Source organism: Janthinobacterium sp. Ant5-2-1, assembly GCF_001445815.1.
In the GTDB taxonomy this organism is placed as follows: Bacteria; Pseudomonadota; Gammaproteobacteria; order Burkholderiales; family Burkholderiaceae_D; genus Janthinobacterium; species Janthinobacterium lividum_E.
The window spans coordinates 1-83,355 of sequence record NZ_LNCE01000027.1 but is presented as its reverse complement, the minus strand read 5'-3'; the positions used below and the strand labels follow the sequence as shown (position 1 = coordinate 83,355).

The window sequence follows — 83,355 nt, the reverse complement described above, 5'->3', positions numbered from 1 at the left end:
ACTTCACGCTGGGCGGCCGCTACACGTTCTAATCGCCAGGCAAGAAATAACAGTTAGTTAGCAAAAAAATCCGGCGGCCATGCATTGGCCGCCGGATTTTTTCTTTTCAGCCTCCTCTTTTCTAAGGCGCCGCCAACCTCGCGGATAGCCTGCAGATGGCCCGCAGCTGGACATGCGGGTAAAATAGCGCCCTGATGCCCTCACGCGGCACCACACACTCTCCGCTAGATACGGAGCCCGGCAATTTTTGAAAATACACACCATGTTGCGACTCAACGAAGTAAAACTCCCCCTCGAACACGACGATGCAGCCCTACCGGCCGCCATCCTGGCCCGCCTCGGCATTGCCGCCGATGAGCTGCTCGGCTTTACCGTCTTCAAGCGCAGCTATGACGCGCGCAAGCGCAGTGCCGTGGTGTTGATTTACTCGCTGCACGTGGACGTCAAGAATGAAGCGGCCGTGCTGGCGCGCCTGGGCCACGATATCCACCTGATGCCCGCGCCCGACACCGACTATAAATTCGTCGCCGGCGGCGAACAGCTGGCCGGCCACACCAATGAAGCGCGTCCCATCGTCATCGGCACGGGCCCGTGCGGCCTGTTCGTGGCGCTGATCCTGGCACAGATGGGCTTGCGCCCCCTCATCCTGGAACGGGGCAAGCAGGTGCGCGAGCGCACGGTCGACACCTTCGGCTTCTGGCGCAAGCGCGAACTGAACCCCGAGTCGAACGTGCAGTTCGGCGAAGGCGGCGCCGGTACTTTCTCGGACGGCAAGCTGTACAGCCAGATCAAGGATCCCAAACACTACGGCCGCAAGGTGCTGACGGAATTCGTCAAGGCCGGCGCGCCCGAAGAAATCATGTATGTGAGCAAACCGCACATCGGCACCTTCCGCCTGGTCAAGATGGTGGAAGAAATGCGCGCGAATATCGAAAAGCTGGGCGGCGAATACCGCTTCAGCAGCAAAGTGGTCGATCTCGACATCGTGCCAGGCAGCGATGGCGGCCAGGTGCGCGGCGTGTTGCTGGACAATGGCGAAACCATCGCCAGCAACCATGTCGTGCTGGCCATTGGCCACAGCGCGCGCGACACCTTCGAGATGCTGCACCGCCGCGGCGTGTACATCGAAGCAAAACCGTTCTCGATCGGCTTCCGCGTGGAACACCCGCAGTCGCTGATCGACAGCTGCCGCTTCGGCCCCAGCGCCGGCCACCCGATCCTGGGCGCGGCCGACTACAAGCTCGTGCATCACGCCAGCAATGGCCGCTCCGTCTACAGCTTCTGCATGTGCCCGGGCGGCACGGTGGTGGCGGCCGCCTCGGAACCGGGCCGCCTGGTGACGAACGGCATGAGCCAGTATTCGCGCAACGAACGCAACGCCAACAGCGCCATCGTCGTCGGCATCACGCCCGCCGACTACCCGGGCGACCCGCTGGCCGGCATCGCCCTGCAGCGCGAGCTGGAAGAGCGCGCGTTTGCCCTCGGTGGCGGCAACTACGATGCGCCAGGACAATTGGTCGGCGACTTCGTGGCCGGCCGCGCCTCGACGGAATTTGGCAGCGTGGTGCCCTCCTACAAGCCGGCCGTGCACCTGACGGACCTGGCGCCGTCCTTGCCTGAATACGCGATCACGGCCCTGCGCGAAGCCTTCCCGGCGTTCAACAAGCAGATCAAGGGTTACTACAAGGCCGACGCCGTGCTGACGGGCGTGGAAACGCGCACCTCGTCGCCGATCCGCATCAAGCGCCGCGACGATGACTTGCAAAGCCTGAATACACGGGGACTGTTCCCCGCCGGCGAAGGCGCCGGCTATGCGGGCGGCATCCTGTCGGCGGCCGTCGACGGCATCAAGGTGGCCGAAGCGGTGGCCCTGTCGATGGCGGCGCGCGGAAAATAAGCCACGGCGGCCGTGCTGCACGGCCAGCGCAAAAAAAACGCCCGGGTTCACCCGGGCGTTTCAGCTTTCAGCCTGCAACAAGCTTAGAACGTATAGCTGCCGCGCAGATAAACGGTACGGCCAATGGCGTCGGCATAGCGTGGATCATAGCCAGCCTGGAAGGTCGTGGTTTGATAGCTCAGTGGCGGCTCGCGATCGAACAGATTGCGCACGCCGACGGTCAGAGTCACGTTCTTGGTGGCGGCAACCGTTCCGAAAGCATCAAAGGTGGTGTAGGACGCCACTTTGTGCTCTTCATCCTGGTCCAGGTAACCGGACTTGTAATGACCCGACATGCCGGCACTGAAGATACCGCTGTTCCAGTTCACGCTGGCCGTATGCTGCCAGCGGAAGATCGGACCGGCGCCGGAGAAGACGCCGACGTTCTGCTTCCACTTGCCGCCTTCGGCACTTTGATACTCGTACTTGTTGACGTACGTGCTGTTGGTGACCAGGGCGAACGTGCCAAAGTCGCTGGTGCGCAAGCGGTAGTTGACGCTCAAGTCGAGGCCGCGGGTCTTCACGCCACCCAGGTTCTGGGTACGCAGGTCGACATAGCCGCAAGTGGCCGGATTCGGGCATTGCGAACCGTCGGTGGCCAGGTTGCCGTTCGCCGTGCGGTGGTACACGGCCGCGTAGGTAACCGGATCTCCAAACACGTCGTCTTCCGCCAGGCTGCCGATCGAATGGTCGAGCTTGATGTCCCAGTAATCGATGCCGATGCTCAGGTTGGCGATCGGTTCGAAGACGACGCCCAGAGTAATGTTGCGCGACTCTTCAGGCGACAGCTTTTTATTACCGCCAAACAAGGCCTGGAATTGCTGTTGGCAATTCGTTGCCTTGGGCTTGCCAGGCAATGCCGTACCGCCCGGGCAATTGATAGGGTCATCACGCTGGCTGGTATTGGTGTACGTTTGCGAGGAATTGATCTCGTACAGCGATGGCGCACGGAAACCGGTCGAGTACGAACCGCGGAACAGCACTTCTTTCGTCGGCTGGAAGCGGAATGCCACTTTCGGGTTGGTCGTATTGCCGAAATCGCTGTAACGGTCATAACGCACGGCGGCGGTCACGTCCAAGGTCTTGAGGATAGGCACGTTCAACTCGGCGTACACGGCTTGCGTGGTGCGCGAACCTTCGTCATGCGTTTCCGGATCGATACCGGTACTGGCAACGACCTTGGCGGCATATTCCGAATTGGCGGTGCTGAGGAATTTCTCATGTCCCACCTGCGCACCCACGGCCAGAGCGGCAGCGCGGCCAGCGCCCAGCCAGTCGCCCAGTTCGCGGCTTGCATTGAAGTCGGCGACCTTGGTCGTACCCTTGGCATTGCGGACATTGCCGTTCAATGCGGCACTTTCGATCAAGGCCATGCCGGCCGCGTCCTGGTCGCCGTATGGGTTGATGATGCCGTTCAAGACACCCTTCGTGATGATGCCGCCATCGCTGTAGCCCATCAGATTCACAGCGACCTTGTTTTCATTGAAGGTCAGCGCCGCGTTGTAGTCCCAGCCGGCGAGGTTGCCGTTCAAGCCAGCGACGAAGCGCTGTTGTTTGTTGATATTTTCATCAGCGCGCGAACCGTTCGGCAAATCGCGCCATTTGACGTTCACGAAGCCAGGATTGACGCCGGCAGGCATGAAGTTGGGATCGACGTAAGCGGCGTCGAGCGGAATGTTCGGCGTGAAATTGCCATTGCCAGGGTAGTACGGATTCGGCGAACCATCGAGGCGCGTGCGGTTCTGGCGCAAGCCACCATACGGTACCGGGGCGATAGCGCTGTAGACCTTGCTTTCGCTGTTCAGGTATTCCAGGCTCATCTCATGATTTGCGTTCAGCTTCAGGACGCCTTTGAGCAAGCCGGTCGTGCGTTTGCTTTTTGGCACATAGTCCACGAAGTTCGAGGTCGACATATTGCAGCTGGTGCCATCGCCGCTCGGTACCAGGAAGGTACCCGCGGCGCAGCTAGGCGCCGTCGGATTGCCCGTCTGGTCGTCCTGATAGTAATTGGCGGGGCTGGTGGTCGGCGAAATGCCGCCTGGATAGCGCTTGTTGTAATTGCGCTGGGTACCGGTAATGGCACGCTGGCTCTGGGTATCGAGCATACCGAAAATATTGAAGCCATCCTTATCCAGGTCGCCATAGCCGAAACCGACATTGGCATTCTTGGAGAAGCCACCCGATTGTTCCGGCATATCGGCACCGATGCTGACGATGCCGCCCTGGAAGTCCTTGCGCGTGATGAAGTTAATCACGCCACCGACGGCATCGCTGCCGTACAGCGACGACGCGCCATCGCGCAATACTTCAACGCGTTCGAGCGCGGCAAACGGGATCATGTTCAAATCGGGCGCCGAGGCGTCGAGCGCATTGTTGGCCATGCGGCGGCCGTTCAGCAAGACGAGGGTCTTGTTCGCGCCAATACCGCGCAAGTCGGCGAACGAAGCGCCGCCGGTGCCCAGGCCAACGACCTGGCTGGTGCCCTGCGATGCCTGCGAGGCGCTCAGGTTCGACATGACCTGCTCGATGGTGGTAATGCCCTGCTTTTTGAGATCATCCATTTTCATGATGGTGATCGGCACTGAGGTTTCACCATCGATCCGTTTGATGGCGGAGCCGGTGACTTCGACACGCTGCATGGGTGCATCGTTCTGTTGTGCCATGGCTGGCTGGGCCAGCATGGTCAGGCCAGCGACGACGGCGCTACCCGTAAACATCAAACGCAAAGAACGAGACAAGACTGTTTCCATCATCATTGCAAACTCCCCTTGATATATGTTTTTATTGCATTTTTATCATGTGAACTCGGCGCCACCGAACTGCCGATGCGGCGCTCCGTACAGGGCGACTATCCGCGCATTAACATTCTTTATCGTTATAAAAACCGCACCCGGGCCTGCGCCAAAGGGCCGTCCGAACTTGATGAATGATGATGCTTAGCCGCCATGCCACTACCCGTCAAAGGCCCAGTTGCCGTTGGCAGACTGAACCTTAATGAACCATCAAAACACGGGGAATTGGAAGGTGTCAACGATGCACTGAGCGCAGGAATAAAAAACAACAATTTACAATTCAGTAATATTGTTTTGCACAATGATGGTGTACGGTATGCACCAGAAATCAGCGTCGCTGCACTATGTCAGTGAGGTTTTTTTACGCCTGCCGGGAGGCCAGCGGCAGCCTGATTTGTATATGACAGCCGGGAGTGCAGTCGATGGCGCACACCTGGCCGCCCAGTTGCTGCACGATGGTGTAGACGATGTGCATGCCCAGGCCGGAGCCGCCCTGCCCACGCTTGGTGGTGAAAAACGGTTCAAACATGTGTTCGCGCACGGCGGGCGCCAGGCCGATGCCGTCGTCGGAAAAGTCCAGCAGCAGCCAGCGCGCATCCGCGTCATCGCCATCCGCCTCGATGCGCGCGCGGATCGTGATGCGGCCCGGGCCACCCTGCGGATAGCCATGGCGGGCACTGTTCATCAGCAGGTTCGAGAGGATTTGCGACAGCTTGCCGGCCGCCAGGCGCACCTGGCAATCGGGCGCGATATCGAGTTCCACGCCCAGCGCCGCCTTGCGCAGTTCCGGGCTGTGCGCCGACACCAGGCCGTGTACATAATCGTGCAACGCCAGGTCGGCCACATATTCGCTGACCTGGTCCACGGCCAGCTGCTTGAAATTGCCGATCAGGTCGGCGGCGCGCGCCAGGTTGCGCTCGATCAGGGCGGCCGCGCCTTTCAAGGACTCGGCGATGTCGATCAGTTCGGCACGGCTGACCTTGGCGCCGCCCAGCACCTGCACCAGCTGGTCGGCATAGCTGCCCATGCTCGACGCCGCCGTCAGCGCCACGCCGATGGGCGTGTTGACCTCATGTGAGACACCGGCAACGAGCGAGCCGAGGGCCGCCATCTGCTCCTGCTCGATCAGGTTGGCCTGCGCCGCCAGCAGGGACTCGGTGCGCACGCGCACGATTTCTTCCAGCTGCTGGGTGCGCTCCTGGTGCTGCAGCTCGGCCGCGCCGCGGGCCGAGAAGATCGACAGCAGCAGCAAGGCCAGCAAGCGCTTGTTTTCATCGATGGGACGCGTGTCGATGGCCGACAGGATGCCCAGGGTCTTGCCATCGGTATCGATCAGCGGCATGCCGACATAGCTTTCCGCCTGCATGTCGACCAGGAGGCTATCGAATGGAAAGCGGCGCTGGATATCGCTGCCGTGAAAACACATGCTCTGGCAGGTCACGTCCTGGCAAGGCGTGTGCTGCAGGCTGTATTCGATATTCGGCTGGTAGCCGTCGCCGCCCCACAGGGCCAGGGTGCGGATGCCTTCGCTGCCATCGTCCAGGCGCACCAGGCGCCCGGCGATCACATAGTGCACGTCAAGCGCTTCGGCCAGGTCCTTGACGAGGATGCGCAGAAAGTCGTCGCCACGGGCGTGCGCCGTCGAGGCGGTGATCGAGCGCAGGGCCGCCTCCGCCAGGGTGCGCCGCTGCTCGGGATCGAACAGGGGTTCTTGCGAATTCACATCAAACAACGGAATACTCATGAATGCTCCTGCGCAGCACGGAAAGCGCAGGCAAAGCTGCCGGCGCGGCGATCCTCAGCAAAGGCCCGGGTCAACGGACTTGCCGCGATTGTACCCCTGGCTATTGTTTAATAATACAGATACACAGGAATTTTTTATAACCAGCCGGAACGCTTGAACAAGTAATACATATAACCGCAGACACAGCTCATCACTGCCACGGCGGCCGGATAGCCATAATGCCAGTCCAGTTCCGGCATGAACTTGAAGTTCATGCCCCAGATGCCGGCAAACGCCGTAAACACGGCGAAGATCGCGGCCCAGGCCGCCAATTGCTTGTTCACTTCGCTCTCATCGATGGCGACCATCGACAGATTCACCTGGATCGCCGTGCTGATCGTATCGCGGATGGTGTCGAGCGTGCCGTTGATGCGCGCCAGATGGTCGTGCACGTCGCGGAAATACTCCTGGGTATCGTGGCACAGCGGCGGCACCCGCCCGCCGTGCAGCTTGCCCACCGCTTCCATCAGGGGCGCCACCACGTGGCGCAAGACCATGACCTTGCGTTTCAATTGATACAGCCGTTCGATATTGTCGCGTTCGGTGCCACGGTCGAAGATGCGGTCCTCGATCAGTTCCAGCTCCGATTCGAGCGCGTCGAGCACGGGAAAGTAACGGTCGACAACGGCGTCCATCAGCGCGTACAGCACGAAGGCCGAGCCCTGGCGCAGCAGATGCGGTTCGCGCTCGGCACGCGCGCGGACACCAAGGAAGCCTTGCGAGCTGTTGCTGCGCGAAGAGAGCACGTAGTTGGCGCCGACAAAAATATCGACTTCGCCCAGCACCAGTTCGTTCTCGACCATTTCCACGGTTTTCACGACGGCAAACAGGGAATCGCCATACTCCTCGATCTTCGGCCGCTGGTGGCCCCGCTGCGCGTCTTCCACCGCCAGTTCGTGCAGACAAAACTCGTGCTGCATCTGTTTCAGTTCGTCCGGCGTGGCGTCGAGCAGAGCCACCCAGACGAAGCAATCGGGGCGTTCGACGTAATCGCTGATATCGTCGATCGGCAAGTCGGCCAGTTTTTTGCCATCCTGGTAGGCCACGCAGTTTATGAGCATGCTATTCCACAGTTCAAGTTAACACCGGACGAAACAGTCCGGCAGGCGTCAGCTTACCTTATCGACTGCACTTGTTGTGGGTGTTGTGGCGTGCAAGGAACGCCAGGAGGGGAAGCGGACGGGGCGGGGCCCCGTCCGGACGGCAATCAGTCGTCCTTGGCGCCGTCGATGCCCAGTTCGGAGATCTTGCGGGTGATGGTGTTACGGCCGATGCCCAGGCGCACGGCGGCGTCATTCTTGCGCCCGTGCGTATGCTTGAGCGCCGTCTTGATCAGGGCCGATTCGAACTGGCGTCCCAGCACAGCCATGACTTCCTGCTGCCCCGCGCCCAGCATGCCGGCCGCCTGCAGTTCCAGCAAGCCGATCCATCCTGGCGGCGCGCCGTTGGCTGGCGCTGCGGCTTCGAATACCTGGCCGCCGTGCGGCTGGGCAACGGCTGCCGGCGCAGCCTCGCCCGCCGCCGCAGTGGCCGCGCCATCGCCCTGCCCCTGCGTCAATTCCAGCGGCAAGTCCTTGATTTCCACCGTCTGACCCGGCGCCATGACGGTGATCCAGTTGCACAGGTTTTCCAGCTGGCGTACATTGCCGGGCAAATCGAGGCTGCTGAGGAACTGCATCGTCGGTTCGCTCATGCGTTTGGCTTCCACGCCCAGCTGACGCGCGCTTTGCACCAGGAAGTGGCGCACCAGGATGGGGATATCCTCGCGCCGCTCCCTCAAACTGGGCAGGCGCAGCCGGATCACGTTCAGGCGGTGATACAAGTCTTCGCGGAACAGGCCGTCACGCACGCGCTGCTCGAGGTTCTGGTGCGTGGCCGTAATGACGCGCACATTCGCCTTCATGGGCTGATGGCCGCCGACGCGATAGAAATGGCCGTCGGACAGCACGCGCAGCAAGCGCGTCTGCAAGTCGAACGGCATGTCGCCGATTTCATCGAGGAACAAAGTGCCGTTCTCGGCTTGCTCGAAGCGGCCCCGGCGCGTCGTCTGCGCGCCCGTAAACGCACCCCGTTCATGGCCGAACAGTTCGGATTCGAGCAAATCCTTCGGGATCGCCGCCGTGTTCAGCGCGATGAAAGGCTGTGCTGCGCGCGGGCTGTGCTTGTGCAGCGCGCGCGCCACGAGCTCCTTGCCGGAACCGGATTCGCCCGTGATGAGCACCGTCACGTTCGACTGCGACAAACGGCCAATGGCGCGGAAGACTTCCTGCATGGCCGGCGCCTGGCCGAGGATTTCCGGCGTTTCCGACGGGCCCGATTCAACGCTCGTTTCGCGCAGGCTCTCTTCCAGCGCGCGGCGGATCAGCTCGACAGCCTTGTCGATGTCGAAAGGCTTGGCCAGGTATTCGAAGGCGCCGCCCTGGAAGGCTGCGACGGCCGAATCGAGGTCGGAAAAGGCCGTGATGATAATGACCGGCAAGCCGGGAAAGCGCGACTTGACCGTCTGCAGCAATTCCAGGCCGGACGCGCCCGGCATGCGGATATCGGACACGAGCACCTGCGGCGTGTCAAATTCCAGTGCGGCGATGGCGTCGCGCGCATTGGCAAAACTCTTGGTGGCGAGATTTTCCCGCGCCAGGGCTTTTTCCAGCACCCAGCGGATTGATTCGTCGTCGTCAACTATCCAGATTGGCTTCATTAGTGTGTGCGTCCCGCAATGGATTTCATGGGTGGGATACCTCCTCGCTTATGGCAAGGGTAGAACGATCCTGAAATCGGTGTATCCAGGCCGGCTTTCGCACTCGATCACGCCCAGGTGCTGTTGCACGAAGGTTTGCGCCAAGGTCAGCCCCAACCCGCTGCCGCCTTCCCTGCCCGACACCAGCGGGTAGAAAATCCGGTCGCGGATCTGGGGTGCGATGCCCGGTCCATTGTCAATGATATGCAAGTCTAATGCCAGGTTGTAGCGGACCTTGGCCAGGGTCACCTGGCGCGCCACGCGCGTCTTGAAAATGAGCTCCGCATCGCCCGCCTCGATGCGCTCGGCCAGGGCCTGTGCCGCGTTGTGCGCGATGTTGAGCACGGTCTGTATCAATTGCTCCTTGTCGCCGCGAAACTCGGGAATCGAGGCATCGTAATCGCGTGAAATGGTCAGACCGCTGGGAAATTCAGCCAGGATCAGGCTGCGCACGCGCTCACACACTTCGTGGATATTCACGTCGCCGACGATATGCGGGCGGCGGTGCGGCGCCAGCAGGCGGTCGACCAGGGTTTGCAGGCGGTCCGCTTCCTTGATGATCACTTGCGTATATTCGCGCAGCTCGCTCAGGTGCAGGGCCGGCAATTCCAGCTCCAGCAGCTGAGCCGCGCCGCGGATGCCGCCCAGCGGATTCTTGATTTCATGCGCCAGGTTGCGGATCAGCTCCTTGTTGACCTGGCTCTGGTCGAGGATGCGCTCTTCGCGGTCGAGTTTGAGCTGCTGCACGTTCTCGCGCAACTCGATCAGCACGCCGTCGCGCGGCGCGTCGAGCGCGCTGACGATGCTGTGCACGCGCAGCGGCTCGCGTCCCAGGCGTTCCAGGCTCAGGTCCTGGCGCAAGTCGGAAAATTTATGTTCGAGCGCCTGCGCGCAAATGCCGGCCAGCTCGTCTGGATTCAAGAACAGCGCCGTCAGCTTTTGCCGCGACAGTGCTTTCAATGAGCTTTCCAGCAGGTTCTCCGCCGCCGCGTTGGCATAGCTGATGCGGCCGTCGCCATCGAGCAGGATCACGGCCGAAGCGAGCAAATCGAGGCCGGCCAGGTGCGCCGGGCGGCTGGAATGGTTGTCTAGTGTCATGTGCTTTACCGAATATTCGCGATCTCGCGTTTCAGGGCCTCGACGTTCTGCTGTGTCCGGCTAATGTTGTCCTTCAACTGCGCCACTCTTTCCTGGTATTTCGCGTAATTGCGCTCATTGCCCTGGCGCTCGGGCTGGCCGCCATTGAACTCCAGGCGCTGCGCCGCCAGCTTCTGTTCTTCGCTGCGCAATTCGTCCTGCAGGATCTGGCGTCGGTCCAGGTCGCGCGCGCGCTGCTCGGCGCCATCGACCTTAGGAAACGCGCCGGAGGCAGGCGCTGCCGTGGCCGCCGCCTGCGTGGCGGGCCGGGCCTGCGTGCCGGCCAGCGGTGCCGTTTTGCGTGGCGGCTCCGTCATGGCGCCCGGCAAATCGAGCAGCTGGCAATGCGCGCCAGCCCGCTTGTCCGTGTATGTTTTATGTCCTTGCGCATCGGCGCACACATACAATTGCCCGTGCGCCTGTGCCGCCGCGCCCAGCAATCCTGCCATCAGCGCCATTCTGTAATGCTTGGTCAATCTCTACTCCTGTCGGCGCGTGCCGCATCGTTCCTGGGCCGACTATACAACAACGCACTGTGGCGCCATAACAAAAAACGCGGGCGAGACCATCGCCTCACCCGCGTTTTTTTATTCACTACCGGCATGCTGCCGGCGTGGCGCCATTACAGCGAGTAATACATGTCGAACTCGGCAGGATGCGTGGTCATGCGCATGCGCTGTACGTCCTGCATTTTCAGTTCCAGGTAAGCATCGATCATCGAATCGCTGAACACGCCGCCACGGGTCAGGAACTCGCGGTCCTTGTCCAGTGCGTCCAGAGCTTCTTCCAGCGAAGCGCACACGGTCGGGATCAGTGCGTCTTCTTCCGGCGGCAGATGGTACAGATCTTTCGAGGCGGCTTCGCCCGGATGGATCTTGTTGGCAACGCCGTCCAGGCCAGCCATCAGCAGTGCGGCGAAGCACAGGTACGGGTTCGCCAGTGGATCCGGGAAGCGCGCTTCGACGCGGCGGCCTTTTGGATTGGCCACGTGCGGGATACGGATCGAGGCGGAACGGTTTTTCGCCGAGTACGCCAGTTTCACTGGGGCTTCGTAGCCTGGTACCAGACGCTTGTACGAGTTGGTGCCCGGGTTGGTGATCGCGTTCAGTGCCTTGGCGTGCTTGATGATGCCGCCGATGTAGTACAGGGCGAAATCGGACAGGCCGGCATAGCCGTCGCCAGCGAACAGGTTTTTGCCATCTTTCCATACGGATTGATGCACGTGCATGCCCGAACCGTTGTCGCCAACGATAGGTTTCGGCATGAAGGTGGCGGTCTTGCCATAGCTGTGCGCCACGTTCCACACCACGTATTTCAGGTTTTGCGTCCAGTCGGCGCGCTCGACCAGGGTCGAGAACTTGGTGCCGATTTCATTCTGGCCGGCGCCGGCCACTTCGTGATGATGTACCTCAACCGGGATGCCCAGCGACTCCAGAATCAGGCACATTTCCGAACGCATGTCCTGGAAGCTGTCCACTGGTGGCACGGGGAAGTAGCCGCCCTTGACGGTAGGACGGTGGCCGCTGTTGCCGCCTTCGATGTCCTTGCCGGTCGACCACGAACCTTCGTCCGAACCGATCTTGACGAAGCATCCCGACATGTCGATCTTCCAGCGCACGCTGTCGAAGATGAAGAATTCTGGCTCAGGGCCGAAGTAGGCGGTGTCGCCCATGCCCGACGATTTCAGGTAGGCTTCGGCGCGTTTCGCGATCGAGCGCGGGTCGCGGTCGTAGCCCTTGCCGTCCGACGGTTCGATCACGTCGCACTGCATGAACAGGGTCGTTTCTTCCATGAACGGGTCGATATTGGCCGTGTTTGGATCCGGCAGCAAGATCATGTCGGACGCTTCAATGCCTTTCCAGCCAGCGATCGAAGAACCGTCAAAGGCGTGGCCCGACTCGAATTTGTCCATGTCGAAGTGCGACACGGGAACCGTCACGTGCTGCTCTTTACCACGGGTATCAGCAAAGCGGAAATCAACGAATTTGACTTCGTTTTCTTCTACCATCTTCAAGACTTCTGCGGCTGTCATTGCCATGCGTATCTCCTAAATGAATGTGGGGTGAGCCGACCTTAATGCGTCTGGGCTGATGAAGCGAAGCAAACATTGCGTGCCACCAAAACTCATAAGGATCATAGCAGATTCCATGCCAGCTTCTGGTGGGATGACGCCGCCAAGGTCAAAACCCGGCCATCCCAATGAAAGTTTTCGTGCCCGCGATTTTCCTGCTGCATTTGCGTCAAATCAAGAATGCACTAAGCAAGTGCAAAAAACGAATAACGCACCATTATCGTGCATTTTTTGCCGATTCTTGAAAAATGCCTCCTTGTGGTGCATACGCGATGCACCATGGTTTCCCGTTTGCGGCGCGCGGATGGCGCACTATAATCGACCACACCTGCCACTTTCATCGAGGACGCCATGACCACCGCCGCCGACATCCTGACCACCGCCCGCAGCCGGGCCAATGAAGGTACGCCGTATGCCGGCGCCGTCACGCCGCAGGAAGCGTACGACCTGCTGCAGCGCGATGCGGCCGTCAAGCTCATCGACGTGCGCACGAATGCCGAGCGCGACTGGGTGGGACGGGTTGATATCGCCGATACCCAGCATGGTGCGGTGCAGTGGGCCACCTACCCCGGTGGCGTGCCGAATCCCGATTTCCTCGCGCAATTGGCCGCCCAGGCCGGCAAGGACGAGGTGCTGCTGTTCCTGTGCCGCTCCGGCGTGCGTTCGCGCCACGCGGCCAAGCTGGCGACCGAGCACGGCTACCTGAACTGCTACGACATCCTCGAAGGTTTTGAGGGCGACAAGGACGCCGACGGCCACCGCAAGCAGATCGGCGGCTGGTGCAAGGCGGGGCTGCCGTGGCTGGGCGCCTGACGCTGGCAGCCTGATTATCTGAACCGTGTTTGATCTGGCGGGCCACCCTGTGGCCCTCTATCGGCTACAACCATCCATGCGCGCCCGATTTTTCAACTGCGGCGCAAATTCTCCTTGCAAGCGCGTACCTTATATAGTACAACATAGGGGTGCGTCATGGATGCTTCCGGCTTGCGGCAGATTACCCTGCTGTTCTATGCGAATGGCAATGGCGGCGAACCCGTGCGTGACTGGCTCAAGTCGTTGCCGGTTGAAGAGCGCCATGTGATCAGACAAGACTTGATGCATGCGCAATGGCGCTGGCCCGTGGGCATGCCCTTGTGCCGCCATCTGGGGCAAGGCTTGTCGGAGGTACGCAGCAGCCTGCCCGGCAACCGCATCGCGCGCGTGCTGATCTGCCATCACGGCGACTGCCTGGTGGCGCTGCACGGCTTTATCAAGAAAACCCGCGCCACGCCCGATGACGACCTGGCGCTGGCCCGCAAACGCTACAAGGAACTGACATGAACGCCACCGCTCCGCACCTCGGCAGCAGTCTCGACGACTTCCTCAAGGAAGAAGGCATTTTCGAGCAAACGCAAAACCGCGCCATCAAGGAAGTGATCGCCTGGCAACTGACGCAGGCGATGCAGGAACAATCGATGTCGAAGACGCGCATGGCGGCCCTGCTGCAGACGAGCCGCTCGCAGCTCGACCGCCTGCTCGACCCCAGCAGCGACGTGACGCTCTCCACCCTGGAGCGGGCCGCCGCGCTGGTCGGACGCAAGCTGTCGATCACCCTCATTTAGTACGCCTATCAAAACCTACTACGCGTCGTAATTTGCGGTCTGCGATGCTCACTGTACCTTCGTACAGCTGCGCTTCTCAACCACAACTTCCTTCCGCTCGCTACGGTTTTGTTAGGCGTTGTTAAGCGAGTTAATCGCTCAGGCCGGCTCGCCCACCTCGGTGGCAGGGTGTTCGCCCATCAGGGACAGAATACGCTTGCGCACGAAATTGATGTGGCTGCGCAAGCCATACAGCCCATCGGCAAACGACAGGGGAATCGAGATCTGGTTGACCATTTCCTCGATCTGGTCGAGCCGCTTCAATTGCGCCGCATACACTTGCGCGCGCTGCTCTGGCGGCACGTCTTCCAGCGCCTGCTCGACCGTGCGCAGCTGGCCGTACCAGCGGTACACGCGCGAGCGGATGCGCCACACGTACAAAGGCGGCACGACGCGCGACAGGGGCAGGATCAGGGCGCCGAGCGCCACCACCAGCACCCACATGCGATCAAAGAAATTGGCCAGCCAGAAACTCATGTAGCGCTGCAGCACGGGCGCGCCATCCTTGTAGAATTTCAGCGCTTCCGGTGCCACGGGAATTTCCGTGTAGCGCGCGGACGGGAACTGCCCCTGCTGCTGGAACCAGCCCGTGCCCCCATGGATGCTGGCCGCCGCCTGCACGAACAGGTCGACGAGGGCCGGATGCAAGTCTTCGCGCGCGACCAAAGTTGCCGTCGGCGCGATCAGGTGATAGTCCTGGGCGGGAATGTTCTGCCCCAGGTCGACGATACCGCGCGGCAAGACGACGTGGGTCAGGAAAGGCAGGCGCCGCGTGTACGCCTCCGCCTGCGAAAAATCAAACAGCTTGATGCCCGGCGTTTGCAACAGCATCTGGATCAGCGGCGCTTCCGGCGCCGAGCTGAACACGAGTCCGTCGATACGCCCTTCCAGCAGCTCCACCGTGGCGGGCGTGTTTTGCAAGTCGCTCACCGTCAATTCCTTCGCCTCGACGCCATTGACAGACAGCAACTGCCGGAACAGGCCGGGCACGCCCGTGCCTTCCGGTCCCAGGTTAATCTTCATGCCCTTCAATTGCGCCAGCTCCGTCACAGCCTTGTCTTCGCGCATGAAGAGCCAGACAGGTTCCGTAAACAGGCTGCCCAGGGAAATCAGGCCGTGGCGCTCGGCATCCTCGTGCTCCGTCGAGCCGCTTTGCACGAAGGCGATATCGGTTTTGCCATTGTTGAGGCGCTGCAGGTTTTCCTGCGAACCCAGCGACGGCTGCAAGGTCACCTTGATGCCGTGCTTGGCCAGGGTGGACGCATATTTCTTGCCGAACTCTTCATAGGCGCTGTTGTCCTGCCCCGTCGACAGGCTTACCTGGCGCGGCGGCGCCGGGTCGACCAGCCAGTAAGCGAGCGCGCAGAACGCGCCGACCAGCAGCAAGGTGGGACCGGCGGTGGCGAGGAAATCGCGCACGGAAAAACGGCTGAACGCGAGGATTTTGGACATGTGGTGGCGCATAGGTTTCATGGGTGGCTACGATGCCAAGAAAAGCTCAACTATGCAAGGCACTTTCACATGCGCGGCGTGGCCAAATCCGCTACAGTGGCAGATCAACCACCCGCCCTCCGGAGCCCCGCATGCTGAAAATTCTTGGAAAAGCCGCCTCGATCAATGTCCGCAAAGTCCTGTGGACGTGCGATGAACTCGACCTGCCGTATGAACGCGAAGACTGGGGCAGCGGCTTTCGCAGTACCGATGACCCCGCATTCCTGGTCTTGAACCCGAACGCCATGGTGCCCGTGCTGCTCGATGGCGACCTGGTGCTGTGGGAATCGAACACGATTTGCCGCTACCTGTGCGCCCAGGCGGGCCGCGATGACTTACTGCCAAGCACGCCCCGCGCCCGCGCGGAAGTGGAAAAATGGATGGATTGGCAGATGGGTGACCTCAACAACAGCTGGCGCTACGCCTTCATGTCGCTGGTACGCCAGAGCCCGGCACACCAGGACGCGGCGCAACTGGCGGCCGGGATCGCCGGATGGAACAAGATGATGGGCATCCTCGAGCAGCAGCTGCAGCGCACGGGCGCCTTCGCCTGCGGCGAGCAATTTACCTTGGCCGATATCGTGCTGGGCCTGTCCGTCAAGCGCTGGCTGATGGCGCCGCTGCAGCGTCCCGACTACCCTGCCATCGCCGCTTATCACGCGCGCCTGGCGGACAAGACGGCCGTGTTTGCCGGCTAAAAAAAACGCCGGCGAGAACGCCGGCGTTTTGCTACAACTGCTTGCCAGCGGCTAATTCGTGCACTGTTTCGCCACGCCTTCGGCCGGCGCCGGCGCTTCGATCAACGGCATCAGGCTCGGCGCCAGGGACACCAGCAATTGCACGGGCAAGGCGCTCGTGAAGTCATAGTTTTTCGATTCCGGTCCGCGCACGTACGCCGTCATGCTGCCGTAGAAGCGCTCGCCGATATTGAACACGAACGTGGCGGAACGGTTCACGTAGCGCGACTCGATCAGGCGGCCGCCGGCGCCATAGACGTCGAAGCGCTGATCGCCCGTACCCGTCTTGCCGCCCATCGGAATCGGCACGCCGTCGGCGCCGACAAATGCCGTCTTCGCCCGTTTCGCCGTGCCGTCCGACACCACTTCGCGGATGGCCTTGGCAACGGCGCGCGCCACGTCCGGCGACAACACTTGCTCCGCTTCCACCTTGCTGCCCCGCTTGACCATCGTGTCATACGGCGTATTGGCCGCGAAATGCATGGAATCGATGCGCACGCTCGGTTTGCGCACACCATCGTTGATGATGATGCCCATCAACTCGGCCAGCGCGGCGGGACGGTCGGCCGACGCGCCCAGAGTGGTCGCATACGATGGCACAAGCGAGTCGAACGGATAACCCATCTTCTTCCACTGGCGGTGGATTTCCAGGAACCCTTCCACTTCCAGCAAGTTGGCGATGCGGCGGTCCTGCGCGTGCTTGCGGTGCGTATTGAACAGCCATTTGTAGACTTCCTGGCGTTCCTTTTCGCTGGCCGCCACCATCTGCGACAAGGTGGAACCTTCATGCTGGCGCAGATACGCCACCATCCACAGTTCCAGCGGATGCACATTGGCAAGATAGCCGCGGTCGGCCAAGGACCAGTTTTCCATTGCGTACTGCTGGTACATCTTGGCGACGCGCTCGGGCGGTACTTCGTTTTGCGACGTCAGGTTGGCGTTGAGGAAATCGCCGAACTCCGCCACGGTCCCCTTCGGATTGACGGTGCGGAAGATATTCGCCAGGCGCACGGGGGTCGGGCGGATGCTGGCCAGCAGGATCTTTTCCTGCTCGTCAACGCTCTTGCCGCGGTACTTCTGGTAGAAGCGGTGCAGGAATTCTCGCCCTTCCTTGTCGGCAAACCGGCTCAGGTACTGGGCCCGGCGCGGATCGTCGGCGTCCGCCAGCAGCGAGGCCGAGGAATCGGGGCGCGAAAACATGTAGTAGCGGGCCACGTCGCGCATCAGGCGTACGAACACCAGGTTGGTCGACTGGCGCAGCGCCTGCTGCACCGTCATGATGCGGCTGTCGTCGAGCTTGGAGAAGTTGCCGAAATGGTGCAAGCCGCCGCCCGTGAAGAAGCCTTCGCCCGGGTTGCCCGAATATTTGCGCTCCATGGCGGCCGCCAGCATGGCCGGCAGATTGCGCGCCTCGCCCAGCGCCAACGGTTTCAGGTAGGCAATCGCCCATTGCGACAGCATGTCCTTCGGATCGACGGCGATTTTATTCAGCTCGGCGGCGCCCATGCCGCTGTAGCGCTGGTGCAGCTGGTCGATGATGTCCATATACGTCACCAGGGTGCGCAGCTTGGCCGTGGAACCGAGGTCGAGCTTGGCGCCCTCGTTGATGTCGAGCGGCTGGTCGTAGTTATCGGTCTGCACGCGCAGCAAGTTGGCCTGGTCGCCCTTTTGCAGCAAGGTAAAGCTGTAGACGACGTTGGCCGGGTCGCCATTGCCCAGCATGCCCTTGCCCGTCAAACCGGCCGCTTTCGCCACTTCCGGGTCGCGCAGTTCGCGCAAGACCTTGGTGACGGCGTTTTGCGCCTGCGCGTCGAGCGTGCTGACCACTTTCAGGTCCAGGCGGTCGAGGTTGTACAAGCGCGGATCGCCGAGCATGCTGGCCAGGTGATTGCGCACGGCATTCGAGGCCTTGCGCGTGACGAACGAGGTCGACGCTTCCGATTGCACGCCAGAGGCCGTCGATGGGCGCAGCTTCTCGGCGATGGCCGCATCGCGCAGCTGCGGCGAAATCACGCCCGCTTGCGCCAGCAGGCGCAGATGGCTGTTCGCCAGCGCTTCCAGGTCGGCGCCGCCAGCCACCAGGTAATGCGAAGGACGGCGCTGGGCGATCAAGAGGCTCAGCGCCTGCTTGTAGGCCAGCGCGCTGCCCGGCTGGTCCATTTTGCCCTTGAGCAAGGTCTTCACTTCGGCAAACGGACGGCCATACCAGACCCACATGCCGTCGCCGATGCCGTTGACTTCGCCAAAACCGCTCTTTGCCGACAGCGGCACGGTGTTCAGGTAATTGACGACGATCTTGCGCCGCGCTTCCATGGTATTTTCGCCATCCTGGTACGAACGCAGGCTGGCCGAAATCATTTGCAGCAGCTTGTCCTGCATGGAACTGGTGCGGCCATCTTCCGAATGCCGGTATTTTTCAATTTGCGTGGCCAGGGTGCTGCCGCCGCCGCCGCGGTGGCCGCCGAACAGGTTCAGCGCCTTGTCGAGGACGGCCTTGCTCAGACGGTCCCATTCCACGGCCGGATTGCGCTCGGGCGTGCCCGGGTCGAGCAATTCGCGGTTTTCGATGAACAGCAGGCTTTGCACGAGCGCGGGCGGCGCTTCGGCAAAGCCGTCGAACATGCGCTCGGGATAGCTGGCAGCGAACAGGGGCGCGGCGCGGCAATCGAGGATGCTCAGCCCCGCGCGGTTTTTCTCGTGATACGTGGCAAAGATGCCCCGGTCGACCAGTTGCACCATTTTCGGCGACATGCGCGCCTGCGCCGTCACTGCATAGTCGCGCGCATTCAGCTTGGTAATGAAATCCGGCAGGCTGGCATAGCCAAGGCGCTCATCGTAGGGCCCGTGCTGCGGATAGCGGATGGCGCCGGCCGGTGCTGGTCCAGGCTCGACCTTGAACGCCAGTTGGCGGTCCAGGCGCGTGAAAAACTCCGCCTGCAGGGCCGATGTGCGCACTTCGCGCATGACGAACCACGCCACGCCGGCGATCAGCGCCAGCACGATGATGGCAAAGATGGGCCAGATGCGCGAACGGCGCTTCTTCGGCGGACTCGCCGGCGGTGGCGCCTCGGCGCCCGTGTCGGGGAGTGGATCAGAAGGGGGCCGCTCTTGCGCGGCCAGATTGACGCCTGTGTCTTTCATGGGATGCTGGGGTAAGGTTGGGTTTGGACGGCGCGGAAAATGCGGTAGCGATACCGCTCCGCGCAGGATAAGACGAGGGCCAGCCAGGGCCCGTCACAACAAAGCTTGCTTAACATGATGTCCATACCGGTGAATCAAAAAAACACGCTGCTGCACAGGCAGGCGACCCCGCGTTCGACACGCAAGGCCCCTGTTCACCATTCCACCACATCGGCATGAAAACGACTGACGAGCGCACACAAAAATCTTGCTTCATTGAAGATTTTCGCAAAAAAACAACGTCCTGGAACGTACGCTAGCGTACATAGAGGCAAAGCGGGCTGGACGCCAGTAAAAAAGCCGCCGGCGCGGGGCTGGCTGCAGCTCAAATGATGGTGTATTCCGCCTGCAAGGTATCGAGCGCGGCGCACATCTGCGCAAAGGCGGTGGCAGCCTGCGCGGGCTCGCCCTTGACGCCCAGTTCGATATGCCGGCGCGTCTGTGCATCACCCACGCTGGGCAGGCTGAACACTTTGATCAGCGGAAACTCCGCTTCCAGGCGCACCATCAGCGGCGTCAGCAGGGATTCGGCCGTTTCGTACACGAGCAATGCATGTTCCGCGTGCGGCACCTGGTTGAACAAATGGCTGTAATGCGTGTCGAGCACCCATTCGATCATGGGCCACGACATGACGGGAAAGCCGGGCACGAAATAATGCTCGCGCACGGCAAAGCCGGCAATCTTGTTGTACGGATTCGGAATCAGCTCGGCGCCTTGCACGAATTCCGCCATTTTCAGGCGGTGCAGGTTTTCCGGCGAGTTCAAATCGGCCGGCACGCCCGCCTCTTCGCCCATTTCCGTGATCCGTTGCTGGATATTGAGCTTGCCCTGCGGATGCAGCACCAGCGGCAAGCCCAGCGCATCGGCAGCCGCCTGGCGCGTATGGTCGTCCGGAGTGGCGCCGATGCCGCCAAAACTGAAGACGATGTCGCCACTGGCAAAGCTGCGTTTGAGCAAGGCCACCAGGCGGGCCGGTTCGTCGCCCACGTATTCCGCCCAGCTCAGCTGCAAGCCCCGCGCCTTGAGCATTTGTACTACTTTCGGGAAATGCTGGTCCGTGCGCTTGCCCGACAGGATTTCGTCGCCGATGATGATCAATCCGATAGCCATGAAGCTCCCTCGTAGAATTCGATAAAAATACTCAAGCGTCCGCTGGCGCCACGTCGGTCATGCCGCGTACGCCCCGCAAACGCGACAGTGCTTCCAGGCAGTAATACTGGAACCACAGACCCGTAAAGATAAAGATCAGCACATACAGCCAGATGGCGAACGCCGCCAGGAAGGGGAAGAACACCACCGACATCACGCCGCCCATCCACAGCATGCCTGGCACGGCGCCGGCCGCGCCGGACACCATGCCGATGGCCAACAGGGGCCAGCGCTGCGTGCGCATGATGGCGTGGCGCTCTTCCACGCTGGCGTAGTCGGCCATGGCGTCATACGCCATCACGCGGTAGGTCAGCCAGCCCCACAGCACGGCTTGCCCCATCAATGCGGCCGGCGGAAACGCGTACAGGGGCAGCATGATGACCCAGGCGATAATGAACAGCAAGAACGTGGCCAGCGAAGTGCCGACGCTGCCCAGCAGGCTGCCGCCATGCTTCTTGTCCAGCTGCGGAAAGTGCCGTCCGCCCACATGGCGGCCGATGGCCGGCATGGCGAACAGGCCCATGAAGATCAGCGCCGTCAGGATCATCAGCGGCAGCAGCATGAACATGGCGATCAGCGGCACGATCACGGCTTTCAGCATGCCCAGCCCGAAGGTGGACAGCACCTGCCCGCTGGTGCGGAAGAAATCGTATTGCGTAAACAGCGCATGCAGGCTGTCGATCAGCGGCTGCAGGCCCACATACAGCAGTCCACCCCACAGTATCAGCGACAGGATGAAGGGCGCCACGCTCAGCAACAATATCCTGCCGTGCAATTGCGACAGCAAGGCGCGGCCATACGAATTCAACACATTACGCATCAACGGCGTCCTTTTCGTTTGATTCTTGCAAATTCCACCATGCGGCGCAGGCCCAGCCATTGCTGCTGCCAGAAGCTGCGGCCATAGTTGCGTCCGGGCCGGCCCATGCCCTTGCTGTCGATGCGGGCCAGCTGGTCGCGCACGCCCGTGCGCGCATAGCCGGCCGAGAAATTCGCGGTGCCCAGCAGCATATCCCAAATCGGCAAGACCACGCCGAAGTTGCAGCCGCCCATGCTGCCCATGCCTTTCGACTCATGCCCCACGCCGATCGCATGATGCGTGCGGTGGAAACGGGGAGAAATCAACAGCCGCTCGCCGATGCGGCCGAAGTGTATCCTCACATTCGCATGCTGCAAGCTTTGCAGAATGCGCGAAATCGATACCAGCAACACGTACTGGCCCGGCGGCACGCCGATGCCGAGCGCCACCAGCGCCATCACCACGTCGCGCAGAAAGTCATCGAGCAGGTGGTTGCGGTCATCGCTCCATAAATTCATGTTTTGCTGGCTGTGATGCAGGCTGTGCAAGCCCCACCACCAGCCGAAATGGTGCGAAGCCCGATGGTAGCAATAGTCGACGAAGTCCAGTATCACAAAATAAATGATAAAACTGAGCAAGGGACTGATGCCAGGCAACAGCGACTCCAGGTTCAAGGGGTGGATGTCATCGAAGCGCAAGGCGCCCGCCAGCGCATCCATCAGCGGATCGAGCGTAAAGAAGACGACGACAGAAAACAGGCCGATCCGGTGCAGCACGGTGTAGATGAAATCGTTCCAGCGGGCGCGCGGGTCGGTGATCTTTTGCGCGGGAATCAGGGCTTCGAGCGGGCGCAGCACGAGAAACAGCAGCACCAGTTCGCACAGGCCGATCAGCAGCCACTCCGTGCCTTCGAACGCTTCTTCCGTGAATTCGCCAAAGCCCAGGTGATAGACGAGGGGATTGACCACCGTCTGGAACAGCCAGCCTTGCGCCACGCCAAAGGCGTCGACCACCGCATCGATGACGGGCGTGACGAAGCCGAGGATATCGGCGGCGATCATGGCTGGCCCTTCTTCTGCGCATAGGCGGGGTGCTCGCGCAGGGTGGCAAAACAGAAACCCTTGTCTTGCAAGCCAGAAATCAAGGCATCGAGGTTGGCCGGTGCCCACGCATCCTTGCGCGACCAGATGCCCATGTGCGAAATGAAAATGTCGCCGCTGCGCAAGTTCGCCAGCGCTTTTTTCAGCAGCATGGCGTTCGGATACTTGTCGCTGGGCAGCTCATCACCCGAGTAGCCGGCCGGCGCCCAGCCCGCATGCTGGTAGCCGCAGGCGCTGCCGGCCGCCAGGGTGCGCGGCGACGTATAGCCGCCTGGCGCGCGCCAGAACGGATCGAGCTTGTGCCCGGTCAGTTCCTGGAAGCGCGTATCGACCCGGCGCAATTCTTCGCAGAACTGCTTATCGGTGAAGGCGGCCAGCTTGCCGCCATCCTTGCCGAACTGGGGCTTGACCTGGATCAAGCCATTGGCCAGATCTTTCTTCCAGTACACGTGGTCAAACGTATGCGTGCCAAATGCATGGCCTTCGGCGACCCGGGCTTTCCAGTACGGCGCCCACGAGGCATCGAGCGAATAGTCGCCGCGCGTCGTCTTTTCATTGGCCAGGAAAAACGTGGCTTTAACATGACGCTTGATCAGCACGTCGGCAATCAGTTGCGCTTGCGACTGACTGCCCGTGTCGAAGGTCATATAGATGGTGCCCTTGCAGGCGGCCGGGGCTGAAGATGCGGCTGCGGCCGGGGCTGCTGGTACCGGTGCGGCGGCATGCGCGGGCGACAGCATGGCGCTGGCGCACAGCAGCATGGCGGACACGCGGCCCGCGGGAATCAGGTGTTTCATCGTCACACCCGCCATCACATGCGCGGCGAGTGGGTGGCGAAATACACGCCATGGGGCGAGCGGCCTACCGGTATCGTCTTGATAACCTTGCGCGTGGTCAAGTCGATTACGGCCACTTTCTTGATCCAGCGCAGGGTCACCCACATGGTCTTGCCATCGGGCGTGATTTCCATGCAGTCCGGGCCGCCCGGTACATTGATGGTGCCCACGTTTTCCAAGGTTTTCTGGTCGATGATGTTGATCGTGTTCGACACGCGGTTCGAGACAAACGTCATGCGGTTGTCGCCGAGCGCGCGGAAATTATGCGTACCGGCGCCCGCCTTGATGCGCTTGACAGTCTTTTGCGTGCGCCAGTCGATCACTTCCACATAATCGCTGCCCATGATGCCGACCAGCAAATGCTTGCCATCGGGCGTCATCGTGATACCGGCCGGCGCGGGGCCGACAGGCATGGTCCACTTGACGGTTTGCGTGGCCAGGTCGATGGCGCTGACCTGATTGCTGCCCTGCTGAGTAATGAAAGCCATGGTGCTGTCAGCCGTGAACGCCATGTGGCTGGGCAGCTTCGGCAGCGGGATGCGCTTGGCCAGGGTCAGGTTCTTGCCGTCGTAGCGGTACAGGTCGATGCGGTCCAGGCGCAGCGAATTCGAAATGAACCACTTCTGGTCCGGCGAAAAGCCGATCTGGTACGGGTCGAGGATGTTGCTGATGCGGCGCTGGATCTGGCCCGATACGGGATCGAGGAAAATGAGCTCGTTGCCAACGGAACTGGCGACGATCAGCGACTTGCCATCGGGCGTTTCCATCAGATGGTGCGGTTCCTTGCCGACGGCAAAGGTGGACAGGGGAGCATAGGTTTTCTGGTCCAGCAGTTGCACCGTAGCATCACGGGAATTGAGCACCACCACCACTTCGGCTTGCGCCGTCGATATTGCGGAAACCAGGCACAGCGAGGAAAAAACAAGGCGGCGTAGACTGCGGAACATGGAAGAAATCACTGTTAAATACAAAACATGCATTTTACGTGGAACACTGTATTTATTGTGTGAAATCCCCTTTAAATGCGACCGACAACCACACATCGGCGTAATTTCCGGTTTTTCCCTGCGCCGGGCCTGGAATGGCGCTTTGCAACTCATTGCTCTACAATCTGAAGCTTTCATCGCCTACACAAGGATTATCATGACCACCACCACTACCGCTTCCGGCCTGCAATACATCGATACCGTCGTTGGCGAAGGCGCTGAAGCGCAAGCCGGCAACAATGTTGTCGTGCATTACACGGGCTGGCTGCAAAACGACGACGGCAGCGCCGGTTCGAAATTTGACTCGAGCAAGGACCGCAACGATCCATTCGAATTCCCGCTGGGCGCCGGCCGCGTCATTCAGGGTTGGGACGAAGGCGTGCAAGGCATGAAAGTGGGCGGCAAGCGCCAGCTGATCATCCCTGCGGCACTGGGCTATGGCGCACGCGGCGCCGGCGGCGTGATTCCACCGAACGCCACCCTGATTTTCGACGTGGAACTGCTGGGCGTATAAAACAGACTCCGCAGCGCTGAAGCGACTGTACCAGCGCCGCCCCTGTTCACGCAGCGGCGGCGTTTTTTGTTTTGAGTGTGTCCTCTAATGCACGGCGCGCTTTTTTCACTATGATGTCAGGCACTGCAGCACGCACGGTGGCCACTCCGCCGGGCCTGCCGCACTTTTCCAGCGATTCCATCAGCACACAGGAGCCATCATGAGTTTACAAGAGCAATTCGAACAAGCGCAGCTCGATTCCAAGACCCTGTCCGAGCGTCCGGACAATATGACCTTGTTGAAAATCTACGCCTTGTTCAAGCAAGCGTCGAGCGGCGACGCCACGGGCGAGCGTCCTGGCATGACCGACTTCGTCAACCGCGCCAAGTTCGACGCCTGGGCGGCCCTGGCCGGCACCTTGAAGGAAGATGCGCAGCAACAATACATCGACCTGATCGAAGACTTGAAGGACTGATCGTCCCTCCCTGCCCCGGCGCCTGCCGGGGCAGTATAATTTCTGTATGACACCATCACCGAATTCCCTGGTTTCCCTGGCCCATGCCGCCGACCTGCCCCGCTTGTTCGATGTCTGGCACCTGTCCGTACGCGCCACCCACGATTTCCTTGCCGATAGCGATATCGCTTTCCTGGTGCCCTTCGTCCGCGACGAGTTGGCCAGGGTGACGGCAGAACGCCTGCTGCACGTGCTGCGCGCCGATGACGGCGTCGCCTATGCCTTCCTGTGCGTAGAGCACGCCAGGATCGAGATGCTGTTCGTGCATCCCGACCAGCGCGGCAGCGGCGCCGGCCGCGTGCTGGTGCGGCACGCCATCGCGGCCCTGGGCGCCACGGCTGTCGATGTCAACGAACACAACACGCAAGCGCATGGCTTTTACCGCCACCTGGGCTTTATCGGGGAAAGCCGCTCCGAACGCGACCCGTTCGGCCAGCCTTTCCCCATTTTGCACCTGAAACTGGCCGAAAACGGCTAAAAACTCACCAAAAACCACCAAAACAGGCCGTTAACGCAAAAGTGGCTACCAAAATGGTAGCCACTTTTCATGTTGAAACGGCGCTAGAATTTACTTTTTCGCCGCCGCCAGCGCTTGCGCGATCCAGCCGTCAAACTTTTGCTGGTGGAACTTGATCCAGCCAGCCGTATGGCGGGCGATATCGGCTTGCGTGTTTTCGCCACGGCGCATGCGCTCGTTCTGCGCATTGATGTCGGCCACGGGCAGTTGCATCACTTCGAACAGCTTGGCAGCCGCCGGGTTTTTCTCGGCCCAGGCCTTGTTCGACACGATGCGCGCCGTGTTGACGGCAAAGCCGTAATCGCTGCCATTGTCCAGACGCGTGTTCACTTTCTCCGGATTGGCCGAGAATGGCACTTTCAGCCAGACCACGTCCTTGCCCGGCACCAGCACGCCGCTGACCCAGTACGGCGTCCACGTGTAGTACAAAATCGGTTCGCCACGCTTGTAGCGGCCCATGGTGTCGGCGATCAGGGCCGCATAGCTGCCCTGCACGTGCGTCACCGTCTCGCGCAATTTGTACGCATCCATGTGATTCTCGATCAGCGCTTCGCAGCCCCAGCCGGGGTTGCAGCCCGTCAAGTCCGCCTTACCGTCGCCGTCGTGGTCGAACAGCTTGGCCAGGTTCGGGTCGCGCAACTGGTCGATATTCGTGATGTTGTACTTCTCGGCCGTCGTCTTGTCGATCAGATAACCTTGCGCGGCAGGACCGGCGTATTGGCCCGTGCGCAACAACTTGGCGTCGCCGCCCGCATTGTTATAGAAATCCTTGTGCATCGGATCCCAGTGCACGGCCATGAAGGTGGCGTCGCCGTTGGCAATGGCGATATGCGCCGTCGGATACTCCACCTCCTTGATCGGCTGCACTTCGTAGCCGAGCTTTTCCAGGGCCTTGTCGACCAGCATGGTCTGGAAGGTTTCTTCCGCGATCGAGCTTTGCAGCGGCTGCACCTTGATGCCCTTGCCGGGCAGCGCATCGGCGGGCGCGGCCGGCGTCTGCGCCATGGCCAGGCTCGTGGTCAGGGCCATGGCGGCGATCGCCAGGGCGGAAAACAACTGGAACTTGCGTTGCGATTTTTGCGTCACTTTAAAATTGTCAATTTGATGCATGTGGTTCCTTTATTGTGCGTTGGCCAGCGTAGCTTGCTGTTCAACATTATTTTTCTCCGTATTGCCGCGCACCAGGCGCAGCACGAAACCGGCAGGACCCGTCTGGTACCAATGGCGCACGCCACGGCGTGGCTGGCCCATCGCTTGCGTCAAGCGGTCCAGGGTGATCGCCAGCAGCACGATGCCCAGGCCACCGACGGTTGCCAGACCCATGTCCAGGCGGCCGATGCCGCGCAATACCATCTGGCCCAGGCCACCGACGGCGATCATCGAGGCGATCACGACCATCGACAGCGACAGCATCAGCGACTGGTTGATACCGGCCATGATCGATGGCATGGCCAGCGGGAACTGCACGCGGGTCAGCAACTGCCACGGCGAGGCGCCATACGCGCGGGCCGCTTCGATCAGGTCGGGACGCACTTGGCGGATACCGAGGTTGGTCAGACGCACGAGCGGCGGCAGGGCAAAGATGATCGTCACGATCACGCCTGGCGCATTACCGATACCAAACAGCATCACCACCGGCACCAGATAGACAAACGCAGGCGTCGTCTGCATGGCGTCCAGCAAGGGACGCAGGATATTCTGTGCGCGGTCGCTGCTGGCAAGGAAAATACCCAGCGGCAAACCGATGGCCAGGCAGAAAGCCAGCGACGTCAATACCAGCGACAGGGTCGTCATGGCTTCCGGCCAGATGCCCAGCATCGACACGACCAGCAGCGCCAGCACGGTGCCGATGGCCAAGGTGCGGCTGGTAAATTGCCACGCCAGCAAGCCGATGATGGCGATTACCGTCAGCGACGGGGCCGCCAGCAGCACGTCTTCCACGCCGGACAGCACGCTGTCGATCGGTGCGCGCACGGCCTGGAAAAACGGGCGGAAATGGGCGACAACCCAGCCCAGGCCCTGGTTGATCCAGCTTTCCAGCGGCAGCGAGCCGTCGAAAATCTGCGTCAGGTGAAAACCGGAGGCCGCGTGTTCCGGCTGTACGGCCGGTCCGGCCGCATCCAGCCAGGACGTGTCGCCCGGCGGCGTCAGCGCCCAGGGATTGATTTGCGCGGCCGGCTGTTCAACAACAGCTTCTACTGTGGAAACGGTGCTTGGATTCATGCTTGTCCTTTCTGTTGTTGTTCGGCAATGGCTGGCGTATCGCGGTCGAGGAACTTCAGCAAGGTTGTCTTGCTGATGGCGCCGCGGAAGCTGCCGTCATCGGCCACCACTGGGACGGCGTAAGGCAGCTGCGCCACCTGGCCGAACAAGCCGGCGACCGGCTCGTCCGCATTGATGGTCTGCACGTCGGGCAGATAGGCATGCGCCAGGCCCAGCGGACCAACATGGCCGTCGAGCGCGCTGCGCAGTGAATCGGCCGACACGACGCCGAGGAACTTGCGCTGCGGATTGACGACGTAGGCAAACGCGCGATCCTGCTCTTCCAGCATCGACAGCGCGGCGCGCGAGCCGCGGCTCGGCGACTCGGACACGACGATCTGGCTCTTGCGGGCAATATCGCTGGCCTTGAACACGGCCGCCGCATCGACGCCGCGCACAAAGTTGCGCACGTAATCGTTGGCAGGTTTGCGCAGGATTTCTTCCGGCGTGCCTACTTGCACCACGTGGCCGTCTTTCATGATGGCGACGCGGTCGCCGATACGCATGGCTTCATCAAGGTCATGCGAAATGAAGACGATGGTGCGGCGCTTGATTTGCTGCAAGCGCAGCAGTTCCGATTGCATTTCCGTACGGATAATCGGATCGAGCGCGGAAAACGCTTCATCCATCAGCAAAATCGACGGATCGCAAGCCAGCGCACGGGCCAGGCCCACGCGCTGCTGCATGCCGCCCGACAATTCGTCGGGATAGCTGGCGCCGTAGCCGTCCAGGCCCACTTGCTCCAGTGCTTGCTGGGCCAGCGCATGGCGCTCGACCTTGGGCATGCCGGCCAGTTCCATGCCGAAGGCAGTGTTGTCGAGCACGGTAATTTGCGGCAGCAGGGCGAACGACTGGAACACCATGCTGATGTCCTTGCGGCGCAGGGCGCGCAGCTGGGCGTCGGGCAAGGTATTGATGTCGTTGCCGTCGATCAGGATGCGGCCGGCCGTCGGTTCGATCAAACGGTTCAGCATGCGCACCAGGGTCGACTTGCCCGAACCGGACAAGCCCATGATGACGAAGATCTCGCCCGCTTCAATGGTAAAGGTGGCGTCGAAAACGCCGATGGTGCAATCGGTCTTGGCCAGAATGTCCTGCTTGCTGGCGCCTTGATGAACGAGTTCAAGTGCTTCTTCTGGCTTGTCGCCGAACACTTTGAACACATGGTCGATAATGATTTGTTTTGCCACGATGTGGTTCTCCCTCGATTTGACGAATGGAATGAAACCCTGCAAGCCTGCTAGCTTGCGGCGGGAATCAACAAACCCTGTTGCGTCGGCTACGCCACGGCGCACAAGCGCACGGGAGCGACAGGAAACAGGGGGTGACACGCGTGTGACCAGCGGATGGCCAAAGCCGGTGCCGGGGTGCCGTGTGCGTGCTAAAAGAGGCTGTGGTTCAGGACTTTTAACAACGCTAGCGCCATGCAAATACATGGCACCAAATGTATTTGACCGAAAAAAAATCGACCAAGCTACTTTTAACTGGATGCGGGTGTAAAACCCGAAGAATTATTCACCACTGAGCGAGTGGAGAGTACTGCGAAGCAGAAGGTGAAACGCGGTGTAGCTGTTGTAAATATGACTCAAGTATAACGCAAAAAGCCAGCAAAGTCCAATGGCTTTCCAAATAGAAATGTGCTAGCAATGTTCGCTAGCGTACAGTCAGACGTCAAAAAGGCGAAAAGCGACGTGTTTTCGCCGTCTTTTCGCCTTCCGCCGCAGCTTCATTTTTTACCACCAAATGGAGCGCCAGACAAGCGGATCAAGCTGGCTCGGTAAACACCTTGCGCATCTTCTCGGCAATCTTGCCTTCAATCGTGGAAGCGAAGGCGCTGAGCATGAAGCCCAGCTTGATTTGCAGTTGCGCCTGCTCTTTTTCCAGGGTCAGCGAACCATCGACGCCGCTGCGCTCGAAGCGCAGCACATCGCCATCCCAGGCGCACGCCAGATCATATTCCTGGGCCAGCTTGTCGGCCACTTGCTGCGCCGCTTCGCGCGCCTTTGCTGCTGTCAGCTTATGTTGCTGAACTATATTTATATCCGCCATCAAACGATCCTTTTATTATAAAAACGGGTGCCATACGGCCAGTATCATACCAGCCGCCATGCGGCGGGCACGGCCGCAGCCGGCGCCGGACGGCTAAAAAAGCCCGCCCTTCCCGCCCATCGCTTGCGCCGGATCAAACCGGGCACGCGGAAGCGGGACGACTATTCCTGTTCCAGCTGCGCGTCTTGGAGAACCACCATGGACCAGAAAGTCATCGTGCCGGTCGAAGCCGTACTGACCAAATGCGTGTCCCTGCCCGTCGGCTATGTCCCTACCCCCTCGGCGCCGTACCGATTGCACCGCAAGAATGCGCAACTGACCCTGCAGCCGGGTCCGCCCCGCCTGACCGAGGCCACGGTGCGCAACGTGGCCGCCGTACCGGTCGGTTCGCGCGTGCTGATCTGGAAGCAAGACCCGTCCGTCAGCGAACTGGGCACGCGCAAGAGCTTTTTGCCCGGCCTGATCCTGCAAGGCCCGCGCGACGCGCGCATCACGTTTGGCGAACCGGGCATCGCGCAGGTCAGCCCGAATGCCTTCGGCGACTTCATCGTCTCGCCCAACACCGACCAGTTCGACGCCGTGCACACGTTTGCCATCGTGCGCATGACATTGACCATGTACCAGCGCGCGCTGGCCAGCAACGACACGGCGCCGCCGCTGCCCTGGCAATGGAACAGCGCCAGCAATACGGCCCCGCTGCGCGTGTTCCCGCACGGCTTGCCCAATGTCATGAATGCCTATTACAGCCGCAGCGACAAGGCGCTCAAGTTCGGCGACTTCATCCCCAGCGGCGCCACCGAGCGCGTCTACACCTGCCGCTCGCTCGACATCGTCTCGCATGAAACGGGGCACGCCGTGCTCGATGGCCTCAAGCCCAACTGGCTGCTCAGCAACAACCCGCCGCAAACGGGCGGCTTGCACGAATCGTTCGGCGACCTGACGGCCATCTTCCTGGCCCTGTCGCAGCTGGACCAGGTGGAAGCGGTGATCGCGCAAACGAAATCCGACCTGCACGACAAGACCTTCCTGGCCGACCTAGCCGAGCAGTTTGGCCTGGCCCTGGGCCGGCCCAACGGCTTGCGCAATGCGGACAACGACATCAAATTGTCGGAAGCGGGCACGGAAGTGCACGCCATCTCGCAAGTGTTTACGGGCGCCATCTACGACATCCTGGCCGACATCTTTGCCCACGAACGTCAGCCCCAGCTGGAAGACGATGCGGCTGTGCTGCACCGCTGCGGCGACTACCTGCGCAGCCTGGTCCTGCGCGCCCTGGTAGCCTCGCCCGACCAGGCCGCCACCTATGCCGACGTGGCCGGCCACATGCTGACGATCGCCCAGGCCGATGGCAATGGCGCCTACCTGGACTTCATCCGCAACAGCTTTACCGTGCGCGAAGTATTGAAAGCCAATGCCATGACGGAGGATGGGCAAATGACCTTTGCACCCGATATCGTCGACGACGACAACGCCGTGCAAGACAGGCGTGCCTGCTGCGGTACCATGAACCATGCGGAATACAGCGAGTCGGATCAATTGCTCGAAGCGGAGCGCGAAGCGCTGGCCGCATGGTGCCGCGATTACAGTCCCCGATAAATAGCACTGCGCACCAGCGCGCCCGCGTCAAGCCAGCCGGAACAGCGGCAGGCTGTGGCGCGTCCCACCACCACCCACAGCAAGGAACAGCATGAAAATTTCAGCCCGCAGCAGCGGCGGCTTTGCCGGCCTGAGCGAACAGTATGAGATCGATACGCAAGCCCATCCGGCTGGCCCCGGTCTGGAAGCGGCACTGGCCAGCAGCGGCTTTTTCACGCAGCCGCAGGCCACGGCCGAACAGGTGGGCGCCGATATTCCCCGGTGGCAGATCACCGTCGACGCACCCGCCGCGCGCCGCACCATCACGTTTGCCGAGGATGGCAGTGCCGAAAATGCACGTTGGCAGCAATTGCTGACGCAAATACGCGCCAGTGCCTGATCGTTTCGGCACGTATTGTGTGCCGATCTTGATTTGGGTAAAACAAAAACACCACACGGCAAGCCAGCATGCGACCCGCCCCGCACCCTGCCGCATCGGGCGACTGTCGCTTTCTTGCCGCGTTCTTCATGGCAACGTCCCGGATAGTCGCTGAATTGCCCACTCTGCGCGGCAACGGCACTGCCAAAAAATGAATTTGCTTATATGTATTGTATATAAGCGGGATTTGTGAGAAATAGCGAATTGCCTTAAAATACAATGCTTTGCTTTAGTATGCGCCGCCGACGTTCCTGCAGGCGCTACAGCACCTCCCCCAAATTGATAGGACTGTTATGACCCACGTTGTCACCGAATCCTGCATCGCCTGTCGCTATACCGACTGCGTCGATGTCTGCCCGGTAGATTGTTTCCGGGAAGGCCCGAACTTCCTGGCGATCGATCCGGACGAATGTATTGACTGCGCCGTCTGCGTGGCAGAGTGCCCGGTGAACGCGATTTTCGCGGAAGAAGACGTGCCGGGCGACCAGCAAGCCTTCATCAAGATCAACGTCGATCTGGCCCGTAACTGGCCTTCGATCACCAAGACGAAGGCAGCCTTGCCGGAAGCCGAGCAATACAAGGACGTCAAGGACAAGCTCGACATGCTGGTGCGCTAAGCGCACGTCAGCACGGCGGCCGTTCCTGCCGGGAGACTATTTCCCGCAGGAGCGTGGCAGCAAAAAACAGACAAAAAGCAGCGGAAACGCTGCTTTTTTTGCTTTTAAAGCATGGTTGCAGGTCTATCCATGCAAGTGTGGCGCGCTGTCACAACTATGCGCAAACTGTGGATCTATGCGCGGTAAAGCACATTTTGTCCTCAACAAATATCGTAAAATTGGATTATGATATTTGAGCCGATATTGGCGCTTGGAATTAAACAAGGACTCTATATGCTTTACCAACTGCACGAACTGCAACGCTCTTTCCTCACTCCGGTGATGCAATGGGCAGACATGTCCTCCAAGTTATTTACCAACCCGGTTTCTCCACTGGCCCACACCCCGTTTTCGCAACGCATCGCAGCCGGCTACGAGCTGATGTACCGCCTTGGCAAAGACTACGAAAAACCGCAATTCGACATCCAATCCGTTCTCGTCAAAGGCGAGAGCGTCGACATCCGCGAACACGTTGTCGTGACAAAACCGTTTTGCCGCCTGATTCACTTCAAAAAAGAAACCACTGGTTTGCAACAGCCCAAAGTTTTGCTGGTTGCCCCCCTGTCCGGTCACCACTCGACCCTGCTGCGCGACACCGTGCGCGGCTTGCTGGCCGAGCACGATGTCTACATCACCGACTGGACGGACGCGCGCATGGTACCGCTGACGGAAGGCCCGTTCCACCTGGACGACTACATTTATTATGTGCAGGAATTCATCCGCCTGCTGGCGCCTGACTTGCACGTGATTTCTGTCTGTCAACCGACCGTGCCCGTGCTGGCCGCCATCTCGCTGATGGCGACGGCAAAAGATCCGCACATGCCGAAAACCATGACGATGATGGGCGGTCCGATCGACCCGCGCCGCTCGCCCACGCAAGTGAACAACCTGGCGACGGAAAAGAAATTCTCGTGGTTTGAAAACACCGTGATCTACGCGGTGCCGCCGAACTATCCGGGCTTTGGCCGCAAGGTGTATCCGGGCTTCCTGCAGCACGCCGGCTTCATCGCCATGAACCCGGGCCGCCACGCGCAAAGCCACCGCGAGTTCTACATGCACCTGGTGACGGGCGACGACGAGCCGGCGGAAGGCCATCGCCAGTTCTACAACGAGTACAACGCCGTGCTGGACATGCCGGCCGAGTACTACCTGGAAACCATTAAAACGGTTTTCCAGGAATTCAGCCTGCCGATGGGCACGTGGAAAGTGGGCGGCCAGCTGGTGCGTCCGCAAGACATCACGAACGTGGCGCTGTTCACGGTAGAAGGCGAACTGGACGACATTTCCGGCGCCGGCCAGACGCAGGCGGCGCATGATTTATGCTCCGGCATTCCTGCCGAGATGCAGCAAGACTTCGTGGCGCCGAAATGCGGCCACTACGGCATCTTCTCGGGCCGCCGATGGCGCGAAATCATTTGCCCGAAAATCGGTGAATTCATCCAGAAGCATTCCTGATCCGGATAGCACCACCCAGAACGCCACGCCTGTTCACACCGGCGTGGCGTTTTTTTATGCCCAGCTCATGCGCGCGACATTTCGATTTTCACCGTCGGGCGCGTATTGACAAAGATCTGCTCGACCCGCGGCTCGCCCGGCCCCGGCTTCTTCATCGCATAGCCATTCACGGGTTGCGAACGGTTCACCCACAGCGCGTAATACAGATGGTCGGCGCGCGGATCTTCCGTGTTCGGATGGATCAGTATGGTCAGGCCCAGGCTGTTGAGCTGCAGCCACGGCACGATCACCGGCAGCAAGTCATTCGTAAAGCCAAAATAAAACGACGGCGTCACATGCGGGCCGCGCGGCTCCAGGTTCCAGTCGCCCAGTTCGATCTGGAAGCGTTCGGCCGCCCACTTGCGTATCAGCGCCGCCTTCTGGTAACTGTCTTCGTCAAAATAGATATGCGCGTGATAGCTCTCGATATCCGTGTAGGCGCGCGGTGTCGACGGCAAGGTTTCCTCGCCGGGCCGCACGCTGACGGGGCGCGGCGTGGGCGCCGTGTCCGTATGCTCGCCCCATGGACTCTTGCCGGGTGCTGGTTTGGCACGCTTGACGGCGCCATCTTGCGCCAGGGCCGTCCCCGCCAGCCCCGAAGCGGCCAGCGCCGCCACCAGGCCGCCGCCGCGCAAGACCGTGCGGCGCTGCGGCGAGAGGAGGTTGGCCCATTCCAGATCGATGGCCGCGTGTTGAGTGTTGTCAGACATGTCAATTCCTGTTCTTGATGATAGGTATGGAGAGAGAAGGCAGATCAAAAGTGAACGGTGGCGCGGGCGTAGTAATAACCGCCAAGCACGCCAAGCGGTCCCGAGTTATCGTAGGCGCCCGTGTACTGCGCCAGATTCGCGGCGCTACGCGCCTCGCGCGGCACCTGGCTCGGTTTCTGGTCGAAGACATTGTTGGCGCCCACCGTCACGTTGATGCGCTTGCTGATGTCGTAACCGAGGCTGATATCCGTCACGAAGGCGGCCTTCAGCTGGTAATCGCCACCCGTGATGGTGTTCAGGCGCTTGAGCTTGCCGTAACGCGTCTCTCGCAGGTTGAATGTCCAGCCGGCTTTTTCATACGCCACGGTGACGATCTCCTTGTCGCGCGGCGCCCGGTACAGCAAGTCGTACTCGGCCGACTTGCTCAGGGTGCCGATGTTCGGCAAGCCTTGCAACACAGCCGGCAGCGCCGCCTTGCCCACCAGGCTCGTGTGGTTGATATTCGCGGCCGCCGTCCAGCGCAGCTTGCCATCGGCCACGCGCAAGACATCTTCGGCCGTGAAATCGAGGCCGCGCGTGCGCGTGTCGCCCACGTTGGCAAAGTAATGCGCGACGAGGCCATTGCCGACCGTCAGCTCCGCCGAACGCAGCAGGTTTTCAATGGCAGTCGCTTGCGCCGCCGTCAAGGGCCGGCCGCTGCCGTCGAGCGCCACGCCCGAGCTGCGGTCAATGCCGATGTTCGACGACACGCCCAGGCGGTCGCTGACCTTGATTTGATACGCGTCAACGGCCAGGCGCAGGGTGGGCGTGGGGTTGAAGGTCAACCCGGCCGACAGATTCGTCGATTTTTCCGGTTTTAATGCTTGCGCACCCAAGGCCCGCGCGGCAAGCGAATTGGGCTGCGCCAGGGTATAGGGCACGCCCGCGTGGTCGGACGTGTTCGAATACGATTGCGTCACCAGGCTGGGCGCGTGGAAACCGTTGCTGACGGTGCCGCGCACGGCCACCGTGGGCGTGACGTCATAACGGGCGGACAGACGCCCCGTCGTCTTGCTGCCAAAATCGGAATATTTCTCGGCGCGTAGGGCCGTGTCGAGCAGCCATTGCGGCGTCAGTTTGGCGCCCAGGCCGATGTACGCGGCATAGCTGTGGCGCGCCGTGTCGGACGCATCGACGGGCAGGTAACCGGCCAGCGCCGACGAGCCGCTGCCCTGCCAGGAAGCGGGTTCGCCAGGGCTGCGCTGCTGCGTTTCATGCGAATACTCGAGGCCCAGGCTCAGGTCCACCGGCTCGCTCAAGCCCAGCTGCACGGGACGGCGCACGTCGGCGTTGGTGGTCGAGCGGCTGTAGCGCTGATTGCCGATGTCAAAATCCGTCTTGCCACCCGGATAGGTCAGCGAGTAATTGGCAGAGTGCTCCACGCCCACGTCGATATCGTCGCGGCCATAGGTCGTGCTTAGGTCCCAGGACCAGCCAGCCGTCTCGCCCTTGACGCCGCCCGTCAGCGAAAAGTCGTTTTCGCTCGTCGTTTCATACGGCGTGAAGCCGTCCGGATACACGGCCAGCAAGCCTTTGTTGTTATTGAAAATGGTATTGGGCAGGCGGAAATTCTGCGCCGAGCGGGCATTGCGGTGCGCATACGTGCCGAAACCGTACAGTTGCACTTCGTTCGACACGTCGTAACCGAGGTTGGCGCTAAGCGAAGCGGTCGTGCTTTGCGGCACGCCCGTATTGCGCCAGGGATTGCTGTTGCGACTTGCTTCGGCCGGGTTTGGCGAAGCGCCGACCGGCAAGCTGTTGTTCGGTCCCAATTTCACCAGCTGACCATCGCTGTTGCGCACGGCCGGATACGACAGATAGCCGGGATTGAGTGCAAAATTGCGCACGGCGATGCCCTGGCGCTGGACTTCGGCGCCGAAGTGGGCAAAGCCGTGTTCGCCCAGGCGCGTGCCGCCGTCGATGCGCACGGAACCGTTCGTGCCGTCGCCCTCGTAGGTGGAGCCGAGCTGCGTGCTGAAGCTGCCTTTGTCATCCGCCTTCAGGATGATGTTGATGACGCCGGCGATGGCGTCGGAACCGTAGATGGCGGAGGCGCCGTCGCGCAGGATTTCCACGCGGGCAATGGCGCCCGTGGGAATCAGGGCCAGGTCGGTGGCGACGGAACCGGGAAAACCATCCTCATTGACGATGGCTGTCGTATGGCGGCGCTTGCCGTTGACCAATACCAGGGTATGCGCGGGGTCGAGGTTGCGCAACTGCCCCGCGCGCACGATGCTGCCCAGGTCAGGCTGCACGCGGGCCGGCAAGTTAAACGATGGCAAGGCCGTGTCCAGCGCGTCGAGCAGGTTCAATTTGCCCGTCGCCTGCAATTGCTGCGCGCTGATCACGTCGACCGGCGCGGCGCTGTTGGCCACCGTGCGCCCCGTGCCGCGCGCACCCGTGACGATGACGGTGTCGAGCGGAGCTTGCGCATGCGCCACGCCAGGCGCTCCCAGCACGAGCACGGCCGCCGAGATGGCGTGCGCCAGCTGCCGCAAGCACGGGGCAGGGTCTTGCTTGTCAATCAATTCCAGCATACGAAAACATCCTCTCAAAGTCGTCAACACAGTGGCTGCAGACTAAAGGATGGACAAACAAACAAGAACGAATGGTTTCGTATTTAGATATTTCGTTTTGGCAACGTGCAACAGCGATGCCGCACGTCAGGGAGAGGATGGGGCCGTGGCCAGGCTCTGGTCGAGCCGCTTCCAGTAATCGCGTTCCAGCCGGGCCGTGTCGATATCGCGCGCCGCCTCGTTGAAGCGCTTTTGCCGTACCGCACCTTCGGCATCGCGCTGGAAGCACACGTAGACGGGGCGCTCCTTGAAGACGGTATCGATGATGGCGATGCGTTCCCGTTCGGCCTTGCTGAAGTTGCGTCCCATCAGCAAGTGCTGCAGGACATGGCGCTCGATGACGATCACGCGGTAACGCTTGATCAACAATTTTTTCAGATTCGTCGCGTCGTTCAAGCCCTCTTCCGTCTTCAGCTCGCCGCGCGCCACCATGCCATCGAATTGTTCCCCATTCGAATAGCCAGCCACGGTACCGATGCGCAACTTGCCCAGATCGGCCAGGGTGGCGCCGGGCACGCCATCCTCCTTCAGGTAGGCCAGCACGCCCTGTGTATTGCCAACCGGCACAGAAAAGTGGCAGATTTTTTCCCGTTCCGGCGTGCGCCAAACGGCCAGCAACCCGGCGTAGCGAGGACTGCCCAGGCCGAATTGCATGGCGCGCTTCCAGGGAAAATATTCATACTTGGCCGTATAGCCGAGGCGCTCGAAGACGGCGCTGACCATGGCGCCCGACATGCCGTCGGCAGGCAGGCTGCGGGTAATGAAGGGCGGCCAGTCTTCCGCCGCGAAGCGGACGATGCGCGAGCTGGCAGCGCCCGGCGCCGCCATGGGAGTAGCCGTCTGCCCGTGCCCGAGGGCAAACGCAGAGTGCATGAACAAACAGAAGGGCAAACCAACTGTCCGGAGGAAACGCATGTTTGGCTCCTATGGCCTGGCGCGCATTGCAATGCAGGTGCGGCAACAGGACTGGCGGTCGGCTTTTGATAACTAACTTGATAAAATCATGCTCCCACAAAAAAAAGAAATTGCAAAGTTGTTTATTTGCACTTTGACATTCCCATTGGAAATAAAATACGATTGCGGCGCGCCTGCAACAGCCCGCCTTGGCGCACCTTATCCCCTCTTGTAAAACAGGTTTTTACTTGTGCGCGCCCCAGATGGCCGATAATGGCGTTTTACCGTATCGAAGATGACCGTGCCGCATCCCGCCTCTCCCTCACTTGCCGACCAGATCGAAGACTTGCTGCCGCAAACGCAATGCACGAAATGCGGCTACAACGGCTGCCGCCCGTATGCGGAAGCGATAGCCGCCGGCAGCGCCGACATCAACCAGTGCCCACCGGGCGGCGCGCAAGGCATCGCGCGCCTGGCCGGCTTGCTGGGCAAAAAAGTCATTCCGCTCAATCCCGTCAACGGCCTCGAACGTCCGCGATCTGTCGCCTATATCGACGAATCGCTGTGTATCGGCTGTACCCTGTGCATCCAGGCCTGTCCCGTGGACGCCATCGTCGGCGCCGCCAAGCAGATGCATACGGTGGTCACCAGCCTGTGCACGGGCTGCGACCTGTGCGTGGCGCCCTGCCCCGTCGACTGCATCGTCATGTACCCGGTCAGCGGCGACGCGACGGGCTGGGATGCCTGGAGCCAGGCCGAAGCGGACGACGCGCGCGCGCGCCACGATTTCCGCACGCAGCGCCTGCGCCGCGAAGCCGAGGCCAACGACGCGCGCCTGGCCGCCAAGGCCGTCGCCAAGATGCAGGAAGTAACGCAGGAAGTACCCGCCACGCCAGATGAGCAGGCAGAGAAGGAGCGCAAGCGCGCCATCATCGCCGCCGCCATGGAGCGCGCGCGCGCCAAGGCCGCTGCCGCCAGCCAGGACACCGCCCCGCCAGCCCCCAACACGCCCCAAAAAGACGCATGAACGCCGCCAAACGCCTGGAAATCTTTACGCGCTTCCGCGCCGCCAATCCATCCCCGAAAACGGAACTCGAATACACGACGCCGTTCGAACTGCTGATCGCCGTGCTGCTGTCGGCGCAGGCAACCGACGTGTCCGTCAACAAGGCGACCCGCTTGCTGTATCCGGTCGCCAATACGCCTGCCAAGATACTGGCGCTCGGCGTCGACGAGCTGGCCAGCTATATCCGCACCATCGGCCTATTCCGCACCAAGGCGAAGAACGTCATCGCCACCTGCCAGATCCTGCTCGAGCAGCACGGCGGCGAAGTGCCGCGCGACCGCGCCTCGCTGGAAGCCTTGCCCGGCGTGGGTCGCAAGACGGCAAACGTGGTCATGAACACGGCGTTTGGCGAACCGACGATGGCCGTCGACACGCATATCTTCCGCGTTTCGAACCGCACCGGCATCGCGCCAGGCAAGAATGTCGATATCGTCGAGCAAAAGCTGCTCAAATTCGTGCCCAAGGAATTCCTGCACGACGCCCACCACTGGCTGATCCTGCACGGCCGCTACACGTGCACGGCGCGCAAGCCGCAGTGCTGGAACTGCATGATCGCCGACCTGTGCGATTACAAGGACAAGTCGCCGATGCCGGCCGTGGTGTAAGCAAAGAAAAACGGCCCGAATGGGCCGATGTCGTTGCGTGGTAGGTCGGATTAGCGCTACGCGCGTAATCCGACAGGACGCGGCAACAATGTTGTCGGATTACGCTCCGCTAATCCGACCTACAGCAACACCATATTATCGCGGTGGATCAGCTCGTGGCCTTCCATGTAGCCGAGAATCGCCTCGATCTCGGTGGACGGCTTGCGCATGATGCGGCGCGCTTCGCCGCTCGTGTAGTTCGACAGGCCGCGCGCCACGGGCGCGCCGTCTGCGTCGACGCAGGTGATGACGGCGCCGCGGCCGAACTCGCCATTCACGCCCGTCACGCCGATCGGCAACAATGATTTGCCTTCCTGGCGCAGCTTTTGCACGGCGCCCGCATCGAGCACGACGGCGCCAGCCGTATGCAGATGATCGGCCATCCACTGCTTGCGCGCCGTCAATTGCCCCGTTTGCGCCCGCAACTCCGTGCCGATCGCTTCGCCCTGAGCCAGGCGGCTGAGCACGTCGCTGTCGCGGCCCCAGGCGATGATCGTGTGCGCGCCAGACTTGGCGGCACGCTTGGCGGCGAGGATTTTCGTCAGCATGCCGCCACGCCCCAGGCTGCTGCCGGCGCCGCCGGCCATCGCTTCCAGGGCAGGGTCGCCAGCGATGCCTTGCGTGATCAGATAAGCGTTCGGGTCCTTGCGCGGATCAGCCGAGAACAGGCCGTGCTGGTCCGTCAGGATGACCAGCGCATCGGCTTCGATCAGGTTGGCCACCAGGGCGCCCAGGGTATCGTTGTCGCCGAACTTGATTTCATCGGTGACGACGGTATCGTTTTCATTGATGATCGGCACCACGCCCAGGCGCAGCAAAGTCGTCAGGGTGGAGCGGGCATTGAGGTAGCGTTCGCGGTCGGCCAGGTCGGCGTGCGTGAGCAGCACTTGCGCCGTGCCGAGACTGTGGGCGCGGAAACTGCTTTCGTAGATTTGCGCCAGGCCCATCTGGCCGACGGCGGCACAGGCCTGCAATTCGTGGATATCGGTGGGACGTTGCTCGAAACCGAGGCGCAGCATGCCTTCGGCGATGGCGCCGGAGCTGACCAGCACGACTTCCTTGCCCAGGGCGCGCAAGCCGGAAATCTGCGCGGCCCAGCGCACGATGGCGGCATGGTCGAGTCCGCGGCCATCGTTGGTGACCAGCGAGGAGCCGACTTTGATGATGATGCGGGTAGCTTTTTGAATCACGGAATCCATGGGGCGGCGCTCTTCACTTAATAGACGTCAGCGCGCAGGACGCAGCAGCAGCAAGGCCAGCCCCGCCGTCAGCTCCATTGCGCACATGAACAACACAAAACCCTGGGGCAAGCCGAAGCTGATGGCCGCGAACAGACGGCCGGCGGGCTGCGCCAGGACCAACATTGCAGTGATATCGCCGAGGACAGGCGGTTCGCCCTGCCGTGCCGCGAACAGCGCCAGGAGCGCGGTAGCGCCCCAGACACCGACATGAGTAGCGTAGAACTGGCTGTAGCCATTGACGCCATTGAGGAAGATGCCCATGCCGGCCGCCATGTCATCGGCGAACAGCAGACAGGCGACCGCGCTCAGCCCGTAAGCATACGCGATCAGATGCAATACACGGCGCTGCCACGCTTGCTTGCGCGCGGGCGCGGCAGCGACCATCTGTACCGACATCAGGATAAAGCCTTAGTCGAGGATCTTGAAACGCGGATCATCCGGGTCGATCGACGAGATACCGCGTGCTTCTTCGGTCATCTGCGTTTCTTCGGCACGGCTTTCGCTGTGTTTCTTCTCTTCCAGATGCTGGTAAATCGCATTCACCAGTTCCGGGCAACCCTGATGGTTCAGCGCGGAGATCTCGAAAACAGGACCTTTCCAGGCGAAACGCTTGAGGAAATCCTTGACGATCTTCTTGCGCTCTTCTTCTGGCACCATGTCGAGCTTGTTCAACACCAGCCAGCGCGGCTTGTCGACCAGCGACTCGTCGTACTTTTTCAATTCCTTGACCAGCGCCTTGGCTTCCTTGACAGGATCGACGTTGGTTTCAAACGGCGCCAGGTCGACGATGTGCAACAGCAGACCCGTGCGCTGCAAGTGACGCAGGAATTGATGGCCCAGGCCCGCGCCTTCGGAAGCGCCTTCGATCAAGCCGGGAATATCGGCGATCACAAAGCTTTTCTCGTGCGACACGCGCACCACGCCCAAGTTCGGGTGCAGGGTGGTAAATGGGTAATCGGCAATTTTCGGACGCGCGTTCGAGACGGCCGAAATGAAGGTCGATTTGCCGGCGTTCGGCATGCCCAGCAGGCCAACGTCAGCCAGCACTTTCAGTTCCAGGCGCAGTTCGCGGCGTTCGCCTTCCTTGCCCTCGCCTTTTTGGCGCGGTGCGCGGTTGGTCGAGGACTTGAAATGGATATTGCCCCAGCCGCCTTCGCCGCCCTTGGCCAGCATTTCGGTCTGGCCGTGTTCGGTCAAATCAGCCAGGATTTCGCCGCTCGCGTTGTCGATGATCAAGGTGCCGACTGGCATGCGCAGGTGGATGTCATCGGCGCCCTTGCCATAGCAATCTGCGCCACGGCCAGGCTCGCCATTGCGAGCCTTGTGCATTTTGGAGAAGCGGAAATCGACGAGCGTGTTGATATTGCGGTCGGCGACTGCCCAAATGGTGCCGCCCTTGCCGCCATCGCCGCCATCGGGACCGCCGAAAGGCCGGAATTTTTCACGGCAGAAAGAGGCGCAGCCGTTGCCGCCATCGCCCGCGATGACTTCGATTTTTGCTTCGTCGATAAACTTCATAATTTTGCCGCCATAAAACTAAAAAGGCTCTACCTTGGGCAGAGCCTTTCGATTGAAGGCTTGCGCCTTACATCATGCGATCATTGCGGAGCGAACTGGCGCTCCGCGATGAATTACGCTGGTACTGCTGCGTTAGGTACAACGGTCACGAATTGCTTCGAGCCAGCACCTTTGACAACGAACTTCACTTTGCCCGCGATCAACGCGAACAAGGTGTGGTCCTTGCCCATGCCTACGCCTTCGCCGGCGCGCACTGGGGTGCCGCGTTGACGAATGATGATGCCGCCAGCATTGATAGCTTGGCCGCCGTAGACTTTAACGCCCAGACGTTTTGATTCTGAATCACGGCCGTTTCGCGTTGTGCCGCCGCCTTTTTTATGTGCCATTTAAGACTCCTTGATAGCTGATTATGTAGACAAACTGCGTCAAACAGCGGCGATTAGCCGTTGATCGAAACGATTTGGATTTCGGTAAAATTCTGGCGATGGCCTTGATGCTTTTGGTAATGCTTACGACGACGCATCTTGAAAATTTTGACCTTATCATGGCGACCATGCGCCACAACCGTAACCAGTACCGTTGCACCTTCGACCAATGGAGCACCAAACTTGATGCTGTCGCCCGCGCCTACTGCGAGAACTTGATCGATGGTGATTTCGGAACCAATGTCTGCCGGTATCTGTTCTACTTTAAGTTTTTCGCCAGCGACAACTTTGTATTGTTTGCCACCGGTTTTTATGACCGCGTACATGATTTGAAACCTCATCAAATGTTGAAAGAATTTGTCCCACTGCCATGAAAAGCAAGCCATGCACAACAGGGGGAACCAGCGATTATACACAGACTGAGAAATTGCGTCAAAAACTATTCACAAAGCTTGACGATCGTGGTATGTCGACAACCTGACCACCATGTCAGGCTTGCGCCAGGCGGACAGCAAAACGCGCGCCAGTGCCAACAAGATCAATCAATTGCCCTACAGTCATAGGCAAACGTCACGCACGCGCAAGCCTTGTCGTATAATCGCGGCACCCACAATCTAATGCAGGTTCGCCTTGTCTGACGCTAACAAACACGTTAACCAAAACACCATCGTGCAAACGATTGCCGCCGATATGGACGCAGTCAATACGGTGATCCGCCAAAAGTTGCACTCCGATGTAATTCTGATCAACCAGATCGCTGAATACATCATCAGCGCAGGCGGCAAACGCATCCGTCCCGTGCTGATTTTGCTGGTGGCCAATGCCCACGCCTATCGCGGCACGGCGCATCATGAACTGGCCGCCGTGGTCGAATTCATCCACACCGCCACCCTGCTGCACGACGACGTCGTCGACGAATCGTCGATGCGCCGCGGACGCCAGACGGCCAATGCCCTGTTCGGCAATGCCGCGTCGGTGCTGGTGGGCGACTTCCTGCACTCGCGCTCGTTCCAGCTGATGGTGTCGCTCAATAATATGCGCGTCATGCAAATCCTCTCGGACGCCACCAACGTGATCGCCGAAGGCGAAGTGCTGCAGTTGCTGAACATGCACGATCCGGACGTGACGCAAGAAAGCTATTTGAATGTCATCCGCTCGAAGACAGCCAAGCTGTTCGAAGCATCGGCGCAACTGGGCGCCCTGATCGCCGGCGCCAGCGAAGACGATATCGAAGCGGCAGCCGAATACGGCCGCTCGCTGGGCACGGCTTTCCAGCTGATCGACGACGTGCTCGACTATGCAGGCGACGCCGCCGAAATCGGCAAGAACGTGGGCGACGACCTGCGCGAAGGCAAACCAACGATGCCGCTGATCTGGCTGATGGAAAACGGTACGCCGGAACAGCGCGAACTGGTGCGCAGCTGCATAGAGCAAGGTGACGAACAGCATTTCGATACCGTCCTGACGGCCATCACCAGCAGCGGCGCCCTCGACTACACGCGCAAGCAGGCGGAAATCGCCGGCCAGCGCGCCGCCGACGCCATCGCAGGCTGGCCGGACAGCGTCTATAAGCAATCGATGCTGCAACTGTGCTCGTTTGCCGTGGACCGCAATCACTGATCACGTTTTACTATATGCAATACAAAACGGCGCCAATGGCGCCGTTTTTTTATTTCACCGGCTTGCCGTCGGCGCCGACCACGGCCTGGCCATCTTCCTTGGCAAATGCCCCTTGCTGCGGCAGCGGCAGGATCTCCAGCACCTTTTCCGACGGCCGGCACAGGCGCACACCCAGTTCCGTGACGACGATGGGTCGGTTGATCAAAATAGGATGGGCTTGCATAGCGTCCAGCAGGGCCGCGTCGGGCAAGTCCGGATTGGCCAGGCCCAGCTCGTCATACAGGGCGCCCTTGTCGCGCATGACGGCGCGCACGGACAGACCCGCGCGCGCGATCAAATCGACCAGTTCCTCGCACGAAGGCGGGTGCTTGACGTAATCGATGATGACGGGTTCGACGCCCGTGTTGCGGATCAGGGCCAGGGTATTGCGCGACGTGCCGCACGCCGTGTTGTGATAAATCGTGATCGTCATGTCGTGATGTCCTTCAGTTAGTAGGTTCGCTGACGCAGCAAGGCGCGCCAGCACAGCAGTTTTCGCTCAGGAAGGCCAGCAAGCCGTTCATGCCCGCATAATTGGCGGCGTAAATGATGGAGCGCCCCGCCTTGTTCGCCGTCACCAGATTGGCGTGCGCCAATTCTTTCAGGTGAAACGACAGCGACGATGGCGCAATCGCCAGCGCTTCGGCGATTTTCGTCGCAGCCATGCCTTCCGGCCCTGCTTGCACCAGCAGGCGGAACACGGCCAGCCGCGATTCCTGCGCCAGCGCAGCCAGCGCTGCGATGGCGGCCGTGCTCGTCAGTGGCTCGGCTTGCGCCGCGATTGAGTTTTCATTTTCCATATTTCAATAATAGTCGAATTATTGAATCATTTCAAGCGAGGTGTCTTGCCGAGGTGTCTTACGTAACCCAGCGCACCGACTGTCATGGCCTATCGGTCTACCTTGATGAAAAAATCATTGCGATCGGCTTACCATGACACGCTCAACCCCGCTCAAAATCCTCGGCTGGAGCCTGGCCGCCCTGCTCGCCCTCATCGCCATCGTCATCATCTTCATGCTGACCTTCGACTGGAACCGCGCCCGCCCCTACATCAACGAAAAGGTGTCGGAAAGCACGGGCCGCAGCTTCGTCATCGGCGGCGATCTGCAGGTGAAATGGCAGCAAGGGCTGAAGACGGAACCGGGCTGGCGCCGCTACGTGCCGCGCCCCGTCATCAGCGCGCAGGACGTGCGCATGAGCAACCCGGACTGGGCGACGGCAGGCCCGCAACTGGCCAGCGCGAAACGCATCGACGTGGCCATCCACCCGCTGCCCCTGTTGCAGCATCGCGTGGTGTTGACGGACCTGGCGCTGACCTCTCCCAACATTGCCCTGCAGCGGCGCGCCGACGGCAGCAACAGCTGGACCCTGAAGGACAACGGCCCTTCGGCATGGGACGTGGAAATCCAGCGCATGGCCTTCGGCGACGGCGTCATCCGTTATCTGGACGAGGGCATCGCCCTCGACGTGCACGCCAAGGTCAGCTCGACGGCGCCCGACGCCACGCCGGGCGACGCGCCAGGCAATGTCCCCGTACAAAAATACGGCATCGCCTTCACCCTGGGCGGCACCTACCGCAAGGCGCCCGTGACGGGCGGCGGCAAGGCGGGCGCCGTGCTGTCATTGACCGACAACAACACCGTCTATCCCGTGCAGGCGCATGCCGTGCTGGGCAAAAACAAGGCCAGCATCGATGGCACCTTGACGGACCCGCGCTCGCTGTCCGGTATCGACTTAAAGCTAAGCCTGGCCGGCGCCAGCATGGCCGACCTGTACCCGCTGACGGGCGTGCTGCTGCCGGAAACGCCGGACTACGCCACCAAGGGTCGCCTGCTGGGCAAGAAGGACGGCGCCAGCTGGAACTGGACCTATCAGAATTTCAAGGGCACGGTAGGCGAGAGCGACCTGGCCGGCACTCTGCAATACCTGCCGCGCCAGCCGCGGCCCCTGCTGCGCGGCGAAGTGACGTCGCAGCAGCTGCGCCTGGAAGACCTGGGCCCCACCATCGGCGCCGACAGCAATGCGCGCAAACAGGCGCGCGGCAAGGCGCCCGTGCAACCCGAGAATAAAGCCTTGCCCGTGGAACAGTTCAACACGGCCAAATGGGATGCCCTCGACGCCGACGTGAAGTTCACGGGCAAGAAACTGGTACGCACGCACGATATCCCGCTCAATGATATCGTCGCCAACATCCGCATGAAAGACAAGGTGCTGAGTTTGACGCCACTCAATTTCGGCATGGCCGGCGGCAACATCACCTCAAATATCACGCTCGACGGCCGTCAAAAGACCATCGCCGCGCAAGCCAAGGTGGCGGCGCGCCACCTCAAGATACGCGAACTGTTTCCCAAGCTGCAATCGATGCAAGCGAGCTTCGGCGAAGTGTATGGCGACGCGGCGCTGACGGGCCACGGTAATTCCGTCTCGGCCATGCTGGCCAGCGCGAATGGCGAACTGGCAGCCACCGTCAGCGAAGGTTCCGTCAGCCAGTTCATGCTGGAACTGGCGGGCCTGAACCTGGCCAACGCCGTCTTCGTGAAAATCTTTGGCGACAAGCAAGTCCACCTGAACTGCCTGGCCAGCGACTTCGCCGTGACGAATGGTCAGGCCGACGTGCGCCGCTTCGTGCTCGATACGGACACGGCCGTCGTGAATGTCACGGGCAACGTCAACCTGGCCACCGAAACCCTGGACCTCGACGTGCGCCCGCGTACCAAGGGCGCCCGCATCATCACCCTGCGCACGCCGCTGTACGCGAAAGGCACGTTCAAGAACCCGGACGTGGGCCCGCAAAAAGGCCCGCTGGCCCTGAAAGCCGGCGCCGCCGTGGCCCTGGCCACCGTCGTCACGCCGCTGGCCGCCTTGCTGCCGCTGGTCAACGTCGACAAGGCTCCGGACACGGACTGCGCCGCCGTCATGGCGCAAGCCAACGCCACCCGCAAGGCCCCGACTTCGCCCGCGACGAATGCGCCAGCGAAAAAAGTGAGCGAAGCGGAAATCAAGAAGGCGCAGCAGGAAAAGAAATAGAGATTGATGCAGCCGCTTGAAACCCGCCCGGCCATCTGCTGTAATGAAGAAAAGCGGGGTGTGGCTCAGCCTGGTAGAGCGCTGCGTTCGGGACGCAGAGGCCGGAGGTTCGAATCCTCTCACCCCGACCAGCTTTTTCCCTCATGCGCCGGCTTGAATTGCTTGCACCTTGACCTGCGCGTTGGCGGCTTGTCAGGAAGTATGTTATTAATTTCATCATTAATATCTTAACTACTTCTCGCGCAAGGGCCTGACCGATGTCTTTCCTGATAGTTCTGGCCGCACTGGCCTTCCTCATGCTGGCCGCCTACCGCGGCTATAGCGTGATCCTGTTTGCGCCCGTCGCCGCGCTGGGCGCCGTGCTGCTCACCGATCCGTCCGCCGTGCCGGCCGTCTTCAGCGGCATCTTCATGGAAAAGATGGTGGGCTTTATCAAGCTGTATTTCCCCGTCTTTTTGCTTGGCGCCGTGTTCGGCAAGCTGATCGAGCTGTCTGGTTTTTCCCAGTCCATCGTCGTGGCCGCCATCCGCTATATCGGCAGCTCGCGCGCGAATGCCGTCATCGTTGCCGTGTGCGCGGCGTTGACTTATGGCGGCGTGTCGCTGTTCGTGGTGGTGTTTGCCGTCTATCCGTTTGCGGCCGAACTGTACCGCCAGAGCAATATCCCCAAGCGGCTGATGCCGGGCGCCATCGCCCTGGGCGCGTTTTCCTTCACCATGGATACGTTACCGGGCACGCCGCAGATCCAGAACATCATCCCCACCACCTTCTTCAATACGACCGGCTGGGCCGCGCCATGGCTGGGCACCATCGGCGCCGTGCTGACGGTGATCATGGGACTGGCATTCCTGGAATGGCGCCGCCGTTCCGTCATGGCGACGGGCGAAGGTTATGGGGCCGAGGCCGACAAGGCCACGGCCGGCGTGGGCGACTTGCCCCATCCGCTGCTGTCGGTGGCGCCTTTGGTGCTGGTGGGCGTGGCCAACTTTGCGCTGACCAAGCTGATTCCCCAATGGTACGGCGCCAGCTACGTGCTCACCGCCGAGGCCCTGCCCGGCTTGCATGCGCCCGTGTCGACGTCGATCGGCGCCGTGACGGGTATCTGGGCCGTGGAAGGCGCGTTGCTGCTGGGAATTTTGCTCGTCTGCGCGACGGCCTTCGGACGCATTCGCGCCGCCTTTGCCGAAGGCACGAAGGCGGCCGTGGGCGGCGCCTTGCTGGCGGCCATGAATACGGCGTCCGAGTATGGTTTCGGCGGCGTCATCGCCGCCCTGCCCGGCTTTCTTGCCGTCAGCAACACCTTGCGCAGCGTGCCCGATCCGCTCGTCAACGCGGCCGTGTCCGTCACGACCCTGGCCGGCATCACGGGCTCGGCCTCGGGCGGCATGAGCATCGCGCTGGCGGCCATGTCGGACAGCTTCATCCAGGCCGCGCAGCAGGCGCATATTCCGCTCGAAGTCATGCACCGCGTGGTGGCCATGGCCAGCGGCGGCATGGATACCTTGCCGCACAATGGCGCCGTGATCACCCTGCTGGCCGTCACGGGCCTCACGCACCGCCAGTCCTACCGCGACATTTTCGGCATCACCGTCATCAAGACGGTGGCCGTATTCCTCGTCATTGCCATCTATTACATGACGGGACTGGTCTGACCTAGCGCTGCGACGACGATGCAGGCTTCGCCAACGCTTGCGCCGGCTTGAACAAATGGCTGATGCCCATGGTCAGCAGCGGGCCGGCCAGCGCCAGGTAGGAACTGTCCACGCCATACGGATTGCCCGCCAGGAACCAGCCGATGGTGGCGATCACGGAGACGATCACGCCGACAAAGGCGCCGCGCGGCGTGCCGAATTTAGGCGCATAGAAGGCCATCAGCACCAGCACGGCGAGGGTGGCGCGCAGGGCCTTGCCGAGGAAGGCGATCATCAGCAGTTTTTCCGCATACAGCGCCAGCACCAGCGGCAGCAATCCCGCCACGACGATGGCGATGCGCAGGAACATCAGCGATTTCGCGTCGTTCTTCGCTTTGTTGTACCAGGGATCATAAAAATCCTTCATGGCCAGGGTGGCCGATGCCAGGGTGGTGGCGGAAATGCCGCCGAACAGGGCGCCGGCCAGGCCGACGATCATGATGCTGGCGGAAAACGCCGGCATGTGGGCGATCATGGTGGGGAAGGCGTCGATCGACTTCATGCCCGGATACAGCACGGCGCTGCACATGCCGATCAGGGCCGCCATCAGGCCGAACGGGATCATCAGCGACGACACGTAATAGCAGGCGCGCTTGGCCACGGCCGGATTGTCCGTGCTGACCAGGGCCTGGATCACGTATTGCGTGGCAAAGATGGAACCGATGCCGCCGATCATCCAGGCGATGATCTGGCCCCAGCCAATCTCGACCCAGTTGAACATCTTGGCCGGCAGCTGCGCCTGCAACTCGCCGATGCCGCCCGTTGCTTCCAGCGCATACGCGAGCGCCAGGATCACGCCCAGATATTTGACGATGGAATGGGCAAAGTTGGTGTACACGACCGAGCGCATGCCGCCCAGGCTGACATAGATCACGGTGATGGCGCCGACCAGCAAAATGGCCACCGTTTTGTTGATGTGCAGCACGGCCGCCAGCACGGCGCCGCCGCTCGCGTACAAGGCCACGGCAACGATGCTCAGCGCAACGATGGTGAGGATGGACGCCGCATAACGCACGGGCTCGCCATACGTTTGCGCGAGGATTCCGGAAATCGTCGATTGCCCGCTTTCCTTGTATTTTTTGACCAGCACGATGGCCAGCAGGAAAAAGCCCAGCGACAGCGCCACCAGATTCCAGGCGGCGGAAATGCCCAGTTCATAGCCCTTCTGGGCCGTACCGATGCTGACGGAACTGCCGATGAATTCCGACAATAAGAGAGCCCCGATCAGGAAGGCGGGATAATTGCGCCCGCCCGCCGTCATGCCCTCGGCGCTGTTGGCATGCTTGCGCACGCTATAGGTAATGTACGACATGAGGGCGAAATAGCCCACCGTGACCGCGGCGATGATGATCAATCTGTTTTCCATCCGTCTACTCCAAGTCTGCTTTTCTTATTATTATTTTTCAAGAAAGCTTCCCCTGCCGCGTGCCGGACCAGCCGGCGGCGGTGCTCAGGAGAAAGCCGCGTTCCCGCCGTACCGATACGGTACAGCAAGCCTCACAATAAAAAATTCCGCAACTGCGCTGTAAACAAATCTGCCGCCTCGATGTTCGAGATATGCGAGGCGGGCAGGCTGGCCAGGCGGGAACCCGCGATCTGCTGCTGCAGCCAGCGCCCGTCGTCGATGGTGGTCACGGGATCGTGCTCGCCCGCGATGATCAATGTCGGCACGGCGATCGTGCCTACGGCATCGTGCAAGTCCGTCTGGGCCAGCACGTCGCAACAGGCCGCATAACCGCCGGCATCCTGGCCCCGCAAAATGCCGGCCAGGCGCGCCACCGTCTCCGCTTCGCGTTCGATGAACTGCGGCGTGAACCAGCGCGTGGCGGCGCTCTCGGCCACTGCGGCCATGCCGTCGCGGCGCACTTGCTCCGACCGCAGCTGCCACGGCGCGGCGCCGCCGATGCGCGCCGCCGTATTCGCCAGCACGAGGTGCGTCAAACGCCGCGGCTGGTGTATGCCCAGCCACTGGCCCGTCAAGCCGCCCATGGAAATGCCGCAGAAGGCGGCGCGCTCCACATCGAGGTGGTCGAGCAGCGCCACCACGTCCAGCCCCAGCCGCTCGATGCCGAACGGCGCGCCGCCGCTGGCCGACCGGCCATGGCCGCGCGTGTCGTAGCGCACGACAAAAAAATCGCCGGCCAGCGCGGCCGCCTGCGCATCCCACATGGACAAATCCGTGCCGAGGGAATTCGACAGGACCAGGCAAGGCTTGCCGCGCTCGCCATCCGTGCGGTAATGCAGGCCGATACCGTCCACCTTGCACGTCTGCCCGACAGTGTCGTTGCCTATCTGCGTCATGGCATGTCTCCTCAGGAATCGTCGTCGCGCACCGACGAGGGATGGCGGCACAGCGGCATCACGTCGATCTGCATATGGGGAAACAGCGGCAGCGAGGTGAGCAAATTATGCAGCTCGTCCACGCTATCCACGTCGAAGACGCTGACGTTGGCGTACTGTCCGGCGATACGCCACAGGTGGCGCCACTTGCCCTCGTGCTGCAGGCGCTGCGCCAGCTCCTTTTCCGTCTGCTTGAGCTGCGCCGCCTGCTCGGCGGGCATGCTCAGCGGCAGGTTCACGTTCATGCGTACATGGAATAACATGGTGTCTCCTTATTGACGCTGCATGGAGCGCAGCTTGTCCATATCGATCTCGACGCCCAGGCCCGGGCCCGTCGGCACTTGCAGCATGAAGTCGCGGTAGACGAGCGGCTCGCGCAAGACTTCCTGCGTCAGCAGCAAAGGCCCGAACAGCTCCGTGCCCCAGGCCAGTTCCGCAAACGTGGAACACACGTGGGCCGTGGCGGCCGTGCCGACGCCGCCTTCGAGCATGGTGCCGCCGTACAGGCCCACGCCCGCCAGACGCGCCACGGTGGCCACTTCCAGCGCGGGCAGCAAGCCGCCCGACTGGGTGATTTTCACGGCGTACACGTCGGCCGCATCGGCTTGCACCAAGGCCAGCGCATCGGCGGGGCCATGCAAGGCTTCGTCGGCCATGATGGCCACGTCGAATCGCTGTTTCAGGCGCGCCAGCGCGGCGCGGTTGCCGGCCTTGACGGGTTGCTCGATCAGGTCGACGCCGCCCGCTTCCAGCGCGGCGATGCCGCGCATGGCGTCCATCTCGCTCCAAGCCTGGTTGACGTCGACGCGCACGCTGGCCCGTTCGCCCAGCGCCCGTTTGATCTCCAGCACGTGGGCCACGTCATCCATCACGTCACGCAGGCCGATCTTCAGCTTGAAGATGCGGTGGCGGCGCAGTTCCAGCATTTTTTCGCCTTCCGCGATATCGCGCGCCGTGTCGCCGCTGGCCAGCACCCAGGCCACGGGCAGCGCATCGCGCACACGGCCGCCCAGCAGTTCCGACAGCGGCACGCCCAGGCGGCGCGCCTGCGCGTCCAGCAGCGCCGTTTCGATCGCGCACTTGGCGAAGCGGTTGCCCTGGATAAGCTTGCGCACCCTGGCCATCGCCTTGGCCACTGCGCTCGCTTCCATGCCGACCAGCAGCGGCGCGATATAGGTATCGATATTCGTCTTGATGCTTTCCGGGCTTTCGCCACCGTAGCCCAGGCCGCCGATGGTGGTCGCTTCGCCCCAGCCCGTGATGCCGTCGGCGCAGCGCAGCCGCACCAGCACCAGGGTTTGCGTATTCATGGTGGCGACCGACATGCGGTGCGGGCGGATGGTAGGCACATCGACCAGGTAGGTCTCGATATTTTGAATCATATTTATTCCGTATAATTCTGTGGAGTGGTGACACGATATTCCCCGAATCTCCCCACGTCCAACACCGAGTTGGTATCAAACCTATACCTGAAAGGTATGAAGATGGAATTACGGCACTTGCGCTACTTCGTAGCGGTCGCAGAAGAAAGGAACTTCACGCGGGCCGCCGCGCGCCTGCACATCGCGCAGCCGCCGCTGAGCCGCCAGATGCAGCAGCTGGAAGAAACCCTGGGCGTGGCGCTGATCGAAAAAGGGTCGCGCCCCTTGCGGCTGACGGAAGCGGGCGAGTTTTTCCTCGCCCATGCGCGGCCCCTGCTCGACCAGGTGCGCGACCTGCAGGCGATGACGCAGCGCGTGGGCAAGCTGGAACGCACGCTGTCGATCGGCTTTGTCGCATCGACCCTGTATGGCGAATTGCCCGATATCGTGCACCGCTTTTGCGAGCGCCATCCCGAGGTCGACGTGACCTTGCATGAAATGACGACGGTGCAGCAGTTGAAGGCCCTGAAGGAAGGCCGCATCGACGTGGGCTTCGGGCGATTGAAAAGCGAAGACCCCAGCATCCGCCGCATCCTGCTGCGCGAGGAGCGGCTGGTGGTGGCCCTGCCGCCCGGCCACCGGCTGGCCAAGGGCGAAGGCGGCTTGCGCCTGACGGACCTGACCCACGAAACCCTGCTCGTGTATCCGAAAGCGCCCCGCCCCAGCTTTGCCGACCAGGTGCTGGCCATGTTCAGCGAAGGCAACGTCACGCCCGGCCCCGTCACGGAAGTGCGCGAGCTGCAGATTTCCATGGGACTGGTGGCAGCAGGCCAGGGCATTTCCATCGTGCCCGAAAGCGTGCAAGCCATGCATCACCGGAACGTCGTGTACCGCAAGCTCGACGACAAGCACGCGTTCTCGCCCATCTTATTCAGCATGCGGCATAGGGACCGCTCGCCCGAGCTGGAAAACATCCTCGCCGCCGTGTACTCGATCTACGATGAACACGGCATCGCGCACGTCAAGGAAAGCCTGTAGCAGTAACTACGCGGCGTCGGCCAGCAATTCCGGGCGCAGCGCGCGGATGCGCAGTTCCGTGAAATAGCCGCCCGCCTCGTTGTAGCGCAGGTAGTGGCGGCCGCAGTCCAGGCAGCGGGCCACCTGGCTCAGGTTCGCGGGATAAAAGCGCGGCGCGATGGGCGCATCGACGCTGTCGTAGCGCGTGCCCTGCGGGTGGTACTCGGCGAACGTCGGTTCCTCGTACGGGTCTTCGCGCAGGGTGCCGATTTCCTCGAAGCGGTCCAACTCCAGCGAAGTGGGCAGGCGCTGCCAGGCGTCGAGCGGAACGGCGCAGCAGCTGCATTTTTTGGTGATCGTGGCCGAAGCGGCGGCCAGCGCGGACAAGGCGGGGAAGTCGATGAATATCATGTTCAGCCATTGCAAAGGTGCGGCCTGTGGCAACGAGCCTGGCCGCGCCTTTCCATTCTAGCGGAATGCGTCTTTCAATGTCCCATGAAGTCATTCCACTTCGGCAGCAGCACGATGCTGTTCGGATTGAGGCCCTTGTTTTTCAGGGTATCGACACTGCCCGCCACCGCCTCTTTTTTCATGTCGATGACGGTGATGCTGCCATCGCTCATGCCCGGCAAATTGAGCAGCGCGTTCTGCACGAAGGCATAACGGCCATCCCTGGTGAACGCCACGTGGTGCGCGCCTTCGGCTGCGGGAATCGATTTCACCAGCCGTGGCTTGCCGATGCCGCCCGTCAGGTCGAAGATATGCAGGTGGCCCGGCTTGGCCGTCGTCAGGTACAGGCGCGTGGCGCCCTTGTTGAAATACAATTCCAGCGGCACGCCCGCCTTTTGCTCGGCAAAGTCATGCACCTGGGCCGTGTCGAAATCCTTTGTCGTCGGATTCCACGTGGCCGTCCACACGGTGCCGCCGTACATATTGGCGACATACGCGACGGGTGGATTGCTGCCCGGGACGAACAGCACTTCCACCGGCGCTTCGCCCGACGGCGACGGCTTTTTCGACAGCTTGTGCGTACCCAGCACCTTGCCCGTGCTCGTTTCCACCACGCTGATCACTTCCCCCGCATCGCCCAGGTCCGTGGGGCGGATGGTGCTCGTCAGCAGGGTACGGTCGATGCCGTCGTGGACGGCCAGGCCATGCGGATATGGCGCGGGCAGCTTGACGGTGCGCCCCGGCTTGTCGTGCACGGCGTCGCCTTCCAGCATCGCCTGCGAGCCCATGCAGCTCAAATACCAGCGCTTGCGGTCATCCGAAAAGACGATGTCCTCGCCCACCTGGCAGGTCGGCACCTCGATCACCTTGATCGGCAAGTCCTTGTGGCGCATGTCCATCACGCGCAGCTGCGTCTTGCCCAGCGCCGTGATGTAGGCCTTGCTCATGTCGTGGTTATAAAAAATATGGTGCGCCACCAGGTCCGGCGGCAAGGCAATGTCGCGCATGATCTTGCCGAAGTTTTTCGACTCCGGATCGACATCGATGATGGCGATGCCCTCCTTGCGCGACGGCGGCGCGACGGGGCTTTTCAGCGACTTCAATGACTCGGGCGCCTTGCTCTCGTAATTGACCATGGCGAGGATTTCAGCCGTCGCAGGCAACGCCGCCATGCATGTCACGGCCAATGCCAACATCGCTTTTTTATTTGTCATCATGTCCCCTGCCTTTCCCAAGTGTGGTCGGATCCGCGCCGATCATTCTACGGCCGCACTTTTTCAAACTGGCGTTTTTTTTCAGATGGCCAATGCTGGAAATCTTTCCTAGAATTTAAGCATGAAAAAATATTCACTCCGCCCTTCCCTTGCCGGCCTGGGCCTGGCCATTTTCCTGCTGTGCATATCGGCGCAAAGCAAGTCGCAGAGCGGTCTGGCGGCCAGCCGGCAGTTGCCGCAACAGCGCGTGGCGCTGGACATCGCGCAACGCAAAATCGCCGCCAAGCCGCCGACGATAAGGGTCAAACAACACGATACAATCACGCTCGATTGGACTACCGACGAAATAGTCAATATCCACTTGCATGGCTACGACCAGCTGCTGACGGTCAAGCCGGGCGAGACAAAAGCCATGCGTATCGACGCTGCGGTGCCGGGACGCTTCCCCGTGTCCGCGCACGGCTATGGCGCGCAAACGGAGGACAAGGGCAAGCAGCACAAGCACCACCGCGAGGCGCCCCTGATGTACCTGGAAGTGCTGCCGCGATGATGGCGCGCGCTGCCGCTGCCGCTGCCGGCCTGCTGGCCGCGCCAGGCATCGCCCATGCGCACGGCTTTGGCCAGCGCTACGACCTGCCCTTGCCGCTATGGCTTTATCTCACCGGCGCGGCGTTGACAGTGGCGCTGTCGTTTGCCTTCCTGGCCCTGTGGCGTCGTGGTGACACAGCGACCTACCAGGGCGACTATGCGCACCTGCTCGTGCGGCGCATTCCCGGCGCGGACGTCATCGCCTTCGCGCTGCGCCTGCTGGTACTGGCCCTGTATTTCCTGGTCATCGTGGCAGGCCTGGTGGGCGTGCAAAATCCCGTGAAAAATATCGCGCCCGCCATGGTGTGGGCCATCTGGTGGGTGGGCATGGCTTACGTGTCGGCGCTGCTTGGTGACCTGTGGGCGCTGGTCAATCCGCTCGACAGCGTGGCGCGCGCGGGGCAGCAGCTGTTTCCCCGCTGGCGCGCGCCGCTCAGCTGGCCGCGCTGGCTCGACAGATGGCCGGCCGCCATCCTGTTTTTCGGCTTTATCTGGATGGAGCTGAACTGGGAAGGCAGCGAACAGCCGGCCAGCCTGGCCTGGAGCATGCTGCTGTATTCGGCCTGCACATGGGCGGGCATGGCGCTGTTCGGCCGCGCCGCCTGGCTGCGCCATGCGGAAGTGTTCAGCGTCGTCTTCGGCCTGCTGGCGCGCTTTGCGCCCATCACCATGCGCAACGGCGCCTGCTACGTGCGCCCGTATGCGGCGGGCTTGCTGACGGTGGAACCCGTACGGCCCGCCTGCCTGGTGCTGGTGATCCTGATGCTGGCCTCCGTCAGTTTCGACGGCATGCTGGAAACGCAAACGTGGTACGACATCGTCGACGCCGTCCTCGCCGTGGCGCCGGGCGCGCTGGCCTGGATCACCACGGCCGCCCTGCTGCTGATGCCGGCCCTGTTCCTGCTGGTGTTCCTGCTGTTTTGCGCGCTGATCGCCCGTTGCGGCGCCAGCGATGGCCAGCCGGCCCTGCCCCTGCCGCGCGTGGCCGGCCACTTCGTGCTGACCCTGGTGCCGATCGCCATCGCCTACCATTTCGCTCATTACCTGTCGTTCTTGGCGATGGCGGGCCAGTATCTGATTCCGCTGGCGTCGGACCCGCTGGGCCTGGGCTGGGACCTGTTCGGCACCAAGCTGTACTTCATCCGCCTTGGCATCGTCGACGCCAAGGTGGTGTGGTACGTGTCGCTCTTCGCCATCGTCGCCGGCCATGTGGCGGCCGTCTGGCTGGCCCACGTCTGCGCGCTGCGCCTGTACGCCAGCCGCCGCGCGGCCCTGCGCAGCCAGTATCCGATGCTGGCCCTGATGATTGCCTACACTTTGCTCAGTCTCTGGATCATCGCGCAGCCCATCGTCGGCGGCTAGCCCGTGCAAGGATCAGCTCCAGCAGCACCAGCATGGCGCCGGAAACGAGCAGCAGCGGCATCAGCGCGCACATGAGCACCGCCGCCAGCCAGGCCAGCGCGGACGGCGAACTCCAGGCGCCCGGCAGCAGCCGGGGCAAGCCCAGCGAGCCTGGCAAACGCCGCTTGAAAAACATCACCCAGCCCGACACCAGCGAGAACAGCACGCTGGCGCCAAAGACCAGCAACAAGGCCTGGTTCCACCAGCCGAATTCGCCGCGATGAAACGGGATGCCGATGGCCGTGGCCTTGCCGAACGCCGTCTGCGCTTCCCAGCCCGCGTAATACAGGGGCTTGCCGCTGTAGGCGTCGAACTGCAGGTCGAAGCGCAAGGTGGGCTGGCTGCGGTCGGCCATCGTGGCGCGCCACACATCGTCCTGGCTGGCCGGCGCCGTCAGCTGCACGGCGATGGCGGGCGCATGGCTGCGCGCCACCTGCCACGCATCCTGCCAATCGAGCGGGGCGCCCTCCTCGGTTGAGTGCAAGCCGCGCGGCACGGACGGCGGCGCCTGGCCGCTGACGTCGCGCAGCGCACGGATGCGTCCGCCCGCCTGCTGGCTCCACGTCAGCCCTGTCGTCAGGATCACAAGGCTCACCAGCCCAAGCGCCACGCCGAGAAAAGCATGCCACTGGCGCCAGCCATTGCGACCGCGCGCGCCCCGCTTCGGCAAGCCCGATTGCGCGCCGCGCGGCCACCACAGCACCACGCCCGTCACCAGCATTACCATCAGCCAGCTGGCGGCCAGCTCGATCATCCAGCGCCAGCCATCATTTTGCAGCAGGCGCGAATGCAGCTTTTTCGCCCAGTTGCCGAAGCGCTCGCTGCTGGCCAGGCTGCCCAGCACGCGCGCATCGTAAGGGTTCACGTAGACGACGATGGCTTGCGCGGGCAGGCCGAATGCGGGCCTGGCTTTCACCGGCATCCCATGACCCGCATGTTCATCCTGAGCGCCGCCGGGTGGCGCGAACGCCACCTGCACCGCATCGTCCTGTTGAAACGGCGGCACCACGTTCTGCACCGTCCAGCCACGCGGGGCCGCCCGCTCCGCTGCCGCCACGGCGGCGTCCAGCGGCAGCATGGACACTTGCGGCGCCACATGGTCGAGGTGCTGGTACAGCCTTGTCTCGATCTGCGGCGTGAACACATACAACATGCCCGTCAGGGTGGCCACCAGCGCGAATGGCGAGGCGATCAGCGCGGCCCAGAAGTGGATGCGCCAGTACAGGCTTTTGCGCCGTGCGATGAGAAAAGTTGCGTCGTCCATAGCCATCCTCACAGTCCGTTATAGGCATAGGACAGGCCCAGCATCACGCTGCGCGGCGCGCCGGGCGTGTACTGGTTCTGCGTATTGGCCGCGTAACTGCCCGTGCCCGAGTAACTGCTGCTGGCCGAATCGGCATAGCGCTTGTCGGCGAGGTTGCGCACCTGCGCCCACGCTTCCAGTCCGCGCGCGAGCTGATAGCTGGCGCGCGCATTCAGCAGCGCATGGCCCTTGTATTCCACCGTGTTGGCATTGTTCATCCAGTAGCGCCCCTGGTGCACGGCTTCGAGCGCGATACGCGCGCCAGCGACGGGCTTGTAGCCGATCTCGATCGACGTGATGTCGCGCGGCGCCTGCGGCATGCTGCGGCCGCTGTAATCGAGGGTGGAGGACACCTGGTAGCGCAGGTAGCGGTGGCGCGCGATGGCCGTGGCGAAGCGCGCGTCGAACGGGCCGCTGTCGTAGTTCAGGCCCAGCTCCAGCCCTTCGCTGCGCGTGCGCCCCGCATTGCGGTTTTCGCTATTGCCCGGTGACACGGTATAGCTGACGATGGTGTCGCGCCCGTCGAGCCGGTACAGGGCCGTATCGAGTTTCAAGCGGCCCTGCAAAAAAGCCCAGCGCAAGCCCAGTTCATAGTTGTTGTAGACGGACGGCTGCAAGTCGGCGATGCCCGTCTTGCCATACAGCTGGCTCACTTCGGGCGGCGTGAAACCCTGGCTGACGTTCGCATACGCGCTGCCCGCATGGCCGATGGCGTAGGTGGCGCCCAGCTTCGGACTCACATGCGAAAAGCTGCGCGACTCGTCGGGCGCGCCGTAATTGACGCTGCCGCCTGGCGCCAGCTTGTTATGGTAGTCGTAGCGGATGGCGTCCGAGCGGCCGCCCAGCACCACGCGCGTGCCGGCCAGCGGCGTAAATTCCCATTGCGCGAAGACGGCCGTGTTGAGGATATCCGTCTGGTAGTCGCGCATGCCCTGCGGAGTGGACGCATTGGCCAGCGAGTAGCGCAGGTAGCGGCCCGTGGCCGCATCGCGCACGATGGACAGGTTATCGCTGACAAACGGATTGTCGCTCTTGTCGATATACACGCCGGCGATCAGGCGTGTACGCAGCCAGGCGAATTCCTGCTGGTGCTTCACGTCCAGCCCCAGCGAATCGACGTGGTTGTTGTTGATGACGCCCTTGCACAACAGCCCCGCACAGCTGCCGATGGAGTACGCGGGAAGCTGCCCATGGTCGTTCTTGCGCGTAAACAGGGTGACGGTGCTCGTGCCATTGGCCGTCGTCGCACCCTCCCACGCCAGATTCATGCGCGTGGTCTTGTCCTTGCGGTAGCTAAACGTGTTCAGGCTCTTGCCGGGATTATTGCGGTAATCGTTCTCGAACAGGCTGCCCGTCATGGCCGCATCGAGATCCGTGTGGACGATGGTGGCGCGCAGCTGGGACGTGGGACTGAGCGCATAGTCGGCGCGCAGCGAGAACGAATCCTTGTCGCCATAGCTGTACTCTTGCCAGTTATCGCGAGAACGGCGCGAGCTGTAATGGGAAAAGCGCAGTCCCAGCGGGCCCCAGGTATCGCTGGCGGCCGTGTCGTAGCGGGTGAATCCGCCCACGTTATCGCGCCGCACGCCCACACTTGCCGTCGGTGTCGCGCTGGCGCCGGCCGTGAGGAAATTGACAGCGCCGCCGACGGCATTGCTGCCATACAGCGAGGAAGCGGCGCCCTTCACCACTTCCACGCCGCCGGCGCCCGCCATGTTCATCTCGTTGAGCGAGTTATGGTTGAAGACGCCCAGCGGGCGGATGGGAATGCCGTCTTCCAGGTACTGGTAGACAGCATTCGTGCCGATGGGCTGGCGGATGCTCATGCTGTGCTGCTCGTTGCCCAGGTCGTTCCAGTACACGCCGGCGATGCGGTTGAGGATATCGCCCATGGTCCTGGGCTTGTCGCGTTCCAGGGTTTTGGCATTGACGACGCCGATCGATTGCGGCGTCTCGGACAGCCACGATTGCGCGCGCGAGCCGGAAACGACGACGGTGTCGATGGCGTGGTCGGCTTGGTCAGGTTGCTGCGCCTGGGCGCACGGGTAAGCCACGGTGATGGCCGCGGCCAGCACCAATAATTTCTTGTTCATGTGATTCTCGTATAAGTGTGCGGATGCGGCGCGTCACACCGCAAGGTGGACAACGCCAGCATTGAAAATGCAAAAACTTAGACGAGAGGGGGCGGCGCGCGCGATTGCGCCGTGGACCAGATGAACAGTGGTGCAGGTGACTGGTAGTACAGGGACGGGAAAATGGCCGTGCCGCTGGCCACAAGCAGCGGCAGCACGGGGCTGGTCGGCGGCAGGCCGACGGAGCCCGCATGCGTGGAACAGAAGGCGCAATGCTCCATCTGCATGGCCTTGCCGCCGGATTTCTCATCGGCAGCGCCGTCATCGGACTGGACAAGCTGGACAAAACGGATACCGGCCACGGAACAGATTTCCGCCCAGCCGGAGCCGGACTCCTGCTTGGCGTTGGCGACGGCCTGGGAAATCGATGGCGCGAGCGCCGCCAGCAGGATCGCGAAACAGGCGATCCAGGCGGCGAAGCGGCGCGTGAACAAGGTCATTCCCATGGCCGCATTTTACCAGCGGCCGCCGGGACTGGGTAGCGGAAAGCGGCTCAGCCGGCCGGGCAGGCGGCGTTGCCGTTGTCAAAAGCGCGCACGACACTTGCTGTATCGGCGGCGATGCGGTTCACGGCGCGGCGGTGACCGAGCACCAGTTCATCGTAGCCGCCCCCCACCTTTTCATTGGCGACCGTGCGGCAAGTGACCACCTTGTTGCTGGCCAGCTGGCGCACACTCCAGACTGCGTCGATCAGCGCATACTGTCCCATCACCGACTCGAAACGCTGCACATTGGTGCTGATGCGGTACACGGGCAGCTTGTCCGGATATGGCGTGCGGAACACATCGATGGCGCCCAGGTCGTTCGTCACGGCCGTCGACAGGGCCTGGCCGATCTCGCCGGCTAGCGGCCCTGCCCAGCGCTGCTGCTCCAGCAATTCGATGCGTCCCGAAGGCGCCGTCACGACAAACTGGTTGCGGCTCACCTGCTGCGGCACGCTGACGGCCAGCACCTCGACATAGTATTTGACGGGCTTGGCCGGCTGCGCGTCGGCGCCGCCGCTGAGCGTATAGAAATGCTCGGGCTGGGGCGTGGAGCAGGCGCCCAGCAGGCTGGCCGCCAGCAGCGCGGAAAAAATCGGTTTCATCATTTTTTTTCATCTCCTTTTTTACCGCGGATCAGGGACTCGGGATGACGCTCCAGATAATCCGACAGGGCATTGAGCGATTGCAGGGTTTGCGTCAGCTGCTGCAAGGCCTGGCGCACGTCCGACTGCAGCGGCGAATCCTTTTGCAGCACCTGTTCGGCCGTGCCGAAGGTCTGTTTCGCCGCCGTCAGGGTATCGCGCATTTCCGGCACCACCTGGCCATCGAGCTGCTTGAACAGGGTATTGGCCTGCTTGATGGTGGCGTTCAGGTTGTTGCCGATCTCCGCGTACGGCACCTGATCGAGCTTGCGGGCGATGCTGGCGATCTGCGTCTGCAATTCATCAAGGGTATTGGGCACGGTCGGCACTTCCAGCGGATACCTGTTCGGATCGAGCGCCACCTTCGGCGCTTTCGGGAAGAAGTCGAGCGCGATGTACAACTGGCTGGTCAGCAGGTTGCCCGTGCGTAGCTGGGCGCGCAAGCCACGGCTGACCATGCGTTCGAGCAGCTGGTGGCCGGCCGAGCCTTCCTCATCGTCGACGGCGGCCTTGAAGCGCATGCCCAGGCGGGCCGGGTACAGGTTGACGGTGACGGGCATGCGGAAGTTCTTCTTCACGGGGTCGAATTCGATGCCCACCGAGCGCACCTCGCCCAGCACGATACCGCGGAAGTCCACCGTGGCGCCAGGCTGCAAGCCGCGCAGGGACTGGTCGAAATAGAACACGGTGGTAATCGCCTCGCCATCGGGCTCGCGCATGGCGCTGGCCTCGTCGGCCGCCAGGCGATAGTTGGTGCCGGCCGGCGCCGGTTCCACGGGTTTGCGGCCATGTTCCGCCTCGAAGGCGATGCCGCCCACCAGCATGGCGGCTAGCGATTGCGTATTCAATTTGAAACCGTTCGAATCGAGGCGCACGTCGACGCCGCTGGCATGCCACCAGCGTGCATCCTTGCCGACAAACTGGTCATACGGTGCGTTCACGAAGACCGACATGGTGATGCCGTTGCCATCCTTGTCCAGCGCGAAGCTGACCACCTTGCCCACGCGCAGGCGGTGGAAGAACAGGGGCGAGCCGACGTCGACGGAGCCGAGGCTGTCCGCATGCAGCGTGTACAGCTTGCCCTTCTGGTCTCCCGCCACGGCGGGCGGGCTCTCCATGCCGATGAAGTTCTCTTTTTTGGCTTCCGACTTGCCCGTGTCGACGCCGATGTAGGCACCCGACAGCAAGGTGCCCAGGCCCGTCACGCCGCTGGCGCCGATCTGCGGGCGCACCACCCAGAAGCGCGAATCGGCGGTGGCGAAGCGGCGCGCTTCCTTGCTCATGTCGATCGTCACGAGCACCTTGCTCAAGTCATCGCCCAGGGTGATGGCGCGTACCTGGCCGATATCGACATCCTTGTATTTGACCTTGGTCTTGCCCGGCTCCAGGCCTTCGGCACTCTTGAAGCTGACCGTCACCGTGGGTCCCTGGTCGAGGATGGACTTGGCGGCCAGGCCGGCGCCGATCAGCGCGGCCAGCAGCGGAATGAGCCACACCAGCGACGGCAGCCAGCGGCTGGCCGGGTCCACGTCGGGTTCGGGCAGAGGCCGTGCGCCGGTTTCGGCAAGGTCGCCCGTTTCTTTGTCAGCCATGCTGTTCTCCAATCACTGTATTGTTTCCGGTATTTTCTGCACTGCTGCGTTTTTCATCCTCGGCCGCCTTGTCGTCGACGGGGTCCCAGATCAGGCGCGGGTCGAACTGCATCGCCGCCAGCATGGTCAGCACTACCACGGCGCCAAAGGCCAGCGCGCCGGGTCCGGCCGTGATCACGGCCAGCGACTTGAAGCGCACCAGCGCCACCGTCAGAGTGACGACAAAGATGTCGAGCATGGACCAGCGGCCGATGAATTCAACCATGCGGTACAAAATGGTGCGCTGGCGCGGCCGCCAGCGCGAACGCCGCTGCGCCGTGAACGCCAGCAGCGCCAGCACGCCCAGCTTGAGCATGGGCACGACCACGCTGGCAATGAAAATGATGATGGCCAGGCCCTTCGAGCCGCTGGTCCAGAACAGCACGACGCCGCTCATGATGGTGTCGTCCTGCGCGCCGAACAGCGATTGCGTCACCATCACGGGCAGCAGGTTGGCGGGAATGTAGAGGATCATGGCGGCGATCAGCAAGGCCCAGGTGCGGTTGATGCTGTCCGGTTTGCGCACGTGCAGCGCCGTGCCGCAGCGCACGCAGACCAGGTGCCTGCCCTTGCCCAGGGGCGGCGCCACCAGGCCGCAGGCATGGCAGGGAACCACCTTCTCGCCCGGAGCGAAGGCCTTGTAACGCAGGCCGGGCAGCGCCTGGCGGGTCAGGTCGTCGCCCAGGTTCCACAGGGCCTTGGGGTCGAACGAGACGACGATGGCCAGCATCAGGGTCAGCGCGCCAAACGCGAACAAGCCCGGTTGCGGCAGCACTGTGGCCAGGCTGGTCATCTTGACGACGGTGATCAGGATGCCGATCATCAGCACCTCCGTCATGCCCCATTCGCGCGCCATCTGCACGGCGCGCAGCACGCGGTTAAAACCGGGCACCTTGACGCCACAGCGCAAGCCCAGCGCCACATACAGCAGCGAACCGAGTTCGATGGCGGGAAAGAGTATGGTAAACAGGAAGACCATCGTCGCCACGATGTGCATCTGCTCGGACCACAGCACGCGGATGGAACCGAGCAAGGTGGCGCTGGAAGTCAGGCCATTGACGTCGAGTTCGACGATGGGGAAAAACTGGGCGATCAGGAAGACGAAGGCGGCGCCCAGGGTGAGCGCCACCACCTTGCTCAATTCGGCCGATGCGCCCCGCGCGTGGGCGCCCCGATACAACACCGAGCGGCAACGGATGCAGCGCGCCTTTTCGCGTGGACGCAGCGGACGTTTGCGGTACAACACGCCGCAGTCATGACAGCTAATCAGGTCGTATCGGTGCACAGTGTGAAGTTTGCCGGCGCCCGAAGCGCGACTTTCCCATGTTAATGCCAGCCATCATGACAGAGTTGGCATTTTCCTGCACTACGGCATTATTCTTTTGCACGCCCCCGTAGCAGCGCCTCCACGGCGCGGCCGATTTGCAACACTGTATCGTCGGCGCCGGCCAGGCCGCAAATGCCCAGCCCCACGGGCAGCTCGCCCTCGGCATGGCATGGCAAGGACAGCGCGCAGCCGTCGAGGAAGTTGATCACGCTGGCGTTGCGCAGCACGAGACCATTCGTGGCAAAGAAGGTGGCGTCATCCGCTTCCAGCGGCGCGACTTCCGGCGCGAGTATGGCCACGCTGGGCATCAGCCAGGCGTCGAATGGCGCCAGACGCTGCTTCGCGATGGCGATCAGGCGCGCACGCGCATCGAGCAAGTCGATGTAGTCAAACGCGCCCTGCTGCTGGCCGCGGCGGATGCGCGCCGCCACGCGCTGGTCGTACTGCGCGCCCTTCTCTTCCAGCAGCGCCCTGTGCCAGTGCCAGGCTTCCGCCGCCACCAGGCCGCCACCGCCATTGATACCCGGCAGCTCCAGCAATTCGGGGAAATCGAACTGTTCCACTTGCGCGCCCGCTTGCCGCAGCTGGTCCAGCGCCGCATCGAAAGCCTGCTGCACCTGCGGCTCCACGTGCGTACCGACGTAATCAAGGGTAAAACCGAAGCGCAAGCCTTTCAATGCTGGCGCCTGCGCGCCGATGTCATGGCCCGACAGCGCCGCGTACAGAATGGCGCAGCAGTCGACGCTGTGGGCGATGGGGCCGGCCGAATCGAGGGAGCGGGACAAGGGCACGGTGCCGGCCAGCGACACGGACGCGGCCGTTGGCTTGAAGCCCGTCAGGCCGCAAAAGGCGGACGGGATGCGGATCGAACCACCCGTGTCCGTGCCCAGCGCGCCGGCCGCCATGTCCAGCGCCACCGTCACGGCGCCGCCCGAGGTGGAACCGCCCGCCACGCGCGCGCGGTCCAGCGGATTGCGCGGCGTGCCGTGATGGGGATTCAAGCCCAGGCCGGAAAACGCGAATTCGCTCATGTTGGTGCGGCCCAGCAGGACGGCGCCGGCCGCGCGCAGGCGCGCCACGGCGCCCGCATCGGCCGCGGCGGGCGGGGCATCGGCCAGCGCCAGCGAGGCGGCGCTGCTGGTTTGCCCTTTGACGTCGAACAGGTCCTTGATCGAGATGGGCACGCCGGCCAGGGGCGAGGCAACGATGCCGGCGGCGCGCGCCGCATCGCTGGCCCGCGCCTCCATCAGCGCCTGTTCGCCATCGAGGCTGACATAGGCATGGCCGCCCTGCGCCCGGTGCGCTTCGGCACGCGCCAGCATCTGCTGTGTCAGTGCCACGCTGGTGGTGCGGCCGGCGGCCAGGTCGGCCGCCAGTTCACGGATGGTCTTGGTCATTGTTCTATCCTTCCACGGGCAGGGTTTGCACGGCATAGCGGTGCTGCAGGCGGCGCTGCAAGGCTGGATCATACAGTTCCAGCGCGAAGGCGTCGCCATGGCCCATCTCGCCGATGATCGGTTGCGTGCCGCAGAACATGGCGCTACCCACGGGCAGGGTCGTTTGCCCCGTGTAGCGCTGAATCAGGTCTTCCGGCGACAGCATGCGCGTCACGGGGCCATCCTGGTACAGGGCCGGCACGCCGGCGCGCTCGCGCCAGGAACGCATCTGCAGCTGGTCCCAGTGGTCGGCCACGTCCGCATGGCGCCACAAGGTATCGCCCACGGGCTTGCCGCACATCTGCTTCGACACCGTCACGCCATAGCTTTCCACCTTGCGGTCCGTGTGGTCCGAACCGATGCCCACCAGCAGGCCGTATTCCGTGGAAAACAGCACGAATTCCGCCTCGCCCGACGAATCGCCGCCCGGCACTTCGATGGCCCCGTCGCTGGAGAGCAGCGATGCCGAGACGCGATAAAACGTCGGCACGCTTTTCGGGCGCGCCACGCCGATGGCTTCCAGTTCGGCGATATGGTGCTCCACCATCGCCATGTCGCGGCCCGTCCAGCCGGCGATGATCAGGTGATCGATGTCGAAGGTGACGGGGCCGTGGCCTGCCAGTTGAAAATGCAATGTCGTCATGATGTTATTCCTCAAGAGGGCCGCGGCCCGTTTCGCGTGCCGCAAAAACCGCGGCGCCGGTGATCAGCAAGGCCGCCGCCACGTATAGCGAGACGGCCATGGTGCTGTTGTACGAGCGGTACAGGCTGGCGATGACGAGCGGGGCGAAGCCGCCGCCGATGACGCCGGCCAGGGTGTAGGCCAGCGAGGAACCCGCATAGCGCACCTTGGTGGGAAATTGCTCGATGACGAAGGCCGCCTGCGGGCCGTACATGATGGCGTGGATGACTAGGCCCACGACGACGGCCGTGACGATGGCGGCCGGGCTGGCCGTGTCTAACAAGGTGAAGAAGGCAAACGCCCACACGAGGCCCAGGATGGCGCCCAGCGCATACACGGGACGGCGGCCGATCTTGTCCGACAGCGCGCCAAACACGGGCACCGACAGCGCATTGCAGGCCGTGCCGATCATGATGGCGGTGAGCGCCAGGGTCGACGACAGGTGCAGCACCGTCGTCACGTACGTCAGGGTGAACACCACCACCAGCGCATACAGCACGTCCGAGCCGATGCGCACGCCGCCGGCGATCAGCAGACGGCGCCAGTAGAGGCGCAGCACGTCGCCGATCGGCGCTTCCGCCTTCGCGTCCTGCTGGTCGAGTTCCTTGAACAGCGGGGTTTCCTCGATGCCGCTGCGTATCCACATGCCGAACGCCACCAGCAGCAGGCTGGCGATGAACGGCATGCGCCAGCCCCAGTCCATGAACGCTTCATGCGGCAGCAGGTACGTGATCAGGCCGATGCAGCCAGTCGCCAGCAAGGTGCCGAACGACGGTCCCACCTGCGTCCACGACGCGTTGCGGCCCCGCTTGTCCGGCGCCCCGTGTTCGACGGAGATCAGCACGGCGCCCGCCCATTCGCCGCCCAAGGCGATGCCCTGCACGAAACGCAGCGCCACCAGCAGGATGGGGCTCCAGATGCCGGCCGTCGCATACGTCGGCAAGAGACCCATCAGGCCCGTCGTCACGCCCATCAGCATCAGGGTCACCACCAGCACCCAGCGCCGTCCCAGCTTGTCGCCCAGGTGGCCGAAGATCACGCCGCCGATCGGGCGCGAGATATAGCCGACCGCATACGTGGAAAAGGCCAGGATGGTGCCCGTCAGCGGGTCGAACGAGGGAAAGAACAGGTGGTTGAAGATCAGCGCGGCCATGGTGTTGTAGACGGTGAAGTCATACCATTCCAGGGTCGTGCCGACCATGCTGGCCGTGGCCAGGCGGCCCGTCTTGGCCGTCGTGGCCTTCCCGTCCGGTGCCTGAGCCGCAGGATGCGCAGCGTTCGTATATGTGGTCATAGCCTACCTCTCTCGTCAGTTTTATTGCAAGCCCGGCGCAGGATGCTTTGCCCTGCGCCGTGGCCCGTGTCTCGTGTTATCGGTGCCGGCAAGATGCGCGCGGCCGTGTCAGGCAGCGCGCAGGTCCGCCTCGCGCAGTTGCCAGGACAGTTGCAGGATGGCTGCCTGTTCCGCATCCAGTTCCAGCGCCGCGCTGGCGGCATTGGCGGCCGCCATGGCGGCGCTTTCGGAGGACGCATCGATCAGGAAAATCGGGTCGAGCACGCGGCCCTCCGTCCGTTCCGCCGGCAGGGGGCCGGACAGATTCGCGTCCGGTGTCAGCAGGCGCGTGGCAATGACGCCGTCGATCTGCAGCAGCTTCGTTCCCAGTGTGGCCATGGAGTCCACGGCTTGCGCATCCTGACCGATGGCGGACGCGCCCAGGCGCAGCACGGCCAGCCAGGCGCCCGTGCCCATGCCCGTTTCCGCCTCGATGGCGCAAACCCTGCGCATGGGGTCGACCATGCGTTGCAAGTTCGTCAGCGACCATGGCGTCTGCTGGCCGAAGGCCTTGAAGTAGTCGGGCGTCTGGAAGGCGCCCAGCGACACGGTGCGGTACAGGCCCAGGTATTTGCGGGGGCCGCGCACACTCTGGTAGCGCGTGCCGCTGACGAAGCCGGGAATGCGCACGCGCTCTTCCACGTGTTCGCGATCGTACCAGCGGTTGAAATCGCGTTCGTGTTCGGGGTCGGCGCTGGTCCAGACAAACAGGATGCCTGGCAAGGTGGGGGACGTCGTCATGATGGTTCCGTTCTGCGTTATGGGTGGTGTGCCAACCCAGAATAGGTGGCACGCCATCACTTGGCAAACGGGTTATTCTGAACGAGACTGATAAGTTTTTCTTGTGGGTGGAGATGAGGCCAACAATGTTGTCGGATTACGCGCCGGGGCGCTAATCCGACCTACGCCACCGCGTCAAGCTCCGTACTCGTCCGCAAGCCCCACGCTAAACCGTGCCGCCTCTTCGCACGCCAGCATGGCCACCAACTGGATCGCTTCCGTGGTGATGTCTTCGCTGTAGCTGATGACGATGCGCTGCGGCGCGAGGCTGCTGGTGCAGGGGATCAGGGCGATGTGGCCCTGCTCGATTTCCTCGCGCAGGGGCGCCAGCGGCAGCACGGCGATGCCGAAGCCCGCTTTGACCAGGCGCACGATGGCGGAAATCGAGCTGACGCAATGGACTCTTCCCAGTTGCACGCCCTCGTCCTGACACAGCGCCTTCAAGGCCGAATGAGGCTGCGAACCGCGGTTCATGGTGATGATCGGATGCTGCGCCAGTTGCGCCACCGTGAACGGCACGCCCGTATCGGGCCAGTCGGCGGCCCTGCCGGCCCAGCCCATGGCGATGGCACCGCTGCCCGTGCTGCGGATATGGTCGCCCGTCAGCATGTCCGTCTGCAGCGCGATATCGAGTTCGCCCTGCTGCAGCTGTTCGTGCAGGCGGCGCGTCGATTCCGACGTCAGCTGAATCTCGATGCCAGGATAACGCTCCTGCACGCGCTGCAGGAACGGGATCAGCCACGTATGCACGATGGTTTCGATGACGCCGATACGCACTTCGCCCGTGATCAGCGCGGGCGAGGAATTGGCCGCATACATGTCGCGGCACAGTTCCAGCATGCGTTCGGCGTACACGAGCAGGTTGCGCCCGGCGAAGGTCAGGCGGATTTCACGCGCGTCGCGGTCGAACAGACGCGTGCCGAAATCCTGCTCCAGCGAGGCGATGCGGTTCGAAATGGCCGCCTGCGTGATGTGCAGCTTGTCGGCCGCCGTGCGAAAGCTGCCCAGTCGCGCAGCCCAGACAAACGCTTCGAGAAAACGGGTATTCAATGGGGGCTCTTCTTCACAGGTTGAGTGTCCGCCCCATTGTAAGCCAAAGCACCCGCCCTATTTCTCGCCCAGGAAGTCGAGCAGGGTCAAGGCGACGATCTTGCTCGCCTTGCGCAAATCATCGAGCGCCAGGCGCTCGTCGGCCTTCTTCGCGTTCGATTCGGGCACCGTGCGCGGGCCGGCGCCATACAGCACGGCCGGGATGCCCCGCTCGCCATACAGGCGCGCATCCGCATACAGGGGCGTGCCGACGGCGGGAATGCTCTCGCCCAGAATCGCTTGTGCATTCTTTTGCAGGCTGCCGACCAGCTGTTCGGAACCGGACAAGGGCCGCAGCGCGTGCGACAGCAGCAGGCGGCGGATTTCGATGCGGATGCCAGGCTCGCCCCGCACGGCATCCTCGATCAACGCGCGCACCTGCGCCTCCACCGCCACCGGGTCTTCTTCCGGAATCATGCGGCGGTCCATCTTCATGACCACCTTGCCCGGCACCACATTGGTATTCGTGCCGCCATCGATGCGGCCCACCAGCATGGTGGGCGAGCCGATGCCGGCCACTTTGGACTTGATCTTTTTCAGCTCCGGCAGCTGGCCGTAGATCGCATTGAGAATCTTGTTGGCCGCCTGCAGCGCGTCATGGCCTGTCTCAGGCATTGAGCCGTGGCCCGACTTGCCATGCACGGTGATTTCCAGCTGCAAGCAGGCATTGTGCGCCGTGACGATGCCGTAGCTGAAACCGGCGGCGATGACGAAATCGGGCTTCGTCAGTTGCTGTTCCAGCAGCCAGCCCGGCCCCAGCAAACCACCGAATTCCTCGTCGTACGTGAAGTGCAGTTCCAGCTGGCCCTTCAAGGGAATGCCCAGCGCTTCCAGGGCGCGCGCGGCAAACACATAGGTGGCGAAGTCGCCTTTCGAGACGGCCGTCGCGCGGCCATACATATAGCCGCCGTCGATCTGGCCGCCGTACGGCGGATACGTCCAGTTGTCGCCGGGCGGCACCACGTCGCCATGCGCGTTCAGGGCCACTGTCGGCCCGCCCGCACCATAAGGCCGGCGCACGATCAGGTTGGTGATGCTCTGCATGCCGTAGGCTTCCACTTGGTCCTTTGGGACGGCGTGCTTTTCCGCATTCCAGCCATACGCCTGCAGCAGCTGCGCCACCAGGTCCGCATGGGGCGCGTTATTGCCGGGCGGCGTATCCGTCGGCTGCTGCACCACCTTCTGTAAAAATGCGATCTCCTCGTCGAAGTGGTCGTCGATCCAGGCCGTGATTTTTTCTGCGTGCGTAGTCATTTTGCTCCTTGCATGGTCTGTTGCAGCCAGGCGCCAAGCTCGCTGCGCTCGGCCTCCGTCATATTGGTCAGGTTCCCGATCGGCATGGCTTTCAGCTCGATGGCCTGCTTGTAGATTTGCGCCGCGTGCTGGCGGATTTGCGTTTCATTATCCAGCATCATGCCGGCTGGCGCCGTGGCGAAACCCGGTTGCGTGGGCTGGGCCGAATGGCAGGTGGCGCAGCGCTGGGCGATGATGGCATGCACGGCCTTGAACTGCGCGGCCGGGTCCACCGCAGCCACGGTCGCTACCGGCGCCGGCGCCTTCGGTGCGATGGCCACGGCAACGGCCAGCAGCAAAGCCACGCCGAGAGCAGGATAACGCCACTCGACACGTCCCTTGTGGCGCAGGTTGAAGAAGTGGCGAATAAAGACGCCGGCCGCCATGATCAGCGCCAGCACCAACCACGCGTGGTCGTTCCGGTAAGTCATCGCGTAATGGTTGCTGATCATGATGAACAGCACCGGCAACGTGAAATAATTGTTATGCACGCTGCGCTGCTTGGCTTTCAAGCCGTGCTTGGGATCGGGCAGCTTGCCGGCCGCCATGGCCTCGACCATCTTGCGCTGGCCGGGAATGATCAGCATCAGCACATTGGCCACCATGATGGTGCCGATCATGGCGCCCACGTGGATGTAGGCGGCACGCCCGCTGAGCAAATGCGTGAGCACGTACGCGGCACCGACGATCAGCGCGAACACCGTCACGCCAAACCACAGTTCATATTCCGCCAGCTTCGAGCGGCACAGCAGGTCGTACACGGTCCAGCCGATGACGAGGGTGGCGATGCCGATGCCGACAGCTTGGCCGCTGCTGATATCGGCCACGGCCCTGTCGATCATCATGGCCTGGGCATTGAAATAGTAGGCAATCGTCAGCAGCGCAAAACCGGACAGCCACGTCGAATACGCTTCCCACTTGAACCAGTGCAGCTCCTTCGGCAGTTCGGCGGGCGCCACCAAGTATTTTTGCGGGTTGTAGAAACCGCCGCCATGCACGGCCCACAATTCTCCCGATACGCCCTTCTTCGCCAGCTCGGAACCGGGCGCGGGCGGGCGGATCGAGTTGTCGAGCCAGACGAAATAAAAGGAAGCACCGATCCAGGCGATGCCCGTGATAACGTGCAGCCAGCGGACGATCAGGTTCAGCCACTCAAGGCCGTACGGGATCAGGTAGGCAAATACTTCCATAAATTTCCTCTAGTCAGACCGAACCAATATTCGTGCCAATCTACACAAGATAAACGGATTTACCGCCCATCACATGAAAAATATCGTATATTTGACATATTCAAATCGATATACAACAGAGGCGCCGCCACATGTCCAGCCTGCCGCAACACCTCGACCTGCACCTGATCCGCATCCTTTACCTGCTGCTGGTGGAAAAGAACGTCTCGCGCGTGGCATTGAAGCTCAATCAGCCGCAACCCTCGATTTCCGCCTCCCTGCGCAAGCTTAGAGAATTGACGGGCGACCCGCTGCTCGTGCGCGGCGCGCGCGGCATGGTGCCCACCCAGCATGGCGAAAGCCTGCTCAATCCGGCCAAGCGCATCCTCGACCAGACGGAAAGCCTGTTCGTCAAGAAGACGCCGTTCGTGGCGCAGGAAGAGGCGCGCACCTTCCATATCGCCGCACCCGACTACCTGGACAGCCAGTTCCTGCCGAACGTCGTGGCCCTGCTGCGCCGCGGCTCGCCGAAAAGCCGCGTCGTGCTGCATAGCCTGGGGCCGGGCATCGACCATATCCGCCAACTGTCCGATGGTGGCCTGGACCTGGTGATCGCCAACTGGGACGAGCCGCCTGCGCACCTGCATATCTCGAAGCTGTTCGAAGACCCCATCATCTGCGCCATGCATGCGGAAAACGCCTATGCGCGGCGCACGGCCAGCGACGCGATGACCCTCGACGATTATCTGAGCCTGCCCCACGTGGCGCCGTCGCAGATGATGCCCGGCTATCACGGCGTGATCGACTCCTTCCTCGAACGGCAAAACCTGCAGCGCAACGTGGTGGTGGAATCGGCGTATTTTGGCCTGATTCCCTACATGCTGACGCAGACGGACCTGGTGCTCACCACGGGCCGGCAATTCATGCGCTTCTATGAAAAGACCCTGCCGCTGAAAACGTATACCGTGCCCTTGAAATTCCCGCCCATGCGCTTTTACCAGCTGTGGCACCAGCGCGTGCACCAGGCGCCCGAGCACAAATGGCTGCGCGACCAGGTCAGCGCGGCCGCCAAGGCGCTGGTGCAGCGATAGCCGCTATCAGCGCGCGCATATAATGGACGCAGAACGGGGCGCTATCATCACCGCTTGCATGATCGGAAAACCATGACCACCCTTTCAGACCTGAACGCCGGCAGCCCGGCAGACTTTATCGCACGGCTGCACGGCATCTACGAACATTCGCCCTGGATCGCCCAGCGCGCGGCCGCCGCCCGGCCGTTTGCCAGCCTGACGGCGCTCAAGACGGAACTGCAGCGCGTGCTGGCGCAAGCCTCGCCCGAAGAGCAGCTGGGGCTTATCCGCGCCCACCCGGAGCTGGCCGGCAAGGCCGCCATCGCCGGGCAGCTGACGGCGGAATCGACGCGCGAACAGGCCAAGTCCGGCCTGAACCTGTGCAGCGCCGAGGAATTTTCCACCCTGCAGCACCTCAATAGCGATTACAACGCGAAGTTCAGCTTTCCCTTCATCCTGGCCGTCAAGGGCCCGACGGGCGAAGGCTTGACGCGCCAGGACATCATCGCCACGTTTGCGCGCCGCCTGAAAAACCGCCACGCCGATGAACTGGCCGAATCGCTGCGGCAGATCAAGCGCATCGCCGAGCTGCGCCTGAACGACTTGTTCGACGTGCGCCTGGACTTCGGCCCGGCCATCATGCAGCAGGCGGAAACCCTGGCCGGCTGGAGCGACAGCGATTACAACCTGACCTGCGCCTACCTGACGCCGGCGCACCGGAGAACGGCCGCGCAGCTGGCCGACTGGATGCGGGACGCCGGCATGCAGGTGCACATCGACGCCGTCGGCAATGTCGTCGGCCGCTATCTGTCTGACGCGCCTGGCGCAAAGACCCTGATGACGGGATCGCATTACGACACGGTGCGCAACGGCGGCAAGTACGACGGCCGGCTGGGCATCGTGCTGCCGATCGGCGTCGTGCGCCACCTGCACGAACGGGGCGAAAAGCTGCCCTTCCATTTCGAGGTCGTCGGCTTCGCCGAGGAAGAAGGCGTGCGCTTCAAGAGCACATTTTTGGGCAGCACGGCCGTCACGGGCAAGTTCGACGTGTCGCTGCTGGAACAGCTTGACGCGGACGGCGTAAGCATGCGCGACGCGTTGGCCGCCGCCGGCCACGATGCGGGCGCCATCGGCGCCATCGCGCGCGATCCCGCCGACTTGCTCGGCTATGTGGAAGTGCATATCGAGCAGGGACCCGTGCTGCTCGAACGCGACCTGCCGCTGGGGATCGTCACGGCGATTGCCGGCAGCTCGCGCTACCTGGTCAATCTTGGCGGCGTGGCCAGCCACGCGGGCACCACGCCCATGAGCATGCGCAAGGACGCAGCCAGCGCGGCCGCCGAAATCATCCTGCTGGTGGAACAGCGCTGCAACCAGGGCGAGGCGCTGGTGGGCACCGTGGGCCAGCTGCACGTGCCCAACGGCTCCGTCAACGTGATCGCCGGCGCCTGCACCCTGTCGCTCGATATCCGCGCGGCCGTTGACGCCGTGCGCCAGGCGGCTGTCGACGATATCCTCGATGGCATCGCCGCCATCTGCGCGCGGCGCCAGATCGACTACCAGCTGGAACTGCTGCTGTCGGCGCGTGCGGCGCCGTGCGCGCCATGGCTGATGGCACAACTGGCGCAGGCCGTGGAATCGGTGGGCATCGAACCATACGCATTGCTGTCGGGCGCCGGCCACGACGCCATGGCCATGGCCGCCATCACCGACGTGGGCATGCTGTTTACCCGCTGCGGCAATGGCGGCATCAGCCACAACCCGCTGGAAACCATGACGGCCGACGACGCCGACATCGCGGCGCGCGCGCTGCTGGCGTTTTTGCGCAACTTCCAGCCCAAGCCCTAAGGCTATACCGCCACGGCCCGCTCCAGCATCGCGTGCAGCAGCACGTTACAGCCCGCTTCCAGGTGCTCGGGCTTGGCGTCTTCGATTTCATTGTGGCTGATGCCGTCCTTGCACGGCACGAAGATCATGCCGGCCGGCGCCAGCCGGGCCGCGTAGATGGCGTCGTGGCCGGCGCCGGAGACCACGTCCATCACCGAGTAGCCGAGTTTTTCCGTGGCGTTGCGCACGGCGCCCACGCAGTCGGGGTGGAACGGGCATGGCGGGTAGTAGGACACCCGTTCCAGTGAAATGCCCAGTCCCGTCCTGTCACGCATGGCGTCGATGAAGGCCGTGATTTCGCCATGCATGGTGTTGAGCAGTTCGTCGTTCACGTTGCGCAGGTCGATGCTGAATTTGACTTCGCCGGGAATCACGTTGCGGCTGTTCGGGAACACCTGCACCATGCCCACCGTGCCGCGCCCATACGGCGGGTAGCGGTTGGCGATCGCCACCACTTCCTGCATGATGGTGGTGGCCACCTGCAGCGCATCCTTGCGCAAACCCATGGGCGTGGGACCCGCATGCGCTTCCATGCCCGTCACCACGCAGTCGTACCACGACAAGCCCATCACGGCTGGCACGACGCCGATGACTTTATCGGCATCTTCCAGCACGGGCCCCTGTTCGATATGCGTTTCAAAGTAGGCGCCGATCGGATGGTCGCCCGGCACCTGCTCGCCCTTGTATCCGATGCGCGCCAGTTCCTCGCCCACGGTTTTGCCTTCCGTGTCTTTCGCTGCATACGCCGTTTCGAGCGAAAAGGCGCCGCAAAATACGCCGGAACCCATCATCACGGGCACGAAGCGCGAGCCTTCCTCGTTGGTCCAGAAGGCCACTTCGATGGGCGCCTGCGTCTTGATTTTCAAGTCGTTCAGGGTGCGCACCACTTCCAGGCCCGCCAGCACGCCATAATTGCCATCGAACTTGCCGCCCGTAGGCTGCGTGTCGATATGACTGCCCGTCATCACGGGTGGCAAGGTATTGTCCGTGCCGTCGCGGCGCATGAAGACGTTGCCGATCTGGTCGATGGTGATGCTCATGCCAGCTTCGCGGCCCCAACCCACCACCAGGTCGCGTCCCTGTTTGTCCAGGTCCGTCAGGGCCAGGCGCTTGACGCCACCCTTCGCTGTCGCGCCGATCTGCGCCAGCTCCATCAGGGCCGCCCACAATCGTTCGCCATTGATACGCAATGCATCCATCGTCAACTCCTTATGCGGTGGTGGCGGAAAAGGCGGGCCGCTCGATATAGCGCCCGGCCCCTTCGACGGCCATCAGTTCGCCCTGGTGGAACACCACCTTGCCAGCGGCAATCGTGGTGCTGGGGATGCCGCGCACGGTGCGCCCTTCGAAGACATTGAAGCCTCCCTTGGCAAACTGCGTGGCGGCGGAAATGGTGCGCGTGCCATGCGGGTCCCACAGCACGATGTCGGCGTCGCTGCCGACGGCGATGAGGCCCTTGCGCGGATACATATTGAAGATCTGCGCCGCATTGGTGGAACTGACCTTGACGAATTCGGACGGCGTCAGCATGCCGGAATTGACGCCAGCGTCCCACACGACGGCCATGCGTTCCTCGACGCCGCCGCAGCCGTTCGGGATGCGCGTAAAGTCGTCCTTGCCGGCCGCCTTCTGCTCGGCACAGAAGGTGCAGTGGTCGGTGGCCGTCGTGTGCAGGTTGCCGCTTTGCAGGCCGTGCCACAGGGCCGATTGATGGTGCTTGCCGCGAAACGGCGGGCTCATGACGTGGCCCGCGACGAAGTCGAAATCGTCGCTCTGATAGACGCTGTCGTCGATCACCAAATGGCCCGCCAGCGCTTCGCCATACACGCGCTGGCCGTTGGCGCGCGCCCGTGTAATGGCGTCGAGCGACTCGGCGCACGAGACGTGCACGATGTACACGGGGGTATTCAAGACGTTGGCAATCGCGATGGCGCGGTTGGCCGCTTCCGCTTCCACGGCCGGTGGGCGCGACAGGGGATGGGCCTGCGGTCCCGTGATTCCCTTCTTGAGCAAGGCTTGCTGCAGCTGGAAAACCAGCTCGCCGTTTTCCGCATGCACAGTAGGCAGCGCACCCAGTTCCAGCGAACGGGTAAAGCTTTTCACGAGGGTTTCATCGTCGGCCATGATGGCGTTTTTATAGGCCATGAAATGCTTGAAGCTGTTCACGCCATGCTCGCGCACCAGCACTCCCATCTCTGCATGTACCTGCTCGCTCCACCAGGTGATCGCCACGTGGAAGGTGTAGTCGCCAGCCGCCTTGGCCGACCACTCGCGCCACTGGTGATACGCCTCGAGCAAGGATTGCTTCGGCGCCGGAATGACGAAGTCCATGATGGTGGTGGTGCCGCCCGCCAGACCCGCCGCCGTGCCCGTGAAAAAATCGTCCGACGTCACGGTGCCCATGAAGGGCAGATTCATGTGCGTGTGCGTGTCGATCCCGCCCGGCATCACGTACAGGCCGCCCGCGTCGATCACGGTAGCCCCTGCCGGTACGGCCAGATTCTCGCCGACGGCGGCGATGATGGCGCCCTCGATCAGCACATCGGCGCGAAACGCGCGGTCGGCGTTGACGACGGTACCGCCACGTATCAGTGTAGTCATCTTGTCTCCTTGAGTGATTACGACTGCGGCGCCTGCTGCACGTGCGCCACGGCCTTGCCCTTCATCATGACGCCGTACACGACGGCGGCGATGGCCACGCCCACGAACCAGGCGTAGGTGTAGATGGTTTTAAAGCCTTCGCCCACGCCGGGAAACGCCGCGGGAAAGGCCGCGTTCAAAAAGCCGGGGATGTTCGGCAGCACGGCGATGACAAAGGCGATCAGGGCCGCCATGTTCCAGCCATTGCCATACGAGTAGACGCCGTCGTCGCGGTACAGCTGTTTGACGTCCAGCTGCGTCTTGCGCACAAAATAATAGTCGACGATGAGGATGCCGGCGATGGGCCCCAACAGGGCCGAGTAGCCGATCAGCCACGTGAAGATATAGCCTTGCGTCGACTCGAGCACCTTCCACGGCATCATCACGATGGCGATGAAGGCCGTGATGTAGCCGCCCATCTTGTACGAAATCTGCTTCGGCGCCAGCGAGGAAAAGTCATACGCCGGCCCCACCAGGTTGGCCGCCAGGTTGACGCTGACCGTATCGATCAAGAGAATGATCAGGGCGATCAGCACGGCGGCGCCCGTCATGCGGCTGGCCAAGTCGACGGGGTCCCAGATGGCCTTGCCGTACATGACGACGGAACCTGCCGTGACGATCACGGCCAGCATGGCCAGGAGGCCCATGGGCACCGGCAAGCCGATCGACTGGCCGATCACCTGGTCGCGCTGCGTCTTGGCAAAGCGCGTGAAGTCGGGGATATTCAATGCCAGGGTGGCCCAGAAACCCACCATGGCCGTCAACGATGGCCAGAAGACGCTCCAGAACTGGCCCGCTTTTTTACCGCCGGGGATAAACTGCGATGGCTGGTCCAGCAGGCTGGCCACGCCGCCCGCCTTGCTGTGCACCCAGTACAGCAGCACGAAGCAGATGAGGATTTTCAGCGGCGCCGTATAGGTTTCGAGTTTGCGGATCGATTCCATGCCATGCAGGATGTAATAGAACTGGATGGCCCAAAAAGCAAGGAAGCACAGCAGCTGGCTGCCGTTGATGCCCAGGCCCGCGATCTTCTCGCCGCCCAGTTCATGGCCCACCAGCACGCCCATCAGGGTGTAGATCATCTGCCCGCCGAACCAGGTCTGGATGCCGTACCAGCCGCAGGCAACGATGGCGCGCATCAGGGCGGGCAGACGCGCGCCCATGGTGCCGAACGAGGCGCGCGCCAGCACCGCGTAAGGGATGCCGTACTTGGTGCCTGCATGGCCGATCAGCAGCATGGGCAGGAGCACGATGGCGTTGGCGAGAAATACCGTGAGCACAGCCTGGTAACCGGACATGCCGCTGTCGATCAGGCTGGCCGACAGGGTGTAGGCGGGAATGCACATCACCATGCCGACCCACAGCGCGGCAAAGTGGTACCACCGCCACGTGCGCTGCGCCGCCGTGGTGGGCGCCAGGTCTTCATTCCAGAGTTGCGTGTTGCCTGAGTAGTCGTGGTTCACAGGTATGCTCCATCGGTTGGGAGGGGATCGGTTTTATAGAAACGGCGCGACCTTTAAGTCAATCTAGCTTACCGCAAAGGCCGGCCGCTGTTTACAAATAAAACGCACGCAATAACCGTGCCCTATGCCGTCTCCGCCAATGCCCGAGGGTTGCGTGGATCCTGCGTCCAGTTCATGTATGGCTTGCCCGTTGTCTGCGGCACCATCGTGATGCAGCCCTGCACCGGACAGGTGATTTCGCACAGGTTGCAACCCACGCATTCGTCCTTGATCACTTCATAGGTGCGCGTGCCGGCCGCGTCGATCAGTTGCGCAATCGACTGGTGCGAGGTGTCTTCGCACGCCACGTAGCACTTGCCGCATTTGATGCAGTCGTCCTGGTTGATCTGCGCGATCACCTGGTAATTCATGTCCAGGTATTTCCAGTCCGTCGTGTTGGCCACGGCCTTGCCGGAAAAGTCGCTGATGCGTTCATAACCCTTTTCATCCATCCAGCGCGACAGGCCATCCTTCATCTCTTCGACGATGCGAAAACCATGCAGCATGGCGGCCGTGCACACCTGCACGCAGCCGGCGCCCAGGGCGATGAATTCGGCCGCGTCGCGCCAGTTGCCGATGCCGCCGATGCCGGAAATGGGCAAGCCATGCGTCTGCGGATCGCGGGCGATTTCCGCCACCATGTTCAGGGCGATCGGTTTGACGGCCGAGCCGCAATAGCCGCCGTGCGTGCTGGCGCCGCCGACGATGGGCAAGGCCACCATGCGGTCCAGGTCCAGCGAGGTGATCGAGTTGATGGTGTTGATCAGCGAGACGGCATCCGCGCCGCCCGCCTTGGCCGCGCGCGCCGGCATGCGCACGTCCGTGATGTTGGGCGTGAGCTTGACGATGACGGGCAGCTTGCTGTGCTTTTTGCACCAGGCGGTGACCATCTGCACGTACTCGGGCACCTGGCCCACGGCCGCGCCCATGCCCCGCTCCGGCATGCCGTGCGGGCAACCGAAATTGAGTTCGATGCCGTCCGCACCCGTCGCCTCGACCTTGGGCAGGATGTCGGCCCAGTAGTGTTCTTCGCACGGCAGCATCAGCGAGACGATCATGGCGCGGTCAGGCCAGTCCTTTTTCACCTGCGTGATTTCGCGCAGGTTGATTGCCAAAGAGCGGTCGGTGATCAGCTCGATGTTATTGAAGCCGACCACTTCGCGGTTCTTGCCGTACAGGGCGGAATAACGCGACGAGACGTTGACGGCGGCAGGATCTTCACCGAGCGTTTTCCACACGACGCCGCCCCACCCCGCCTCGAAGGCGCGCACCACGTTGTAAGCCTTGTCGGTCGGCGGTGCGGACGCCAGCCAGAAGGGATTCGGCGCCTTGATGCCGCAAAATTCGATGCTGAGATCAGCCATTATGCAGCCTCCACTTTATTGAACAAATCGGAATGGATGGCCAGAGCGGCCAGCTTGCCATGCTGGACGGCTTGCACCGTCAAGTCCTGTCCCGGCGCCACGCAATCGCCGCCCGCGTAAATCCCCGGCAGCACGGTGCGAAAGCCACTATCGACGGCGATCTTGTCGCCTTCGCGTTTCAGCAGCGACGCCATCGGGTCAATCAGCACTTCCGTGTCGAGGCTCTGGCCGATGGCCTTGAAGATGGCGTCGGCCGCCACGTCGAACGTTTCGCCCGTTCCCGCCAGGCGCGTGCCCTGCATGGCGGTTTTTTCGAAACGCATGCCGGCCACCTTGCCGGCAGCGTCGAGCAGTACCTGCTGCGGCTGGGCCCACGTCAGCATGCGCACCTGATTCGCCTTGGCGATCTCCTGTTCATGGTGGGTAGCCGTCATGGCGTCGAAGCCGCGCCGGTAGACGAGGGTGACTTCCTCGGCGCCCAAGCGCTGGATCTGCACGGCCATGTCGATGGCCGTATTGCCGGCGCCAATCACAACCGCCCGTTTCGGCACGGGCAGCGCGGCCAGGTCGTCCGCCTGGCGCAGCGCGCTAATATAATCGACGGCGGCCAGGAGACCTGGTGCATCTTCGCCCGTCAAGCCCAGCTTGCGGCTGGCGCCCAGGCCCAGTCCCAGGAACACGGCGTCATACTGCGCGTGCAAGTCGCGCAGCTGCAGGTTCTCGCCCAGCGCCTGGCGACATCGGATCTCGATGCCGCCGATGTCCAGCAGGAAGTCGATTTCCTTTTGCGCAAAATCGTCCGTCAGCTTGTACTTGGCGATGCCGTATTCATTGAGGCCGCCCGCCTTGTCTTCCTTCTCGAAGATCACCACGTCGTGGCCCAGCATGGCCAGGCGGTGCGCGCACGACAAACCGGCCGGCCCTGCGCCGACGATGGCAATCGTCTTGCCCGTGCTTGCTGCCCGCTGGAACGGGTGGCTGGCGAAATGCATGTGGTCGACGGCGTAGCGCTGCAAGAGACCGATCTTGACGGGCTGGCCTTCCGCGTCGTGGTTGCGCACGCAGACGTCTTCGCACAGGATTTCCGTCGGACAGACCCTGGCGCAACTGCCCCCCAGGATGTTCTGTTTCAGGATGCCGGCGGCGGCGCCGTTGATGTTCTTGTCGTGGATATTGCGGATGAAGCTGGCCACGTCGATTTCGGACGGGCAGATACGGCTGCACGGCGCATCGTAGCAATACAGGCAACGGGCGCTTTCGATGGCGGCCTGGCGCGCCGTGAGCGGCGGCGCCAGGTCCGTGAAGTGGCCCGCCAATTCCTCGTTGGGCAGGGCGGGATGGGGCAAATAGTTCAAA

At 62.3% G+C, this 83,355-nt stretch carries 74 protein-coding genes and 1 tRNA gene; 23 read left to right on the top strand and 52 right to left on the bottom strand.

The features are described 5' to 3' along the window. Nucleotides 1-262: 262 nt before the first annotated feature. On the top strand, nucleotides 263-1,897 hold the full coding sequence (locus ASN89_RS10200; RefSeq protein ID WP_058049186.1) for an NAD(P)/FAD-dependent oxidoreductase: 1,635 nt from the start codon (nucleotides 263-265) through the stop codon (nucleotides 1,895-1,897). A gap of 83 nt (nucleotides 1,898-1,980) precedes the next feature. On the opposite strand, the gene ASN89_RS10195 is transcribed toward ASN89_RS10200, so the two are convergent. From ASN89_RS10195 to glnA, 7 genes are all read right to left on the bottom strand, one after another. Further along, a complete protein-coding gene (locus ASN89_RS10195; RefSeq protein WP_160309318.1) occupies nucleotides 1,981-4,674 on the bottom strand; it encodes a TonB-dependent receptor in 2,694 nt (897 codons plus the stop codon). Nucleotides 4,675-5,089: 415 nt separating this feature from the next. Further along, the gene (locus ASN89_RS10190; RefSeq protein ID WP_046685421.1) at nucleotides 5,090-6,472 is read right to left on the bottom strand and encodes a GAF domain-containing sensor histidine kinase; all 1,383 of its coding nucleotides are present in this window, start codon (nucleotides 6,470-6,472) and stop codon (nucleotides 5,090-5,092) included. Nucleotides 6,473-6,606: 134 nt separating this feature from the next. Continuing rightward, nucleotides 6,607-7,572, bottom strand: a complete 966-nt coding sequence (gene corA / locus ASN89_RS10185; RefSeq protein ID WP_034760218.1) for a magnesium/cobalt transporter CorA — start codon at nucleotides 7,570-7,572, stop codon at nucleotides 6,607-6,609. Between the two features lie 146 nt (nucleotides 7,573-7,718). Continuing rightward, nucleotides 7,719-9,209: a nitrogen regulation protein NR(I) gene (gene ntrC / locus ASN89_RS10180; RefSeq protein ID WP_058049185.1), complete on the bottom strand. Its 1,491-nt coding sequence runs from the start codon at nucleotides 9,207-9,209 to the stop codon at nucleotides 7,719-7,721. 48 nt (nucleotides 9,210-9,257) lie between these two features. Continuing rightward, on the bottom strand, nucleotides 9,258-10,346 hold the full coding sequence (gene glnL / locus ASN89_RS10175; RefSeq protein WP_058049184.1) for a nitrogen regulation protein NR(II): 1,089 nt from the start codon (nucleotides 10,344-10,346) through the stop codon (nucleotides 9,258-9,260). Between the two features lie 5 nt (nucleotides 10,347-10,351). Beyond that, nucleotides 10,352-10,834 carry a DUF4124 domain-containing protein gene (locus tag ASN89_RS10170; protein ID WP_058049195.1) on the bottom strand — a complete coding sequence of 161 codons (483 nt, stop codon included), beginning with the start codon at nucleotides 10,832-10,834 and terminating at the stop codon, nucleotides 10,352-10,354. Nucleotides 10,835-11,007: 173 nt separating this feature from the next. Then, the gene (gene glnA / locus ASN89_RS10165) at nucleotides 11,008-12,423 is read right to left on the bottom strand and encodes a type I glutamate--ammonia ligase (RefSeq protein WP_029496182.1); all 1,416 of its coding nucleotides are present in this window, start codon (nucleotides 12,421-12,423) and stop codon (nucleotides 11,008-11,010) included. A 384-nt stretch (nucleotides 12,424-12,807) separates the two neighbouring features. Between glnA and ASN89_RS10160 the strand changes: the two genes are divergently transcribed. The 3 genes from ASN89_RS10160 (at nucleotide 12,808) to ASN89_RS10150 (ending at nucleotide 14,057) form a co-directional block, all read left to right on the top strand. Then, nucleotides 12,808-13,269 (top strand): rhodanese-like domain-containing protein, encoded by a 462-nt coding sequence (locus ASN89_RS10160; protein WP_046685424.1) that lies wholly within the window; start codon nucleotides 12,808-12,810, stop codon nucleotides 13,267-13,269. A 156-nt stretch (nucleotides 13,270-13,425) separates the two neighbouring features. Next, nucleotides 13,426-13,776, top strand: a complete 351-nt coding sequence (locus tag ASN89_RS10155; protein WP_046685425.1) for a type II toxin-antitoxin system RelE/ParE family toxin — start codon at nucleotides 13,426-13,428, stop codon at nucleotides 13,774-13,776. Then, nucleotides 13,773-14,057 (top strand): XRE family transcriptional regulator, encoded by a 285-nt coding sequence (locus tag ASN89_RS10150; protein WP_046685426.1) that lies wholly within the window; start codon nucleotides 13,773-13,775, stop codon nucleotides 14,055-14,057. Before ASN89_RS10155 ends, ASN89_RS10150 begins: the two co-directional genes overlap by 4 nt. Nucleotides 14,058-14,195: 138 nt before the next feature. Here the strand turns inward: ASN89_RS10150 and ASN89_RS10145 are convergent, their stop codons facing one another. Further along, entirely contained in the window at nucleotides 14,196-15,548 is a 1,353-nt protein-coding gene (locus ASN89_RS10145; RefSeq protein WP_046685649.1) for a TAXI family TRAP transporter solute-binding subunit, read from the bottom strand. A 131-nt stretch (nucleotides 15,549-15,679) separates the two neighbouring features. Between ASN89_RS10145 and ASN89_RS10140 the strand changes: the two genes are divergently transcribed. Next, nucleotides 15,680-16,285, top strand: a complete 606-nt coding sequence (locus tag ASN89_RS10140; protein ID WP_058049183.1) for a glutathione S-transferase family protein — start codon at nucleotides 15,680-15,682, stop codon at nucleotides 16,283-16,285. Between the two features lie 51 nt (nucleotides 16,286-16,336). On the opposite strand, the gene ASN89_RS10135 is transcribed toward ASN89_RS10140, so the two are convergent. From ASN89_RS10135 to ASN89_RS10110, 6 genes are all read right to left on the bottom strand, one after another. Continuing rightward, on the bottom strand, nucleotides 16,337-19,465 hold the full coding sequence (locus tag ASN89_RS10135) for a transglycosylase domain-containing protein (protein WP_058049182.1): 3,129 nt from the start codon (nucleotides 19,463-19,465) through the stop codon (nucleotides 16,337-16,339). A gap of 364 nt (nucleotides 19,466-19,829) precedes the next feature. Beyond that, the gene (locus ASN89_RS10130) at nucleotides 19,830-20,615 is read right to left on the bottom strand and encodes a competence/damage-inducible protein A (protein WP_058049181.1); all 786 of its coding nucleotides are present in this window, start codon (nucleotides 20,613-20,615) and stop codon (nucleotides 19,830-19,832) included. A 31-nt stretch (nucleotides 20,616-20,646) separates the two neighbouring features. Beyond that, complete coding sequence (locus ASN89_RS10125; RefSeq protein ID WP_058049180.1) at nucleotides 20,647-21,474, bottom strand: EI24 domain-containing protein; 828 nt, start codon at nucleotides 21,472-21,474, stop codon at nucleotides 20,647-20,649. Continuing rightward, nucleotides 21,474-22,514: a sterol desaturase family protein gene (locus tag ASN89_RS10120; RefSeq protein WP_082654507.1), complete on the bottom strand. Its 1,041-nt coding sequence runs from the start codon at nucleotides 22,512-22,514 to the stop codon at nucleotides 21,474-21,476. Before ASN89_RS10120 ends, ASN89_RS10125 begins: the two co-directional genes overlap by 1 nt. Beyond that, entirely contained in the window at nucleotides 22,511-23,293 is a 783-nt protein-coding gene (locus tag ASN89_RS10115) for a polysaccharide deacetylase family protein (protein ID WP_414842512.1), read from the bottom strand. Before ASN89_RS10115 ends, ASN89_RS10120 begins: the two co-directional genes overlap by 4 nt. A gap of 71 nt (nucleotides 23,294-23,364) precedes the next feature. Further along, the gene (locus tag ASN89_RS10110) at nucleotides 23,365-24,336 is read right to left on the bottom strand and encodes a cytochrome D1 domain-containing protein (protein WP_058049179.1); all 972 of its coding nucleotides are present in this window, start codon (nucleotides 24,334-24,336) and stop codon (nucleotides 23,365-23,367) included. Nucleotides 24,337-24,532: 196 nt separating this feature from the next. On the opposite strand from ASN89_RS10110, the gene ASN89_RS10105 reads away from it, so the two are divergent. The 3 genes from ASN89_RS10105 (at nucleotide 24,533) to ASN89_RS10095 (ending at nucleotide 25,860) form a co-directional block, all read left to right on the top strand. Further along, nucleotides 24,533-24,889 carry an FKBP-type peptidyl-prolyl cis-trans isomerase gene (locus tag ASN89_RS10105; RefSeq protein ID WP_034760263.1) on the top strand — a complete coding sequence of 119 codons (357 nt, stop codon included), beginning with the start codon at nucleotides 24,533-24,535 and terminating at the stop codon, nucleotides 24,887-24,889. A 199-nt stretch (nucleotides 24,890-25,088) separates the two neighbouring features. Beyond that, on the top strand, nucleotides 25,089-25,343 hold the full coding sequence (locus tag ASN89_RS10100; protein ID WP_058049178.1) for an acyl-CoA-binding protein: 255 nt from the start codon (nucleotides 25,089-25,091) through the stop codon (nucleotides 25,341-25,343). A gap of 46 nt (nucleotides 25,344-25,389) precedes the next feature. Continuing rightward, nucleotides 25,390-25,860, top strand: coding sequence for a GNAT family N-acetyltransferase (locus tag ASN89_RS10095; protein ID WP_082654506.1), 471 nt, complete (start codon nucleotides 25,390-25,392; stop codon nucleotides 25,858-25,860). A gap of 90 nt (nucleotides 25,861-25,950) precedes the next feature. On the opposite strand, the gene proX is transcribed toward ASN89_RS10095, so the two are convergent. The 4 genes from proX to ASN89_RS10075 all read right to left on the bottom strand — a co-directional run bounded on the left by proX (nucleotide 25,951) and on the right by ASN89_RS10075 (nucleotide 30,210). Further along, nucleotides 25,951-27,009 carry a glycine betaine/L-proline ABC transporter substrate-binding protein ProX gene (gene proX, locus ASN89_RS10090; RefSeq protein WP_058049177.1) on the bottom strand — a complete coding sequence of 353 codons (1,059 nt, stop codon included), beginning with the start codon at nucleotides 27,007-27,009 and terminating at the stop codon, nucleotides 25,951-25,953. A gap of 9 nt (nucleotides 27,010-27,018) precedes the next feature. Further along, on the bottom strand, nucleotides 27,019-28,122 hold the full coding sequence (gene proW, locus ASN89_RS10085; protein WP_058049176.1) for a glycine betaine/L-proline ABC transporter permease ProW: 1,104 nt from the start codon (nucleotides 28,120-28,122) through the stop codon (nucleotides 27,019-27,021). Next, a complete protein-coding gene (gene proV, locus ASN89_RS10080; protein WP_058049191.1) occupies nucleotides 28,119-29,351 on the bottom strand; it encodes a glycine betaine/L-proline ABC transporter ATP-binding protein ProV in 1,233 nt (410 codons plus the stop codon). The genes proW and proV overlap by 4 nt, the downstream gene beginning before the upstream one ends. Before the next feature lie 574 nt (nucleotides 29,352-29,925). After that, complete coding sequence (locus tag ASN89_RS10075; protein WP_034760280.1) at nucleotides 29,926-30,210, bottom strand: polyhydroxyalkanoic acid system family protein; 285 nt, start codon at nucleotides 30,208-30,210, stop codon at nucleotides 29,926-29,928. Between the two features lie 198 nt (nucleotides 30,211-30,408). On the opposite strand from ASN89_RS10075, the gene ASN89_RS10070 reads away from it, so the two are divergent. The 4 genes from ASN89_RS10070 (at nucleotide 30,409) to ASN89_RS10055 (ending at nucleotide 34,335) form a co-directional block, all read left to right on the top strand. Continuing rightward, on the top strand, nucleotides 30,409-31,806 hold the full coding sequence (locus ASN89_RS10070; RefSeq protein ID WP_058049175.1) for a hypothetical protein: 1,398 nt from the start codon (nucleotides 30,409-30,411) through the stop codon (nucleotides 31,804-31,806). A gap of 91 nt (nucleotides 31,807-31,897) precedes the next feature. Further along, the gene (locus tag ASN89_RS10065) at nucleotides 31,898-32,185 is read left to right on the top strand and encodes a protealysin inhibitor emfourin (RefSeq protein WP_058049174.1); all 288 of its coding nucleotides are present in this window, start codon (nucleotides 31,898-31,900) and stop codon (nucleotides 32,183-32,185) included. 332 nt (nucleotides 32,186-32,517) lie between these two features. Further along, nucleotides 32,518-32,841 (top strand): ferredoxin FdxA, encoded by a 324-nt coding sequence (fdxA, locus tag ASN89_RS10060; protein ID WP_010395176.1) that lies wholly within the window; start codon nucleotides 32,518-32,520, stop codon nucleotides 32,839-32,841. A 273-nt stretch (nucleotides 32,842-33,114) separates the two neighbouring features. Next, nucleotides 33,115-34,335, top strand: coding sequence for a polyhydroxyalkanoate depolymerase (locus ASN89_RS10055; RefSeq protein ID WP_046685439.1), 1,221 nt, complete (start codon nucleotides 33,115-33,117; stop codon nucleotides 34,333-34,335). 65 nt (nucleotides 34,336-34,400) lie between these two features. Here the strand turns inward: ASN89_RS10055 and ASN89_RS10050 are convergent, their stop codons facing one another. From ASN89_RS10050 to ASN89_RS10040, 3 genes are all read right to left on the bottom strand, one after another. Beyond that, nucleotides 34,401-35,084: a DOPA 4,5-dioxygenase family protein gene (locus ASN89_RS10050; RefSeq protein ID WP_058049173.1), complete on the bottom strand. Its 684-nt coding sequence runs from the start codon at nucleotides 35,082-35,084 to the stop codon at nucleotides 34,401-34,403. A gap of 44 nt (nucleotides 35,085-35,128) precedes the next feature. After that, on the bottom strand, nucleotides 35,129-37,660 hold the full coding sequence (locus ASN89_RS10045; protein ID WP_058049172.1) for a TonB-dependent receptor plug domain-containing protein: 2,532 nt from the start codon (nucleotides 37,658-37,660) through the stop codon (nucleotides 35,129-35,131). A gap of 126 nt (nucleotides 37,661-37,786) precedes the next feature. After that, entirely contained in the window at nucleotides 37,787-38,527 is a 741-nt protein-coding gene (locus ASN89_RS10040) for a substrate-binding periplasmic protein (RefSeq protein WP_058049171.1), read from the bottom strand. Nucleotides 38,528-38,888: 361 nt separating this feature from the next. On the opposite strand from ASN89_RS10040, the gene rsxB reads away from it, so the two are divergent. Continuing rightward, nucleotides 38,889-39,620: an electron transport complex subunit RsxB gene (rsxB, locus tag ASN89_RS10035; RefSeq protein WP_058049170.1), complete on the top strand. Its 732-nt coding sequence runs from the start codon at nucleotides 38,889-38,891 to the stop codon at nucleotides 39,618-39,620. Further along, nucleotides 39,617-40,264 carry an endonuclease III gene (gene nth / locus ASN89_RS10030; protein ID WP_035825095.1) on the top strand — a complete coding sequence of 216 codons (648 nt, stop codon included), beginning with the start codon at nucleotides 39,617-39,619 and terminating at the stop codon, nucleotides 40,262-40,264. Before rsxB ends, nth begins: the two co-directional genes overlap by 4 nt. A 119-nt stretch (nucleotides 40,265-40,383) precedes the next feature. On the opposite strand, the gene proB is transcribed toward nth, so the two are convergent. The 5 genes from proB to rplU form a co-directional block, all read right to left on the bottom strand. Further along, nucleotides 40,384-41,502, bottom strand: a complete 1,119-nt coding sequence (proB, locus tag ASN89_RS10025) for a glutamate 5-kinase (protein WP_058049169.1) — start codon at nucleotides 41,500-41,502, stop codon at nucleotides 40,384-40,386. A 27-nt stretch (nucleotides 41,503-41,529) separates the two neighbouring features. Then, nucleotides 41,530-41,940, bottom strand: a complete 411-nt coding sequence (locus ASN89_RS10020) for a hypothetical protein (RefSeq protein WP_046685446.1) — start codon at nucleotides 41,938-41,940, stop codon at nucleotides 41,530-41,532. 12 nt (nucleotides 41,941-41,952) lie between these two features. Continuing rightward, complete coding sequence (obgE, locus tag ASN89_RS10015; protein ID WP_034754647.1) at nucleotides 41,953-43,062, bottom strand: GTPase ObgE; 1,110 nt, start codon at nucleotides 43,060-43,062, stop codon at nucleotides 41,953-41,955. Nucleotides 43,063-43,175: 113 nt separating this feature from the next. Beyond that, entirely contained in the window at nucleotides 43,176-43,448 is a 273-nt protein-coding gene (gene rpmA, locus ASN89_RS28145; RefSeq protein ID WP_010395157.1) for a 50S ribosomal protein L27, read from the bottom strand. Between the two features lie 53 nt (nucleotides 43,449-43,501). Further along, entirely contained in the window at nucleotides 43,502-43,813 is a 312-nt protein-coding gene (gene rplU, locus ASN89_RS28140) for a 50S ribosomal protein L21 (RefSeq protein ID WP_034754730.1), read from the bottom strand. A 304-nt stretch (nucleotides 43,814-44,117) separates the two neighbouring features. On the opposite strand from rplU, the gene ispB reads away from it, so the two are divergent. Beyond that, nucleotides 44,118-45,107 carry an octaprenyl diphosphate synthase gene (gene ispB / locus ASN89_RS10000; protein WP_034754644.1) on the top strand — a complete coding sequence of 330 codons (990 nt, stop codon included), beginning with the start codon at nucleotides 44,118-44,120 and terminating at the stop codon, nucleotides 45,105-45,107. Nucleotides 45,108-45,156: 49 nt separating this feature from the next. Here ispB and arsC read toward each other — a convergent pair whose 3' ends face one another. Both arsC and ASN89_RS09990 read right to left on the bottom strand, forming a co-directional pair. Beyond that, nucleotides 45,157-45,579, bottom strand: coding sequence for an arsenate reductase (glutaredoxin) (gene arsC / locus ASN89_RS09995; RefSeq protein WP_058049167.1), 423 nt, complete (start codon nucleotides 45,577-45,579; stop codon nucleotides 45,157-45,159). 13 nt (nucleotides 45,580-45,592) lie between these two features. After that, nucleotides 45,593-45,946 (bottom strand): ArsR/SmtB family transcription factor, encoded by a 354-nt coding sequence (locus tag ASN89_RS09990; RefSeq protein ID WP_200969012.1) that lies wholly within the window; start codon nucleotides 45,944-45,946, stop codon nucleotides 45,593-45,595. Nucleotides 45,947-46,079: 133 nt separating this feature from the next. Here ASN89_RS09990 and ASN89_RS09985 point away from each other — a divergent pair, with 133 nt between their 5' ends. The 3 genes from ASN89_RS09985 to ASN89_RS09975 all read left to right on the top strand — a co-directional run bounded on the left by ASN89_RS09985 (nucleotide 46,080) and on the right by ASN89_RS09975 (nucleotide 49,825). Beyond that, on the top strand, nucleotides 46,080-48,173 hold the full coding sequence (locus ASN89_RS09985) for an AsmA family protein (protein WP_058049166.1): 2,094 nt from the start codon (nucleotides 46,080-46,082) through the stop codon (nucleotides 48,171-48,173). Nucleotides 48,174-48,227: 54 nt separating this feature from the next. After that, nucleotides 48,228-48,304, top strand: a tRNA-Pro gene (locus ASN89_RS09980). Nucleotides 48,305-48,430: 126 nt separating this feature from the next. Then, entirely contained in the window at nucleotides 48,431-49,825 is a 1,395-nt protein-coding gene (locus ASN89_RS09975; protein WP_058049165.1) for a GntP family permease, read from the top strand. A gap of 1 nt (nucleotide 49,826) precedes the next feature. Here ASN89_RS09975 and ASN89_RS09970 read toward each other — a convergent pair whose 3' ends face one another. From ASN89_RS09970 to ASN89_RS09955, 4 genes are all read right to left on the bottom strand, one after another. After that, nucleotides 49,827-51,230, bottom strand: coding sequence for a sodium:solute symporter family protein (locus tag ASN89_RS09970; RefSeq protein ID WP_058049164.1), 1,404 nt, complete (start codon nucleotides 51,228-51,230; stop codon nucleotides 49,827-49,829). Nucleotides 51,231-51,361: 131 nt separating this feature from the next. Next, on the bottom strand, nucleotides 51,362-52,165 hold the full coding sequence (gene pcaD, locus ASN89_RS09965) for a 3-oxoadipate enol-lactonase (RefSeq protein ID WP_058049163.1): 804 nt from the start codon (nucleotides 52,163-52,165) through the stop codon (nucleotides 51,362-51,364). Between the two features lie 11 nt (nucleotides 52,166-52,176). Beyond that, on the bottom strand, nucleotides 52,177-52,467 hold the full coding sequence (gene catC / locus ASN89_RS09960) for a muconolactone Delta-isomerase (protein ID WP_046685452.1): 291 nt from the start codon (nucleotides 52,465-52,467) through the stop codon (nucleotides 52,177-52,179). A gap of 9 nt (nucleotides 52,468-52,476) precedes the next feature. Then, on the bottom strand, nucleotides 52,477-53,586 hold the full coding sequence (locus ASN89_RS09955; protein WP_058049162.1) for a muconate/chloromuconate family cycloisomerase: 1,110 nt from the start codon (nucleotides 53,584-53,586) through the stop codon (nucleotides 52,477-52,479). A gap of 102 nt (nucleotides 53,587-53,688) precedes the next feature. Between ASN89_RS09955 and ASN89_RS09950 the strand changes: the two genes are divergently transcribed. Continuing rightward, the gene (locus ASN89_RS09950; protein WP_034754711.1) at nucleotides 53,689-54,603 is read left to right on the top strand and encodes a LysR family transcriptional regulator; all 915 of its coding nucleotides are present in this window, start codon (nucleotides 53,689-53,691) and stop codon (nucleotides 54,601-54,603) included. A 6-nt stretch (nucleotides 54,604-54,609) separates the two neighbouring features. Here the strand turns inward: ASN89_RS09950 and ASN89_RS09945 are convergent, their stop codons facing one another. After that, complete coding sequence (locus ASN89_RS09945; RefSeq protein ID WP_058049189.1) at nucleotides 54,610-54,993, bottom strand: hypothetical protein; 384 nt, start codon at nucleotides 54,991-54,993, stop codon at nucleotides 54,610-54,612. Between the two features lie 74 nt (nucleotides 54,994-55,067). After that, nucleotides 55,068-56,249 (bottom strand): YncE family protein, encoded by a 1,182-nt coding sequence (locus ASN89_RS09940; RefSeq protein ID WP_082654505.1) that lies wholly within the window; start codon nucleotides 56,247-56,249, stop codon nucleotides 55,068-55,070. 118 nt (nucleotides 56,250-56,367) lie between these two features. On the opposite strand from ASN89_RS09940, the gene ASN89_RS09935 reads away from it, so the two are divergent. After that, nucleotides 56,368-56,796, top strand: a complete 429-nt coding sequence (locus ASN89_RS09935; RefSeq protein ID WP_058049161.1) for a hypothetical protein — start codon at nucleotides 56,368-56,370, stop codon at nucleotides 56,794-56,796. Further along, entirely contained in the window at nucleotides 56,793-58,196 is a 1,404-nt protein-coding gene (locus ASN89_RS09930) for a hypothetical protein (RefSeq protein ID WP_058049160.1), read from the top strand. Before ASN89_RS09935 ends, ASN89_RS09930 begins: the two co-directional genes overlap by 4 nt. On the opposite strand, the gene ASN89_RS09925 is transcribed toward ASN89_RS09930, so the two are convergent. The 13 genes from ASN89_RS09925 to ASN89_RS09865 all read right to left on the bottom strand — a co-directional run bounded on the left by ASN89_RS09925 (nucleotide 58,168) and on the right by ASN89_RS09865 (nucleotide 73,557). Next, on the bottom strand, nucleotides 58,168-59,499 hold the full coding sequence (locus ASN89_RS09925) for a PepSY-associated TM helix domain-containing protein (RefSeq protein ID WP_058049159.1): 1,332 nt from the start codon (nucleotides 59,497-59,499) through the stop codon (nucleotides 58,168-58,170). The two genes, ASN89_RS09930 and ASN89_RS09925, sit on opposite strands and share 29 nt — an antisense overlap. Before the next feature lie 8 nt (nucleotides 59,500-59,507). Then, on the bottom strand, nucleotides 59,508-61,631 hold the full coding sequence (locus ASN89_RS09920) for a TonB-dependent receptor family protein (RefSeq protein WP_235501925.1): 2,124 nt from the start codon (nucleotides 61,629-61,631) through the stop codon (nucleotides 59,508-59,510). 77 nt (nucleotides 61,632-61,708) lie between these two features. Next, on the bottom strand, nucleotides 61,709-62,116 hold the full coding sequence (locus tag ASN89_RS09915) for a DUF2946 domain-containing protein (RefSeq protein WP_235501924.1): 408 nt from the start codon (nucleotides 62,114-62,116) through the stop codon (nucleotides 61,709-61,711). A 47-nt stretch (nucleotides 62,117-62,163) separates the two neighbouring features. Then, entirely contained in the window at nucleotides 62,164-62,760 is a 597-nt protein-coding gene (locus tag ASN89_RS09910; protein ID WP_058049157.1) for a membrane integrity-associated transporter subunit PqiC, read from the bottom strand. Next, entirely contained in the window at nucleotides 62,757-64,388 is a 1,632-nt protein-coding gene (locus tag ASN89_RS09905) for an intermembrane transport protein PqiB (protein ID WP_046685457.1), read from the bottom strand. The genes ASN89_RS09910 and ASN89_RS09905 overlap by 4 nt, the downstream gene beginning before the upstream one ends. Next, the gene (locus tag ASN89_RS09900; RefSeq protein WP_414842511.1) at nucleotides 64,381-65,673 is read right to left on the bottom strand and encodes a paraquat-inducible protein A; all 1,293 of its coding nucleotides are present in this window, start codon (nucleotides 65,671-65,673) and stop codon (nucleotides 64,381-64,383) included. The genes ASN89_RS09905 and ASN89_RS09900 overlap by 8 nt, the downstream gene beginning before the upstream one ends. A 128-nt stretch (nucleotides 65,674-65,801) precedes the next feature. Continuing rightward, nucleotides 65,802-67,151, bottom strand: coding sequence for an amidase (locus tag ASN89_RS09895; protein WP_058049155.1), 1,350 nt, complete (start codon nucleotides 67,149-67,151; stop codon nucleotides 65,802-65,804). 4 nt (nucleotides 67,152-67,155) lie between these two features. Beyond that, nucleotides 67,156-67,833 carry a DUF2848 domain-containing protein gene (locus tag ASN89_RS09890; RefSeq protein ID WP_058049154.1) on the bottom strand — a complete coding sequence of 226 codons (678 nt, stop codon included), beginning with the start codon at nucleotides 67,831-67,833 and terminating at the stop codon, nucleotides 67,156-67,158. A 4-nt stretch (nucleotides 67,834-67,837) separates the two neighbouring features. Next, complete coding sequence (locus tag ASN89_RS09885; protein WP_058049153.1) at nucleotides 67,838-69,166, bottom strand: MFS transporter; 1,329 nt, start codon at nucleotides 69,164-69,166, stop codon at nucleotides 67,838-67,840. A gap of 108 nt (nucleotides 69,167-69,274) precedes the next feature. After that, on the bottom strand, nucleotides 69,275-69,946 hold the full coding sequence (locus tag ASN89_RS09880) for a DUF4286 family protein (protein WP_058049152.1): 672 nt from the start codon (nucleotides 69,944-69,946) through the stop codon (nucleotides 69,275-69,277). Between the two features lie 174 nt (nucleotides 69,947-70,120). After that, complete coding sequence (locus ASN89_RS09875; protein ID WP_058049151.1) at nucleotides 70,121-71,035, bottom strand: LysR family transcriptional regulator; 915 nt, start codon at nucleotides 71,033-71,035, stop codon at nucleotides 70,121-70,123. 57 nt (nucleotides 71,036-71,092) lie between these two features. Next, complete coding sequence (locus ASN89_RS09870) at nucleotides 71,093-72,328, bottom strand: M20/M25/M40 family metallo-hydrolase (protein ID WP_058049150.1); 1,236 nt, start codon at nucleotides 72,326-72,328, stop codon at nucleotides 71,093-71,095. Beyond that, the gene (locus tag ASN89_RS09865) at nucleotides 72,325-73,557 is read right to left on the bottom strand and encodes a urate hydroxylase PuuD (protein ID WP_058049149.1); all 1,233 of its coding nucleotides are present in this window, start codon (nucleotides 73,555-73,557) and stop codon (nucleotides 72,325-72,327) included. The genes ASN89_RS09870 and ASN89_RS09865 overlap by 4 nt, the downstream gene beginning before the upstream one ends. A gap of 131 nt (nucleotides 73,558-73,688) precedes the next feature. Here ASN89_RS09865 and ASN89_RS09860 point away from each other — a divergent pair, with 131 nt between their 5' ends. Together ASN89_RS09860 and ASN89_RS09855 are read left to right on the top strand one after the other, a co-directional pair. Beyond that, a complete protein-coding gene (locus ASN89_RS09860) occupies nucleotides 73,689-74,627 on the top strand; it encodes a LysR family transcriptional regulator (protein WP_034754583.1) in 939 nt (312 codons plus the stop codon). A 72-nt stretch (nucleotides 74,628-74,699) separates the two neighbouring features. Continuing rightward, nucleotides 74,700-76,454 carry an allantoate amidohydrolase gene (locus tag ASN89_RS09855; protein ID WP_058049148.1) on the top strand — a complete coding sequence of 585 codons (1,755 nt, stop codon included), beginning with the start codon at nucleotides 74,700-74,702 and terminating at the stop codon, nucleotides 76,452-76,454. Nucleotides 76,455-76,456: 2 nt separating this feature from the next. Here ASN89_RS09855 and ASN89_RS09850 read toward each other — a convergent pair whose 3' ends face one another. The 5 genes from ASN89_RS09850 to ASN89_RS09830 form a co-directional block, all read right to left on the bottom strand. After that, complete coding sequence (locus tag ASN89_RS09850; protein ID WP_058049147.1) at nucleotides 76,457-77,692, bottom strand: Zn-dependent hydrolase; 1,236 nt, start codon at nucleotides 77,690-77,692, stop codon at nucleotides 76,457-76,459. A gap of 10 nt (nucleotides 77,693-77,702) precedes the next feature. Beyond that, nucleotides 77,703-79,094, bottom strand: coding sequence for a dihydropyrimidinase (gene hydA, locus ASN89_RS09845; protein WP_058049146.1), 1,392 nt, complete (start codon nucleotides 79,092-79,094; stop codon nucleotides 77,703-77,705). Nucleotides 79,095-79,111: 17 nt separating this feature from the next. Then, the gene (locus tag ASN89_RS09840; RefSeq protein ID WP_046685469.1) at nucleotides 79,112-80,596 is read right to left on the bottom strand and encodes an NCS1 family nucleobase:cation symporter-1; all 1,485 of its coding nucleotides are present in this window, start codon (nucleotides 80,594-80,596) and stop codon (nucleotides 79,112-79,114) included. Nucleotides 80,597-80,718: 122 nt separating this feature from the next. Then, nucleotides 80,719-81,999 (bottom strand): NAD-dependent dihydropyrimidine dehydrogenase subunit PreA, encoded by a 1,281-nt coding sequence (gene preA, locus ASN89_RS09835; protein WP_058049145.1) that lies wholly within the window; start codon nucleotides 81,997-81,999, stop codon nucleotides 80,719-80,721. Next, nucleotides 81,999-83,354: an NAD(P)-dependent oxidoreductase gene (locus ASN89_RS09830; RefSeq protein WP_058049144.1), complete on the bottom strand. Its 1,356-nt coding sequence runs from the start codon at nucleotides 83,352-83,354 to the stop codon at nucleotides 81,999-82,001. Before ASN89_RS09830 ends, preA begins: the two co-directional genes overlap by 1 nt. Between the last annotated feature and the right edge of the window lies 1 nt (nucleotide 83,355).

Coding starts and splice junctions, on each gene's coding strand:
- fdxA (WP_010395176.1), top strand. CDS start 32,518: ATGACCCACGTTGTCACCGAATCCTGCATCGCCTGTCGCTATACCGAC.
- pcaD (WP_058049163.1), bottom strand. CDS start 52,165: ATGACGCAGATAGGCAACGACACTGTCGGGCAGACGTGCAAGGTGGAC.
- rsxB (WP_058049170.1), top strand. CDS start 38,889: ATGACCGTGCCGCATCCCGCCTCTCCCTCACTTGCCGACCAGATCGAA.
- proB (WP_058049169.1), bottom strand. CDS start 41,502: ATGGATTCCGTGATTCAAAAAGCTACCCGCATCATCATCAAAGTCGGC.
- glnL (WP_058049184.1), bottom strand. CDS start 10,346: ATGACACTAGACAACCATTCCAGCCGCCCGGCGCACCTGGCCGGCCTC.
- ASN89_RS09890 (WP_058049154.1), bottom strand. CDS start 67,833: ATGACGACATTGCATTTTCAACTGGCAGGCCACGGCCCCGTCACCTTC.
- ASN89_RS10150 (WP_046685426.1), top strand. CDS start 13,773: ATGAACGCCACCGCTCCGCACCTCGGCAGCAGTCTCGACGACTTCCTC.
- ASN89_RS10200 (WP_058049186.1), top strand. CDS start 263: ATGTTGCGACTCAACGAAGTAAAACTCCCCCTCGAACACGACGATGCA.
- ASN89_RS09985 (WP_058049166.1), top strand. CDS start 46,080: ATGACACGCTCAACCCCGCTCAAAATCCTCGGCTGGAGCCTGGCCGCC.
- ASN89_RS09910 (WP_058049157.1), bottom strand. CDS start 62,760: ATGATGAAACCGATTTTTTCCGCGCTGCTGGCGGCCAGCCTGCTGGGC.
- ASN89_RS10100 (WP_058049178.1), top strand. CDS start 25,089: ATGAGTTTACAAGAGCAATTCGAACAAGCGCAGCTCGATTCCAAGACC.
- ASN89_RS10070 (WP_058049175.1), top strand. CDS start 30,409: ATGGACCAGAAAGTCATCGTGCCGGTCGAAGCCGTACTGACCAAATGC.
- ASN89_RS10055 (WP_046685439.1), top strand. CDS start 33,115: ATGCTTTACCAACTGCACGAACTGCAACGCTCTTTCCTCACTCCGGTG.
- ASN89_RS09940 (WP_082654505.1), bottom strand. CDS start 56,249: ATGATGACAAATAAAAAAGCGATGTTGGCATTGGCCGTGACATGCATG.
- hydA (WP_058049146.1), bottom strand. CDS start 79,094: ATGACTACACTGATACGTGGCGGTACCGTCGTCAACGCCGACCGCGCG.
- ASN89_RS09865 (WP_058049149.1), bottom strand. CDS start 73,557: ATGGAAGTATTTGCCTACCTGATCCCGTACGGCCTTGAGTGGCTGAAC.
- ASN89_RS10115 (WP_414842512.1), bottom strand. CDS start 23,293: ATGCTGTCGCCCGCGCATGCCGCCGCACCGGTACCAGCAGCCCCGGCC.
- ASN89_RS09970 (WP_058049164.1), bottom strand. CDS start 51,230: ATGGAAAACAGATTGATCATCATCGCCGCGGTCACGGTGGGCTATTTC.
- ASN89_RS09885 (WP_058049153.1), bottom strand. CDS start 69,166: ATGACCACATATACGAACGCTGCGCATCCTGCGGCTCAGGCACCGGAC.
- glnA (WP_029496182.1), bottom strand. CDS start 12,423: ATGGCAATGACAGCCGCAGAAGTCTTGAAGATGGTAGAAGAAAACGAA.
- proW (WP_058049176.1), bottom strand. CDS start 28,122: ATGAATCCAAGCACCGTTTCCACAGTAGAAGCTGTTGTTGAACAGCCG.
- ASN89_RS09950 (WP_034754711.1), top strand. CDS start 53,689: ATGGAATTACGGCACTTGCGCTACTTCGTAGCGGTCGCAGAAGAAAGG.
- ASN89_RS10050 (WP_058049173.1), bottom strand. CDS start 35,084: ATGTCTGACAACACTCAACACGCGGCCATCGATCTGGAATGGGCCAAC.
- arsC (WP_058049167.1), bottom strand. CDS start 45,579: ATGACGATCACGATTTATCACAACACGGCGTGCGGCACGTCGCGCAAT.
- ASN89_RS09905 (WP_046685457.1), bottom strand. CDS start 64,388: ATGGCTGACAAAGAAACGGGCGACCTTGCCGAAACCGGCGCACGGCCT.
- ASN89_RS10140 (WP_058049183.1), top strand. CDS start 15,680: ATGCTGAAAATTCTTGGAAAAGCCGCCTCGATCAATGTCCGCAAAGTC.
- ASN89_RS09925 (WP_058049159.1), bottom strand. CDS start 59,499: ATGGACGACGCAACTTTTCTCATCGCACGGCGCAAAAGCCTGTACTGG.
- ASN89_RS09930 (WP_058049160.1), top strand. CDS start 56,793: ATGATGGCGCGCGCTGCCGCTGCCGCTGCCGGCCTGCTGGCCGCGCCA.
- ASN89_RS10170 (WP_058049195.1), bottom strand. CDS start 10,834: ATGGCAGGATTGCTGGGCGCGGCGGCACAGGCGCACGGGCAATTGTAT.
- corA (WP_034760218.1), bottom strand. CDS start 7,572: ATGCTCATAAACTGCGTGGCCTACCAGGATGGCAAAAAACTGGCCGAC.
- rpmA (WP_010395157.1), bottom strand. CDS start 43,448: ATGGCACATAAAAAAGGCGGCGGCACAACGCGAAACGGCCGTGATTCA.
- ASN89_RS09895 (WP_058049155.1), bottom strand. CDS start 67,151: ATGACCAAGACCATCCGTGAACTGGCGGCCGACCTGGCCGCCGGCCGC.
- ASN89_RS10135 (WP_058049182.1), bottom strand. CDS start 19,465: ATGAAAGACACAGGCGTCAATCTGGCCGCGCAAGAGCGGCCCCCTTCT.
- ASN89_RS09855 (WP_058049148.1), top strand. CDS start 74,700: ATGACCACCCTTTCAGACCTGAACGCCGGCAGCCCGGCAGACTTTATC.
- ASN89_RS10190 (WP_046685421.1), bottom strand. CDS start 6,472: ATGAGTATTCCGTTGTTTGATGTGAATTCGCAAGAACCCCTGTTCGAT.
- ASN89_RS09935 (WP_058049161.1), top strand. CDS start 56,368: ATGAAAAAATATTCACTCCGCCCTTCCCTTGCCGGCCTGGGCCTGGCC.
- catC (WP_046685452.1), bottom strand. CDS start 52,467: ATGTTATTCCATGTACGCATGAACGTGAACCTGCCGCTGAGCATGCCC.
- obgE (WP_034754647.1), bottom strand. CDS start 43,062: ATGAAGTTTATCGACGAAGCAAAAATCGAAGTCATCGCGGGCGATGGC.
- ASN89_RS09955 (WP_058049162.1), bottom strand. CDS start 53,586: ATGATTCAAAATATCGAGACCTACCTGGTCGATGTGCCTACCATCCGC.
- ASN89_RS10065 (WP_058049174.1), top strand. CDS start 31,898: ATGAAAATTTCAGCCCGCAGCAGCGGCGGCTTTGCCGGCCTGAGCGAA.
- ASN89_RS09920 (WP_235501925.1), bottom strand. CDS start 61,631: ATGAACAAGAAATTATTGGTGCTGGCCGCGGCCATCACCGTGGCTTAC.
- ASN89_RS10145 (WP_046685649.1), bottom strand. CDS start 15,548: ATGTCCAAAATCCTCGCGTTCAGCCGTTTTTCCGTGCGCGATTTCCTC.
- ASN89_RS09945 (WP_058049189.1), bottom strand. CDS start 54,993: ATGATATTCATCGACTTCCCCGCCTTGTCCGCGCTGGCCGCCGCTTCG.
- preA (WP_058049145.1), bottom strand. CDS start 81,999: ATGGCTGATCTCAGCATCGAATTTTGCGGCATCAAGGCGCCGAATCCC.
- ASN89_RS10110 (WP_058049179.1), bottom strand. CDS start 24,336: ATGTTCCGCAGTCTACGCCGCCTTGTTTTTTCCTCGCTGTGCCTGGTT.
- ASN89_RS09870 (WP_058049150.1), bottom strand. CDS start 72,328: ATGACTACGCACGCAGAAAAAATCACGGCCTGGATCGACGACCACTTC.
- ASN89_RS10130 (WP_058049181.1), bottom strand. CDS start 20,615: ATGGCTATCGGATTGATCATCATCGGCGACGAAATCCTGTCGGGCAAG.
- ASN89_RS10160 (WP_046685424.1), top strand. CDS start 12,808: ATGACCACCGCCGCCGACATCCTGACCACCGCCCGCAGCCGGGCCAAT.
- proX (WP_058049177.1), bottom strand. CDS start 27,009: ATGCATCAAATTGACAATTTTAAAGTGACGCAAAAATCGCAACGCAAG.
- ASN89_RS10040 (WP_058049171.1), bottom strand. CDS start 38,527: ATGGCGGCGCCGGGCGCTGCCAGCTCGCGCATCGTCCGCTTCGCGGCG.
- ASN89_RS10105 (WP_034760263.1), top strand. CDS start 24,533: ATGACCACCACCACTACCGCTTCCGGCCTGCAATACATCGATACCGTC.
- nth (WP_035825095.1), top strand. CDS start 39,617: ATGAACGCCGCCAAACGCCTGGAAATCTTTACGCGCTTCCGCGCCGCC.
- ASN89_RS10120 (WP_082654507.1), bottom strand. CDS start 22,514: ATGATCGCCGCCGATATCCTCGGCTTCGTCACGCCCGTCATCGATGCG.
- ASN89_RS09850 (WP_058049147.1), bottom strand. CDS start 77,692: ATGGATGCATTGCGTATCAATGGCGAACGATTGTGGGCGGCCCTGATG.
- ASN89_RS10155 (WP_046685425.1), top strand. CDS start 13,426: ATGGATGCTTCCGGCTTGCGGCAGATTACCCTGCTGTTCTATGCGAAT.
- ntrC (WP_058049185.1), bottom strand. CDS start 9,209: ATGAAGCCAATCTGGATAGTTGACGACGACGAATCAATCCGCTGGGTG.
- ASN89_RS09975 (WP_058049165.1), top strand. CDS start 48,431: ATGTCTTTCCTGATAGTTCTGGCCGCACTGGCCTTCCTCATGCTGGCC.
- ASN89_RS10020 (WP_046685446.1), bottom strand. CDS start 41,940: ATGTCGGTACAGATGGTCGCTGCCGCGCCCGCGCGCAAGCAAGCGTGG.
- ASN89_RS09915 (WP_235501924.1), bottom strand. CDS start 62,116: ATGGGAATGACCTTGTTCACGCGCCGCTTCGCCGCCTGGATCGCCTGT.
- ASN89_RS09860 (WP_034754583.1), top strand. CDS start 73,689: ATGTCCAGCCTGCCGCAACACCTCGACCTGCACCTGATCCGCATCCTT.
- ASN89_RS09880 (WP_058049152.1), bottom strand. CDS start 69,946: ATGACGACGTCCCCCACCTTGCCAGGCATCCTGTTTGTCTGGACCAGC.
- rplU (WP_034754730.1), bottom strand. CDS start 43,813: ATGTACGCGGTCATAAAAACCGGTGGCAAACAATACAAAGTTGTCGCT.
- ASN89_RS10045 (WP_058049172.1), bottom strand. CDS start 37,660: ATGCTGGAATTGATTGACAAGCAAGACCCTGCCCCGTGCTTGCGGCAG.
- ASN89_RS10075 (WP_034760280.1), bottom strand. CDS start 30,210: ATGGCGGATATAAATATAGTTCAGCAACATAAGCTGACAGCAGCAAAG.
- ASN89_RS10095 (WP_082654506.1), top strand. CDS start 25,390: ATGACACCATCACCGAATTCCCTGGTTTCCCTGGCCCATGCCGCCGAC.
- ASN89_RS09990 (WP_200969012.1), bottom strand. CDS start 45,946: ATGGAAAATGAAAACTCAATCGCGGCGCAAGCCGAGCCACTGACGAGC.
- ASN89_RS10125 (WP_058049180.1), bottom strand. CDS start 21,474: ATGCGTAATGTGTTGAATTCGTATGGCCGCGCCTTGCTGTCGCAATTG.